Origin of the sequence: Caenimonas terrae, assembly GCF_042655405.1 — a bacterium.
Taxonomy (GTDB): Bacteria; Pseudomonadota; Gammaproteobacteria; order Burkholderiales; family Burkholderiaceae_C; genus Ramlibacter; species Ramlibacter terrae_A.
The window spans coordinates 947,334-1,055,741 of the sequence record NZ_JBHSMF010000006.1 but is presented as its reverse complement, the minus strand read 5'-3'; the positions used below and the strand labels follow the sequence as shown (position 1 = coordinate 1,055,741).

General features: G+C 68.0%; 116 protein-coding genes and 4 tRNA genes (2 of these 120 running past the window's edge). 61 read left to right on the top strand and 59 right to left on the bottom strand.

What is annotated here, in order from left to right; all coding sequences use genetic code 11:
- From ccmD to ACFPOE_RS11925, 5 genes are all read right to left on the bottom strand, one after another.
- Positions 1–147, bottom strand: the 5' portion of a protein-coding gene (gene ccmD / locus ACFPOE_RS11945; protein WP_376850305.1) for a heme exporter protein CcmD. The gene continues 42 nt to the left of window position 1, outside the view; only the first 147 of its 189 coding nucleotides appear in the window; its start codon is at positions 145–147; its stop codon lies beyond the left edge, outside the window.
- A complete protein-coding gene (gene ccmC / locus ACFPOE_RS11940; protein ID WP_376850304.1) occupies positions 144–890 on the bottom strand; it encodes a heme ABC transporter permease CcmC in 747 nt (248 codons plus the stop codon). Before ccmC ends, ccmD begins: the two co-directional genes overlap by 4 nt.
- On the bottom strand, positions 887–1,543 hold the full coding sequence (gene ccmB / locus ACFPOE_RS11935) for a heme exporter protein CcmB (protein ID WP_376850647.1): 657 nt from the start codon (positions 1,541–1,543) through the stop codon (positions 887–889). Before ccmB ends, ccmC begins: the two co-directional genes overlap by 4 nt.
- A 5-nt stretch (positions 1,544–1,548) precedes the next feature.
- A complete protein-coding gene (gene ccmA / locus ACFPOE_RS11930) occupies positions 1,549–2,154 on the bottom strand; it encodes a cytochrome c biogenesis heme-transporting ATPase CcmA (RefSeq protein ID WP_376850303.1) in 606 nt (201 codons plus the stop codon).
- A 176-nt stretch (positions 2,155–2,330) separates the two neighbouring features.
- Positions 2,331–6,650, bottom strand: coding sequence for an Lhr family helicase (locus tag ACFPOE_RS11925; RefSeq protein ID WP_376850302.1), 4,320 nt, complete (start codon positions 6,648–6,650; stop codon positions 2,331–2,333).
- A 218-nt stretch (positions 6,651–6,868) separates the two neighbouring features.
- On the opposite strand from ACFPOE_RS11925, the gene ACFPOE_RS11920 reads away from it, so the two are divergent.
- Together ACFPOE_RS11920 and ACFPOE_RS11915 are read left to right on the top strand one after the other, a co-directional pair.
- Positions 6,869–7,381, top strand: coding sequence for a cytochrome b (locus tag ACFPOE_RS11920; RefSeq protein WP_376850301.1), 513 nt, complete (start codon positions 6,869–6,871; stop codon positions 7,379–7,381).
- A 1-nt stretch (position 7,382) separates the two neighbouring features.
- Complete coding sequence (locus ACFPOE_RS11915) at positions 7,383–8,330, top strand: beta-propeller fold lactonase family protein (RefSeq protein WP_376850300.1); 948 nt, start codon at positions 7,383–7,385, stop codon at positions 8,328–8,330.
- Here the strand turns inward: ACFPOE_RS11915 and xth are convergent.
- Complete coding sequence (gene xth, locus ACFPOE_RS11910; RefSeq protein ID WP_376850299.1) at positions 8,323–9,111, bottom strand: exodeoxyribonuclease III; 789 nt, start codon at positions 9,109–9,111, stop codon at positions 8,323–8,325. The genes ACFPOE_RS11915 and xth overlap by 8 nt on opposite strands.
- A gap of 251 nt (positions 9,112–9,362) precedes the next feature.
- On the opposite strand from xth, the gene ACFPOE_RS11905 reads away from it, so the two are divergent.
- The gene (locus tag ACFPOE_RS11905) at positions 9,363–9,779 is read left to right on the top strand and encodes a hypothetical protein (protein ID WP_376850298.1); all 417 of its coding nucleotides are present in this window, start codon (positions 9,363–9,365) and stop codon (positions 9,777–9,779) included.
- Positions 9,780–9,782: 3 nt separating this feature from the next.
- Here ACFPOE_RS11905 and ACFPOE_RS11900 read toward each other — a convergent pair whose 3' ends face one another.
- Positions 9,783–10,034 (bottom strand): hypothetical protein, encoded by a 252-nt coding sequence (locus ACFPOE_RS11900; protein WP_376850297.1) that lies wholly within the window; start codon positions 10,032–10,034, stop codon positions 9,783–9,785.
- Positions 10,035–10,170: 136 nt separating this feature from the next.
- Between ACFPOE_RS11900 and ACFPOE_RS11895 the strand changes: the two genes are divergently transcribed.
- Positions 10,171–10,497 carry a hypothetical protein gene (locus tag ACFPOE_RS11895; protein ID WP_376850296.1) on the top strand — a complete coding sequence of 109 codons (327 nt, stop codon included), beginning with the start codon at positions 10,171–10,173 and terminating at the stop codon, positions 10,495–10,497.
- Between the two features lie 12 nt (positions 10,498–10,509).
- Here the strand turns inward: ACFPOE_RS11895 and ACFPOE_RS11890 are convergent, their stop codons facing one another.
- The 5 genes from ACFPOE_RS11890 to ACFPOE_RS11870 form a co-directional block, all read right to left on the bottom strand.
- Positions 10,510–11,001, bottom strand: coding sequence for a hypothetical protein (locus tag ACFPOE_RS11890; RefSeq protein ID WP_376850295.1), 492 nt, complete (start codon positions 10,999–11,001; stop codon positions 10,510–10,512).
- Between the two features lie 13 nt (positions 11,002–11,014).
- The gene (gene ku, locus ACFPOE_RS11885) at positions 11,015–11,965 is read right to left on the bottom strand and encodes a non-homologous end joining protein Ku (RefSeq protein ID WP_376850294.1); all 951 of its coding nucleotides are present in this window, start codon (positions 11,963–11,965) and stop codon (positions 11,015–11,017) included.
- Positions 11,966–12,062: 97 nt separating this feature from the next.
- Complete coding sequence (locus ACFPOE_RS11880) at positions 12,063–12,368, bottom strand: hypothetical protein (RefSeq protein WP_376850293.1); 306 nt, start codon at positions 12,366–12,368, stop codon at positions 12,063–12,065.
- Positions 12,369–12,466: 98 nt separating this feature from the next.
- Positions 12,467–13,816: a sigma-54-dependent transcriptional regulator gene (locus ACFPOE_RS11875; protein WP_376850292.1), complete on the bottom strand. Its 1,350-nt coding sequence runs from the start codon at positions 13,814–13,816 to the stop codon at positions 12,467–12,469.
- A gap of 107 nt (positions 13,817–13,923) precedes the next feature.
- Positions 13,924–15,012 carry an ATP-binding response regulator gene (locus ACFPOE_RS11870; RefSeq protein ID WP_376850291.1) on the bottom strand — a complete coding sequence of 363 codons (1,089 nt, stop codon included), beginning with the start codon at positions 15,010–15,012 and terminating at the stop codon, positions 13,924–13,926.
- Positions 15,013–15,111: 99 nt separating this feature from the next.
- Here ACFPOE_RS11870 and ACFPOE_RS11865 point away from each other — a divergent pair, with 99 nt between their 5' ends.
- The gene (locus tag ACFPOE_RS11865; RefSeq protein ID WP_376850290.1) at positions 15,112–16,515 is read left to right on the top strand and encodes a sensor histidine kinase; all 1,404 of its coding nucleotides are present in this window, start codon (positions 15,112–15,114) and stop codon (positions 16,513–16,515) included.
- Here the strand turns inward: ACFPOE_RS11865 and ACFPOE_RS11860 are convergent.
- The 6 genes from ACFPOE_RS11860 to ACFPOE_RS11835 form a co-directional block, all read right to left on the bottom strand.
- Positions 16,494–17,087, bottom strand: coding sequence for a response regulator transcription factor (locus tag ACFPOE_RS11860; protein WP_376850289.1), 594 nt, complete (start codon positions 17,085–17,087; stop codon positions 16,494–16,496). The genes ACFPOE_RS11865 and ACFPOE_RS11860 overlap by 22 nt on opposite strands.
- Positions 17,088–17,162: 75 nt before the next feature.
- Positions 17,163–18,464 carry a tryptophan--tRNA ligase gene (locus ACFPOE_RS11855; protein WP_376850288.1) on the bottom strand — a complete coding sequence of 434 codons (1,302 nt, stop codon included), beginning with the start codon at positions 18,462–18,464 and terminating at the stop codon, positions 17,163–17,165.
- A 7-nt stretch (positions 18,465–18,471) separates the two neighbouring features.
- Positions 18,472–19,140: a site-2 protease family protein gene (locus tag ACFPOE_RS11850; RefSeq protein WP_376850287.1), complete on the bottom strand. Its 669-nt coding sequence runs from the start codon at positions 19,138–19,140 to the stop codon at positions 18,472–18,474.
- A gap of 25 nt (positions 19,141–19,165) precedes the next feature.
- On the bottom strand, positions 19,166–19,801 hold the full coding sequence (locus tag ACFPOE_RS11845; protein WP_376850286.1) for an L-threonylcarbamoyladenylate synthase: 636 nt from the start codon (positions 19,799–19,801) through the stop codon (positions 19,166–19,168).
- Positions 19,802–19,813: 12 nt separating this feature from the next.
- Positions 19,814–20,710, bottom strand: a complete 897-nt coding sequence (locus ACFPOE_RS11840; protein ID WP_376850285.1) for a DMT family transporter — start codon at positions 20,708–20,710, stop codon at positions 19,814–19,816.
- Positions 20,707–21,558 (bottom strand): 3',5'-nucleoside bisphosphate phosphatase, encoded by an 852-nt coding sequence (locus tag ACFPOE_RS11835; RefSeq protein WP_376850284.1) that lies wholly within the window; start codon positions 21,556–21,558, stop codon positions 20,707–20,709. The genes ACFPOE_RS11840 and ACFPOE_RS11835 overlap by 4 nt, the downstream gene beginning before the upstream one ends.
- Before the next feature lie 73 nt (positions 21,559–21,631).
- Here ACFPOE_RS11835 and ACFPOE_RS11830 point away from each other — a divergent pair, with 73 nt between their 5' ends.
- The 3 genes from ACFPOE_RS11830 to ACFPOE_RS11820 all read left to right on the top strand — a co-directional run bounded on the left by ACFPOE_RS11830 (position 21,632) and on the right by ACFPOE_RS11820 (position 24,819).
- Complete coding sequence (locus tag ACFPOE_RS11830) at positions 21,632–22,303, top strand: glutathione S-transferase (protein WP_376850283.1); 672 nt, start codon at positions 21,632–21,634, stop codon at positions 22,301–22,303.
- A gap of 111 nt (positions 22,304–22,414) precedes the next feature.
- Entirely contained in the window at positions 22,415–23,293 is an 879-nt protein-coding gene (gene ypfJ, locus ACFPOE_RS11825; RefSeq protein ID WP_376850282.1) for a KPN_02809 family neutral zinc metallopeptidase, read from the top strand.
- A gap of 80 nt (positions 23,294–23,373) precedes the next feature.
- Positions 23,374–24,819: a DEAD/DEAH box helicase gene (locus ACFPOE_RS11820; protein ID WP_376850281.1), complete on the top strand. Its 1,446-nt coding sequence runs from the start codon at positions 23,374–23,376 to the stop codon at positions 24,817–24,819.
- A gap of 22 nt (positions 24,820–24,841) precedes the next feature.
- Here the strand turns inward: ACFPOE_RS11820 and ACFPOE_RS11815 are convergent, their stop codons facing one another.
- Positions 24,842–25,675, bottom strand: a complete 834-nt coding sequence (locus tag ACFPOE_RS11815) for a symmetrical bis(5'-nucleosyl)-tetraphosphatase (RefSeq protein WP_376850280.1) — start codon at positions 25,673–25,675, stop codon at positions 24,842–24,844.
- A gap of 69 nt (positions 25,676–25,744) precedes the next feature.
- Between ACFPOE_RS11815 and ACFPOE_RS11810 the strand changes: the two genes are divergently transcribed.
- Together ACFPOE_RS11810 and ACFPOE_RS11805 are read left to right on the top strand one after the other, a co-directional pair.
- Positions 25,745–27,064 carry a hemolysin family protein gene (locus tag ACFPOE_RS11810; RefSeq protein ID WP_376850279.1) on the top strand — a complete coding sequence of 440 codons (1,320 nt, stop codon included), beginning with the start codon at positions 25,745–25,747 and terminating at the stop codon, positions 27,062–27,064.
- Positions 27,065–27,083: 19 nt separating this feature from the next.
- On the top strand, positions 27,084–27,836 hold the full coding sequence (locus ACFPOE_RS11805) for a SapC family protein (RefSeq protein ID WP_376850278.1): 753 nt from the start codon (positions 27,084–27,086) through the stop codon (positions 27,834–27,836).
- A gap of 6 nt (positions 27,837–27,842) precedes the next feature.
- Here the strand turns inward: ACFPOE_RS11805 and ACFPOE_RS11800 are convergent, their stop codons facing one another.
- The 3 genes from ACFPOE_RS11800 to ACFPOE_RS11790 form a co-directional block, all read right to left on the bottom strand.
- Complete coding sequence (locus ACFPOE_RS11800; RefSeq protein ID WP_376850277.1) at positions 27,843–28,184, bottom strand: hypothetical protein; 342 nt, start codon at positions 28,182–28,184, stop codon at positions 27,843–27,845.
- A gap of 97 nt (positions 28,185–28,281) precedes the next feature.
- Positions 28,282–28,662: a fluoride efflux transporter CrcB gene (crcB, locus tag ACFPOE_RS11795; protein WP_376850276.1), complete on the bottom strand. Its 381-nt coding sequence runs from the start codon at positions 28,660–28,662 to the stop codon at positions 28,282–28,284.
- On the bottom strand, positions 28,659–30,608 hold the full coding sequence (locus ACFPOE_RS11790; protein WP_376850275.1) for a tetratricopeptide repeat protein: 1,950 nt from the start codon (positions 30,606–30,608) through the stop codon (positions 28,659–28,661). The genes crcB and ACFPOE_RS11790 overlap by 4 nt, the downstream gene beginning before the upstream one ends.
- A 132-nt stretch (positions 30,609–30,740) precedes the next feature.
- Here ACFPOE_RS11790 and ACFPOE_RS11785 point away from each other — a divergent pair, with 132 nt between their 5' ends.
- Positions 30,741–31,562, top strand: a complete 822-nt coding sequence (locus ACFPOE_RS11785) for a glycosyltransferase (protein WP_376850274.1) — start codon at positions 30,741–30,743, stop codon at positions 31,560–31,562.
- Between the two features lie 7 nt (positions 31,563–31,569).
- Here the strand turns inward: ACFPOE_RS11785 and ACFPOE_RS11780 are convergent, their stop codons facing one another.
- Both ACFPOE_RS11780 and ACFPOE_RS11775 read right to left on the bottom strand, forming a co-directional pair.
- Positions 31,570–31,800 carry a hypothetical protein gene (locus tag ACFPOE_RS11780; protein ID WP_376850273.1) on the bottom strand — a complete coding sequence of 77 codons (231 nt, stop codon included), beginning with the start codon at positions 31,798–31,800 and terminating at the stop codon, positions 31,570–31,572.
- A gap of 207 nt (positions 31,801–32,007) precedes the next feature.
- A tRNA-Thr gene (locus ACFPOE_RS11775) sits at positions 32,008–32,083 on the bottom strand.
- 260 nt (positions 32,084–32,343) lie between these two features.
- Here ACFPOE_RS11775 and ACFPOE_RS11770 point away from each other — a divergent pair.
- From ACFPOE_RS11770 to ACFPOE_RS11750, 5 genes are all read left to right on the top strand, one after another.
- Positions 32,344–33,210 carry a MotA/TolQ/ExbB proton channel family protein gene (locus ACFPOE_RS11770; RefSeq protein ID WP_417281641.1) on the top strand — a complete coding sequence of 289 codons (867 nt, stop codon included), beginning with the start codon at positions 32,344–32,346 and terminating at the stop codon, positions 33,208–33,210.
- A gap of 27 nt (positions 33,211–33,237) precedes the next feature.
- On the top strand, positions 33,238–33,669 hold the full coding sequence (locus tag ACFPOE_RS11765) for an ExbD/TolR family protein (RefSeq protein WP_376850271.1): 432 nt from the start codon (positions 33,238–33,240) through the stop codon (positions 33,667–33,669).
- Between the two features lie 30 nt (positions 33,670–33,699).
- A complete protein-coding gene (locus ACFPOE_RS11760; RefSeq protein WP_376850270.1) occupies positions 33,700–34,131 on the top strand; it encodes an ExbD/TolR family protein in 432 nt (143 codons plus the stop codon).
- 11 nt (positions 34,132–34,142) lie between these two features.
- Positions 34,143–34,799: an energy transducer TonB gene (locus ACFPOE_RS11755; protein WP_376850269.1), complete on the top strand. Its 657-nt coding sequence runs from the start codon at positions 34,143–34,145 to the stop codon at positions 34,797–34,799.
- A gap of 213 nt (positions 34,800–35,012) precedes the next feature.
- Positions 35,013–37,706 carry a TonB-dependent receptor gene (locus ACFPOE_RS11750; RefSeq protein ID WP_376850268.1) on the top strand — a complete coding sequence of 898 codons (2,694 nt, stop codon included), beginning with the start codon at positions 35,013–35,015 and terminating at the stop codon, positions 37,704–37,706.
- Positions 37,707–37,834: 128 nt separating this feature from the next.
- Here ACFPOE_RS11750 and ACFPOE_RS11745 read toward each other — a convergent pair whose 3' ends face one another.
- The 6 genes from ACFPOE_RS11745 to ACFPOE_RS11720 form a co-directional block, all read right to left on the bottom strand.
- Entirely contained in the window at positions 37,835–38,863 is a 1,029-nt protein-coding gene (locus ACFPOE_RS11745; protein WP_376850267.1) for an oligopeptide/dipeptide ABC transporter ATP-binding protein, read from the bottom strand.
- Positions 38,860–39,879, bottom strand: coding sequence for an oligopeptide/dipeptide ABC transporter ATP-binding protein (locus tag ACFPOE_RS11740; protein ID WP_376850266.1), 1,020 nt, complete (start codon positions 39,877–39,879; stop codon positions 38,860–38,862). The genes ACFPOE_RS11745 and ACFPOE_RS11740 overlap by 4 nt, the downstream gene beginning before the upstream one ends.
- Positions 39,880–39,881: 2 nt before the next feature.
- Positions 39,882–40,796 carry an ABC transporter permease subunit gene (locus ACFPOE_RS11735; RefSeq protein WP_376850265.1) on the bottom strand — a complete coding sequence of 305 codons (915 nt, stop codon included), beginning with the start codon at positions 40,794–40,796 and terminating at the stop codon, positions 39,882–39,884.
- Between the two features lie 10 nt (positions 40,797–40,806).
- The gene (gene oppB / locus ACFPOE_RS11730) at positions 40,807–41,727 is read right to left on the bottom strand and encodes an oligopeptide ABC transporter permease OppB (RefSeq protein ID WP_376850264.1); all 921 of its coding nucleotides are present in this window, start codon (positions 41,725–41,727) and stop codon (positions 40,807–40,809) included.
- Positions 41,728–41,793: 66 nt separating this feature from the next.
- Positions 41,794–43,416 carry a peptide ABC transporter substrate-binding protein gene (locus ACFPOE_RS11725; protein ID WP_376850263.1) on the bottom strand — a complete coding sequence of 541 codons (1,623 nt, stop codon included), beginning with the start codon at positions 43,414–43,416 and terminating at the stop codon, positions 41,794–41,796.
- Between the two features lie 34 nt (positions 43,417–43,450).
- Positions 43,451–45,127, bottom strand: a complete 1,677-nt coding sequence (locus ACFPOE_RS11720; protein ID WP_376850262.1) for an ABC transporter substrate-binding protein — start codon at positions 45,125–45,127, stop codon at positions 43,451–43,453.
- 252 nt (positions 45,128–45,379) lie between these two features.
- On the opposite strand from ACFPOE_RS11720, the gene ACFPOE_RS11715 reads away from it, so the two are divergent.
- The 5 genes from ACFPOE_RS11715 to ACFPOE_RS11695 are packed head-to-tail and all read left to right on the top strand — an operon-like array spanning position 45,380 to position 53,670.
- The gene (locus ACFPOE_RS11715) at positions 45,380–46,318 is read left to right on the top strand and encodes an ABC transporter permease (RefSeq protein ID WP_376850261.1); all 939 of its coding nucleotides are present in this window, start codon (positions 45,380–45,382) and stop codon (positions 46,316–46,318) included.
- Positions 46,315–47,418, top strand: coding sequence for an ABC transporter permease (locus ACFPOE_RS11710; RefSeq protein ID WP_376850260.1), 1,104 nt, complete (start codon positions 46,315–46,317; stop codon positions 47,416–47,418). The genes ACFPOE_RS11715 and ACFPOE_RS11710 overlap by 4 nt, the downstream gene beginning before the upstream one ends.
- A gap of 14 nt (positions 47,419–47,432) precedes the next feature.
- Positions 47,433–49,142, top strand: a complete 1,710-nt coding sequence (locus ACFPOE_RS11705) for an ABC transporter ATP-binding protein (protein WP_376850259.1) — start codon at positions 47,433–47,435, stop codon at positions 49,140–49,142.
- The gene (locus ACFPOE_RS11700) at positions 49,139–50,923 is read left to right on the top strand and encodes a DUF885 domain-containing protein (RefSeq protein WP_376850258.1); all 1,785 of its coding nucleotides are present in this window, start codon (positions 49,139–49,141) and stop codon (positions 50,921–50,923) included. The genes ACFPOE_RS11705 and ACFPOE_RS11700 overlap by 4 nt, the downstream gene beginning before the upstream one ends.
- The gene (locus tag ACFPOE_RS11695) at positions 50,920–53,670 is read left to right on the top strand and encodes a M16 family metallopeptidase (RefSeq protein WP_376850257.1); all 2,751 of its coding nucleotides are present in this window, start codon (positions 50,920–50,922) and stop codon (positions 53,668–53,670) included. Before ACFPOE_RS11700 ends, ACFPOE_RS11695 begins: the two co-directional genes overlap by 4 nt.
- A gap of 15 nt (positions 53,671–53,685) precedes the next feature.
- Here ACFPOE_RS11695 and ACFPOE_RS11690 read toward each other — a convergent pair whose 3' ends face one another.
- The 6 genes from ACFPOE_RS11690 to ACFPOE_RS11665 all read right to left on the bottom strand — a co-directional run bounded on the left by ACFPOE_RS11690 (position 53,686) and on the right by ACFPOE_RS11665 (position 61,269).
- A complete protein-coding gene (locus tag ACFPOE_RS11690; protein ID WP_376850256.1) occupies positions 53,686–54,690 on the bottom strand; it encodes a class 1 fructose-bisphosphatase in 1,005 nt (334 codons plus the stop codon).
- Positions 54,691–54,702: 12 nt separating this feature from the next.
- Positions 54,703–57,378: an aminopeptidase N gene (pepN, locus tag ACFPOE_RS11685; protein ID WP_376850255.1), complete on the bottom strand. Its 2,676-nt coding sequence runs from the start codon at positions 57,376–57,378 to the stop codon at positions 54,703–54,705.
- On the bottom strand, positions 57,371–58,039 hold the full coding sequence (locus ACFPOE_RS11680; protein WP_376850254.1) for an HAD family hydrolase: 669 nt from the start codon (positions 58,037–58,039) through the stop codon (positions 57,371–57,373). Before ACFPOE_RS11680 ends, pepN begins: the two co-directional genes overlap by 8 nt.
- A 79-nt stretch (positions 58,040–58,118) precedes the next feature.
- Positions 58,119–59,223, bottom strand: a protein-coding gene (gene prfB / locus ACFPOE_RS11675; RefSeq protein ID WP_376850253.1) for a peptide chain release factor 2 whose coding sequence is annotated in 2 segments (ribosomal slippage) — positions 58,119–59,141 and positions 59,143–59,223 — 1,104 coding nt in all. Because the reading frame shifts where the segments join, the coding sequence is not laid out codon by codon here.
- A 132-nt stretch (positions 59,224–59,355) separates the two neighbouring features.
- Entirely contained in the window at positions 59,356–60,279 is a 924-nt protein-coding gene (locus ACFPOE_RS11670; RefSeq protein ID WP_376850252.1) for a hypothetical protein, read from the bottom strand.
- 75 nt (positions 60,280–60,354) lie between these two features.
- Positions 60,355–61,269, bottom strand: a complete 915-nt coding sequence (locus tag ACFPOE_RS11665) for an alpha/beta fold hydrolase (protein ID WP_376850251.1) — start codon at positions 61,267–61,269, stop codon at positions 60,355–60,357.
- Positions 61,270–61,331: 62 nt separating this feature from the next.
- On the opposite strand from ACFPOE_RS11665, the gene ACFPOE_RS11660 reads away from it, so the two are divergent.
- Complete coding sequence (locus ACFPOE_RS11660; protein ID WP_376850646.1) at positions 61,332–63,050, top strand: acyl-CoA synthetase; 1,719 nt, start codon at positions 61,332–61,334, stop codon at positions 63,048–63,050.
- A 7-nt stretch (positions 63,051–63,057) separates the two neighbouring features.
- On the opposite strand, the gene ACFPOE_RS11655 is transcribed toward ACFPOE_RS11660, so the two are convergent.
- On the bottom strand, positions 63,058–63,789 hold the full coding sequence (locus tag ACFPOE_RS11655; RefSeq protein ID WP_376850250.1) for a DNA-formamidopyrimidine glycosylase family protein: 732 nt from the start codon (positions 63,787–63,789) through the stop codon (positions 63,058–63,060).
- 51 nt (positions 63,790–63,840) lie between these two features.
- On the opposite strand from ACFPOE_RS11655, the gene ACFPOE_RS11650 reads away from it, so the two are divergent.
- Genes ACFPOE_RS11650 through plsY form a run of 3 tightly spaced genes read left to right on the top strand, consistent with a single transcriptional unit; the run spans position 63,841 to position 66,092 of the window.
- Positions 63,841–64,905 carry an aldo/keto reductase gene (locus ACFPOE_RS11650; RefSeq protein WP_376850249.1) on the top strand — a complete coding sequence of 355 codons (1,065 nt, stop codon included), beginning with the start codon at positions 63,841–63,843 and terminating at the stop codon, positions 64,903–64,905.
- Positions 64,906–64,930: 25 nt separating this feature from the next.
- Complete coding sequence (locus tag ACFPOE_RS11645) at positions 64,931–65,422, top strand: aminoacyl-tRNA deacylase (protein ID WP_376850248.1); 492 nt, start codon at positions 64,931–64,933, stop codon at positions 65,420–65,422.
- Positions 65,423–65,447: 25 nt separating this feature from the next.
- On the top strand, positions 65,448–66,092 hold the full coding sequence (gene plsY, locus ACFPOE_RS11640) for a glycerol-3-phosphate 1-O-acyltransferase PlsY (protein ID WP_376850247.1): 645 nt from the start codon (positions 65,448–65,450) through the stop codon (positions 66,090–66,092).
- A 3-nt stretch (positions 66,093–66,095) separates the two neighbouring features.
- Here plsY and ACFPOE_RS11635 read toward each other — a convergent pair whose 3' ends face one another.
- The 3 genes from ACFPOE_RS11635 to ACFPOE_RS11625 are packed head-to-tail and all read right to left on the bottom strand — an operon-like array spanning position 66,096 to position 68,852.
- Positions 66,096–67,709, bottom strand: coding sequence for an MFS transporter (locus ACFPOE_RS11635; protein ID WP_376850246.1), 1,614 nt, complete (start codon positions 67,707–67,709; stop codon positions 66,096–66,098).
- A gap of 4 nt (positions 67,710–67,713) precedes the next feature.
- On the bottom strand, positions 67,714–68,367 hold the full coding sequence (locus tag ACFPOE_RS11630) for a retropepsin-like aspartic protease family protein (RefSeq protein ID WP_376850245.1): 654 nt from the start codon (positions 68,365–68,367) through the stop codon (positions 67,714–67,716).
- Positions 68,367–68,852, bottom strand: a complete 486-nt coding sequence (locus ACFPOE_RS11625) for a YajQ family cyclic di-GMP-binding protein (protein WP_376850244.1) — start codon at positions 68,850–68,852, stop codon at positions 68,367–68,369. Before ACFPOE_RS11625 ends, ACFPOE_RS11630 begins: the two co-directional genes overlap by 1 nt.
- Positions 68,853–68,895: 43 nt before the next feature.
- Here ACFPOE_RS11625 and murB point away from each other — a divergent pair, with 43 nt between their 5' ends.
- A complete protein-coding gene (gene murB / locus ACFPOE_RS11620; protein ID WP_376850243.1) occupies positions 68,896–69,936 on the top strand; it encodes a UDP-N-acetylmuramate dehydrogenase in 1,041 nt (346 codons plus the stop codon).
- Positions 69,937–69,945: 9 nt separating this feature from the next.
- Here the strand turns inward: murB and ACFPOE_RS11615 are convergent, their stop codons facing one another.
- The 3 genes from ACFPOE_RS11615 to ppnP all read right to left on the bottom strand — a co-directional run bounded on the left by ACFPOE_RS11615 (position 69,946) and on the right by ppnP (position 72,084).
- Entirely contained in the window at positions 69,946–70,311 is a 366-nt protein-coding gene (locus ACFPOE_RS11615; RefSeq protein WP_376850242.1) for an SPW repeat protein, read from the bottom strand.
- Between the two features lie 68 nt (positions 70,312–70,379).
- Entirely contained in the window at positions 70,380–71,717 is a 1,338-nt protein-coding gene (gene argG, locus ACFPOE_RS11610; protein ID WP_376850241.1) for an argininosuccinate synthase, read from the bottom strand.
- 49 nt (positions 71,718–71,766) lie between these two features.
- Positions 71,767–72,084 (bottom strand): pyrimidine/purine nucleoside phosphorylase, encoded by a 318-nt coding sequence (gene ppnP / locus ACFPOE_RS11605; protein WP_376850240.1) that lies wholly within the window; start codon positions 72,082–72,084, stop codon positions 71,767–71,769.
- 89 nt (positions 72,085–72,173) lie between these two features.
- Between ppnP and ACFPOE_RS11600 the strand changes: the two genes are divergently transcribed.
- Positions 72,174–72,776, top strand: a complete 603-nt coding sequence (locus ACFPOE_RS11600) for a sigma-70 family RNA polymerase sigma factor (protein ID WP_376850239.1) — start codon at positions 72,174–72,176, stop codon at positions 72,774–72,776.
- A gap of 12 nt (positions 72,777–72,788) precedes the next feature.
- Positions 72,789–73,601 (top strand): anti-sigma factor, encoded by an 813-nt coding sequence (locus tag ACFPOE_RS11595; protein ID WP_376850238.1) that lies wholly within the window; start codon positions 72,789–72,791, stop codon positions 73,599–73,601.
- A 56-nt stretch (positions 73,602–73,657) separates the two neighbouring features.
- Here ACFPOE_RS11595 and ACFPOE_RS11590 read toward each other — a convergent pair whose 3' ends face one another.
- Together ACFPOE_RS11590 and ACFPOE_RS11585 are read right to left on the bottom strand one after the other, a co-directional pair.
- Positions 73,658–74,389 (bottom strand): glycine zipper 2TM domain-containing protein, encoded by a 732-nt coding sequence (locus ACFPOE_RS11590; RefSeq protein ID WP_376850237.1) that lies wholly within the window; start codon positions 74,387–74,389, stop codon positions 73,658–73,660.
- A 95-nt stretch (positions 74,390–74,484) separates the two neighbouring features.
- Complete coding sequence (locus tag ACFPOE_RS11585) at positions 74,485–74,847, bottom strand: ArsC family reductase (RefSeq protein WP_376850236.1); 363 nt, start codon at positions 74,845–74,847, stop codon at positions 74,485–74,487.
- A 44-nt stretch (positions 74,848–74,891) separates the two neighbouring features.
- Here ACFPOE_RS11585 and folC point away from each other — a divergent pair, with 44 nt between their 5' ends.
- From folC to ACFPOE_RS11540, 9 genes are all read left to right on the top strand, one after another.
- Complete coding sequence (gene folC / locus ACFPOE_RS11580; protein ID WP_376850235.1) at positions 74,892–76,181, top strand: bifunctional tetrahydrofolate synthase/dihydrofolate synthase; 1,290 nt, start codon at positions 74,892–74,894, stop codon at positions 76,179–76,181.
- Positions 76,182–76,203: 22 nt separating this feature from the next.
- Positions 76,204–77,007 carry an SPOR domain-containing protein gene (locus tag ACFPOE_RS11575; RefSeq protein WP_376850234.1) on the top strand — a complete coding sequence of 268 codons (804 nt, stop codon included), beginning with the start codon at positions 76,204–76,206 and terminating at the stop codon, positions 77,005–77,007.
- A gap of 13 nt (positions 77,008–77,020) precedes the next feature.
- Positions 77,021–77,509 carry a CvpA family protein gene (locus tag ACFPOE_RS11570; protein WP_376850233.1) on the top strand — a complete coding sequence of 163 codons (489 nt, stop codon included), beginning with the start codon at positions 77,021–77,023 and terminating at the stop codon, positions 77,507–77,509.
- Between the two features lie 11 nt (positions 77,510–77,520).
- Positions 77,521–79,026: an amidophosphoribosyltransferase gene (purF, locus tag ACFPOE_RS11565; protein ID WP_376850232.1), complete on the top strand. Its 1,506-nt coding sequence runs from the start codon at positions 77,521–77,523 to the stop codon at positions 79,024–79,026.
- A gap of 2 nt (positions 79,027–79,028) precedes the next feature.
- The gene (locus ACFPOE_RS11560) at positions 79,029–80,243 is read left to right on the top strand and encodes an O-succinylhomoserine sulfhydrylase (RefSeq protein ID WP_376850231.1); all 1,215 of its coding nucleotides are present in this window, start codon (positions 79,029–79,031) and stop codon (positions 80,241–80,243) included.
- Positions 80,240–81,628: a glutamate--tRNA ligase gene (gene gltX / locus ACFPOE_RS11555; protein ID WP_376850230.1), complete on the top strand. Its 1,389-nt coding sequence runs from the start codon at positions 80,240–80,242 to the stop codon at positions 81,626–81,628. Before ACFPOE_RS11560 ends, gltX begins: the two co-directional genes overlap by 4 nt.
- A gap of 67 nt (positions 81,629–81,695) precedes the next feature.
- Positions 81,696–81,771: transfer RNA gene (locus ACFPOE_RS11550), tRNA-Ala, on the top strand.
- Positions 81,772–81,788: 17 nt separating this feature from the next.
- A tRNA-Glu gene (locus ACFPOE_RS11545) sits at positions 81,789–81,864 on the top strand.
- 90 nt (positions 81,865–81,954) lie between these two features.
- Positions 81,955–82,031: transfer RNA gene (locus ACFPOE_RS11540), tRNA-Asp, on the top strand.
- An 86-nt stretch (positions 82,032–82,117) separates the two neighbouring features.
- On the opposite strand, the gene ACFPOE_RS11535 is transcribed toward ACFPOE_RS11540, so the two are convergent.
- The 3 genes from ACFPOE_RS11535 to ACFPOE_RS11525 are packed head-to-tail and all read right to left on the bottom strand — an operon-like array spanning position 82,118 to position 83,993.
- Complete coding sequence (locus ACFPOE_RS11535) at positions 82,118–83,236, bottom strand: hypothetical protein (RefSeq protein ID WP_376850229.1); 1,119 nt, start codon at positions 83,234–83,236, stop codon at positions 82,118–82,120.
- A complete protein-coding gene (locus ACFPOE_RS11530; RefSeq protein ID WP_376850228.1) occupies positions 83,233–83,466 on the bottom strand; it encodes a DUF4224 domain-containing protein in 234 nt (77 codons plus the stop codon). The genes ACFPOE_RS11535 and ACFPOE_RS11530 overlap by 4 nt, the downstream gene beginning before the upstream one ends.
- A complete protein-coding gene (locus ACFPOE_RS11525; protein WP_376850227.1) occupies positions 83,463–83,993 on the bottom strand; it encodes a DUF1643 domain-containing protein in 531 nt (176 codons plus the stop codon). Before ACFPOE_RS11525 ends, ACFPOE_RS11530 begins: the two co-directional genes overlap by 4 nt.
- Before the next feature lie 31 nt (positions 83,994–84,024).
- On the opposite strand from ACFPOE_RS11525, the gene ACFPOE_RS11520 reads away from it, so the two are divergent.
- Complete coding sequence (locus ACFPOE_RS11520) at positions 84,025–84,213, top strand: hypothetical protein (RefSeq protein WP_376850226.1); 189 nt, start codon at positions 84,025–84,027, stop codon at positions 84,211–84,213.
- A gap of 59 nt (positions 84,214–84,272) precedes the next feature.
- On the opposite strand, the gene ACFPOE_RS11515 is transcribed toward ACFPOE_RS11520, so the two are convergent.
- Positions 84,273–84,650: a hypothetical protein gene (locus tag ACFPOE_RS11515; protein ID WP_376850225.1), complete on the bottom strand. Its 378-nt coding sequence runs from the start codon at positions 84,648–84,650 to the stop codon at positions 84,273–84,275.
- A gap of 145 nt (positions 84,651–84,795) precedes the next feature.
- Between ACFPOE_RS11515 and ACFPOE_RS11510 the strand changes: the two genes are divergently transcribed.
- Both ACFPOE_RS11510 and ACFPOE_RS11505 read left to right on the top strand, forming a co-directional pair.
- A complete protein-coding gene (locus ACFPOE_RS11510; protein WP_376850224.1) occupies positions 84,796–85,446 on the top strand; it encodes a hypothetical protein in 651 nt (216 codons plus the stop codon).
- Position 85,447: 1 nt separating this feature from the next.
- Positions 85,448–85,750, top strand: a complete 303-nt coding sequence (locus ACFPOE_RS11505) for a hypothetical protein (protein WP_376850223.1) — start codon at positions 85,448–85,450, stop codon at positions 85,748–85,750.
- Positions 85,751–85,862: 112 nt separating this feature from the next.
- On the opposite strand, the gene ACFPOE_RS11500 is transcribed toward ACFPOE_RS11505, so the two are convergent.
- From ACFPOE_RS11500 to ACFPOE_RS11470, 7 genes are read right to left on the bottom strand one after another with little or no spacing between them, the layout of a single operon-like run.
- Positions 85,863–86,105 carry a hypothetical protein gene (locus ACFPOE_RS11500; protein ID WP_376850222.1) on the bottom strand — a complete coding sequence of 81 codons (243 nt, stop codon included), beginning with the start codon at positions 86,103–86,105 and terminating at the stop codon, positions 85,863–85,865.
- Complete coding sequence (locus ACFPOE_RS11495) at positions 86,102–88,348, bottom strand: ParB/RepB/Spo0J family partition protein (RefSeq protein ID WP_376850221.1); 2,247 nt, start codon at positions 88,346–88,348, stop codon at positions 86,102–86,104. The genes ACFPOE_RS11500 and ACFPOE_RS11495 overlap by 4 nt, the downstream gene beginning before the upstream one ends.
- Before the next feature lie 24 nt (positions 88,349–88,372).
- Positions 88,373–89,185 (bottom strand): hypothetical protein, encoded by an 813-nt coding sequence (locus tag ACFPOE_RS11490; protein WP_376850220.1) that lies wholly within the window; start codon positions 89,183–89,185, stop codon positions 88,373–88,375.
- Positions 89,182–89,493 carry a hypothetical protein gene (locus ACFPOE_RS11485; RefSeq protein ID WP_376850219.1) on the bottom strand — a complete coding sequence of 104 codons (312 nt, stop codon included), beginning with the start codon at positions 89,491–89,493 and terminating at the stop codon, positions 89,182–89,184. Before ACFPOE_RS11485 ends, ACFPOE_RS11490 begins: the two co-directional genes overlap by 4 nt.
- Positions 89,490–89,795 carry a hypothetical protein gene (locus ACFPOE_RS11480; protein ID WP_376850218.1) on the bottom strand — a complete coding sequence of 102 codons (306 nt, stop codon included), beginning with the start codon at positions 89,793–89,795 and terminating at the stop codon, positions 89,490–89,492. The genes ACFPOE_RS11485 and ACFPOE_RS11480 overlap by 4 nt, the downstream gene beginning before the upstream one ends.
- A 40-nt stretch (positions 89,796–89,835) precedes the next feature.
- Complete coding sequence (locus ACFPOE_RS11475; RefSeq protein ID WP_376850217.1) at positions 89,836–90,144, bottom strand: hypothetical protein; 309 nt, start codon at positions 90,142–90,144, stop codon at positions 89,836–89,838.
- On the bottom strand, positions 90,141–90,482 hold the full coding sequence (locus ACFPOE_RS11470; RefSeq protein ID WP_376850216.1) for a hypothetical protein: 342 nt from the start codon (positions 90,480–90,482) through the stop codon (positions 90,141–90,143). The genes ACFPOE_RS11475 and ACFPOE_RS11470 overlap by 4 nt, the downstream gene beginning before the upstream one ends.
- A gap of 35 nt (positions 90,483–90,517) precedes the next feature.
- On the opposite strand from ACFPOE_RS11470, the gene ACFPOE_RS11465 reads away from it, so the two are divergent.
- Together ACFPOE_RS11465 and ACFPOE_RS11460 are read left to right on the top strand one after the other, a co-directional pair.
- Positions 90,518–90,976, top strand: coding sequence for a hypothetical protein (locus ACFPOE_RS11465; RefSeq protein WP_376850215.1), 459 nt, complete (start codon positions 90,518–90,520; stop codon positions 90,974–90,976).
- A 140-nt stretch (positions 90,977–91,116) separates the two neighbouring features.
- Positions 91,117–91,356, top strand: a complete 240-nt coding sequence (locus tag ACFPOE_RS11460; RefSeq protein WP_376850214.1) for a hypothetical protein — start codon at positions 91,117–91,119, stop codon at positions 91,354–91,356.
- Between the two features lie 226 nt (positions 91,357–91,582).
- Here the strand turns inward: ACFPOE_RS11460 and ACFPOE_RS11455 are convergent, their stop codons facing one another.
- From ACFPOE_RS11455 to ACFPOE_RS11445, 3 genes are all read right to left on the bottom strand, one after another.
- Positions 91,583–91,774, bottom strand: coding sequence for a hypothetical protein (locus tag ACFPOE_RS11455; protein ID WP_376850213.1), 192 nt, complete (start codon positions 91,772–91,774; stop codon positions 91,583–91,585).
- A 152-nt stretch (positions 91,775–91,926) separates the two neighbouring features.
- A complete protein-coding gene (locus tag ACFPOE_RS11450) occupies positions 91,927–92,556 on the bottom strand; it encodes a hypothetical protein (RefSeq protein ID WP_376850212.1) in 630 nt (209 codons plus the stop codon).
- Between the two features lie 136 nt (positions 92,557–92,692).
- The gene (locus ACFPOE_RS11445; RefSeq protein ID WP_376850211.1) at positions 92,693–93,358 is read right to left on the bottom strand and encodes a S24 family peptidase; all 666 of its coding nucleotides are present in this window, start codon (positions 93,356–93,358) and stop codon (positions 92,693–92,695) included.
- A gap of 81 nt (positions 93,359–93,439) precedes the next feature.
- Here ACFPOE_RS11445 and ACFPOE_RS11440 point away from each other — a divergent pair, with 81 nt between their 5' ends.
- The 19 genes from ACFPOE_RS11440 to ACFPOE_RS11350 form a co-directional block, all read left to right on the top strand.
- Positions 93,440–93,793 (top strand): transcriptional regulator, encoded by a 354-nt coding sequence (locus tag ACFPOE_RS11440; protein WP_376850210.1) that lies wholly within the window; start codon positions 93,440–93,442, stop codon positions 93,791–93,793.
- A 96-nt stretch (positions 93,794–93,889) separates the two neighbouring features.
- Positions 93,890–94,243: a hypothetical protein gene (locus ACFPOE_RS11435; protein ID WP_376850209.1), complete on the top strand. Its 354-nt coding sequence runs from the start codon at positions 93,890–93,892 to the stop codon at positions 94,241–94,243.
- Positions 94,243–95,250: a toprim domain-containing protein gene (locus ACFPOE_RS11430; RefSeq protein WP_376850208.1), complete on the top strand. Its 1,008-nt coding sequence runs from the start codon at positions 94,243–94,245 to the stop codon at positions 95,248–95,250. Before ACFPOE_RS11435 ends, ACFPOE_RS11430 begins: the two co-directional genes overlap by 1 nt.
- A 283-nt stretch (positions 95,251–95,533) precedes the next feature.
- The gene (locus tag ACFPOE_RS11425) at positions 95,534–96,865 is read left to right on the top strand and encodes a primase-helicase family protein (protein WP_376850207.1); all 1,332 of its coding nucleotides are present in this window, start codon (positions 95,534–95,536) and stop codon (positions 96,863–96,865) included.
- Positions 96,866–97,144: 279 nt separating this feature from the next.
- A complete protein-coding gene (locus ACFPOE_RS11420; RefSeq protein ID WP_376850206.1) occupies positions 97,145–97,720 on the top strand; it encodes a phage tail protein in 576 nt (191 codons plus the stop codon).
- A gap of 114 nt (positions 97,721–97,834) precedes the next feature.
- Positions 97,835–98,476, top strand: coding sequence for a hypothetical protein (locus tag ACFPOE_RS11415; protein ID WP_376850205.1), 642 nt, complete (start codon positions 97,835–97,837; stop codon positions 98,474–98,476).
- Positions 98,473–100,485: a phage terminase large subunit family protein gene (locus ACFPOE_RS11410; RefSeq protein ID WP_376850204.1), complete on the top strand. Its 2,013-nt coding sequence runs from the start codon at positions 98,473–98,475 to the stop codon at positions 100,483–100,485. Before ACFPOE_RS11415 ends, ACFPOE_RS11410 begins: the two co-directional genes overlap by 4 nt.
- Positions 100,451–100,789, top strand: a complete 339-nt coding sequence (locus ACFPOE_RS11405) for a putative transcriptional regulator (protein WP_376850203.1) — start codon at positions 100,451–100,453, stop codon at positions 100,787–100,789. The genes ACFPOE_RS11410 and ACFPOE_RS11405 overlap by 35 nt, the downstream gene beginning before the upstream one ends.
- A gap of 57 nt (positions 100,790–100,846) precedes the next feature.
- A complete protein-coding gene (locus ACFPOE_RS11400; RefSeq protein WP_376850202.1) occupies positions 100,847–101,053 on the top strand; it encodes a phage head-tail joining protein in 207 nt (68 codons plus the stop codon).
- A complete protein-coding gene (locus tag ACFPOE_RS11395; RefSeq protein ID WP_376850201.1) occupies positions 101,053–102,621 on the top strand; it encodes a phage portal protein in 1,569 nt (522 codons plus the stop codon). The genes ACFPOE_RS11400 and ACFPOE_RS11395 overlap by 1 nt, the downstream gene beginning before the upstream one ends.
- 64 nt (positions 102,622–102,685) lie before the next feature.
- Positions 102,686–104,695, top strand: coding sequence for a prohead protease/major capsid protein fusion protein (locus tag ACFPOE_RS11390; protein WP_376850200.1), 2,010 nt, complete (start codon positions 102,686–102,688; stop codon positions 104,693–104,695).
- 101 nt (positions 104,696–104,796) lie between these two features.
- Entirely contained in the window at positions 104,797–105,141 is a 345-nt protein-coding gene (locus tag ACFPOE_RS11385; RefSeq protein WP_376850199.1) for a capsid cement protein, read from the top strand.
- A 19-nt stretch (positions 105,142–105,160) separates the two neighbouring features.
- Entirely contained in the window at positions 105,161–105,463 is a 303-nt protein-coding gene (locus tag ACFPOE_RS11380; RefSeq protein WP_376850198.1) for a head-tail joining protein, read from the top strand.
- Positions 105,464–105,904 carry a hypothetical protein gene (locus ACFPOE_RS11375; protein ID WP_376850197.1) on the top strand — a complete coding sequence of 147 codons (441 nt, stop codon included), beginning with the start codon at positions 105,464–105,466 and terminating at the stop codon, positions 105,902–105,904.
- Positions 105,905–105,912: 8 nt separating this feature from the next.
- Positions 105,913–106,119, top strand: a complete 207-nt coding sequence (locus tag ACFPOE_RS11370; RefSeq protein ID WP_376850196.1) for a hypothetical protein — start codon at positions 105,913–105,915, stop codon at positions 106,117–106,119.
- A gap of 3 nt (positions 106,120–106,122) precedes the next feature.
- A complete protein-coding gene (locus ACFPOE_RS11365; RefSeq protein WP_376850195.1) occupies positions 106,123–107,091 on the top strand; it encodes a phage tail tube protein in 969 nt (322 codons plus the stop codon).
- Positions 107,092–107,149: 58 nt separating this feature from the next.
- Positions 107,150–107,488, top strand: coding sequence for a hypothetical protein (locus tag ACFPOE_RS11360; RefSeq protein ID WP_376850194.1), 339 nt, complete (start codon positions 107,150–107,152; stop codon positions 107,486–107,488).
- Positions 107,452–107,844, top strand: a complete 393-nt coding sequence (locus ACFPOE_RS11355) for a DUF1799 domain-containing protein (protein WP_376850645.1) — start codon at positions 107,452–107,454, stop codon at positions 107,842–107,844. The genes ACFPOE_RS11360 and ACFPOE_RS11355 overlap by 37 nt, the downstream gene beginning before the upstream one ends.
- A 3-nt stretch (positions 107,845–107,847) precedes the next feature.
- Positions 107,848–108,408 carry the 5' end (the start) of a coiled-coil domain-containing protein gene (locus ACFPOE_RS11350; protein WP_376850193.1) on the top strand. It continues 3,552 nt past the right edge of the window, so the window shows 561 of its 4,113 coding nt (coding positions 1–561); it begins with the start codon at positions 107,848–107,850; the stop codon falls past the right edge of the window.

Sequence of the window (108,408 nt, the reverse complement as noted above, 5' to 3'; positions counted from 1 at the left end):
GCGCAGGCTGCGCAGCACGGCGCCGTGGCGCTTGCCCACCAGCAGCGTTTCCAGTGCCAGCGCCAGCGCGCAGGCGCCGAAGCTGCCCCACACGTACAGCGCGTAGCCGCCCATGGCGAAGAAGTCGGCAGCCGAGCGCCAGTTCATGCGGCCGCCTGGGCGAATTCGCGCGCCCACCCGGTGTGGGCCTCGCGCTCCAGGATGATGGCGCGCAGGCGCTTGAGCGCCATCGCGATCGCGTACATCCAGAAGCACAGCGCCATCAGCAGCATGCCCCACAGCATGGTCTGCGCCATCGAGGGTGCGCGCGTCAGCGACACCGACGCGCCCTGGTGCAGCGTGTTCCACCACTTGACCGAGAAATAGATCACCGGCACGTTGACCGCCCCGACCAGCGCCAGGATGGCGCCGGCCTTGTCGGCGCGGCGCGGATCGTCGATCGCCGCCTGCAGCGCGATGAAGCCCAGGTACAGGAACAGCAGCACCAGCTCGGACGTCAGGCGCGCATCCCACACCCACCAGGTGCCCCACATCGGCTTGCCCCAGAAGGCGCCGGTCCACAGCGACAGGAAGGCCATCAGCGCGCCGGTGGGCGCCAGCGCCTGCGCCATCATGGCCGACAGCCGGGTGTTCAGCGCCAGCCCGATGCCGGCCCAGGCGGCCATCGCCAGGTAGATCACCATCGACATCCACGAGGCGGGCACGTGCACGAAGATGATGCGGTAGCCCTCGCCCTGGGTCGCATCGGTCGGCGCGACGAAGAAGCTGACCCACAGGCCGGCGACGCCAAACAGCACCGCCAGCGCCGCGAACCAGGGAATCAGCTTGCCCGCCACCGGATAGAAGCCGGCCGGGCTGGCGAAGCGGAACCAGTGGACGACGCGGTTCATTCCAGTGCGATCCTCAGGGCCGCCGTGGTCGCCAGCGGCGCGAAAAACAGCGACAGCACCAGCAGCGCGCCCAGCAGCGACAGGTGGCCCGACGCGCCCTGGCCCGAGGCCTGCGCCTGCACCGCGCCGGCGCCGAAGATCAGCGCGGGGATGTACAGGGGCAGCACCAGCAGGCTCAGGAGCACGCCGCCGCCGCGCACGCCGAGCGTGAGCGCCGCGCCGATCGAGCCGATCAGCGACAGCACCGGGGTGCCCAGCAGCAGGCCCAGCGCCAGCACCCCCAGGCCGCCGGCGTCGAGGTCGAACTGCATGCCCAGCAAGGGCGCCAGCAACACCAGCGGCAGGCCGCAGACCAGCCAGTGGGCCAGGTTCTTGCCGCCCACCAGCAGCGCCAGCGGCGTCGGCGACAGCAGCATCTGCTCCAGCGTGCCGTCGGCGTGGTCGGCCGCGAACATCCGCTGCAGGCCCAGCATGGTCGCCAGCAGGGCGGCCACCCACAGCACTCCCGGCGCGATCTTGCGCAGCAGCGCCGGCTCCGGCCCGACGCCCAGCGGGAACAGGCTGGTGACGATGACGAAGAACAGCAGTGCCGTCAGCACCTCGGTCTTGCGCCGCATGGCCAGCAACAGGTCGCGATGGATCACGGCGAGCATCGCCTTCACAGGTCGAGCGCCTTGCCGTCGGCGATCGGGATCGGCTGGTGGCTGGTGACCACCGCCATCCCGCCGTCGGCAAGATGGTCGTGCAGCAGCTCGGACAGCATGGAGACCCCCTTCGCATCCAGCGCGGTGAAGGGTTCGTCCAGCACCCAGAGCCTGGCCTTGCGCGTGAGCATGCGTGCCAGCAGCACGCGCCGCTTCTGGCCGGCCGACAGGAAGCGCACCGGCAGCTCGTCGCGGCCCTGCAGGCCGACACGGCGCAGCGCCGACACCACATCGGCGCGCGGCGGCGAAGCGCCGTCCAGCGCGCCGGCCAGCTCGATGTTCTCCAGCGCGGTGAGATCGTCCTTGAGCGCGCCCTGGTGGCCCAGGAACAGCAGATCGCTGCGGTAGGCGGCAGAACAGTCGGCGATGGGCTTGCCTTGCCAGCGGACCTCCCCCTGCGCGGGCGGCGACAGGCCGGCCAGCAGCCGCAGCAGGCTGGTCTTGCCGGCGCCGTTGGCGCCGCGCACGTGCAGCCACTGGCCCCGCTCGACCGCCAGGTCAACGCCGCTGAACAAGGGCCGTTCGCCGCGAACGCAGGCCAGTCTGATGCCACACAACATGCGCTTGATTGTGGGCAACGGCCCGGGTCCCGTCAACAAACGGCCGAGCGCTTCGGTGCGCGTCGACGCCGGGATCGCTGTGGCGCAGGAAAGTGTTGTTCCTCGCACACGGCCCAGTCGCGCAGGCCGGTTCACCAGGCCGTCGTGCTCGAAGCCGCGCCTGGCTGCGCCAGTGCTCACGACATTCCCGGCGGCGGCACCAGGTAGCTGGCGGGCTGCTGGCGCCGGATCAGCAGGTTCTTCACCTCCCACTGCACCGGCGCTTCCAGCTCCTTGAGGAAGCGGATGTCGCCGCCGCTTTGCACCGCGATCGGCACGCCGCCTTCCCACAGCAGCCGGTTGCCGGGCAGGCGCGGCACCTTGTCGTCCGGCGTCAGGATGCCGGCCAGGTTCAGCGGGTCCACCGCGGAGATGGCGACCCGCTCGCGCCCCGGCTCCCGGGCGGTCTTGCGCAGGGCGGCCGCGGCTTCGGGCAGCGCGAACTGCTCGCCCGAGAAGCCGCTGACGAAGCGGCCGCCGCGCACCTCGCCGCGCGCTTCCAGCCGGCGCAGCACGTAATACAGCTCGCGCCACGGCGGCAGGCCGTCCTCGCGCTCCAGCAGCTTGCGAAACAGCACGCCATAGCGGCGCAGCAGCACGCGGGCGATGTGCTCCACGTGCGGCTCGGCCAGCGCGCCGGGCACGTCGGCCGGCGGCCGCGAGCGCCGGGTGAGCGACCAGCGGCCCGCATCGTCCATCGGGTCGTGCGCGCTGCGCCGGCGCCGCAGCTTGTTGCGCTTGTCTTCCGGCATCACCAGCGCGCGCAGCCCGGCGAAGGAATCGCAGCTGGCCAGGCCGTGCGCGACCAGTTCGGCCAGGCCCTGTTCCACCTGCGTGCCCAGCAGCCTGGCGTCATGCTGCAGGTCGGCAAAGAAGCTCGCGCCGTGGAAGCGCAGCGCGGCAAGCACCTGGCGCGCGCTGCCGGAGAGCGCCGATTCGTCCACCGGCGCCGCGCCGGCGGCCTGCTGCCAATGGGGCAGGGCGTCGCGCTCGCACAGCAGCACCGGGGTGCCGCGGATCGGGCCGGTCTTGCGCGGCACGCGTTCCTCCTCGCCGGACCGGACGACTTGCTCGCCCGCGGCCTGGCCGACGGTGGGCCGCCACCAGGCGACGCGCCCGACGGCGCACAGCTTGTCCAGCATCGCCGGCGTGTAGTCGTCGACGCGCGCCGTCAGCAGGTCTTCTTCCCAGGCGGAGGCCGGCGCCGCATGGCCTTCCAGCTGCCGCAGCACCTCGGCCAGGCCGGCCTCGCCTTCGCGGCGCTCGTCGCCCTCGCTGGTGGCGAGCTGGTGCCAGCGGAACAGGAAGCGCATGAACTGCGCCGGCGGCACCGGCTGGAATTCGGCCCGCAGCTTGTCGCGCGTGTTGCGGTGGATGCGCGCCAGCAGCCGCCGGTCGCACCACTCGTCGGCGCCGGCGGCGCTGAAGGCGCCGCGCATCGCGGCGCCTTCGGCTTCCAGCCGCAGCAGCGCGGGCAGCACGTCGGCCGCGCCCATCCCCAGCGGCGCGGCCAGCACCTGCGCCGTCACCGGGCCCAGCAGCTCCAGCCGGCCGCGCAGGATCTCGCACAGCGCCTGCTCCGGTGACGGGCGATCGGCGCAGCTCGGCTCGATGGCCGGCACCAGCGGCGCATTCGGATACAGCGCGCGCCATTCGTGCAGCCGCTCGGCCGCGACGTACAGATCGCCCAGGCGCGTGATGCGGCGCTGCGCTTGCAGCGCCTGTACGAACTGCGGAAAGGGCGCTTCGTCGGCCGCGAGAAAGCCGTGCACCACCAATGCGTCATGCAGTTCCTCGGCGTCGCGGATGTCGGGCCAGGCGTCCTCGCGCACCTGCGCGATCACCAGCGGGTCGAGCTTGCCGATGTCCTGCGCGGTCTGCAGGTCCATCAGCGGCCGCGTGCTCACGGCCTTGGTGCGGCGTTCCTCGGCGGCGCCGTCGTCCAGGAAGGCATAGGGGCGGGCGTTGAGGATCGCGTATGCCAGCGGCGAGGGCGCGGCCAGGTCGCGGCAGCTGATGGCCACTTCGCCGCTTTCGATGCGCGCCAGCAGGCGCACCAGCCCGTCGGCGTCCATGGTCTCGTGCAGGCAGTCGTGCAGTGTCTGGTTCACCAGCGGATGGTCCGGGATCTCGCGCTCGCCCACCAGGTTTTCGCCGCACGCGAGCTGGTCCGGAAAGACGACGGTCAGCAGGTCTTCCGCATCCGAGCGCTGGAACTGCGGCGGCACCTTGCGCCCGCCGTTCATGCGCCGGATCGCCAGCGAGGCGGTGGCGTTCCAGCGCCAGCGGGTGCCGAACATCGGCGCGTCCAGCAGGGCCTGGACCAGCACCTCGCGCGCGCTGGCCGACTTCAGGTAATGCTGCACCTCGTCGAGTGCGAAGCTGTGGCTCGGGCCCAGCGACAGCACGATGCTGTCCTCCAGCGCGCTGGCCTGCAGTTCGAAGTTGAACTTGCGGCACATGCGCTTGCGCAGCGCCAGGCCCCAGGCCTTGTTGATGCGCGAGCCGTACGGCGAGTGGATCACCAGGTGGGTGTCGCCGACCTGGTCGAAGAAGCGCTCGAACACGATGTGGCTGCGGGTGGGCAGGACGCCGAGCGCGGCTTTCGCGGACGCCAGGTACAGCGCGAGCTGCTGCGCCGCCGCCGCCGGCAGCCGCAGGTCGTCGCGCAGCCATTGCTCGCAGGCGGCCACGCCGCCGGCCAGGCGGGCGTCCGCCTGCTCGCACACGCGCGACACCGCCTCGCACAGTTCGTCGGTGCGGCCCAGCGTTTCGCCCAGCCAGAACGGCATGGTCGGCGCCTGGCCCCTGGCGTCTTCCACCATCACCTTGCCGGTCTCCACCTTGGCGATGCGGTAGGACGCGTTGCCCAGCTGGAAGATGTCGCCGGGCAGGCTTTCGAAGGCGAAGTCCTCGTTGAGCGTGCCGACCTTGTGCCCTTCGGGCTGCAGCACCACCTCGTAGTCGAACTGGTCCGGGATCACGCCGGCGTTGGTCACCGCCGCCAGCCGGGCCCCGCGCCGTGCCCGCAGCATGCGGTTGACGGCGTCGTAGTGCAGGTAGGCGCCGCGCCGCCCGCGCCGGGTGCTGTAGCCGTCGGCCAGCATCTGCACCACCTGCTCGAACTCGCGCAGCGTCAGGTCACGGTATGGCTGCGCGCGCCGCAGGCATTCATACAGCGCGTCCAGCGGCCATTCGCGGCAGGCGGTCTCGGCGATGATGTGCTGCGCCAGCGCGTCCAGCGGCTTGGCCGGGACCCGGATGCGATCGAGCTCGCCGCGTTCCACGGCGTCGAGCAGCGCGGTGCATTCCAGCAGGTCGTCCAGCGCCAGCGGGAACAGGCGCCCCTTGGGGATCGCGCCGATCGCGTGGCCGGCGCGGCCGACCCGCTGCAGCAAGGCGTTGACGGCGCGCGGCGAGCCGACCTGGCACACCAGGTCGATGTCGCCGATGTCGATGCCCAGTTCCAGCGAGCTGGTGGCCACCAGCACCTTGAGCTCGCCCTGCTTGAGCCGCTGTTCGGCCTGCAGCCGGTGCTCGCGCGCCAGGCTGCCGTGGTGGGCGGTGACGTGCTCCTCGCCGAGCCGCTCGGCCAGGTGGCGTGCGACCCGCTCCGCGGTGCGGCGCTGGTTGACGAAGATCAGCGTGGTGCGGTGCTGCGCGACCAGTTCGGCCAGCCGGTCATACATCTCGGCCCAGACTTCGGTGGGCATCACCGCCGTCAAAGGCGAACGCGGCACCTCGATGGCCAGGTCGCGCTTGCGGATGTGGCCCGCGTCGACGATGGTTGCCGTTTCCTCGCGCTGGCCGACCAGGAACTGCGCCATCTCCTGCAGCGGCTTGACCGTTGCGGACAGGCCGATGCGCACCGGCGGCTGCCGGCACAGGGCGTCGAGCCGCTCCAGCGACAGCATCAGGTGCGAGCCGCGCTTGCTGCCGGCCACCGCATGCAGCTCGTCGACGATCACGCTGCGGACCGAACCCAGCATGGCGCGGCCCGACTCCGAACTGAGCAGGATGTACAGCGATTCCGGCGTCGTCACCAGGATGTGGGGTGGCTTGCGCCGCGTGCGCTCGCGTTCCGCGGTCGGCGTGTCGCCGGTGCGCACTGCGGCGCGGATGCCGGCGTCGGGCAGGCCCAGCGCCGCCAGCTGCGCGCCGATGCCGGCCAGCGGCTCCTGCAGGTTCTTGCGGATGTCGTTGGACAGGGCCTTGAGCGGCGACACGTACAGCACGTAGACCTGGTCGGCCAGCGGCGCCTGCAGTCCTGCGCGCACCAGCTCGTCGATCGCCGACAGGAATGCCGCCAGCGTCTTGCCCGAGCCGGTGGGCGCCGCGATCAGCGCATGGCGGCGCTGCGAGGTGACGGCCCAGGCCTGCACCTGGACCTCGGTGGGCGCGCCGAAGCGGCCTTTCAGCCAGGTGGAAACTGCGGGGTGGAACGGGAGCGGCGACACCCCCGTATTTTCGTTGGTTGGCACGCGCCGCGCGGGGGACGGGCCCAGTGTCCCTGCCGGGTGCCGGAAGTTCGCCCGATGGCCGCAAGGTCGCACGTGTGCTGCGATGCCGATATAGTTTGAACAGAACGACATTTTTCGTGGGGCGGTTATTGCTGCCGAGCAGGAAATCCGACACCGTGTCCGCATCAATGCCCTCCCTGACTCATTCCCGCAGCGTGACCATCGCATTCCATTGGCTGGTGGCGGCCTCGGTGGCCGGCCAGCTGGTGCTGGGCTGGTGGATGCGCACCGTGCCCAAGAGTCCGCCCGGCTTGCGGGCCGGCTGGTTCAACCTGCACAAGTCGATCGGGCTGACGATCGCGCTGGTCGTGCTGGCGTGGCTGCTGGCGCGCCGCCGCGGCGACGCAGCGGACCCGCTGCCGCGCTGGCAGCGCATCGCCGCCCGCGTCAACCACGCGCTGCTGCTGGCGACGCTGCTCGCGCTTGCCGTCTCCGGCTACCTCGGTTCGTCCTTCACTGCCTATCCGGTGCTGTACTTCGGCCGGGCGCTGCCGCAATGGGGGCATGACTGGCCGGCCGGCAAGGAAGCGATGTCGACACTGCATCTGCTGGCCGTGTGGCTGCTGATGTCCCTGCTGGTGCTGCACATCGCCGCCGCGCTGTGGCACTGGTTCAACGGCCATGCGTCGGCGCGGCGCATCGGCCTGCCGCGATTGCGAGGATCCTGACATGCGAACTGCCCTGACCGTCCTGGCCGCCTGGATGGCGCTGGCCTGCGCGAGCCCCGCCCGGGCCGCGCCCTTCGCCTACGTGAGCAACGAGAAGTCGGGGTCGATCAGCGTGATCGACGTCGCGACCGACACCACGCTGGAGCCCATCGTGCTGGGCGGCAAGCCGCGCGGCATCGTGGTGCACCCGGCGCGCGGCGTGCTGTACGTGAGCGACCAGCCCTCGGGCAGCCTGGTGGAAGTGGACCTGGCCACCCGCGCCGTGCTGCGCCGCATCGCCCTGGGCGAATCGCCCGAGGGCCTGGGCATCTCGGCCGACGGCAGCATGGTCGCGGCCGCCATCGAACTGACCAACAGCGTGCTGCTGGTGGACACGGCGCGCGGCGCCGTGATCGCGAAGATTCCCACCGAAGGCAAGAACCCGGAGCATGCGGAGTTCTCTCCCGACGGCCGCTGGATCTACGTCAGCGCCGAAGAGGCCAGCCAGGTCGACGTCATCGACGTGCAGGCGCGCCGGCAGGTGGCGTCGATCCAGGTGGGCAAGCGGCCGCGCGGTCTGGCGTTCACGCCGGACGGCAGCAAGGTGTACGTCGCATGCGAACTGGAGAGCATGGTCTATGCGATCGACGTGGCGACGCGCAAGGTGCTGGCGACGGTGCGGGCCGGCGAATTTTCCAACGGCGTCACCGTGCGGCCCGACGGCCAGCGGGTCTACGTGTCCGCCGGCCGCGGCGCCAGCGTCAGCGCGATCGACCCGGCCAGCCAGCGGGTGGTGGCCAGCATCCCGGTCGGCCAGCGGCCCTGGAACATGGCGATCTCGCCGGACGGCGGCAAGCTTTATGTCGCCAACGGCCGCTCGAATTCGGTGTCGGTGATCGACACCGCCAGCAACCGGAAGCTGGCCGACGTCGCGGTGGGCGAACTGCCCTGGGGCGTGGCGATCAGGTAACGGCGCCGGCGCCGGGCGCCAGCCGGACCCACACCGGCGCGTGGTCGCTGGGCTTGTCGCGGCCGCGGTGCGCGCTGTCCACTTCGGCCGCCTCCAGCCGGCCTGCCAGCGCCGGGCTCAGCAGCAGGAAGTCCATCCGAAAGCCCGCGTTGCGCGCAAACGCGGCGGCGTTGACCCAGAAGGTGTAGATGCGTTCGTCGGGATGCAGCTTGCGGCTGGCATCGATCCAGCCCTGGGCCAGCAGCCGCTGGTAGGCGGCGCGGGTCTGCGGTTGCAGCACGGCGTCCAGGCGCCACGGCCAGGGGTTGTAGATGTCGAAGTCGGTGGGCACCACGTTGAAGTCGCCGGCCAGCACCACCGGCAGGCCGGAGTCGACCAGCCCGCGCGCATGCTCGATCAGGCGTTCGAACCAGGCCAGCTTGTAGTCGAAGCGGGGGCCGGGCTGGGGATTGCCGTTGGGCAGGTACACCGAGGCGACCCGCAGGCCCATCACGTCCGCTTCCAGATAGCGGGCCTCGCGGTCGGCGTCGTCGCCGGGCAGGCCGCGCTGTACCTCCCTGGGCACCTGGCCGCGCGCCAGGATCGCCACGCCGTGGTGCGACGGCTGGCCATGCCAGATGGCGCCGTAGCCGGCGGCTTCGATCGCCTTGGCGGGGAAGCGGGCGTCGGCTGTCTTGATCTCCTGCAGGCAGGCAATGTCAGGCGCGCTTTCGTCCAGCCATTCGAGCAGCTGCGGCAGGCGGCCGTTGACGCCGTTGACGTTGAAGCTCGCGAGCTTCAAGGGGCTGCTGGCTTCATGCCCGGGAGCTCGTCCTCGCAGGCGCTGAAGTCCTCGACCTGCAACCGGGCGATGTGGCTGTCGTCCACCATGTTTTTGCCTTCTCAAAACATCTCGAGAATAGGCACGCGTCGCATCCGCGGGTGTAGGCCAGCGCCGGTTCCGGTGGCCGACGCGTGCAGCCTCGTTCACCTGGATGACGAATCGATACATGTCCTGCGCGTACGGCGGCGCACGAAAATTAAGATAAAAGGATGAACCAGCTGCCATCGACCCAGGAGCGGGAGATCGACATCGTGCTTGCGCGCGATGCGGGCGCGGATCCAGGCACGCCTTTCGACGCCAGCTCCACTACCGTGTTCCAGGCCAGGATGAAGCGCGCGCCGGTGTGGTTCTGTTCCTTCCTGGCCGGCAACAGCCGCGAGAAGCGCCGGCTGCAGGACGAACTGGCGCGGATGAAGGGTGCCTGGCCGCTGCTGATGAAGCAGCGCCGCGGCGGCAAGTGGACGCCCGAGGAGAAGGCCCGGCTCAAGGACATGGTGCGCTCGGCATCGGCGGTCAGTCCCTACCTGTTCATCTGGGCGCTGCCGGGCTCGGTGCTGCTGCTGCCGCTGCTGGCATGGTTCCTCGACCGGCAGCGCAAGCACCGGCTGCGCCAGCGCAAGTCCTGAGGCTCAGCGGCGGTGCCGGGCGGCGCGCTCGGCCTCGACGTCCGCGAAGTCGGTGGTTTCGGTCGGCACCCAGAATTCGTTTTTCCCGGCGTCGCGGCCGGCCTCGCGCGGCTGCTCGGTCGGGCCGCCGAACATCGTGGTGTCGCTGCCGTATTGCTGCGAGCCGGGGGCGTCTGGCGCCGGCGTGAACGCCTTGACGACGGCCCGCCAGGCGCGGGCCATGGCCGCTGCGAAGGTGCTGGGCTCGGGGTTCATGCCACGTCATTTCAGCACGAAGCCGCGCGCTTCGCCAGCAGAGGCGCCCGGATAGAATCGCCGTTTTCACGAGCAGGACCTCAGGGAGCGACATGGCGGGACGAGAAGCATCGGCATTGCGGCCCGACGGAACACCATGAGCCGCGTGATCCGCCTCGATCAGTTCCTGCCGGTTGAGAAGAGCAAGTTCCTGGCGGCGCTGGAATCGGCCGGCGTCGAGGCGGCCCGCTTCGAGGTGTCCAAGATGGAGATCTCGCCGCCCCTGATGCCGGGCAACGTCACGGCGCTGGTGACGGTCAAGCTGGCCGCCAGCGCGCTCGCCTTCAGCTACGAGGACGCCGCCGGCAGCAGCTGGGTGACGGCGTTCGAGGAAGACCTGGCCGCCGGGCGCTTCGCCGGCCACGCCGGCGGCGCCAGTGGCGCCGCGTCCGATCCCGACCTGCTGGCCAGCGACCGGGCCTGAGGCGCACCGCCCTCAGGCCAGCTGGTGCTCGTCGCGCTCCGAATGCGGCACGTGCGCCAGCGCGCGCAGCTTGAGCTGCACCCCACCGAGCGCGTAGCGGTGCTGCCGCCACAGCTCCAGGAAGCGGCTGTCGTGGTCCGATTCCATCCACTTCTCGGGGTCTCTGAAGCGCAGCAGCTGCTGGTTCCACAGGAAGTCCACCAGGCGGTTGTGGACGATCAGGATTTCCACCATGTCGCCGGCCAGCTCCGGGAACCAGCCCTGCTTGATGTGGCGCGCCTCCTCCAGCGGCGTTTCCGCATCTTCTCCTTCGCCCTGGAAGAAGGTGGCGCGCCGCTGGCCGGCGACCCACTCGGAATAGCGGTCCAGCGCGTCCAGCAATTCCACCGCCTTGAGCCGCCGCACTTCGCGCAACCGCAGGCTGCGGGCGATGGTGGCGCTGACCAGGGCGATCGCCACCAGCGCGGCCACCAGCCAGAGCGAGAAATAGACGACGGTGGACATGGTCGCGGGCCGGTCAGGCGGCGCGGCGCGCGGTGGAGCGGGCCGGCGCGGCCTTCTTGGCCGCCGGGCGGGCGGCGGCGGCCTTCTTCGCCGGCGCCTTCTTCGCCGGCGCCTTCTTCGCCGGCGCCGCGGCCGCCTTGCCGACCTGCAGGCTGCGCTTGAGCAGCTCGGTCAGGTCGATGACGTCGGCGCCGCGCTGTGGTCCGGGGTCGTCCTCCACCTTCGACACCGTCTCGGTGTCGCCGGCCTTGGCCTTGGTTTCCACCAGCTTCATGATTTCCTCGCGGAACGAATCGCGGAACTCGCCGGCGCTCCACTGGCCTGCCATGTCGTCGATCAGCTGCTTGGCCATGTTCAGTTCGCTGTCCTTCAGGCCGGCCGCCTTGGCGCCCACCGGCGGCAGGCGCAGGTCTTCCCACGAGCGGATCTCGCCGCCCCAGCGCAGCAGGTTGAGCACCAGCGCCGGGCCGCAGGGAATCAGCACGGCCAGGTGCTGCTTGGTCTGGATGACGACCTTGGCGATGCCCACCTTGTCGGTCTGCTTGAGCGCCTCGCGCAGTAGCGCGTAGACCTTCTCGCCCTTGTTGATCGGCGCGACGTAGTAGGGCCGCTCCAGGTAGACGAAGGGCACGTCGTCGGCGTCGACGAAGCTTTCGATCTCGATGGTCTGGGTGGTGCGCGGGTATGCCGCCGCGATCTCCTCGGGGCTGAGCACGACGTACTGGCCGTCGCCGTATTCGATGCCCTTGACGATGTCGTCCTTGCCGATCTCCTTGCCGGTCTTCTTGTTGACGCGCTTGTAGCCCACCGGGTCCATCGAGCGCTTGTCGAGCCAGTCGAAGTTCAGGTCCGATTCGGCCGTGGCCGAATAGAGCGCAATCGGGATGTGCACCAATCCGAAGGTGATCGCGCCCTTCCAGAGCGTGCGGGTCGACGTCTTCGCCATGCCCTGCTGGCTAGCCATGAATGCTCCCTGAAATTACAAAATTGTTTCAGGGAGTTTGCGAATGTTCACGGCGGCGCACTGTCGGACGTCGGCCGGGCGCCATGTAGGCAAGACCTCACAAGCGTTGCTGGGCGCCCGCGAGCAGTCGTTCCAGCAGGCCGGGTCCGCCGGGCAGGGTGGCCGGCCGCGCCAGTCCCTCGGCGATGCCATGCCAGCGCGAATGCAACCGGGCGAAAGCGTCGCGGCTGGCCGGCGCGAAGCTGGCCTGCTGCGACAGGGTGTCGAAGTTGGCGGCGATGCGCCGCGCCAGCAGCAGGCGGTGCGCGGGCGCCCGCTGTTGCATGTAAGCAGTCATCAGCGACAGGGTGGCGGCCCACAGGGCCAGGCAGGCGCTTTCGAGCGGGCAGGGGCTGGACGTCATCGGGCGATCCTAGGGGTGCGCCGCGGCAGCGCCTGTCGGACGCGGCTGCCGGCAACAGCCCGCACTCTCCTACAGGCGCGCCGCCGACCGCTTCACGGCTAGATGCCGTATTCCTTGAGCCGGTTGTAGAGCGTCTTCAGGCTGACGCCCAGCGCCGCGGCGGTGCGCTCCTTGTGGTTGCCGAAATGTTCCAGCGTGGCCAGGATCAGTTGCCGTTCGGCCGCGGCCAGCGGCGTGCCGACGTCGATCTGCAGCTGTGAGCCGCGCTCGCGGCGCGGCAGCGGTTCGGCCAGCTGGTTGCGCGGCAGCCAGCTGTCGCCGATCTCGCTGCCCGTGGTCATCACGTAGGCCCGCTGCAGGGCGTTGCGCAGCTCGCGCACGTTGCCCGGCCAGCTGTACTCGGCCAGCCGCGCGAGCGCCTTTGGCGATGCGTGCTTGGCGCTGCCCTCGCGGGTGCCGATCTCGCGCAGGAAATGGGACACCAGCAGCGGCAGATCCTCGCGCCGCTGGCGCAGCGGCGGCAGCTCGATCGGGAACACGTTCAGCCGGTACATCAGGTCTTCGCGCAGCGCGCCGGCCGCCACTGCCTGCGCCGGGTCCCGGTTGGTGGCGGCGATCACCCGGACGTCGGTCTCGATCGGCGTGGTGGACCCCACGCGCATGCAGGTGCCCGACTCCAGCACCCGCAGCAGCTTGACCTGCACCGCCGGCGGCATCTCCGTGATCTCGTCCAGGAACAGGGTGCCGCCGCTGGCCCGCTCGAAAAAGCCCTGGTGCTGGCGTTCGGCGCCGGCAAAGCTGCCTTGCTCGTGGCCGAAGATCTCGCTTTCGATCAGGTTGGCCGAGATCGCGCCGCAATTGACCGCCAGGAACGGCCGGCCGCGCCGGCGGCTCAGGTCGTGCACCGTGCGCGCCACCAGTTCCTTGCCGGTGCCGCTTTCGCCGGTGATGAAGACGGTGACGGAGGTGCCGGCGACGCGGGCAATCTGCTCGTAGACCAGTTTCATCTGCCCGGAGCGGCCCGCCATGTGGCCGAAGCGGCCGATGCGCTGCACCTCGTCGAGCAGCCCTTCGACTTCGGCCTGCAGCACCGACGGCTTCATCACCCGCGACAGGATGGCCTGCAGCTGCCGGGCGCTGACGGGCTTGATGAGGTAGTCGGCGGCGCCGTAGCGCAGCGCCTGGATCGAGGTTTCCAGCGAGGCGTGGCCGGTCATCAGCACCACCTCGGAGTTGCCGATCAGTGCCTGGTCGTCCAGCAGCGCCATCCCGCTGCCGTCGGGCAGCCGCAGGTCGAGCAGCACGAGGTCCGGCGGCTGCAGCGCGAGCTGGCGGCGCGCGTCGCGCAGCGACTGTGCCGTGGCGGCGGTATAGCCTTCGGTGGTGACCAGCGCCGCCATCATGCGGGCCGAGTCGAGGTCGTCCTCAACGATCAGTGCGTGACCCATGTTGCTCCGGTTCCTCATGCTGCCGCCCGCTGTCGGGCTGGCTGGGATTATTGTGCTCCGGAAATCCTTCACGGTCGGGCGGTAACAAATGGTGACCTGGCTGTCGCCTAACTGACCCTGATGCTCGCCCCCAGCTGGGCCCGGTCGGCCGGATCGACCAGGCACGCATCGAAGCCGGCCGCCATCGCCGGCGCCACGCTGCCGGCCTCGCTGCACAGGGCGATCATCCGCCCGGCATAGCCGGCGGCCCGGGCATTGCGCGCCAGCTCGAGGCCCGCCTGCCCCGGCAGGCCGGGGCCGACGACCGTCACCTCGGGGCGCTGCGCCAGCAGCCTGCTCAGGCCGTGCTGGCCATCGGCGGCGGTGGTGAGCGCGTGGCCGTCCCCTTCCAGCTGCGCGCGCAGGGCCGCCAGCACGGCATCGTTGCCCGCCACGACCAGCACCTTGCGGCCCCGCCCGGGCGCCAGCGAAAGCTCCGGCGCCGCCGCGGGCGGGTCGATCGCAGGCAGGCGCAAGCTGACCGGGCCGCCCTGCGCCAGGGCCGGTTCCTCCACGCTGCCGCCATGCAGCGCGATCAGCCGCCGCAGCAGCGCCAGGCGCAGCTCGCCGGTGCGGCAGTCCCGCACTTCCACCAGCCCCATGCCGTTCTCGCGCCGCACCGACAGCAGCACCTCGGCGCCGGGCGGCGCGTGGTTCAGGGCGTTGACGGCCAGTGTGGAGACGGCCTGCTCCAGCCGCGCGGCGTCGCCGTCGGTCCACACGCTTTCCAGCCGGCAGGCCAGGCGATGGCCGCGGGCGGCGGCGGCCAGCTGCAGCGCCTGGCACACCCGCTGCACCAGGGGCGCCAGGTCCAGCGGCCGGCGTGCCAGCATCGTCTTGCCGGCCATCAGGCGGCCCGTGTCCTGCAACTCGTTGACCAGTTGCGCCAGGTTGCGGGCCTGGCGCGCGATGACCGAGCGGGCCTCGGCCGCCGTCTCGGCGTCGGCGCCGCAGCTTTCCAGCACGTCGGCGGCGGCGATGAGCGCGCCAAGGGGATTGCGCAGCTCGTGGCCCACCAGCGCGAGGAAGTCCCCCGCCTGCGCTTCGTCGGGGGCGGCCGGCGCCTGGGCCGGGGCCCGCGGTGCCGGCTTGCGGCCGGCGGTCCCGCCTAGCCACGCGCGCGCCGAGGCAAAGGACCTGGCGCCCGCGCGTTGCATGTCGGAAAGAAAGCTGGAGGGCATGTTGGGCTGGCCGGCGGCCGCCAGCCAATGTAATCCGGTTCGGCCGGCGCCGGCGGTCCCTTAGACTCGCAGCCAATGAAGCCAGACACCTCGCCCGCGATCGGGACGCAAGAAGAGGCGCGGTGGGTCGAAGACGAACTGGTCCGCAGCCTGGTGCGCACGGCCCGCAGCTGGCAATACCTGGGCCTGCTGATGGCCGTGGTGGTGGTCGGCCTGTTGTGGGACGACGCACCGCACTGGCTGCTCGCGACCTGGACCATCAGCACCGTGCTGGTCTCGGCCGCCCGCATCAGGCTGCTGCAGTGCTACGCCCGCCTGCCGGCGGCGCAGCAGGCGCAGTTCTTCGCGCAGTGGCGCTTCCTGTGGCCGCTGAGCGCCTTCGTCGGCGGGCTGGCCACCGGCCTGTTCTTCGACCGGGCGCCGCTGGCCGACCAGTTCATCTGCTGGCTGTTCATGGCCGGGATGGCGATGTTCTCGATCAACAGCCTGGCCAGCCACCTGGCAACGATGCGCGGCTATCTCAACGCGCTGGCGCTGACGGCGCTGGCCAGCATGCTGTGGCGGATCGGGGTCGAACTGCGCTTCGGCGGGCCGTTCTACCACTACTGGGTGATGGGGCTGCTGGTGGTGTTCTGGGTGGCGCTGCTGCAGGCCGGGCGGCGCCTGCACATGACGCACCGCACGAACTTCGAGCTGCAGTACCGCAACATCCAGCTGATCGACACGCTGACGGCCCAGACCCAGGCGGCCCTCGATGCAGTGGCGATCAAGAACCGGTTCCTGGCCAGCGCCGCCCACGACATCCGCCAGCCGGTGCACGCGCTGGGGCTGTATGCCGACTGGCTGCGCAGCGAGCCCGACCTGGTGGGCGAGATCGCCCCCAAGATCGTGGAATCGACCAAGGCAGTCAACGCGCTGTTCGATTCGCTGTTCGACCTGGCGCGGCTGGACTCCGGCAAGATCCGGCTGCGGCTGGAGCCGGTGGACCTGCCCAAGCTGCTGCACGACCTGGAGCTTCAATACCGGCCGCTGGCGCAGGCCAGGGGGCTGTCGCTGCGGATGCACCTGGCGCCCGGGACGGCGCTGTCGGATCCGATCCTGCTGCAGCGGATCGTCGGCAACCTGATCGCCAATGCGCTGAAGTACACCGAGCAGGGGGGCGTGCTGGTGGCCAGCCGCAGCTCGCAGGCGGCCTGCCGCATCGAGATATGGGATACCGGCGTGGGCATCGCGCCGGCCTACCAGCGCGACATCTTCCGCGAGTTCTACAAGGTGCCCAGCCACAGGGGCACCGAGGAAGGCTTCGGCCTGGGGCTGTCGATCGTGCAGCGGCTGACCCATATCCTGGGCCATCCGCTGACGCTGGCGTCGCGGCCCGGGCGCGGCTCGGTGTTCCGCCTGCTGCTGCTGCCCACCGACGCCGGCGAGGCGGCGCGGCGGGCCGCCGCCACCGTCGCTCAGCTGGTCAACATGCCGTGAGTGCGGGCGTAGTGGATGGTCTGCGTGCGGCTCTTGACGCCCAGGCGGCGGAACAGGCGCCACAGGTGGACCTTGACCGTGTGTTCGCTGATGCCCAGTTCGTCGGCGATCTCGCGATTGGACAGGCCGCGGTCCAGCATCACGATCAGCTGCTTCTGCCGTTTCGACAGCTTGCTGTCGGCCGGCGTCAGTTCCTCGAAGCCGCCGTCGGCGTTGATCAGCGCGCGGATGGCGCTGCCGATCTCCTGCGCGCCGGAGGACTTCTCGATGTAGATGTCGGCGCCCGCTTCGATGCACTGTTCCTCCGCATCGGCGGCGGGCGACGCGGACAGCACGGCCAATGGCGTGTCGGGATAAAGGCGCTTGAGCTCCTGCACCCCGGAGCTGCCGGTGGTGTCGGGCAGCTTCAGGTCCAGGCAGATCAGCTCGGGGACGCCGTGCTCTGCCACGGCGGCCTCGACGCCGGAGATGCGGTCGAGTTCGACCACCTTGGCGCCGGGGCGCAGCCGCCGCAACAGCATGACGACCGCTTCCCGCATCAGCGGGTGGTCGTCGATCACATACAAACTCATGGCGCTCGGGTTCTTTCTGCGGCGGGTGGGGCCCGAGGATAGCTTGAATGCGGCCCCTGCCCGGCGGTCAGTTTCCTACGCCGGGGCGGCCAGCAGGGTGAGCGCGGCGACGACTTCGTCCGGCTCCACCCCCTGCGCGGTCTCCCCGATTCCGGCCAGGTCCGCGCTGGACGTGGGTTGCTCGCGCAACCGTGCGATCGTCAGGCCGGCTTCCCGGGCCGAATCGAAGGCCTTGCTCTGCAGCAGCAGCCGGCCCCTGGCATCGACCAGTTTGAAATGGAACTTGCCATCCGTTTCGCGGTATTGCTTGAAAGAAGGCAGCGCCGCGCGCGCTGATTTGTCCTTGGCCTTCGAGGACTGCTGCCCGAGATTGCGCAGGCCGACCGCGTGCCGCAGTTCGGCCAGGAAGGGCGTCGCGCGCTCGCGCGCCTTCTGCGCGCCGGCCTGGAGGATGCGTTCCAGTTCGGCCGGATTGTCGATCAGCCCCTGGTAGCGCTCGCGCATCGGCGCGATCTCGCGGTCGATGCGTTCGAACAGCAGCTGCTTGGCGTCGCCCCAGCCGATGCCGTCGGCATAGGCCTGGCGCATGGCGGCCGTTTCCTCGCCGGAGGCGAAGGCCTGGTAGATCTGGAACAGCGCCGAGCCTTCGACGTCCTTGGGCTCGCCCGGCGCGCGCGAGTCGGTGACGATGCCGGCGATCTGCTTGCGGATCTGCGCCGGCGGCGCGAACAGCGCAATGATGTTGTCGTAGCTCTTGCTCATCTTGCGGCCGTCCAGCCCCGGCAGCATGGCCACCGACTCGTCGATCGCCGCTTCCGGCAGCACGAAATGCTCGCCGTACAGGTGATTGAAGCTCTGCGCCATGTCGCGCGCCATCTCGATGTGCTGGACCTGGTCGCGCCCCACCGGAATGCGGTGCGCCTTGAACATCAGGATGTCGGCGGCCATCAGCACCGGGTACATGAACAGGCCGGCCGTCACGTCCGCATCGGGATCGGCGCCGGCTGCCAGGTTCTTGTCCACCGACGCCTTGTAGGCATGGGCGCGATTGAGCACGCCCTTGCCGGTGACGCAGGTGAGCAGCCAGGTCAGCTCCGGGATCTCGGGGATGTCGGACTGGCGGTAGAAGAACACCTGCTCGGGATCGAGGCCGGCCGCGATCCAGCAGGCCGCGATCTCCATCGTCGAGCGCTGGATGCGGGACGGCTCGTCGCACTTGATCAGCGCGTGGTAGTCGGCCAGGAAGTAGAAGTTCTCGCTGCCGGCGCGGCGGCTGGCCTGCACCGCCGGCCGGATCGCGCCGACGTAGTTGCCCAGGTGCGGCGTGCCGGTGGTGGTGATGCCGGTGAGGTAGCGGATGACGGCGGGTTGGCTCATGGGCGTTCTAGCGAAACAGGGATTGCAGGGGGCTGAGCGCCAGCAGGATCGCGGCGTAGCCGACGGCCATCAGCGGCTGCAGCCAGTAGGTGCCGACGACGCCGGCGACCACCAGGGCCAGCACGATGAAGAAGCCGTACGGTTCGATCCGGCTGACCGCCAGCGCGGCGCGCAGCGGCAGCAGGCCCACCAGCACCCGGCCGCCATCGAGCGGCGGCAGCGGGAACAGGTTGAAGGCCCACATCACCAGGTTGACCTGCACCCCGGCCTTGCACATTTCCAGGAAGAAGCGCTCCTGCACGCCCGAGGCCAGGAGCAGCGTCCAGCCGATGCCCCACAGCAGCGCCTGGGCGAAATTGGACGCCGGGCCGGCCAGCGCCACCCACACCATGTCGCGCCGGGGATGGCGCAGCGCGCCGAAGTCCACCGGCACCGGCTTGGCATAACCGAACAGGAAGGCGCCCGAGGTCGCGAAGTACAGCAGCAGCGGCATCACGATCGTCCCCATGGGGTCGATGTGGTTGAACGGGTTGAGCGTCACCCGTCCCGCCGCATGGGCGGTGTTGTCGCCGAGGGCGCGGGCGACGTAGCCGTGCGCCGCCTCGTGCACCGTGATGGCGAACAGCACCGGCAGCGCGTAGATCAGGACCGTTTGAACGAGGTGGGGGATATCCATCGGGGCCGATTGTCTCAGAGCGACTTCACAGGCCCAGCGGCGCGAGGTCGCCGCGGCCCCGGCGCACCACCACCGGGTCGCCGCCGGTTCCCATCGGCGTGAGGTCGATCACCGTGGTGGGCTCGGACGGGCAGGCGCCGGCATCGATCACGCCGGCGATCAGCTTCTCGAAGCGGTTGCGGATCTCCTGGGCGTCGTTCAGCGCCTCGCTTTCGTCCGGCGGGATCAGCGTGGTCGCCAGCAGCGGCGTCGGATGGAGCGCCAGCAGTTCCTGCAGCACCCGATGCTGCGGCACCCGCAGCCCGATGGTCTTGCGCTGCGGGTGGCTGACGCGGCGCGGCACCTCGCGGGTCGCCTCCAGGATGAAGGTGTAGGGGCCGGGCGTGGCGGATTTCAGCAGCCGGTACTGCTTGTTGTCGACCCGCGCGTAATTGGCCACTTCGCTCAGGTCGCGGCACAACAGCGTCAGATGGTGCTTGTCGTCGACGCCGCGGATCTGGCGCAGCCGGTCGGCGGCTTCCTTGTCGTCCAGATGGCAGGCCAGCGCGTAGCTGGAATCGGTGGGCACCGCCAGGATGCCGCCGCGCTCGAGCAGCGCCGTCGCCTGCTTCAGGAGCCGGGGCTGCGGATTGTCCGGGTGGACTTCGAAATATTGGGCCATGTTGTGGGAGGTTCAGGCCGGGGCGGGTTCCAGCGCCGGCGGGCGTTCCCGCACCGTCAGCCAGGCGCCGGCGGCGCCGCAGACGGCGATCGCCACCATGCCGGCCATCGACAGGCCATCGGGGACATGGCGGAACACCAGCCAGCCGCACAGCATCGCGAACGCGATCTGGGTGTAGAGATAGGGCGTGAGCGTGGCGGCCGGCGCCCGCTGGTAGGCCAGGATCAGCAGGAAGTGGCCGATGGTCGCCATCACGCCCATCAGCCCCAGCGCCAGCCACAGCCAGGGCTGCTCCACCCGGGTCCAGACGAAGGGCAGCGCCAGGCTGGCCACCAGCGTCCCGACCCAGCCGGTGTAAAGGTGCATCGTCACCGGGTCCTCGGTGCGGGCCAGCTTGCTGGTGAGCACCTGGAACCAGGCGTTGGTGCCGACCAGGCCCAGCGGCAGCAGGCTGGCCCAGTTGAAGGTCTGGCCGCCGGGCCGGATGATCACCATGGTGCCGGCGAAGCCGCCCGCCACCAGCAGCCAGCGTGGGGTTGACACCTTCTCCTTGAGCACCGTGGCGGCCAGCACTGTGATGGCCAGCGGCGAGATCATCACGATCGCGGTGAACTCGCCGACCGGCATGTACTTGAGGCTGGCGAAGGCGAACAGGCTGCTGGCCAGCAGCAGCAGCCCACGCAGGCACTGGAATGGCAGGTGCCGGGTGCGCAGGGCGTGCCGGCCGCGCAGCGGCAGCACCACCAGCGTGGTGGCGACGGCCTGGAAGGCATAGCGGAACCACAGCGCCATCAGCAGCGGCACGGCGGCGCTGATGTACTTGGTGGTGGTGTCCAGCACCGAGAAGCAGGCGCAGGCCACGACGACCAGGGCGATGCCGGCCAGCGCGTGCGGCGCGGGCCGGTTCACTGGATGCGGTCGGCCAGCAACTCCCACACCGGCGTCAGCGCGCCCGGCAGGTAGGGCAGCCGGCCCAGGTCGGTGTGGCTTTCGCCGGGGCTGTGGAAGTCGCTGCCGCGCGAGGCCGCCAGGCCGAATTCGCGGGCCGTCTCGCCGTACTTGACGTACTCGGCGGCGGTATGGCTGCCGGTGATCACTTCCACGCCGCGGCCCCCGTGGGCCTTGAACTCGCTGAACAGCGCGTATTCCTCGTTGGCGGAGAACTTGTAGCGGGCCGGGTGCGCGATTACCGCGACCCCGCCGGCGGCGCTGATCCACTGCACCGCGTCGCGCAGCGAGGCCCAGCGGTGCGGCACGAAGCCGGGCTTGCCTTCGGTGAGGAAGCGGCGGAACACCTCGTTGGTGTCCTTGCAGGCGCCGCATTCGACCAGGTAGCGGGCGAAGTGGGTGCGCGAGATCAGTTCCGGATTGCCGACGTAGCGCAGCGCGCCCTCATAGGCGTTCACGATGCCGACCTTGGCCAGTTCGTCCGACATCTCCATGGCGCGGGCGCCGCGGCCGCCGCGGGTGGCCACCAGCCCCTGCAGCATCCTGGGGTCCTCGGCATCGAAGCCCAGGCCGACGATATGCACCGTCTGGCTGGCGAAGGTGACCGAGATCTCGGTGCCGGTGAGGTACTTCATGCCGTTGGCGTGGGCGGCGGCGCGGGCGCGCTGCTGGCCGCCGGTCTCGTCGTGGTCCGTCAGGGCCCACAGCTCGACGCCGTTGGCGGCTGCCCTGGCGGCCAGTTCTTCCGGGGTCAGAGTCCCATCGGAGACAACGGAATGGCAGTGCAGGTCGGCGTTGAGAATGGACACGTGCCGATTTTAGGCCGGATGCCCGTGCCGCGCCGGCATGGACTTGCATTCCCGCAGGCCGTAGCATTCCTGCATGCTCGTCGTGCACCACCTGAACAACTCGCGCTCCCAGCGCGTGTTGTGGCTGCTGGAGGAACTGGGGCTCGAGTACGAGGTGCGCCGCTACGAGCGCGATCCCGCCACGATGCTGGCGCCGCCGCAGCTGCGGGCGGTCCATCCGCTGGGCAAGTCGCCGGTCGTGGTGGACGGCGACAACACGCTGGCGGAATCGGGCGCCATCCTTGAATACCTGGTGGAGGCGCACGGCCAGGGCCGGATGATCCCGCCGCCGGGCACCCCCGAGCGCCTGCGCTACCGCTACTGGATGCACTACGCCGAAGGCTCCGCCATGCCGCCGCTGCTGCTCAAGCTGGTGTTCGACCGTGTCGGCAAGGCCAGCATGCCGTTCTTCGCCAAGCCGATCGCGCGCGCCATCGCGGCCAAGGCGCGCTCGGGCTTCATCCAGCCGCAGATCGACCTGCACCTGGACTTCATGGAGGACGAACTGGGCCGCACGCTCTGGTTCGCGGGCGATCATTTCACCGCTGCCGACGTCCAGATGAGTTTTCCGCTGGAGGCGGCGCAGGCGCGCGGCGGCCTCGATGTGCTGCGGCCCAGGCTGATGGAATACCTCGCGCGCATCCACGCGCGCCCGGCCTACCAGCGCGCGCTGGCCCGCGGCGGCCCCTACGACATCGCCAGCTAGCCGCCGCCCGAGGGCGCGAACCCGGCGCGCAGCACGGCGGGGTCGCGGTCCACTCCTACAGGGGATGCGGATACCATCGTCCAACTGTACCGTGGGTACCAAGGAGCATTCATGCGCATGGACGGCGAACGAGAATCGGACAACGTCGAGGACCGCCGGGGCGAAGGCGGTGGCGGCGGGGGCTTCAGCATCGGCGGCGGCAGCCTGGGCATCGGTGCGGTCGTCATCGCGCTGGTCGGCGGCGCCATCTTCGGCATCAATCCGCTGACCATCCTGGGCATGCTCAGCGGCGGCGGTGGCTCCGCGCCCCAGACCCAGCAGGCGCCGGCGCCGTTGCCGCCGGCCGGTGACAAGGAGGCGACCTTCGTGCGAAAGGTGCTGGGCGACACCGAGGACACCTGGGCGCAGTTGTTCAAGCAGGGTGGCGCCACCTACGTCAACCCCAAGCTGGTGCTGTTCCGCGGCGCGATCCGCACCGGCTGCGGCCAGGGCCAGGCGGCGATGGGGCCGTTCTACTGCCCGGCCGACCAGAAGGTCTATATCGACCTTGATTTCTACGACACGCTGAAGAACCAGCTCGGCGCGCCGGGCGACTTCGCCCAGGCCTACGTGATCGCCCATGAGGTCGGCCACCACGTGCAGAACCTGCTGGGCATCGCCGACAAGGTGGACCAGATGCGCAGCCGCGCCAGTCCGGCGCAGGCCAACGCCCTGAGCGTGAAGGTGGAACTGCAGGCCGACTGCTTCGCCGGCGTCTGGGCCAACCATGCCAACGAAGCGCGCCAGATCCTGGAGCAGGGCGACGCCGAGCAAGCCATGAACGCGGCCGCCAAGATCGGCGACGACGCGCTGCAGAAGTCGCGCGGCGGCGCCGTGGTGCCGGAAAGCTTCACCCACGGCACCAGCGCCCAGCGCCAGCACTGGTTCAGCACCGGCCTGAAGACCGGCAGCGTCAAGGCCTGCGACACCTTCGGCGCCGGCAATCTGTAACAGCCCGCAAGGGGCCGGCCCGCGCCATTTGCGGGCTGTCCGGCAAGGGGAGGCAGTCAATGAGACAATAGAAGGCTCAGATGACTGCATCCTTTTCCAACCTCTCGCTGGCCGAGCCCCTTTCGCGCGCCGTCGCCGAAATGGGCTACGAGTCCATGACCCCCATCCAGGCCCAGGCCATTCCGGTCGTCCTGACCGGCAAGGACGTGATGGGGGCGGCCCAGACCGGCACCGGCAAGACCGCGGCGTTCTCGCTGCCCCTGCTGCAGCGCCTCCTCAAACACGAGAACGCCTCGACCTCGCCGGCGCGCCATCCCGTGCGGGCGCTGGTCCTGCTGCCCACGCGCGAACTCGCCGACCAGGTGGCACAGCAGGTCAAGCTGTACGCCAAGTACACCAACCTGCGCAGCGCGGTGGTGTTCGGCGGCATGGACATGAAGCCGCAGACGCTGGAGCTCAAGCGCGGCGTCGAGGTGCTGGTCGCCACGCCGGGTCGCCTGCTCGATCACATCGAGGCCAAGAACGCGGTCCTGAACCAGGTGGAATACGTGGTGCTGGACGAGGCCGACCGGATGCTGGACATCGGTTTCCTGCCGGACCTGCAGCGCATCCTGTCGTACCTGCCCAAGCAGCGGACCACGCTCCTGTTCTCTGCCACCTTCTCGCCTGAAATCAAGCGGCTGGCCAGCAGCTACCTGAACGACCCGGTGACGATCGAGGTGGCGCGCCCGAACGAGACGGCGTCCACCGTCGAACAGCATTTCTACAGCGTCAACGACGACGACAAGCGCCGCGCGCTGCGCCAGATCGTGCGCCAGCGCGGCCTGAACCAGGCCTTCGTGTTCGTCAACAGCAAGCTGGGCGCCGCCCGGCTGGCGCGCTCGCTGGAGCGCGAGGGCATGAAGACCACGGCGCTGCACGGCGACAAGAGCCAGGACGAGCGGCTCAAGGCGCTGGAAGCGTTCAAGAAGGGCGAAGTCGACCTGCTGGTGGCGACCGACGTCGCGGCGCGCGGCCTGGACATCAAGGACGTGCCGGCGGTGTTCAACTTCGACGTGCCCTTCAACGCCGAAGACTACGTGCACCGGGTCGGCCGCACCGGCCGCGCCGGCGCCTCGGGCCTGGCCGTCACCTTCGTCTCCAACAGCGACGGCCGGCTGGTCGCCGACCTGGAAAAGCTGCTGAAGAAGAAGATCGAGCTCGAGGCCATCGAGTACGAGGAAGACAAGCCGCGCGGCCGCATCAACGACGGCCGCCGCGCCTGGCGCGAAGCCGGCGAGCTGGGCGACCCGCGCGACGTGCTCGATGCGCCGCCGCCGGAGCGCGAACGGCCTGCGCGTCCGCAGCGCGAGTTCCGCTCGCCCGCGGTGTCGCGCGATCCCTTCTTCGACCAGCCCTACCAGCCGCCGGCGGCCGATGCTGCGCCGGCGTGGGAAAGCAGCACCCGCGCCGCCACGTCGAAGATCTCCGCCAACATCAAGCCCAAGCGCAAGGTGGCGGCGCTGTTCAAGCCGGAACAGGCCTGACCGTTTCGCAGCGGCGCCGGCTCTACTCGCCGGGCCGCTGGGCCTGCTCGCACTTCACCTGGATCAGCTCCTGGTCCACGCCCGCTTCGGCCAGCCGCAGCGCCGACAGGCAGCCGCCCCACACGCAGCCGGTGTCCAGCGAGAGCAGGTCGGGCCGCTGCAGGTAACCCAGCGTCGACCAGTGGCCGAAGGCGATCGGCACGCCCGCGGTCCTGCGCCCCGGCACCTCGAACCAGGGCAGGTAGCCCGGCGGCGCGTCCCCGGGGCCGCCCGAGGCTTTCAGGTCCATCCGGCCGTCCGGCGTGCAGAAGCGCAGCCGGGTCAGGGCATTGACGATCACCCGCATGCGGTCCGCGCCCTGCAGCGAATCGTCCCAGCGCGCCGGCTCGTTGCCGTACATCGCCGACAGGAAGTCCACCAATCCCGGGCCGCGCAACACCGCCTCCAGCTCGCCGGCCAGCCGCAGCACCTGCCCCTCGTCCCACTGCGGCAGCACGCCGCCATGCACCATCAGCCAGCCGCCGGCGCGGATCGCCATCCGCTGGTGGCGCAGCCAGTCGAGCATCGCCTCGCGATCGGGTGCGCGCAGCACGCCGTCCATCGTGTCGTTGCGGTGCGGCGCCCGCAGCCCGTGGGCGACCGCCAGCAGGCTCAGGTCGTGGTTGCCCAGCAGGCAGTGGGCCGAGCCCTGCAGCGCCATGACGCGGCGCAGCACGCCGGCGGAATCCGGGCCCCGGTTGACCAGGTCGCCCAGCAGGTAGAGCGTGTCGCGGCTGGGTGAGAAGCCGATCTCCTGCAGCAGGCGCGCGAGCGCCGGATCGCAGCCCTGCACGTCGCCGATGAGGAAGGTGGCCATGGCGCGATTGTGCTTGCGCCGGCGTCCGATCAAGTAAAGTCAAAGCGTGTTTGTCTCTCCCGGCCCTCCATGGACTATCTGCTGATCGCGCTGCTCACCCTGCTCAATGGCGTCTTCGCGATGTCGGAGCTGGCGCTGGCGTCCAGCCGCAAGGCCCGCCTGCTGGCGCTGGCGGAGTCCGGCAATGGCGGCGCCAGCGCGGCGCTCCGGCTGCTCGATCACCCGACCCGCTTCCTGTCCACCGTGCAGGTGGGCATCACCTCGATCGGCGTCCTCAACGGCATCGTCGGCGAGGCGGCCTTCAGCGACAAGCTGGCCCATTGGCTGCGCACCTTCGGCATCGCCGAGCGGCCTTCAGCGATCGCGGCCACGGCCCTCGTGGTGACGGCGATCACCTTCGTCACCATCATCTTCGGCGAGCTGGTGCCCAAGCGCATCGGCCAGCTCTATCCGGAGCCGGTGGCGGTGTGGGTGTCGCGGCCGATGGCCTGGCTGGCGCGGGCGGCCGGCCCGTTCGTCAAGCTGCTGTCGGCGACCACCCAGGGCACGCTGCTGCTGTTGCGGATCGACACCACCCAGACCCGCGGCATGACCGAGGAAGAGATCGAGCACAGCCTGGAGGAGGGCGTGGACGCCGGCGTCATCGAGCAGCACGAGCGCCAGATGGTGCGCAACCTGTTCGACCTGGACGAGCGGCCGCTGACCTCGATGATGGTGCCGCGCTCGGACATCGACTGGCTGGAGGCCGGCACGCCGGTGGCCGACTGCCTGCGCCAGGCCGGCCGCGACGGCTCCCATTCCTGGTATCCGGTCTGCCGCGGCTCGCTCGACGACGTGGTGGGCGTGACCAGCGTGGCGCAGCTGCTGCACCTGGGCCCGGAGCATGACGGTCCGGTCAGCGCGCACGCGCAGCCGGCGCTGTTCGTGCCGGAAACGCTCAGCGGCATGGAACTGCTGGAGCAACTGCGCCAGCGCTCGGCCCGGATGGTGTTCGTGGTCGACGAATACGGGGTGGTGCAGGGCCTGATGACCCCGCACGACCTGCTCGAGGCCATCACCGGCGAATTGCAGCCCGGCGCGCAGGCCGACGCCTGGGCGACGCGGCGCGAGGACGGCTCCTGGCTGCTCGATGGCCTGATGCCGGTGTCCGAACTGAAGGCGCGGCTGGAGATCAGGGACCTGCCCGAGGAGGCGCGCGGCCGCTACAACACGGTGGCCGGGCTGCTACTGGCCCTGTCGGGCCACCTGCCGCAGGTGGGCGAGCGCATCGAATGCGGCGACTGGCTGTTCGAGGTGGTGGACCTGGACGGCCGGCGCATCGACAAGGTGCTGGCGTCGCACCGGCCGCGCGAAAGCGCCGAACAGGCGGCGGCCATGAGCCAGGCCTGAGATCCAGGGAGCGAGATCCATGTCCGATGCGGTGTACTACGAAAAGCCGGTGACGCTCGATCGCGACAAGCACCGCAACCTCAAGGTCCGGGCCACCGCCAGCTTCGGCTTCGCCGGCAAGGCCAACTCGCTGTACCTGGCCGGGGTCGAGTTCAACGAGGCCTGCAAGGAATTCGCCATCGTGTTCACGCGCGTCGCCGGCGGCCGGACGGTGCCGGTGGCGATGCTGGGGCTGCGCAGCCACGAGAACCTGTTCGTGGATGCGGATGGCAAGTGGGACGCGGCCTATGTTCCCGCGTTCGTGCGGCGCTATCCGTTCGTGCTGGCGGAGCTGCCGGGCCGCCAGGAGATGGCGGTGTGCGTCGACGAGGCCTTCGACGGCCTCAATCAGGCCGAAGGCGAAGCGCTGTTCGACGCCGCGGGCAACGACACGCCCTTCCTGCACAACGCGCTCGATTTCCTGCGCCGCTACCAGGCCGAGTACCTGCGCACCGAGGCGTTCTGCCAGCGGCTGGAGCAGGCCGGGCTGCTGGTGGAAATGAACGCCAAGGCCGACCTGGTCGACGGCCGCAGCTTCACCATCAACGGGCTGCTGATCGTCGACGAGAAGAAGCTGCTGGCGTTGCCGGACGCGACGGTGCTGTCGCTGTTCCGCTCCGGCGACATGCACATGGTCTCGATGCACCTGGTGTCGCTGTCCAACATGCAGAAGCTGGTAGACCGGATGGCGGCCCGCAAGAGCCCGCTGCCGCCGGCGCCGCGGCCAGGCTGAGCGCGCTTACGCCGTGCTGGTATGGGACCGGTACTTGGCGGCGTCGGTCACTTCGACCGCTTCCTGCTCCACCAGGTGGCGCAGCATGCTGTCGACTTCATGCACCTGCAGGCTGGAGTTGTTCAGCAGCCAGCGCCGGTTGACCGGCCGCGTGCTCATGATCGACAGCGCCCGCGAGACATGGGTCGTCATGCTGGCCGAAGGCAGCTTGGGCCAGCGCCGCAGGCGGTAGATCAGCTGGTCGTCCTCGCCGGCCGGGTCGATGACTTCGGTGGCGCGGAACGGGTCGCACCTGCGCTTGACGATCCGGCGGGCCCAGCCCACGAGTCGTTGGAGGGGACGGGTCATCGGGAGGCGATCGAGAACAGCGGAAGCATTGCCGCAGTGTGCGGCGGGCCGCGGGTCTCGGCCTAAGCCATTGATGAGGACGAGCTAGGCCGATTTCCTAGGGCCGCAACCAGCCGACGGTGGCGATGCCCAGCGCGGTCAGCGCGAACGAGCCTGCCAGGTGCAGTGCAGCAACGGCCAGCGCCCAGCCGGGGCGGCCCTGCTGCAGCTGCGTGACCACTTCCGCCGAGAAGGTGGAGAAGGTGGTCAGGCCGCCGAGGAAGCCGGTCACCACGAACAGCCGCCATTGCGGCGACAGGTCCGGCAGCGCCGCGAACAGCGCGATCGCCACCCCGATCAGGTAGCCGCCCAGCAGGTTGGCCGCCAGCGTGCCGGGCGGCAGGAAGGGATGGGCGGGGTTGAAGCGCCCGGCCAGGAACCATCGCAGCAGCGCGCCCAAAGAAGCGCCGGCGCAGATCGATGCAACGGAATAGATCATGGGGTTCCGGACGAGGTGGAGAAGCGGCCCGCAGGAGCCGCCGCAAACGCTGCGCTTTCCGCGCCGACGCGCACCAGCACCTCGTTCCAGTTGCGCTCTTCGCCCTGCCGGAACAGCCGCGCCGTGGGATACCAGGGGCTGTCCTCGCGGCGCCACATCCAGCGCCAGTCGGGCAGCCAGGGAAGCAGCAGCCAGAGCGGCTTGCCCATGGCGCCGGCGAGGTGGGCGACGCTGGTGTCGACGCTGACGACCAGGTCCATCAGGTCCACCAGGGCCGCGGTGTCCGCGAACGTGTCGATCCGGTCTTCGACATGGAGCACGCCGAATTGCGCCAGCAGCTGCGCGTCGCCGGCGCGCAGCTCCTTTTGCAGGCTCACCAGCTGCAGGCCGGCCGGCAGGCACTCGAGCATGGCGCGCAAGGGAATGGAGCGGTTGGCGTCGTTCTTGTGGGCGGCGTTGCCGGACCAGACCAGGCCCACGCGCGTGGAGTGTTTCGGGCCCAGCCGCTGCTGCCACAGCTCCCGGCGGTTTGGTTCGCTGCGCAGATAGGGCACGTTGGCGGGCACCGTCTCGAGCTGCGTCGCAAACGCGTGCGGCAGGCTCAGGAGCGGACACTGGAAGTCGTGCTCCGGCCAGGCCGTTGCGTCCGGCGAGATGGCGCAGCCCGGGCCCATGTCATGGAACAAGGGTTCCAGCACCTGGGGCAGGCGCAGCAGGACCTTCGCCCCGCGCTGTGCGAGCAGGGGCGCATAGCGGACGAACTGGATCGTGTCGCCCAGCCCCTGTTCCGCCGTCAGCAGGACCGTCTTGCCGGCAATCTCCTCGCGCCCCGTCCACTTCGGCTTGCCCCCGGGCGCCGTCGTGGAGCGCAATCCGAGCACCGGTGCGCTCGATCGCCATTCGTGTTCCGGCCAGGCCTGGCCCAGCTCGCCGAGCAGGAAATGCGCGACTGCCTTGTTCCAGTGCAGGTTGGCGTCGTCGGGCCGCAAGGCCAGGCCGCGCTCGGCGCATGCGAGGGCGGCCCGGCACTCGCCCAGCTCCAGCAGGCAGGTCCCGAGGTTGTAATGAGCGTTGCCGTAATCGGGGCGCAGCTGCACGGCCCTTTCCAGCAGGGCGCGCGCCCGCGTCCGCTCTCCCATCTTCTGCAGCGCCACGCCGCAGTTGGACAGGACTTCCGGCACATCCGGCTGCTGCGCAAGAACGGCTTCGAAGTCTGCCACCGCCTCGCCATAGCGCTGCAGCGCGAAGCGGACGTTGCCCCGGGTATGGAGCGCAGACAGGTCCTGCGGATTGCTGCGCAGCGCCTCGTCCAGCGCCTGCAGGGCCTGCGCGCTGTCGCCGCGCCCATGCAGCGCTGCGGCGCGCAGTGCGCTCCAGCGCGGCCGCTCGGGGCTGACCCGCTCCAGCCGCGACAGCGCCGCGTCCCACGACTGCAGATCGACCAGCAGCCGCGCGAGGTCCATGCCGACTTCCTCGGCCAGGTCGCCGTCGCTGGCGATCGCGTGCTCGTAGCTCTGGGCCGCTTCGCGCGGCCGGCCCAGCTGTTCCTGCGCCTTGGCCAGGCCGACATGGGCGAAGGCGAAGCCGGGGTTCAGGCGCACGGCCGACTGGAAGCTGTCGGCCGCGCCGGCGAAGTCCGCCACGGCGGCCAGCGACACGCCGAGCAGATAGCGGGCGTCCGGGTTCTGCGGGTCCAGCGCCGCGGCCTGCCGCAGGCTGTCCGTGGCTTCGCCATGTCGCTCCAGCGCCTGCAAGGCAAAGCCGGCGTTGACGTGGGCGGATGCATTGGCGGGGTCGGCCGCGATCGCGTTGCGGTAGCAATCCAGCGCCTCCTGCACCTTGCCTTCTCCCAGCAAGGTGTTGCCCCGGCCGATCCACTGCTGGCCGGCATCGGCAGCCTGGGGCGCGGACGCCTTGCGCGTCCTCTTGAACAGTCCGGAAAACATGGGCAGCCCTTTACGCCGAATGCCAGCAGCGCGAATTTAGCAAGAAACGCAAGGCCATCGGCCAGAATGTGGGGCGCCGCCGCGACGGCGGCCGCCGCGCGTTCCTTCCCCACGACAGAACACAGATCCCCCATGCCACCAGTCCCCGTCATCATTCCCTACTTCAGGGCCCCGGAAAAACTCAGCAAGTGCGTTGCCGCACTCGAGGCCCAGGTCGGCGCGACGTGCGACGTCTTCGTCAGGGACAACTCGGACGACAACATCCTGTTCACGGCGGCGGTCAACGAGGGCATGCGCAAGTACTGCTTTCGCCCCGACGTGGACTTCGTTCTCGTCCTCAACCAGGACGCCTACCTCGACCCGGACTGCCTGCGCCGGCTGCTGGACTTCATGCAGGGGAATCCGGAATGCGGCATCGCCTGTCCGCTGCAGGTCGGGGCCGGGGAGGGCGGCGCCAGGACGGTGACATGGGGCGGCTCGCGCCAGGCATTCCCGCTCGGGGTGCACGAATGCGACGAGTTGCGCAACTACACCAGCCCGCGCGAGACCTTCTGGGCCAACGGCGCCTGCATGCTGATCCGCACCGAACTGGTCAAGGAGATCGGCGTGTTCGACCGCAACATGCGCTTCATCTGCTCGGACGCGGATTATTCCTTCACTGCGCGCAGCCGGGGCTGGAAGGTGTTCATCGTCCCGGGTGCGCTGGTGGAGCACGGTCTGGCCGCGTCGGCCACCGCCACCAACCGCGACCTGTCGATCGTGAAGGCCAGGGACATCCTGTATTTCGGCCGCAAGTGGCTGACCGGCGACCTGTACAAGGGCCTGTCCTTCGAAGGCAAGGAGCTGACCCGGATCGGCGTGCGGATGCAGGTGGAAAAGTTCCAGAAGTACCTGGACGTGCTGGAGGGGCGCGCCGGCTCGGTGCGGGACTACTTCAAACTGCGCCAGTCCTGAGCGGCGGTCACAGCCGCAGGGTGAGCCACTCGGTCAGTTCGTCGGCGTAGGCCGTCGGGCACTTCGCGTCGCGCAGCCCCCATAGGAATGCGTTGGCCAGCTTGGCGCGCTTGTACGGGTTGAGCTTGTGGGTGGCCTTGAAGTCCTGCAGCTTCCTGGCCGCCTTCTGCATGGTCTTGGCGGCCTTGGCAGCGAACTTCGCCTCCTTGGTCCGCGCATCGGCAGGCATTTCATCCATGAAGAATTTCGCCAGCGATGCGCCGAATTGCCTGACTTCCCGTGTGTCGAACCAGCTGAAGATCACCGCTTCCCCTTGTGCCTGTGCCTGAATCACTTTAGCAAGAATTCGGCGCCGCCCCGGAAATACTGCCAACGGGCGCCGTCCGGGATGGCGCTGCGCCAAGAGAAAAGCCCCTGACCATGACAGTCAGGGGCTTTTTGTAAGTGGTGCCGGAGAGATGAATCGAACACCCGACCTTCTCATTACGAATGAGCTGCTCTACCGACTGAGCTACACCGGCATATAGTTTTTCTGCAGCCCTCGATTATAGCGGGATGCGACGGGCCCTTGGCCGGCGCAGATCTTGCGAGCTCGACCTGCGGAAGCCGCCCGGGGCCCCGCCTTGGTGTAAGCCCTGATATCGAAAACGATAGACGAGCGGCGCCCGCCTGAGCCAGAACCGGTGCTTACAGAATCTATACTCGCCGGCTTGGATTTGCGGCTGGGCTGTCACAAGCAGCTTGTCGCCGCACGTCCCCACCATTGATTGAAGGATCCATCTTGCGTACCGCTTTCCCCGCTTCCCTGTCGCGAGCGTTCGCCGCCGCACTCCTTTGCTTCTCCTTCCTGGGTGCCTCCGTGGCGCACGCCCAGCCCGCCGCACCGGCGGCGTCGGCAGCGCCCGCGGCGCCGGCAGAACCCGCCGCTGCTGCGGCGCCCGCAGCACAACCGGCATCGGCAGCCGCCAAGAAGAACGGCGACAGCGTGGACAACCCGTATGGCATCGAGGCACTGTGGAAGGGCTCGGACCTGATCGCCCGCTCGGTGCTGGTGCTGCTGGCCATCATGAGCGCCGGCAGCTGGTACATCATGGTGACCAAGCTGCTGGAGCAGACCAAGATGGGGCGCCATGCCCGCACTGTGGACCAGAAGTTCTGGGGCTCCAGCACCGTCCGCGACGGCGCGTCCGGCCTGGAGAAGAACAGCGCCTACCGCTTCATCGCCGAAGCCGGCGCGCAGGCGACCACCGACCATGGCGGGCTCAAGAGCCACATCCCCATGAACGAGTGGATTCCCATGAGCATCACCAGCGCGGTGGACCGCGTGCATGCCAACACCCAGGGCGGCCTGGCCTTCCTCGCCACGGTGGGTTCGACCTCGCCGTTCGTCGGATTGTTCGGCACCGTCTGGGGCATCTACCACGCGCTCACCGCCATCGGCATCTCCGGCCAGGCCTCCATCGACAAGGTCGCGGGCCCGGTGGGCGAGGCGCTGATCATGACGGCCATCGGCCTGGCGGTCGCGATTCCGGCGGTGCTGGGCTACAACTGGCTGGCGCGCCGCAACAAGGCGGTGATGGACGAAGTGCGCGAGTTCAGCGACGAACTCAACGCCGTGATCCTGGGCTCGGCCGGCAAGGCCGCGTAAGCGGCCGCCGGTCCCAAGGAGCAATCCATGGCGATGGCTGTAGGCCCGTCCAGCGGCGACGACGACGAAGTCATGTCCGCCATCAACACCACGCCCCTCGTGGACGTGATGCTGGTGCTGCTGATCATTTTCCTGATCACGATTCCGGTGGTCACCACCTCGATCCCGGTCTCGCTCCCCAAGGAGCGCGTCGAGATTCGCGAGACCAAGCCCGAGAACATCATCATCTCGGTCGACAAGAGCGGCCGGATCTACTGGTACGACGCCCGCGTCTCCGACGTGGAAGGCCTCGTGACCAAGCTCAAGACCGTCTCCAGGGTCAAGCCGCAGCCCGAAGTGCAGATCCGGGGTGACCTGGCCGCCAGCTACGAAGGCGTCGGCAAGATCCTGTACGCCTGCCAGCGCGCCGGGATCACCAAGGTGGCCTTCATCACCGAACCCCCGCCCCTGGGCGGCTAACGCGCCCCGCGCGAACAGAGATCCCAACACATGCGCAAGTCAACCCAGCGCCTGGTGCGCCGCGGCGGCGATCCGGAGGTGATGATGGACATCAACACCACACCCCTGATCGACGTCATGCTGGTCCTGCTGGTGATGCTGATCATCACCATCCCGATCCAGCTGCACGCGGTCAACCTGGAGATGCCGGTGGGCGTTCCGCCCAGCGACATGATCAAGCCTGAAAAGGTGCAGATCGACATCGACGAGAAGAGCATCGTCTACTGGCAGGGACTGCCGGTCTCGGCGGCCGAACTCGAAGAGAAGATGGCGTTGCTGGCCCAGCAGCCGGTGCAGCCCGAAATCCACCTGCGGCCCAACAAGGACTGCAGCTATGCGGTCTTTGCCAACGTGCTGTCCACGTCCAAGCGCAAGGGCCTGTCCAAGATCGCCGTCATCGGCAGTGAGCAGTTCGTCAAATGAGCGCCACCACCATGAACCGACGCCGGTATCCCGGCACCGAGCCGTCCCGCCGCCTGACCGGCTGGATCGTCGTGGTCCTGCTGCACATCGTGATCCTGTGGGCGCTGATTACCGGGACCGCCCGCAAGGGCCTGGAAATCATCAAGAAGCCGCTGGAAGCCGCGGTGATCCAGGAAGTGATCATTCCGCCGCCGCCACCGCCGCCACCGCCGCCGCCCAAGCAGATCGTCAAGCAGGAGCCGCAGGCGCCGAAGGTGGAGGCGCCGCCGCCGCCCTTCGTGCCGCCGCCGGAGGTCGCGCCTCCGGTGTCCAACGCGCCGGCGATCGTCTCGATGCCGACGCCGCCGCCGGCGCCCCCGGTGATCGCCCCGCCGGCGCCGCCGGCGCCGCCGGCGCCCAAGCCGTCGACCGGGCGGGCCGAGATCGGCATCGCCTGCCCGACCCAGGTCAAGCCCGAGATGCCCCGCAAGGCGATCCAGGAAGGGACCGAAGGCGTGGTCCGGGCGCAGGCGCTGATCCGCGACGGCGTGGTCAAGGAAGTGACCATTTTGTCGGGACCGCGGATCTTCCACGCCGCCGTGCGCAACGCGATGCTCCAGTACAAATGCGTCAGCGAACCGGGCGATGTGCTCGCCCCGCAGGAGTTCGTCTTCAAGGTGGACAACTGAAGCCCGCCGCCTGTCCGTTGTCCGATGTTTTTCGGACACAAAACGGCAAACCGCGGGTTAAAGCTTGGTGACGAAAATGTGACGTTTGTGTAAAACCTATACCTTGGCGATGACATCCATTAATTCAACTGATTTCTGGATGACATCCCTTCCATGCGGGCCGCGAGTTGATCCTCCGGCCTTTTTCGTGACAGGTACTGGTTTGGAGAACAGATGAAAACCGAAACCACCAGGTTCAAGAAGACAGTCGTCGTCCGCGCATTGCTGACGGCCTTTTGCGGTACCGCGACGATGATGGTAGCCACCGGGGCCGCGGCGCAAACCGCCGCGCCGGCCCTGCAGCGCGTCGAGATCACCGGCTCGGCAATCAAGCGGGTCGATGCGGAGACCGCCTTGCCGGTCACCGTGATGAAGGTGGATGAGCTCAGGCAACAGGGCTACACCACTGTCGAAGACATCATGAACACGATCTCCGGCAACCAGACCCTGCTTGGCACCAGCCAGGCCGTGGGCGCGGTCACCGGCGGTGCCGCGTTCGCCAACCTGCGCGGCCTGGGCGCCAACAAGACGCTGATCCTGCTGAACGGCCGCCGGATCGCCAACCAGGCGATCGGCGGTGCCGGCGACAGCTCGGCGCCGGACCTGAACACGATCCCGCTGGCGGCCATCGACCGCATCGAAATCCTGCGCGACGGCGCCTCCTCCCTGTACGGGACGGACGCCATCGGCGGCGTGATCAACTTCATCACGAAGAAGGATTACAAGGGCATCGAGATCACCGCGGAATACACCAACCCGCAGCACGAAGGCGGCAAGTCCTACGAGGTCAGCGCCGGCTTCGGCAAGGGCGACCTGACCGAGGACAAGTGGAACATCTTCGGCTTCATCGACTACCAGCACCAGGACATCCTGACCACGCCGCAGCGGCCGCAGTTCGCCACCAGCAACAAGACCTCGCCGACCGGCTTCCCCGGCAGCTGGTCGCAAGGCGGCACGACGGCCAGCCCGTTTGCTCCGGGCTGCACCCAGCAATTCCAGGCCCCGTCGGGCGGCGTCACCTGCGCCTACAAGTACTGGAACTGGGTGGACCTGATCCCGAAGACCGACCGCATCACCGGCATGCTCAAGGGCACCCTGGCGCTGCCGGGCGACCACATGCTGAACCTGGAGTACATGGCGGCCAAGACCCAGGTGGCGACCAACATCGCGCCGGTTCCGGAAGGTGCATTGACGATCGACCCGGGCACGAAGTACTACCCCGGCAACGGCATCACCCCCGGCCCGACGGCCGCCCAGGGACCGATCGATCCGACCAAGCCGGTGAAAGTGCGCTACCGCACCATTCCCGCCGGCCCGCGCGCCGACGAGAGCAACACCTTCCAGCAGCGCTTCGTTGCGTCGCTGGAAGGCACGCTGGCCGGCTGGGACTACAACTCCGGCTTCAGCTACAACACCATCAAGACTACAGACGACCTGACCGGCGGCTATGTCAACGACGCGATCATCCGCAATGCGGTCAAGACCGGCCTGCTCAATCCCTTCGCGCCGACGCTCACGCCGGCGGAACAGGCCATCTTCGGCTCGTCCCTGGCCACCGGCCGGCTGTTCGACGCCAAGGGCGAGGTTGCCGCGCTGGACACCCGCCTGAGCCGCGAGCTGGGCGACTGGTTCGGCGCCGGCCGCAAATCGGCGGTCGCCGTCGGTGCCGAAATCCGGCACGAGAAGTACACGCAGCTGGCCAATTCGGACTTCGCTTCGCAGGTGGTCTCGAGCACCGGTTTCGACCCGGCGACCAACAACCAGGGCGCACGCACCGTCTGGGCGATCTATGGCGAACTGAACGTCCCGGTCACCAAGCAGCTGGAAGTCACCGGCTCGCTGCGGTACGACAAGTACCCCGATTTCGGCAGCACGCTGAACCCGAAGTTGTCCGCCAAGTTCGCCCCGAGCGACAAGTGGGCGATGCGGGGCGCGCTGGCCACCGGTTTCCGGGCCCCGTCGCTGTTCGAGCTGAACTCGGCCCAGACGTTCACCAACACGGCGAACAACTGGAACGACCCGGTCCGCTGCCCGGGCGGCAACCCCGTTGCCGGCGTTGCGCGTTCGGACAATTGCCAAGCGCAGTTCATGGCCCTCACCGGCGGCAACCCCAAGCTGCAGCCCGAGAAGTCGACCAGTGCCACCTTCGGCTTCGTGCTGCAACCGGTGCAGGAATTCGACGCGACCGTGGACTTCTGGTGGATCCGCCTGAAGAACTCGATCGGCGCGATCTCGGACAACACGGTGTTCGGCGACCCGAGCAAGTACGCCTCGCATTTCGTGCGCGCGCCTGACGGCTCGCTGGCCACGGACGGCAGCCAGTGCAACACGGTGGCCAATCCCGGCCCGCAGTGCGGCTACGTCCTGCTGCTCAACGACAACCTCGGTGGCGTGCGCACCAATGGCGTCGACCTGGCTGCCAACTACCGCCTGAAGACCGGCATGGGCAACTTCGCGTTCCACGTGCAGGAAACGTACGTCGCCAAGTACGAATACCAGAACGAGCCGAACGGCGAGTGGATCCAGAACGTGGGCGTCTATTCCGGCGCGGGTCCCGTGTTCCGCAACCAGCTGACGCTTGCCGCCAACTGGTCGATGGGCCAGTGGGCAGCCGGCGTGGCCAACCACTACAAGTCGGGCTACCTGGACCAGGACGGCACGAGCAACGTCAGCGCGTACTCCACCTGGGACCTGTACGGCTCGTGGTCGCCGCGCAAGGAGTTCACGCTGACGGCTGGCGTGCGCAACTTGTTCGACAAGGCCCCGCCTTCGACCGTGCAGTCCGCCACCTTCCAGGTCGGCTTCGACCCGCGCTACGCTTCCCCGTTGATGCGCGCGTACTACCTGCGCGGCACCTACAAGTTCTGATGCCCGCGCAGTTCGCTGCGCTCACGTGAAAGCGGCCCCGCGTCAAGCGGGGCCGCTTTTTTCATGGGGCGGCGGTTGCAGCGACAGGCTGCCGCAGGAGGCTGGTGCGGCGATGCCGCCGCCAATCCTCAGTACAGCCAGCAGGCGGCCTGCGTCAGGGCGTCGACGGGCTTGAGGGGAGGGACTTCCAGCGCGCACTTGTCGAAGGCGTTCGGGCAGCGCGAACGGAACACGCAGCCCTGGGGCAGGTCGATCGGCGACGGCAGGTCGCCGGCCAGCAGCTGGATCACCTTGCCGCGTTCCAGCCGCGGGTCCGGCACCGGCACTGCCGACAGCAGCGCCCGGGTGTAGGGATGGCGCGGGTGGGCGTACAGCTGGCGCTTGTCCGCCAGCTCCATGGTCTTGCCCAGGTACATCACCATGATGCGCTGGCTGACATGCTTGACCACTGCCAGGTCGTGCGCGATGAAGATCAGCGCCAGCCCCATTTCCTGCTGCAGGTCCTTGAGCAGGTTGATGATCTGGGCCTGGATCGAGACGTCGAGCGCGGACACCGGCTCGTCGCAGATGATCAGCTTCGGCTTGAGGATCAGCGCCCGGGCGATGCCGATGCGCTGGCACTGGCCGCCGGAGAATTCGTGGGGATAGCGGTACAGGTGGGCTTCGGACATGCCCACCCGCACCAGCATGGCCTTGACCCGCGCCAGTACCTCGGCGTCCGCCAGCTGCGGCTCGTGGGTGCGCAGCGGCTCGCCGACGATCTGGGCGATGTTCATGCGCGGGTCCAGCGAGGCCAGCGGGTCCTGGAACACCATCTGGACGTGGCGCCGCACCTGCTGCCAGGCCGCGGGCGAGGCGCCCGTCATGTCCTGGCCCATCCAGCTGATGCGCCCGGCCGCCGAGGGCACCAGGTTCATCAGCGCGCGCGCCAGCGTCGACTTGCCGCAGCCGGACTCGCCGACCACGCCCAGCGTCTCGCCGGGATAGACGTCGAAATTCATGCCGTTGACCGCCTTGAGCGTCTTGCCCGGCGTCCACGGCCAGCCGCCGGCGCGGACCTTGAAGTCCACATGCAGGTCCCGCACCGACAGCAGCGGCACGCGGGTTGCCGCAGTCGCGGCGGCAGCGCTGTCGTCAACGATGTCGGCGGCGATCATGCGGGACTCCGCAGCAGTTCCGGCACGCATTCGCGCGGGTCCCGATGGCAGGCGCGCAGCACCGCCGGATCGGTGATGCTGGGCACCAGCGGCGGGCGCTGGCTCACGCAGCGGTCCATCACGAAGGCGCAGCGCTCGCTGAACGGGCAGCCGGCGGGCAGCCGCGCCATGTTGGGCGGCGCGCCGGGAATGGCGACCAGCGTTTCCTCGTCCCGCTCCAGCCGCGGCGCCGCGCCCAGCAGGCCGAGGGTGTAGGGGTGGGTCGGCCGGTAGAAGATGCTCTCGGCGCTGGCCTGCTCCATGATCCGGCCGCCGTACAGCACCATCACCTGGTCGCACAGGCCCGCCACCACGCCCAGGTCGTGGGTGATCAGGATGATGGCGGTGCCGAATTCGTTCTGCAGGTCGCGCAGCAGCGCCATGGTCTGCGCCTGCACCGTCACGTCCAGCGCGGTGGTCGGTTCGTCGGCGATCAGCAGGTCGGGCTGGCACAGCAGCGCCATCGCGATCATGATCCGCTGGCGCATGCCGCCGGAGAACTCGTGCGGGTACATGCGGATGCGGCGCGCCGCGTCCGGGATGCGCACCGACTCCAGCGTCTGGATCGCCAGCTGCAGCGCGCTGCGCCGGGTCAGGCCCTTGTGCAGCTCCAGCACCTCGGTCATCTGCCGCTCCACCGTGAGGTACGGGTTGAGCGAGGTCATCGGGTCCTGGAAGATCATCGCGACCCGGTTGCCGCGGACCTTGTTCAGGCGCTGCGCCGGCATCGCCAGCAGGTCTTCGCCGTTGAACAGGGCGCGGCCGGCGGCGCGGCCGTTGCTGGCCAGCAACCCCATCAGCGCCAGCATGCTCTGGCTCTTGCCGGAGCCGCTCTCGCCGACGATGCCGAAGGTCTGGCCGCGCTCCAGGGCGAAGCTCAGGCCGTTGACGGCGGTGATCTCGCCCTCGGGCGTCTTGAACCGGACGCTCAGGTCGTCGACCTCGAGCAGCGGTTTGGAAGCTGGCACTGCAGACATGGCTAGCGCTCCTTGGGGTCCAGCGCGTCGCGCAGGCCATCGCCGATGAAGTTGAAGCAGTACAGCGTGATCGACAGCAGCGCCGCCGGGAACAGCAGCATCCAGGGCGCCACGTCCATCACCTTGGTGCCGTCCTCGATCAGCACGCCCCAGCTGGTCATCGGCTCCTGGATGCCCAGCCCGAGGAAGGACAGCACCGACTCGGTCAGGATCACGCCCGGCACCGTCACCGTGGTGTAGATCACGACGATGCCCAGCAGGTTGGGCACGATGTGGGAGAAGATGATGCGCCGGGTCGGCACGCCGATGGCGCGCGCGGCTTCGACGAATTCCATGGTCCGCAGCGACAGCGTCTGGCCGCGCACCACCCGCGCCATGTCCATCCAGGAGAAGGCCGTGATCGCCAGCACCACCAGGTAGAACTCCCGGCCCAGGATGGTCACCAGCAGGATGGCGATCAGCAGGTAGGGGATGGCGTACATCATGTCGACGATCCGCATCATCACGCTGTCGACGCGGCCGCCGATGAAGCCGGCCGTCGCGCCCCAGGCGATGCCCACCGCCACCGAGGCCATGGTGGCCAGCAGGCCCACCATCAGGGAGATCCGTCCGCCGATCAGGCAGCGCACCAGCAGGTCGCGGCCCGATTCGTCGGTGCCCCACCAGTGCGGGCCGCTCCACGACGGAGGCACCTTCATCGCGTCCCAGTCGGCGCTGTCGAAGTCGTAAGGCAGCAGCGCCGGCCCGGCCAGGCAGACCAGGATGATCAGCAGCAGCACTACCAGGCTGGCCAGGGCTGCCTTGTTGCGGATGAAGCGGGTCCTGGCATCGGCCCACAGGCTGCGCCCGGCCTGGATCTGCAGGGGCGCCTGCGCGAGCGATTCGGCGACGGCCTGGCGGCGGCTGGTAAATAGCATGTGGTGGGCCCTAGTACCGGATCTTCGGGTCGAGCGCGGCGTAGGCCAGGTCCACCAGCAGGTTCAGCGTGACCGCCAGCACCGTGATCAGCACCACCAGCCCCAGCACCAGCGTGTAGTCGCGGTTGCCGGCGCCGTTGACGATCAGCTTGCCGATGCCCGGCAGCGAAAACACCGTCTCGGTCACCAGCGCCGCCGTGATCGAGCCGATCGCCAGCGGGCCGAGCACCGAGATCACCGGCAGCAGCGCCGGCTTGAGCGCGTGCCGCAGCACCACGATCCGGGTCGGCAGGCCCTTGGCGCGCGCGGTGCGGATGAAGTTGCTGTGCATCACCTCGATCAGGCTGCCGCGCATCACCCGGGCGATGGTGGCCACGTTGATGAAGGTCAGCAGCGCGATCGGCAGGATCATGAAGCGCGGGGCGAAGGCGTCCCAGCCGCCGGCCGGCAGCCACTTGAAGGTGATGGCGAACACCAGCACCAGCACCGGCCCGATCACGAAGGACGGGAACACGCTGCCCAGGTTGCCCACCAGCATCACGCCGTAGTCGGCCGCGCTGTTCTGCTTCAGGGCAGCGGCGATGCCCAGGCCGACGCCCAGCACGAAGGACAGCAACAGCGAGATGCCGCCGATCGACAGCGAGACCGGCAGCGCCGCCGCCACCAGGTCGTTCACCGACCAGTCGGCATAGCGGAACGAGGCCCCGAGGTCGCCGTGCAGCAGGCTGTTGAGGTAGTAGAGATATTGCTGCCAGGGCGGCAGGTCCAGGTGGTACTTGGCCTGCAGGTTGGCCAGCACCGCCGCCGACACGACCCGTTCGCTGTCGAACGGGCCCCCCGGCGCGGCGTGAACCAGGATGTAGCTGATGGTGATGACCGCCAGCAGGGTAGGGATCGTCGCCAGCAGGCGCCGGAAGGTGTAGGACCACATGTGAGTAGAACCAGGCTGGGCACCGGCGCTTGTGGCACCGGCACCGGGGGGCGGGAGCGGGGCGGGTCAGTGCTTGATGATGTACAGGTCCTTGCTGCGGAACCGGTCCTGTGCATTCAACAGCGAATAGCCGCCGACCCACGATTTTACCAGCCGGGGCAGCGAATACTGCAGCAGCGGGATGATGGGGTAATCCTCCATGATCATCCGGGACGCCTGGGTTAGGAGCGCCTTGCGCTTGGCCTGGTCGGTCTGGGCCGTGCCCTGGATGATCAGGTCTTCGGCCTTGCGGTTGCAGTTGAAGTTGTTGTTCTGGTCCGAGTCGCAGCGCACCAGGGCCAGGAAGGAGGTCGCGTCGTTGTAGTCGGCCAGCCAGCCGTTGCGCGCCATCTCGAAGGTGCCGTCGTGCCGCTTCTTGAGCAGCACCTTAAACTCCATCGCCTCCAGTTCCACGTTCAGCCCCAGCTTGGTCTTCCACTCCGAGGCGGCGAAGATCGCCATCTTCTTGTGGTATTCGCTGGTGTTGTACGAGAAGGTGAACTTGGTGCCGGGCTTGACGCCGGCCTGCTGCAGCAGCGCCTTGGCCTCGCTCACGCGCCTGGCCATCGGCCAGGTGGCCCAGTCGTACTGGGTGACGTCGGCACCTTCCACGCCCTTGACGATCAGGCCGTAGGCCGGCGCCTGGCCGTCGACCGTGATGCGCTGGGCCAGGATGTCGCGGTCCAGCACCATCGACAGCGCCTTGCGCACCCGCACGTCCTTGAACGCCGGGCTCTGGGTCTGGAAGGAGTAGTAGCGCAGGCCGATCATCGGCGCGTTGCGGATCTCGGTGGGGAACTGCTTCTTGTACTGCTCGTAGGTGCCGGGCGGCAGCTGGTAGACCCACTCGTTCTCGCCGGACTCGTACAGCTTGACGTCGGCATTGCCGTCTTCCACCGGCAGGTAGGTGACCTGCGTCAGCTGTACGTTCTTGGCGTCCCAGTACATCGGGTTCTTCTCGAGCACGATCTTGCTGTTCACCTGCCAGGCCTTGAGCACGTAGGCGCCGTTGCTCACCAGGTTGCCCGGCTTGGTCCAGTCCTTGCCGAATTTTTCCAGCGCGCCCTGGTGCACGGGGCCCAGGTTGTTGTTGGACATCAGGCTGGGCAGGAAGCTGACCGGGAACGCCGTCTTTACCTCCAGCGTGTATTTGTCGATGGCCTTGATGCCGATCTCCACCGGCGGCTTCTTGCCCAGGGCGACATCCTTGCCGTTGGCCAGGAACACGCCGAAGGTCGACGCATAGGTGGAGGCCGTCTTGGGATCGACGAAGCGGCGGATGCCGTAGACGAAATCGTGGGCGGTCACCGAGTCGCCGTTGGACCACTTGGCGTTCTGGCGCAGCTTGAACACCCAGGTGACCGGGTCGGTCTGCTTCCAGCTTTCGGCGACACCCGGCACCGTCTTGCCGTTCGAATCGTTGGCCGTCAGGGCCTCGAACAGGTCGCGGGTCAGGTTGTTGGCGCCCACCGATTCGGCCAGCGCCGGGTCCAGCGTCTCGGGCTCGGAGCCGTTGTTGCGGATCAGCGTCTGGGTCGGGTGCAGCTGGGTGCCGGGGGGTATGACCGCCGCTTGCGCCGGCAGGACCAGGGCCAGCCAGAGCGGCAGCGATGAAAGGAGCAATCCGAGGGTCGGTCGCTTGTCGTGCATGCGTTTCCTTGTTGCGGGCTTGTGGCCCTGGGTGTCATTTCGGGATCTTGCTGGTGTCGATGTCGACGTAGCGCCAGAATTCGCGCGCATACGGATGGCGTTTGTACCCGATCAGCCAGGGCTGCATCAGGTCGGTGCCGATCCGGTGGGTCACCACCTTGTACGGCATGTAGGCAACCATGATCTTCACCGCCTGCTTCATGACGGCGTTGCGCTCCGGTCCGTCCTCCATCAGCGATTGCTGGTCGTACAACTTGTCGAACTGCGCGTTGCGGAAACGGGCCAGGTTCTGCTGGCCGACCTGGTTGCTGGTGCCCAGCTGCAGGATGTTGCCGCCGTCCGGGTTGCTGGCGGAAAACCCCAGTTGCCACATCATCAGCTTGCCCGGACGCGCCGCCTTGAGCTGTTCGGGCCACTTGCCGATCTTGAATTCGACCTTGATGCCCAGGGCATCCATGTTCTTCTTGAGAATCTCGTCCAGCTCGCGGGAATCGGAACTGCCCTGCGTGTTCATTTCCAGCACCAGCGGCTTGCCATCGGGCTGGTCGCGCCAGCCGTCGCCGTCCTTGTCCGTGTAGCCGTACATGTCCAGCAAGGCGATCGCGCGGCCCCGGTCGAAGGTGCCCATCTCCGAGCGGAAAGCAGGGTCGTAGCCCGATGTGTCGGGCACGATCAAGCCCTGCGCCACGATCGCCTGGCCATGGCGCGGCAGCCGCACCGCTTCTTCGCTGTTGTAGCCCAGGCCGATGGCGCGGCGCAACGCCACCTTCTCGGGGGTGTAGCCGCCGACCAGCGGATCTTCCATGTTGAAGTACATCAGCGAGATATCGGAGTTCACCTGCCGATCCATCTGCATGCCGCGCTTGGCCAGATTGGGGGCCAGCTTGTTGTTCGGAATGGCGTAGGTCGCGAAGCTTGCAGGCAGCCCCTGCATCAGGTCATGCTCGTTGTTCAGGAAGGACAGCCAGCGCGGTTGCGGCTCGTCGATGATGGAAACGACCACCTTGTCCACGATCGGCAGGCGCTTGCCCTTGAGCCTGGCGGAGATCGCCTGCGCGGACGCGTCGTCGGGGCTCGCCTCCTCGTTGTAGTGCTCCTCGCGGTAATTCGGGTTGCGAACGAAGGTGAGCTTGGACGAACGCTGCCACTCCTGCAGCACGAACGGGCCGGTGCCGACCGGGTGTTCCATGATCTGGTCGCCGTACTTTTCCACGACTTCGCGCGCGACGATGCCGTAGATGCCCGGGTCGGCCAGCGTGAGAATGAATCGCGGCCTCGACTCGGCCAGCTTGAACTGCACCGTGTAGCGGTCCAGCGCACGCAGGCCCTCGACCTCGCGGTCATAGTCGAACTTGCCGCTGGCCTGGGCCTGCTTGCGCAGTTCCGGCAAGCCCAGCAAGGTCTGCTCCTCCAGGTCGCTCAGGCTCGGGCTCTTGACCTTCGGATCGAAGACGCGCTTGTAGGTGTAGACCACGTCCTGCGCTGTCAATTCGCGTTTCTTGCCGCCGAACGCCGGATCGTCGGCGAACAGGATGCCGTGTCGCAGGCGGACGGTGAAGGTGCGGAAGTCCGCGGAGTTCTGCGGCATGCCGTCGGCCAGCATCGGCCGAACGCGCACCGGCCGCATCAGGTAGTCGTATCCGTACAGCGAATCGAACATGTTCGCCGTCAGGATCCGCGAATACAGGTCCGACAGCTGGGCCGGGTCCATTCCGGTTTCGGCGACGGGAAAAGCGTAGCGCAACACCTTTTCGGGCGGCGGATTGGGGGGTGGCGTGGCTGCAAGCGCGGTGGCGCCCAACGCCAGGCACAGGCTTGTGGCCCACGCCCAGGATCGTTTCGTCATACTTGAAAACACCAGTATCTGGAATCGCGAAGGCGCAAGCATAATCTGCGCCTTGCGTGCCGCCACGAGCGGTTTCCCTAAATTGCGGGCTGCCAGACGCGGCCCGTGAGGACTTTGATGCTTTCCTACATCTTGCGACGGGTCGTGCAGATGATCCCGACCCTTGCGGGTGTGATCCTGCTGGTGTTCCTGCTTTTCCGGTATTTCGGCGGCGATCCGGCCGAAATCCTCGGCGGCCTGCACGCCACGGCCGAACAGGTGGAATCGATCCGCAACCAGCTGGGCCTGAACCGGCCGGTGTGGGACCAGCTCGGGCTGTTCGCCTGGAAGGTGGTCACCTTCAATTGGGGCAGCAGCTGGGCCACCAACGAAGCGATCTCCAACATCTTCCGCACCCGGCTGCCCGCGACCCTGACCATCATGATCCCCATCTTGGTGCTGGGGGTCGGGCTGTCGATCATCGCCGGGATGGCAGTCGCCTACGTGCGCGGCAGCCTGACCGACCGGCTGGTGATGATCATTTCGACCGTGGCGCTGTCGATCAGTTTCCTGGTCTACGTGATCATCGGGCAGTATCTGTTCGCCTTCCGGCTGGGCTGGTTCCCGGTGCAGGGCTGGAGCCACAGCCTGTGGACCAACCTGACGGTCTACGCGCCGCTGCCGGTGCTGCTGGCGGTGCTCGTCAGCCTGGCCCCTGACACCCGCCTGTACCGCAGCTTTTTCCTCGACGAGATCGGCCAGGATTACGTGCGCACCGCGCGTGCCAAAGGCGTCCCCGAACGGACGATCCTGTTCAAGCACGTGCTGCGCAATGCGATGATCCCGGTCCTGACCAACGTCGCCACCCAGCTGCCGGGCGTGTTCATCGGCTCCTTCCTGATCGAAGTGTTCTTCTCGGTGCCGGGCCTGGGCCGCGAGGTCTACCAGGCCGTCGGCCGCAGCGACTATCCGGTGATCCAGGCGGTCACCATCTACCTGGCGGCGCTCACGATGCTCATCAATCTGATCACCGACGTCCTGTATAAATTCGTCGATCCACGGGTGGTGCTCAAGTGAGCGCCGTTCCGCCCGTCGCCGGCGACCTGCTCGCCGTGCCGCTCCCTGCCACCGCCGCCACGCTGGCGGTGCTGCCGCGCTCGCCCGGTGTCTGGGCCCAGGCCTGGGCCCGCCTGCGGACCGACCGGGTCGGCATGATCTCGTTGTGGGTCGTGCTGGCATTCATGGTGGTGGTGCTGCTGGCACAGGCCGGCGTCATCGGCGCCGACTGGCAGCGCGAAGTGGCCGAGCCGTTCGCGCCGCCGACGATCGTCGGCGCCGACCCGCGCGTCATCGCCGAAAAGCAAGCGCCCCGCGCGCCGAACGTCGACCTGTCCGACGTCGACCCGCTGGCGCCGCGCTACGCCGAATGGAACGAACGCGCGGCCAAGGTCCAGACCGTGGTGGTGCACCTGGCGGCCACCCGCCCGTTCGGCGCCGACCGGATCGGCCGCGACGTGCTGGCCAAGACGATCAAGGGCGCGCAGGTGTCCATCCTGGTGGGCATCGCGGCGGCCTTGCTGGCGACGCTGATCGGCACCGTGCTGGGCGCGGTGGCCGGATATTTCGGCGGCAAGCTCGGCGACTTGCTCGAGTGGGTCTACAACGTGTTCACGTCGGTGCCGTACATCCTGCTGATCTTCGCGCTGGCGGCGGTGTTCAAGTCCGGGCCGCTGGCCAAGACCTTCTCCAACGGCATCACGCCGGTGGTGATCATCCTCGGCGCGGTGGGCTGGACCGGCATCTACCGGCTGGTGCGCGCCGAATACATGAAGCACCGCACGCGCGAATACGTCCGCGCGGCGGAGGCAATCGGCGCCGGCCACATGGCGCGCATGTTCGGCCATATCCTGCCCAACATCAGCCACGTCGTGCTGGTGCAGCTGAGCTTGCTGGTGGTCGGGTTCATCAAGGCGGAGGTGATCCTGTCGTTCCTGGGGCTCGGCGTGCCGATCGACATGGTCAGCTGGGGCACCATGCTGTCCGAGGCGCAGACCGAACTGGTGCTGGGCAAGTGGTGGCAGCTCGCCGCCGCGACGGTCTTCATGGCGACGTTCGTCACCGCCTTCGCGCTGCTCACCGATGCGCTGCGCGACGCGATGGACCCGAAACTGCGATAGGAACGCCATCCCCCATGACCCCCTTGATTGAAGTGCGCGACCTGCGCGTGGCGTTCCGCATCGGCGCCGAACGATTCGAGGCCGTGCACGGCATCAGTTTCGACATCCCCGCCAACACCACGGTTGCACTGGTTGGCGAATCCGGCAGCGGCAAGAGCGTGACCGCGATGAGCATCGTGCGGCTGCTGCCGGAGAACGCCGAAGTCGGCGTCGACAGCCGGGTCCTCTACAACGGCACCGACCTGCTGAAGGTCTCGCCGGAGCAGATGCGCCAGCTGCGCGGCAAGGACATCTCGGTGGTGTTCCAGGAGCCGATGAGTTCGCTCAATCCGGTGTTCACCGTCGGCGAGCAGATTGCCGAAGTGCTTCGCATCCACGCCGGCATGACGGCGCGGCAAGCTCGCCAGCGCGCGCTGGAATTGCTGGAAGAAGTGGGCATCCCGGAGCCGCGCGCGCGGCTGGATGCCTACCCGCACGAACTCTCCGGCGGCCAGCAGCAGCGCGTCATGATCGCCATCGCGATTGCCTGCGAACCGAAGCTGCTGATCGCCGACGAGCCGACCACGGCGCTGGACGTCACCGTGCAGCGCCAGGTGGTGGACCTGCTGGCGCGGCTGCAGGAGCGCCACAAGATGAGCGTCCTCTTCATCAGCCACGACCTCGGGCTGGTGGGCGAGATCGCCCGCAACGTGATCGTGATGCGCAACGGCGACGTGCGCGAGGCCGGCACGGTGGCCGACATCTTCAGCGCGCCCAAGGATGCCTACACCAAGGCGCTGCTGGCCTGCCGCCCGCCGCTGGACGCCAGGCCGCGCCGGCTGCCGGTGATCGAGGACATCATGGGCAACAAGCCGGTCAGCGGCGAGCAGCGCCGCTCGGTACCGGCCGGCGGGCCGGCGCTGATCGAGGTGGCGGGCCTGCGCAAGGAATACCGGCTCAAGGACGGCCTGTTCCGCCACAAGACCATCGACGCCGTCAAGCTGGCGGACTTCACGCTGCGCAAGGGCCGCACGCTGGGCGTGGTGGGCGAATCCGGTTCCGGCAAGACCACGCTCGGCATGATGCTGACGCGGCTGACCGATGCCACCGGCGGCACCATCATGTTCGAGGGAACCGACCTCGCCACGCTGGGCGCGGCGTCGATGCGGCCCTACCGGCGCCGCATCCAGATCATCTTCCAGAACCCCTACGCCAGCCTGAACCCGCGCTTCACCGTCGGCCAGATCCTGATGGAGCCGATGCGCATCCACGGCATCGGCGCCGACGATGACGCGCGCGCCCGGCTGGCGCTCGGCTGGCTGGAGAAGGTCGGCCTGCCGGCAGCCGCCTTCGGCAAGTATCCGCACGAATTTTCCGGCGGCCAGCGCCAGCGTATCGCCATCGCGCGTTGCCTGACCATGCAGCCGGAGATCATCGTCTGCGACGAGAGCGTGAGCGCGCTGGACGTCAGCGTGCAGGCCACGGTGCTGAACCTGCTGCTGGACCTGCAGGAGGAATTCGGCCTGACCTATGTCTTCATCAGCCACGACCTGGCGGTGGTGAAGTACATGGCCGACGACATCCTGGTGATGAACAAGGGCGAGATCGTCGAGCGCGGCAGCGCCGAGGAGGTCTACGCCAATCCGCGCCATCCCTACACCCAGCAGCTGCTGGCCGCGATCCCGCGCGGCTGGCAGGGGGCGCCGCCGGCGGCGCTGATGGAGGCCGGCGAGGTGGCGCCGTGAGCCTGCGCATGCTGCTGGCCGGGCTGGCACTGGCCCTGTCGCTCGGCGCCGGCGCCGGCGCCGGCGCCGCGGAGGTCCAGCCGGGTCCGGCGCGCGCCCTGCACGCACTGTTCGACCGCCAGTGGGAAGACGTGTCGCGCCGCTTCCCCGAGGACAGCACCACCCGCGGCGACCTGCGCTACAACGACCTGCTGGCGGACCGGTCGGCCGCGGCGATCGCCGATTACGACCGCCACGTGCTGGGCTGGCTGGCCGAGGCCAGGGCGATTCCGCGCGACGCGCTGGACGCCACCGACCGGGTCTCGCTGGACCTGTTCATCGGCGACATGGAGCGACAGGCGCAGGCACAGGCCTTCCCGGGCTACCGCAGCCTCACCCTGGGCGCGCTGGGCGGCGTGCAGTCGGGCTTTGCCGAACTGCTCAAGGCCAGTCCGGTGCAGGACCGGCGCCAGGTGGAGCAGATGCTGCGGCGGATCGCGGCCTACCCGCGGCAGATCGACCAGGAGATCGACAACCTGCGGCGCGGGATGGCGCTGGGCTGGGTGGCCTCCAGGCCGGTGCTCGAGCGGGTGGTGGCGCAGATCGACGTCGAGTTGCCCGCCGACGTGGCGGCCGGCCCGTTCTACGCGCCGTTCCTGAAGCTGGGCAGCGAGATCGCGCCGGCCGAGCGCTCCGCCTTGCAGGCCGAGGGCCGGGCCGCGATCGAGCGCGACGTGCTGCCGGCGCTGCGCAAGCTGCGCGCGTTCGTGGTCGACGAGTACCTGCCGCGCGCCCCGGCCGATGGCGCGATGCGCGGCTATCCGGACGGCGACCGCGTCTACGCGATGGTGGTGCGCCACCAGACCACCACCGCGCTGCCGGCCGACCAGATCCACCAGATCGGCCTGCGCGAGCTGGCGCGGCTGCGCGGCGAGATGGAGGCGGCGATGCGCCGCACCGGCTACGCCGGCGACTTCGCGCAGTTCGTCCACTACATCAACACCGACCCGAAGTTCTTCCACAGCGGCCCGCAGGCCCTGCTGGCCGGCTACCGCGACATCGCCAAGCGCATCGACGCGGAGCTGCCGCGCCTGTTCGCCGAACTGCCGCGCGCGCCCTACGGCGTGCGGGCGATGCCGGAGTTTGCCGGCCCTGACGCCGCGGAGTATTACGACAGCCCGGCGCTGGACGGCAGCCGCGCCGGCTACTTCAACGCCAACGCGCTGGGCTGGCGCACCCGCCCGGTGTGGCGCATGGCGACCTTGGCGGCGCACGAGGCGGTGCCCGGCCACCACCTGCAGATCGCGCGGGCCCTGGAACTGGGCTCGCTGCCGCAGTTCCGGCGCAACGGCGGCTACACCGCCTTCGTCGAAGGCTGGGCGGTGTACGCCGAGACGCTGGGGCGCGAGATCGGCATCTACGACGACCCGTACGCGCTGTTCGGCCACCTGCAGTTCCAGGCCTTCCGCGCGGCGCGGCTGGTGGTGGACACCGGCATCCACCACCTGGGCTGGACGCGGCAGCAGGCCATCGATTTCATGGTCGAACGCACCGGCTTCGAGCGCGCCTTCGTGACGTCGGAAGTGGACCGCTACACCTCCTACCCCGGCCAGGCGCTGGGCTACATGATCGGCAAGCTCAAGATCGACGAGCTGCGCGACCGCGCCAAGGCGCGGCTGGGCGAGCGCTTCGACCTGCGCCGTTTCCACAACGCGGTGATCGACCACGGCGCGCTGCCGCTGGACACCCTGGACAAGCTGATCGACGAATGGATCGCCGCCCGCAACGAAAGCAAGCCATGACCATCCTGCATCGACTCATCGCCCCGCTCGCTGCCGTGCTGGCGCTGGCGGCGCCGCCGGCCTGGAGCCAGCCGGACATTGCCATCCCCGACATCCCGTACACCAAGTTCGTGCTGCCCAACGGCCTGACGGTGCTGGTGCACGAGGACCACAAGCTGCCGGTGGTGGCCGTCAACACCTGGTACCACGTCGGCTCCAAGAACGAGACGCCCGGCAAGACCGGCTTCGCCCACCTGTTCGAACACCTGATGTTCAGCGGCAGCGAGAACTTCAACCAGGTCCCGTATCTGTCGGCCATGAGCGGCGTCGGCGCCACCAGCCTGAACGGCACCACCAGCAACGACCGCACCAACTACTTCCAGAACGTGCCGACCTCGATGCTCGATTACGCGCTGTTCGCCGAGAGCGACCGCATGGGGCACCTGCTGGGCGTGCTGGACCAGAAGAAGCTGGACCTGCAGCGCGGCGTGGTGCAGAACGAGAAGCGCCAGGGCGAGAACCAGCCCTACGGCCTGCTGCGCGAGTTGCTGCCGCCCAACCTCTATCCGCCGGGCCACCCCTATTCCTGGCCGGTGATCGGATCGATGAAGGACCTGGACGCGGCCTCGATGGCCGACGTGCAGCAGTGGTTCCGCACCTACTACGGCCCCAACAACGTGGTGCTGGTGCTGGCCGGCGACATCACGCCGGAGGTGGCCCGCGCCAAGGTGGAGAAATATTACGGCGACATCCCGCCCGGCCCGCCGCTGGCCCGGCCCCAGGCCTGGATCGCCAAGCGCAGCGGAACCCAGCGCGGGGTGGCGCAGGACCGTGTGACGCAGGCCCGGGTGTACCGGATCTGGAACGTGCCCGGCGCCAACACGCCGCAGCAGCCGCTGCTCGACCTGGCGGCCCAGGTGCTCGGCGGCGGCAAGACCTCCAGGCTGTACCAGCGCCTGGTCTACAAGGACCAGATCGCCACCAGCGCCACCGCCTCCAACGACGTGGACGAGATCGCCGGCGTGTTCGACCTCACGCTCACGGTGCGCCCGGGCGGCGACCCGGCCCAGGTGGAAGCGGCTGCCGGCGAGGAATTGAACCGGCTGCTGCGCACCGGCCCGGACGCGGCCGAACTGCAGCTGGCCCGTACCGTGATCCTGGCGCGCTTCGCGCGCATCACGGAACGGGTCGGCGGCTTCGGCGGCAAGAGCGACCTGCTGGCGGCCTGCATGACCTACACCGGCAATCCGGACTGCTACAAGACCTACCTGCAGCGGATCAAGGCGGCCACGCCGGCGGCGGTGCACCAGGCGGTCAAGGACTGGCTCAGCGACGGCGACTACGTGCTGACGATCAAGCCCTTCGGCGCGCCGGCGGCGACGCCCGAAGCGCTGGACCGCAGCAAGGGCCCGGTCATGGGCAAGGCGGAGACGCTCAAGCTGCCGCCGATGCACCGGGCCACGCTGGCCAACGGACTGAAGGTGGTGCTGGCGGAGAGCCACAGCGCGCCGGTGGTCAACCTGTCGCTGCTGGTGGACAGCGGCCACGCGGCCGACCCGCCGCAGCAGCCGGGCCTGACCAGCCTGACCCTGCGCATGATGGAGGAGGGCACGACCAGCCGCGACGCGATGGCCATTGCCCGCGAGCTGGAGTCGCTGGGCGCCACCCTGTCCACCGCCGCCAACCTCGATGGCGCCTTCGTCAACCTGAACACGCTCAAGGCGACGCTGCCGCAGGCCCTGGCCGTCTATGCGGACGTGGTGCTGCATCCGGCCTTCGCCGGCAACGAGCTGGATCGGGTGCGCAAGGAGCAGGTGGCGGCGATCCAGCGCGAGAAGGCCAATCCGCTGACCATGGCGATGCGGGTGCTGCCGACCTTGCTTTACGGCCCGGGCCACCCATACGCCAGCCCGGCCAGCGGCACCGGCACCGAAGCGGCGGTGTCCCGCATGACGCGCGAGGACCTGGCCGGCTACCACCGGACCTGGTTCCGCCCGAACAACGCCACCTTGCTGGTGGTGGGGGACACCACGCTGGCCGAACTGACGCCGCTGCTGGAGCGCGCCTTCGGCGGCTGGCAGGCCGGCCCCACGCCGGCCAAGCAGCTGGCGGCGGTGCCGCCGCCGCCGCAGTCCGTGGTCTACCTGATGGACCGCCCCGGCGCCCAGCAGAGCGTGATCTACGGCGCCCAGCTGGCGCAGCCGGTCGCGCCCCAGGACCTGGTGCGCCAGCAGATCGTCAACGACATCTTCGGCGGCAGCTTCAGCTCGCGCATGAACATGAACCTGCGCGAGGACAAGCACTGGTCCTACGGCGTGAACAGCACCATCATGCCCGCGCTCGGCCAGCGGCCGTACATCAGCCGGTCACCGGTGCAGACCGACAAGACCGGCGAGGCGCTGCAGGAGCTGGCGCGCGAATACGCCGGCATCGCCGGCGGCCGGCCGATCGACGCGCAGGAACTGAAGGCGGCGCAGGACCGGCAGACGCTGGGCCTGCCCGGGACCTTCGAGACCGCAGGCCAGCTGAGCAACGCCTACGCCAACATCCTGCAGTACAAGCTGCCGGAGGACTACTACGACACTTTCACCCAGACCGTCACTTCGCTGACGCCCGGCGAGGCCAATGCAGTGGCGGCGCGCGTCATCACGCCGGCCCACATGGTGTGGGTGGTGGTCGGCGACATGAGCAAGGTGGAGGGCGCGATCCGCGCGCTCAAGCTCGGCGAGGTGCGCCGCATCGACGCCGACGGCAAGCTGCTGCAGTGAGGCGGTCCCGGCGCCTCAGGCGCCGTGGTAGCCCGTCACCCGTTCGACCTCGTTTTTCGAACCCAGGATCACCGACACCCGTTCGTGCAGCTTCCTGGGCTGGATGTCCAGGATGCGTTGCCTGCCGTTGGTGGCGGCACCGCCGGCCTGTTCCACCAGCCAGCTCATGGGATTGGCCTCGTACATCAGGCGCAGCTTGCCGGGCTTGTCCGGCTCACGCTTGTCCCACGGGTACATGAAGATGCCGCCGCGGGTCAGGATGCGGTGCACGTCCGCCACCATCGAGGCGATCCAGCGCATGTTGAAGTCCTTGCCGCGCGGGCCGTCCTTGCCCTGCAGGCATTCGTCGATGTAGCGGCGCACCGGCGCGTCCCAGTGCCGCATGTTGCTCATGTTGATCGCGAATTCCTTGGTGTCCTCGGGAATCCGCACGTTCTCCTGGGTCAGCACGAACGAGCCCTGTTCGCGGTCCAGCGTGAACATGGCGACGCCGTCGCCGACGGTCAGGACCAGCGTGGTCTGCGGGCCGTAGACGCAGTAGCCGGCCGCCACCTGCTGGCGCCCGGGCTGCAGGAAGTCGCCTTCGTCGACACCGCGGTCGCCCTCGGGCATCTTCAACACGCTGAAGATGGTGCCGATGCTGACGTTGACGTCGATGTTGCTGGAGCCGTCCAGCGGGTCGAACAGCAGCAGGTATTCGCCCTTGGGGTAGCGGTTGGGCACCACGTAGATGCCCTCCATTTCCTCCGAGGCCATCGCCGCCAGGTGGCCGCCCCACTCGTTGGCCTCGATCAGCACCTCGTTGGCGATGATGTCCAGCTTCTTCTGCATTTCGCCCTGGACGTTCTCGGTCTCGGCCGAGCCCAGCACGCCGCCGAGCGCGCCCTTGTTGACCGCCTGGCTCACGCTCTTGCAGGCGCGTGCCACCACTTCGATCAGCAGCCGCAGCTGCGACGGAATGTGGCCGTGGACGCGCTGCTGCTCGACCAGGTAGCGGGTGAGGGAGATCTTGTTGGACATAGGGGGTTCCTGTCAGTCGGCCAGCGCGCGCGTCACGACCTCGCGCACATCGTTGCTCAGGTCGGGCTTGGCGGCGACGCGGGCGATCGCCTCGCGCGCCGCGCTGCGCAGCGGCTCCACCAGCTTCTTCCAGCGGTCCAGCGCGCGGGCCAGCCGCGCCGCCACCTGCGGATTGATCGGATCGAGTTCCAGCACGCGCTCGCTCCAGAACACGTAGCCGGCCGCATCGGGACGGTGGAACGCGCCGGGGTTGGCGCTGCAGTAGCTGAAGATCACGCTGCGCGCGCGGTTCGGGTTGCGGATGTTGAAGTCCGGATGGTTCATCAGCTGCTTGACGGCCGGCAGCACGTTGCCGCCGCGGTCCGGCTGGCCGGCCTGCAGCGCGAACCACTTGTCCAGCACCAGCGGCTCGTCCTTGAACAGGGCGTGGAACTTCTGCAGCGCCGGCGCCGCCAGCTCGTTGCCGCTGATCACCAGGGCCGACAGCGCGTTGAAGCGGTCGGTCATGTTGGCGGCGTCCTTGAAGCGCTGGTAGGCCTTGCCCGGCCAGACATCCGGCTGCCCTGGGCCTGCCGAATGGGCACCGCTGCGGGCGGCCAGGCAAAGGTGGGTGAGCGCCATGCCGGCCAGCGCGCGCCGGCCGCAGGACACCGGGTCCGGGACATAGCCGCCGGTGTCGCTGTTGGTCTCGAAGGCGCACTGCCAGTCGGCCTGCAGCTGCTGCGCCAGCTGCTGGCGCATCGCCTCGCGCACCGCGTGCACGCGCTGCGGATCCACTTCCTGCAGCTGTTCGCCCAGGTAGGTTTCCGCCGGCAGCGTCAGCACCAGTTCCTTGAACGCCGAGTCCAGCGTCGGGTGGCGCAGGATGCTGCGCATCGCCTCGATGTAAGGCTGGTCCAGCCGGATGTCCGATGCCGGCATCGCCTGCTGGCCCATGAAGGCCAGGGCGCGGTTGACGGCCAGGCGCTGGCCCGCCTCCCAGCGGTTGAACGGGTCGGTGTCGTGGGCCAGCAGGGTCAGCAGCTGGGCGTCGGTGTAGGCATGCTCCAGGATCACCGGCGCCGAGAAGCCGCGCAGGATCGACGGCACCGGCTCGCCATCGATGCCGGGGAACGTGAGGGTCTCGCTGGCCTGCGTGAGCACGTGCATGCGGCTGGTGAGCTCGCTGCCGTCGGCGGCCAGCAGGCCCAGGCCGATCGGGATCACGAACGGTTCCTTGTGCTCCTGCCCCGGCGTCGGCGGGCAGCTTTGCGACAGCGTCAGCCGGTATTCGCCGGTCGGCTCGTCATACTGCGTCACGGCAGTCACCCGCGGCGTGCCGGCCTGGCTGTACCAGCGCTTGAACTGCGGCAGCAGCTGCTCGAACTGCGAGCCGGGATTGGCGTCGGCGATGGCCTGCGCGAAATCGTCGCAGGTGACGGCGTGGCCGTCGTGGCGCTCGAAGTACAGCGTCATGCCCCTGGCGAAGCCCTCGCGGCCCACCAGGGTCTGCATCATGCGCACCACCTCGGCGCCTTTTTCGTACACCGTGACGGTGTAGAAGTTGTTGATCTCCAGGTACTGGTCGGGCCGCACCGGGTGCGCCATCGGTCCGGCATCTTCCGGGAACTGCGCCGTGCGCAGCACCCGCACGTCCTCGATCCGCTTGACGGCGCGCGCCGACGCTTCCCCGGCCAGGTCCTGCGAGAACTCCTGGTCGCGAAACACGGTGAGCCCTTCCTTGAGCGACAGCTGGAACCAGTCGCGGCAGGTGACGCGGTTGCCGGTCCAGTTGTGGAAGTACTCGTGGCCCACCACCGACTCGATGTTGGAGAAGTCGGTGTCGGTGGCGGTGGCCTGGCTGGCCAGCACGTACTTGGTGTTGAAGATGTTCAGGCCCTTGTTCTCCATCGCGCCCATGTTGAAGTCGCTGGTGGCGACGATCATGAAGCGCTCCAGGTCCAGCGACAGGCCGAAGCGCGCCTCGTCCCAGGCCACCGAATCCATTAGGGCGTTCATCGCGTGCTCGGTCTTGTCCAGGTCGCCCGGGCGGACGTAGACCTGCAGCAGGTGTTCCTTGCCGGCGCGCGAGGTAATGCGCTGCTCGCGGCAGACCAGCTGGCCCGCCACCAATGCGAACAGGTAGCTGGGCTTGCGGAACGGGTCCACCCATCTGGCGAAATGGCGGCCGTCGTCCAGCTTGCCCTGGTCCACCAGGTTGCCGTTGGACAGCAGCACCGGATAGCGCGCCTTGTCCGCCCGCAGCGTCACGGTGTAGCTGGCCATCACGTCCGGCCGGTCCAGGAAATAGGTGATGCGGCGAAAGCCCTCGGCCTCGCACTGCGTGAAGAAGGAATCGTTGCTGACGTACAGGCCCATCAGCTTGGTGTTCTTCACCGGCGCGCAGGTGGTGAAGATCTCCAGCTCGAAGGGCTGGTCGCCCTCCGGCAGGTTCTCCAGCACCAGCTGGCCGCCGTCGATCTTGAACGAGGTGCCCTGGCCGTTGACCAGCACCCGCGACAGGTTCAGCTCCTCGCCGTCCAGGCGCAGCGGCTGCGGCGCCACGTCGGCGTTGCGGCGCAGCTTCATCTTGTTGAGCACCCGGGTCTTGGCCGGGTCCAGGTCGAAGCACAGGTCCACGGTGTCGATCCAGTAGGCCGGCGCCTGGTAGTCGGCGCGGTAGATCACGCTGTTTTGTCCGTCACGCATCGAGAGTCTCCAGGAAATTCATTGTTGTCAGTTGGTCGAAGTCGCGCACCTGTGCGATCACGTGGGCGCCGGCCAGCTCACGCGGGCCGTGCGTGGTGCAAAGCGCCACCGCGCGCATGCCGGCCCGGCGCGCCGCCTCGATCCCCAGCGGCGCATCCTCGAACACGAGGCACTGCGCCGGCGGCACGCCGAGCTGGCGCGCGGCTTCCAGGAAGATTGCCGGCTCCGGCTTGCCCGGCAGGCCCTGGTCGCCGCCGACCACCGCCAGCGGCGCCGGATCCATGCGCAGCCGGCGCATCACGAAGTCGATGTTGTGGCGGTCGCCGGCGGTGCCGACGGCAAGCTTCAACCCGAGCTGCGCCGCCTGCCGCGCGAAGGCGCGAAAACCCCGGACCTCGGCGAACACCGGCGCGAACAGCTCGCGGTAGATGGCTTCCTTCTCGGCGACGAGCGCGAGCGCTTCGTCGTGCGCGAGCGTGCGGCCGAACAGTTCGTGCATGCACTCCACGCCGTTGCGGCCGGTGGTGCGGCGCAGCACTTCTTCCACGTCCATGGCGATGCCGTGCCGGCGCGTGAACTCGCTCCAGCTCTTCGCGTGGAACGGCATCGAATCCACCATGGTGCCGTCCATGTCGAAGATCAGGGCCCCCACGGTCGTCACTTCGCGTCCTCCCTGTCCCCCGAGGGGGCGCTCGCGCCTGCGGGCGGCCCTGCGGTGCTCGGTTGCGCGCCGGCCTTCATCAGACGCCCTGTTTCAGGCTTGCTTCGATGAACTGGTCCAGGTCGCCGTCCAGCACCTTCTGGGTCGCCGACACTTCCACGCCGGTGCGCAGGTCCTTGATCCGGCTGTTGTCCAGGACATAGCTGCGGATCTGGTGGCCCCAGCCGACGTCGGTCTTGGTGTCCTCGAGCTTCTGCTGTTCTTCCATGCGCTTGCGCATCTCGTGGTCGTACAGCCGCGAGCGCAGCCGCTTCCAGGCGACGTCGCGGTTGCTGTGCTGGCTGCGGCTGTCCTGGCACTGCACCACGATGTTGGTGGGCAAGTGGGTCAGGCGGACCGCGGAATCGGTCTTGTTGATGTGCTGGCCGCCGGCGCCGCTGGCGCGGTAGGTGTCCACCCGCACATCGGCCGGGTTGATGTCGATCTCGATCGAGTCGTCGACCTCCGGATAGACGAACACGCTGGCGAAACTGGTGTGGCGCCCGCCCGAGGAGTCGAACGGCGACTTGCGCACCAGCCGGTGCACGCCGGTCTCGGTGCGCAGCAGGCCGAAGGCGTAGTCGCCTTCCACCTTGATGGTCGCGCCCTTGATGCCGGCGGTGTCGCCCGGCGTCTCGTCCTCGATGGTGGTCTTGAAGCCCTTGCGCTCGGCGTACTTCAGGTACTGCCGCAGCAGCATGCTGGCCCAGTCGCACGCTTCCGTGCCGCCGGCGCCGGCCTGGATGTCCAGGAAGGCGTTGAGCGGATCGGCCGGCTTGTTGAACATCCGCCGGAATTCCAGCGCCTCCACGTCCTTGGCCAGGCGGGCGGTGTCTTCCTCGATGGTCTTGAGGCCCGCTTCGTCGCCTTCCTCCTTGCTCATTTCATAGAGCTCGAGGTTGTCCGACAGCTCGGTGGTGAGCTTGCCCAGCATGACGACCACGTCTTCCAGCTGCTTGCGTTCCCGCCCCAGCTCCTGGGCCTTCTTGGGCTCGTTCCAGACCTGGGGGTCTTCCAGCGAGGCGACGACCGTCCTCAGGCGTTCCGCTTTGGCATCGTAGTCAAAGATACCCCCGAAGCGCTTGCGTGCGCGCTGCGAGGTCGGCCAGCTGGGTGCCGATGAGATTGATGCGTTCTGCTTCCATTTGATGCTTTCCTGGTGAACCGGGGATTTTCTCACGCCGGCCCCGGCCCGCCGCCGGACCGTGGATTCGGCCAGCGCCCCGCCCTTCGCAAAGTGGCTGCCGGGGCAGCGCGCCCCGGGCGACCTGCCCGCCTCAGCGGAACGAGCCGAGCAGGGCCTGGGCGCCGCGGTTGCCGGCGCTGGCGGCGCGTTCCAGCCAGTGGACGGCCTTGGCCGAGTCCTGCGGCGCGGTGGCGCCGATCTGGTAGGCCACCCCCAGGAAATAGCACATCTCGGTGCGGCCCTGGCGCACGCCCTCGTCGGTCGACTTGCCCGAGCGCTTGACCACCACCGGGACGTCGCCGCCGCCGCTGGCGTAGGCCTGCATCTGGCCGAGCGTGGCAGCGAAGAAGCGGTTGCGGGCCTGCTCGGCGGCCGCCTTGTCGGGGCTGATCGCCACCAGTTCGTCGGCCAGCACCGGCAGCGCCTCGAACGGCGTCATGCCGCCGGTCATCTTCTTGGAATACCAGGCGCGCAGCATCACCTTGTCCAGCGGCAGCAGGCCGTCGACCCGCCAGGGGAAGTAGCTCAGCACCGTCTTGCCGGCCGGATGGCCGCGCAGCCCCATCGCGTGCATGGCCTCGTGGTAGGCGCAGCGCCAGGCATCGCGGCCGCGCATCTGGATGGTGGCCGAGTCGATCCGGTTCTCGCTCTTGAAGTCCAGGTAGGTGGCGCAGGGCTGGTTGTCGTCCAGCTTGTTGTCGGGGACGATCTCGACGTCCAGGTTGGAGAGTTCTTCAGCTTGCGGCGAATCGCTGACGTCGATCAGCTTCAGCCCTGCCTCGGCGGTCACGGCGCGCAGCGCGGCCATGGTGGTCTGCTTGTGGGCCTCGACGTTGACGCCGAACACGCGGACCCGGATGTCGTCTTCCCAGCGCACGACGCGGGTCGGGGTGCCGCTCTGGTGCCACATCACTTCCCAAAGCGTGGCCAGCCCCTGGTCGACCTCGCTGGCATGCACCGCGCCCGACAAGCACGTTCCGACCAGCCACAAGAGCCCGCAGAAAAGCTTACTCATGAGTCACCCCGTATACAACTGCTGACAGTGTGGGGTAGGACAGTTCCTACGGCAAGCGTTGTTACCTTTTTTGGCTCAACCGGCCCGGTCTTGCAGGAAATTTTCCATGTGTTGAGCCACCTGCGCAGGCTGGTCGTGGTGCAGCATGTGGCCGGCGTCGCTGACCTTCGCCTGGGCCAGCGACCGCACCGCTTGCAGGCGCTGGTGGAACTCTGCCAGCGTGTACTTGCCCTTCCACCACTGGTCCAGGCTGTTGTCGCTCGCCTCCACCGACAGCGTGGGTGCGCTGATGGCCTTGTAGAGCTCCAGCACTTCGTCGACCCGGTAGAGGCTGGAATTGATGATCTTGTGGGCCGGATCGCCCAGGATCCGCCACATGCCGTCGGCGTCCTGCCGGGCCCAGTGCCGGGCCAGCCAGTCGGCCTTGTCCTGGCCCAGCCGGCGGTTGGTCTTCATCAGCCGCTGCGCCACGCCCTCGGCCGAGCCGTAGGCCTTCAGGTCCATTTCCCCGCGGTGCAGGGCCTTGAGCTGGTCCATCCAGGCGGCGTAGCGCTTCGGCGCTTCGGCGGGCTGGGTGGCCGCCATGCCGAAGCCTTCCAGGTTGACCAGGCGCCGGATGCGCGCCGGCCGGGTGCCGGCGTACAGCATGGCGACGTTGCCGCCCATGCTGTGGCCCACCAGGTTCACCGGCGCGTCCGGACTGTAGTGATCGAGCAGGAAGTCCAGGTCCGCCAGGTAATCCGGAAACCAGTAGTTGTCTGCCGGTGGCGACTCGGTCAGCCCGTAGCCGCGCCAGTCCGGCGCGATGACGTAATGGTCGTCCTTGAACGCGTCGACGACGAACTGCCACGAGGCGCTGACGTCCATCCAGCCGTGCACCAGCACCAGCGGCACCTTGCCGGCGCCGGGCTCGCCCCAGAGTCGAACGTGGTAGCGCAGGTTGCGCAAGGGGACGAACTCGCTGCGTGAAACTTTGCGGGCTTGGTACATTGGCCCGGATCATAAGGAGACATGCCGTGGCGACACGTCAAGCCGGCGACAACTACGCCGCAATGCACCGGGGATTCCGCTGGCGGGTGCCGGAGCATTTCAACATCGCGCAGGCCTGCTGCAGCCGCTGGGCGCAGCAGCCCGATGCCGGCAAGCGGGTGGCCATCCGCGTCCATGGCGCCGCCGGCGGACCCGGCACGCTGACCTTTTCGCAGCTGCAGCAGCAGGCCGATCGCGCCAGCAACCTGCTGCGCTCGCTGGGGGTTCAGCGCGGCGACCGGGTGGCCATCGTGATGCCGCAGCGCTTCGAGACCGCGATTGCGTACATGGCGGTGTTCCAGCTCGGCGCGGTGGCGATGCCGCTGTCCATGCTGTTCGGGCCCGAGGCGCTCGACTACCGGCTGCGCGACAGCGAGGCGGTGGTGGCGATCTGCGACGAGAGCTCGATCGGCAACCTGCTGCAGGTGTGCGCGGCCTGTCCGGCGCTGCGCACCGTGCTGGGCGTCGGCGGCGCGGCCGCGCAGGCCGACCTCGGCTGGGAGGAGGAACTGGCGCGGCAGCCCGCGGGGTTCGTGCCGGAGCAGACGCGGGCCGACAAGGGCGCGATCCTGATCTACACCAGCGGCACCACCGGGCCGCCCAAGGGCGCCTACCTGCCGCACCGCGCGCTGATCGGCAACCTGCCCGGCTTCGTCTGCAGCCAGAACTGGTTCGGCTTCGACGGCAAGGGCAACCGCAGCTCGGACGCCGTGTTCTGGAGCCCGGCCGACTGGGCCTGGACCGGCGGCCTGATGGACGCGCTGCTGCCGGCGCTGTACTTCGGCCGGCCGATCGTCGCCTGCAGCGCCCGCTTCAGCCCGGAGCTGGCCTTCACGCTGATGCAGCAGCAGGGCGTGACCCACACCTTCCTGTTCCCCACCGCGCTCAAGGCGATGATGAAGGCCTATCCGCAGCCGCGCTCGCAATTCAGGCTCAAGCTGCAGGCCATGATGAGCGCCGGCGAGGCGGTGGGCGACGCGGTGTTCGGCTATTGCCGCGACCAGCTCGGCGTGGTGGTCAACGAGATGTTCGGCCAGACCGAGATCAACTACGTGGTCGGCAACTGCTCGATGAACGGCAAGCCGGCCAACGGCATCGGCTGGCCGGCGCGCCCGGGCAGCATGGGCAAGGGCTATCCCGGCCACCGGGTGGCTGTGATCGACGACGAGGGCAGGGAGTGCGGGGTGGGCGTGCCGGGCGACGTCGCGGTCAACCGCTACGACGTCCACGGCGACCCGGACCCGATCTTCTTCCTCGGCTACTGGAAGCGCGACGAAGCCACGCGCGCCAAGTACACCGGCGACTGGTGCCGCACCGGCGACCTGGCCACCCGCGACGGCGACGGCTATCTCTGGTACCAGGGTCGCGCCGACGACGTGTTCAAGGCCGCGGGCTACCGAATCGGCCCGGGCGAGATCGAGAACTGCTTGGTCAAGCACCCGGCCGTGATCAATGCCGCCGTCGTGCCCAAGCCGGATGCCGACCGCGGCGCGCTGGTCAAGGCCTTCGTGGTGCTGGCGCCGGATTTCGTCGCCGCCCGCGCGCAGCCCGGGTGCGACCCGCTGCAATTCGACGCCGACCTGGTGGCGCAGCTGCAGCTGCACGTGAAGGACAAGCTGGCGCCCTACGAGTACCCCAAGGAGATCGAGTTCATCGACGCCTTGCCGATGACGACGACCGGCAAGGTGCAGCGCCGCGTGCTGCGGCTGCAGGAGGAGGCGAAGGCGAAAGCACTGACATGAGGGTCTCCTACTCGTACTTCAGCTGGCAGCGCTCGCAGAAGAAGCTGCGCCGATGGGTCTTTCCCAGGTGCGCCTTCACGAACGGGATGTTGCAGCGCGGGCAGGTGCGCTTGGTGTGCGCCAGCCAGTGCTTCTTCAGCACGAAAGCCTTCTTCCATTCGAAGAAGTCGAAGCTGTATTGCCGCGCCTCGGCCACCAGCGCCCGCAGCTTGGGCGCGGGCAGCGCGCCGACGGTGGACAGCGGATGGACCCGGATCCGGAACAGCACCTCGTTCTTGATGATGTTGCCGACCCCGGCAAAGATGTCCTGGTCCAGCAGTGCGTCGCAGGCCAGCATGCCGGGACGGGCACGCAGGCGCCGGCGCGCCAGCGCCGGGTCCCAGTGCTCCGACATCACGTCGGCATGCCAGTCGTACACCAGGTCCAGCGGCTCCTCGATGAAGCGCACCGAGCAGGCGTACAGATTGAGCTCGCCGGTGTCGAAGCCCAGGCTCAGGCGCGGCGGCGCGTCCTTGCGCTGGTTGATGCGGTAGCTGCCGAACAGCAGGAAATGCACCTTCAGCGAAAAATCGTCCAGCTCCAGCAGGAAGTGCTTGCCCCAGCTGCGCAGCGCCTCGATCCGCTGGCCGACCAGCCGCTCCTTCTCGATGGTGGTGTTGCCCTCGGCGCGCACGATGGTCTTGCCCAGGAACCGGTTGGCTTCTTCCTTGAGGATGACGATCGATGGGCCTTCGGGCATGAAATCCATTATTCTGCGCAGTCCCCATCCATCCTGTAGTCATTCTTCCCAATGCAAAAAGTCCAACTCGGCCGCAGCGACCTGCAGGTCACACCCATCTGCCTGGGCACCATGACCTTCGGCGAGCAGGTCGACGAAGCCACCAGCCACGCGGTGCTGGACCGCTCGCTGGAGCGCGGCATCAATTTCATCGACACCGCGGAGATGTATTCGGTGCCGGCGCGCCAGGAAACCTACGGCCGCACCGAAACCTTCATCGGTAACTGGTTCGCCAAGAACCCCGGCGCGCGCGACAAGCTGGTGCTGGCCACCAAGGTCGCGGGCCCGTCGCGCGGCATGCCCTGGGTGCGCGCGGGCGACGGCATGACGGCCAAGGACATCGTCGCGTCCTGCGAGGCCAGCCTCAAGCGCCTGCAGACCGACGTCATCGACCTGTACCAGATCCACTGGCCGGAGCGCAACGTGCCCATGTTCGGCGCCGTCTACTACGACCCGTCCAAGGAGCGCGCCCACACCACCTCGATCCACGAGCAGCTGGAGGCATTCGCCGGCCTGGTGAAGGCAGGCAAGATCCGCCACATCGGCCTGTCCAACGAGACACCCTGGGGCGTGCACGAGTTCGTGCGGCTGGCGCAGCAGCACGATCTGCCGCGCATCGCCACCGTGCAGAACGTCTATTGCCTGGTCAGCCGCGGTCTGGAAAACGGACTGGACGAAACCATGCACCGGCTGGACGTCTCGCTGCTGGCGTATTCGCCGCTGGGCTTCGGCCTGCTCACCGGCAAGTACGACAAGAGCGGCGCGGAAGGCCCCGGCGCGCCGCAGGGCGCGCGGATCGCGAAGTTCGAATCGGTGCGCAAGCAGCGCTGGGGCCGGCCCGAGGCACTGGCCGCGGCGCGTCGCTACAACCAGCTGGCGCGCGACCACGGCATGACGCCGACGCAGATGGCGCTGGCCTTCTGCTACACCAAGTGGCAGGTGCGCAGCACCATCATCGGCGTGACCTCGGTGGCGCAGTTCGACGAGGACCTGGCGGCGTGGGGCACGACACTGCCGCCCGAGGTGCTGGCGCAGATCGACCGGATCCGCTGGGAAAACCGGGATCCGGCGGCCTGACGCCACGAGCCGCAATGACAGCGAAATGGCAAAGAAGACGCATGTCAGCGAGACGCCGGCCACCGCGATGCTGCGCCAGCACGGCATCGTCTTCAGCGAGCACCCGTATGAGTACCTCGAGCACGGCGGCGCGCAGCACAGCGCGCAGGTGCTCGGGTTCGACCCGTTCGCCGTCGTCAAGACGCTGGTGATGGAGGACGAGAAGGCGCGGCCGCTGCTGGTGCTGATGCACGGCAACCGCAAGGTGTCGACCAAGTCCCTGGCACGGCAGATCGGCGCCAAGTCCGTGGAACCGTGCCAGCCCGAGGTGGCCAACCGCCACAGCGGCTACCTGGTGGGCGGCACCTCGCCCTTTGCCACCCGCAAGGAGATGCCGGTGTACATCGAGGAGGGCATTCTGGCGTTGCCCAAGATCCTGATCAACGGCGGCCGGCGCGGCTACCTGGTGGGCATCGATCCGCAGGTCTGCGTGCGGCTGCTCGGTGCCAGGCCGGTGCAATGCGCGCTGGCAGAATAGCGGCCAGCCCGCAGGAGACAACGCCTTGCAAGTCCTCTATCCCTTCGCCGCGGCCCTGGCCGCCTACCTGCTGGGATCGCTCTCGTTCGCGGTGATCGTCAGCCGCGTGATGGGCCTGCAGGACCCGCGCACCTTCGGCAGCAAGAATCCGGGCGCGACCAACGTGCTGCGCTCGGGCAGCAAGCCGGCAGCCGTGGTCACGCTGCTGCTGGACGGCCTGAAGGGCTGGCTGCCCGTGTTCCTGGTGCGGGTGTACGGCAAGCCCTACGGGCTGGAGGAAGGCACCATCGCGATGGTGGGACTGGCGGCCTTTCTCGGCCACCTGTATCCGGTGTTCTTCCGCTTCCAGGGCGGCAAGGGGGTGGCCACCTTCCTGGGCGTGGTGTTCGGGGTCCATCCGCTGCTGGGGATCGCCACCGCCGCCACCTGGCTGATCATCGCCTTCTTCTTCCGCTATTCGTCGCTGGCCTCGCTGGTGGCCGCGGTGTTCGCGCCCAGCTTCTACCTGCTGGGCGACCACATCCAGTGGTATGCGGAGTCGCCGATCGCGGCGGCGCTGTTCGTGATGGCGCTGCTGCTCGGATGGCGGCACCGCGAGAACATCGGCCGGCTGGTGGCCGGCAAGGAATCCAGGCTCGGGGCTAGCAAGGCCGGCGCCAGGCAGCACTGAAAGCTAGTCGCGCAGCAGGAAGCGCGAGACCACCGGCGGCGTTTCGCCGAGGTGGAATGCCAGCTTGCGGTCGCGCAGCGCGACGTCGCCGGCGGTCACGCGGTCGAAGCGCCGCAGGTGCTCCGTCCACGATTCGTCGGTGATCTGCTCGATGTAGTGACCGGGTTCGTACAGGTCGTGCAGCAGCTCCCAGGCCAGCGCGCCCTGGCGCATCCGGCTGCGCCGGCTCTCCTGCATCACGGCCTCGAATTCGGCCGCGCGGGCCGGGTCGATCCGGTATTGCACCTGCACCTGCACCCGGCCGGCCGCGGGCGGCTTTTCCGCCACCGGCGCCTTGAACGCGCTGGACGGCGTGTGGTCTTCCTCCATCCCGCGGTCCGGCACCAGCCGCTGCGCCACCAGCAGGGTGGCCACGCTGCTCACGGCGGCCAGGCCGACGCTGGTGTGGATGTCGCTCCAGGTCGCGATCTGGCCCCAGGTCGCGGCGCCGAGCGCGGTGGACCCCATCAGCGCCATCTGGTAGATCGACATGCCGCGGGCCCGCACCCAGTCCGGCAGCGCCATCTGCGTGGCCACCGTCAGCGAGTTGGCCACCGCGATCCAGGCGGCGCCGGCCAGCATCATTGCCGGCACCGCCACGTAGATCGACGGCGCCCACGCCACGGCCAGCGCCGCAATCGATTGCAGCGCGGTGCCGGCCATCAGCAGCCGCTCCAGCGGCAGCATGCGGCGGATGCGCGGCATCGACAGCGCCGACACGATGGCGCCGGCGCCCATGGAGGCCAGCAGCAGCGTGAAGGTGCCGGCCGCGCCGCCGGGCAGGGCGCGCGCCAGCAGCGGCAGCAGCGCCAGCAGCGCGGTGGAGTGCAGGAAGAACAGGAACACCCGCAGCAGGTTGGCCCGCATCCGCTGCGACTGCCGCACGAACTGCAGCCCGACCCGCATGGCGCTGGGCAGCCGCTCGCGCCCCAGCGGGCTTTCGCGGTGCTCGCGGCGCCAGCGCATGATGATGAAGGCCGCCAGCAGCGACAGCGCCGCGTTGAGCACGAACACCCACTGGATGCCGGCGCTGGCGATGATCGCGCCGGCCACCAGCGGGCCGATGATGCGCGAGCTGTTCATCGAGACGCCGTTGAGCGCCAGCGCCGCCGGCAGCTGCGGGCGCGGCACCACCTCCGGGATGATGGCCGCAAACACCGGCCAGCGCATCGCCAGGCCGATGCCGTTGAAGAAGATCAGCACCAGCAGCAGGGGCGCGCTCATCACCTTGGTGACGACGGCCACGCACAGCACAGCGGCGATGGCGGCGACCCAGAACTGGGTGATCATGAAATAGCGGCGGCGGTCCAGGATGTCGGCCATCGCGCCGCTGGGCAGCCCCAGCAGGAACACCGGCATCGTCGAGGCGGTCTGCACCAGCGCCACCCACAGCGGCGTCGGCGCCAGCGACGTCATCAGCCAGGCGGCGGCGACGTCGTTCATCCACATCGTGGTGTTGGCGGCCAGCCAGGTGAACCACAGCATCCGGAACACCGGCCAACGCAGCGGCGCGAAGGTCGACGGGTCCTGCTCGTCGCGCAGCACGGCTGCGGTGGATGCGGTGCTCGATTCGGGCACGCGGCTAGAACCGGCGCTCGAGCACCATTTGCTCGTTGTCGCGCCGCATCTGGAAGCGCGACAGGAAGCTGTTGCCCAGCAGCACGTACGGGCCCATCGACTGGGTGCCGACCACGGCGTCCACGTCGTAGATCTCCACGTCGCCGACGCGCACCGAGGCCAGCTTCACCCGCCATCCCGGCACCAGACCGTTGGCGGTCTGCATCCGCACCGGTTGGCCGTTCTTGTAGTCGACGCCGAAGCGTTCCGCCTCCGACACCCCCATGCCGATCAGGCTGGCGCCGGTGTCCACCATGAACTGCACCGCCCGCCCGTTGATCGTGCCGGCCGTCAGGAAGTGGCCGCCGCTGCCGGCCGACAGCACGATCTTGCTGCCGCGCGGGGCCGACCCGGTGCCGCCGATGCTCACCTGCGAATCGCCGATCCGCAGCGTGTGCTGCTTGCCCTTGATGTCCACCAGCGCGCTGTCGCCGGACGTGGACAGCACCTTGACGCCCTGCCAGCTGTCGCCCGGCGCGACGCCGTGCGGCTGGCCGCCGTCCACCACCAGCAGCGCGCGGTTGCCCAGCATGCCCTGCAGCGACACCGACTGCGCCGACGCGCCCGCGGCCAGCGCCAGCACGGCCAGGCCCAGGAGGAGCGCCCGGATCAGACGCATCAGTCGCGGAAGTTGTTGAAGGACAGCGGCACGTCGGCCACGTCCTTCTTGATCAATGCCATCGCGGCCTGCAGGTCGTCGCGCTTGGCGCCGGTGATGCGGACCGCGTCGCCCTGGATCGCGGCCTGGACCTTGAGCTTGCTGTCCTTGACCAGCCGCGTGATCTTCTTGGCCTGTTCGGCCTCGATGCCGTTGCGCACCTTGAACACCTGCTTGACCTTGTCGCCGCCGATCTTCTGCACCTCGCCCTTGTCCAGGTAGCGCACGTCCACGCCGCGCTTGGTCAGCTTGCCGGTCAGCACGTCATCCACCTGCGTGAGCTGGAACTGCGCGTCGCCGAACAGGGTGATTTCCTTGTCCTTGAGTTCCACCGCGGCCGACGTCCCCTTGAAGTCGAAACGCGTGCCGATCTCCTTGGCGGCGTTGTCGACGGCGTTCTTCACCTCCACCATGTTCGGCTCGCAAACGGTGTCAAAAGACGGCATGGACGCTCCCTGGAAATGCTGTGGCTGATGCGACAATTCTCCCATGATCGTGGAGCAAAACGTACCCCTGCAGGCCCATAACAGCTTCGGCATCGTCGCCAAGGCCCGCCAGCTCGTGCGGGTCAGGAGCCAGGAGGACGTGCGCCAGCTGCTGGCGGATCCGCAACTGGCCGACCGGCCCAAGTTCGTGCTGGGCGGCGGCAGCAACATCGTGCTGACCGGCGACGTCAAGCCGCTGGTGCTGAAGGTGGAAGTGATGGGGCGCGCGGTGGTGGAGGACGGCCCCAAGGCCTCCATCGTCGAAGTCGGCGCCGGCGAGAACTGGCATGGCACGGTCGGCTGGACGCTGGAGCAGGGCCTGCCGGGGCTGGAGAACCTGGCGTTGATCCCGGGCACGGTGGGCGGCTCGCCGGTGCAGAACATCGGCGCCTACGGCGTGGAATTGCAGGACCGCTTCGAGTCGCTGGACGCGATCGACCTGGTGACCGGCAAGACCTTCACGCTCGACGCGGCGCAATGCGCCTTCGGCTACCGCGATTCGGTGTTCAAGCATGTGGCGGCGCAGGAGGGCGATTTCGGCCTGGCCGGCCGCGGCCTGATCCTGCGCGTGCGGCTGCGCCTGCCCAAGCCCTGGAAGCCGGTGCTGGGGTACGCGGACCTGGAGCGCAAGATGAACGAGACCGGTGTGCGCGCGCCGTCGGCGCAGCAGATCTACGACTGGATCTGCGCCGTGCGCGGCGCCAAGCTGCCAGACCCGCGGGTGATCGGCAACGCCGGCAGCTTCTTCAAGAACCCCACGGTGACGCAGGACCAGTGCAGCGACATCATCGCGCGCGAGCCCGGCATCGTGCACTACCCGATGCCGGACGGCACGGTCAAGCTGGCCGCGGGCTGGCTGATCGACGCCTGCGGCTGGAAGGGCAAGTCGGTGGGCAACGCCGGCGTCTACGAGAAGCAGGCGCTGGTGCTGGTCAACCGCGGCGGCGCCACCGGCGGGGAAGTGGTGACGCTGGCCCGTGCCATCCAGACCAGCGTGTACGAACGCTTCGGCATCCGGCTGGAACCGGAGCCGGTCGTCGTCTGAGCCGGCGCCTCAGTGGGCCGGCCGGTCTTCGCGCAGGAAGCCCCAGTCCTTGTCGGTACCGAGCACCCACAGCGCCAGGGCCAGCACCGCCAGCCCCGACAGGATGGCGCTGGTGCGCGCCGCTTCCAGGCCGGTAAAGCCCATCAGCCAGGGCGAGGCCATCATCAGCACGCCCAGTGCCGCCTCGGTCCATTCTTCCCAGGCCTGCGGCAGCCACATCGCGCCGGCGGCGGCGGCGATCAGCGCTACGCCGATCACAAGGCTGCTGGACAGTGCCGACGAGTTGCCCTGGAACCCGAGGACCCACGGGGATGCCACCAGCCAGGCGCCGATCAGCGCGTTGGCCGGATCCTGCCAATGCTTCATCTGCTTCATGATCGAACCTCCTGCCGTGCCAATGCACGGCAAGGATTCGACCCGCGCGACCGGGCGTTGGTTCCGGTTCAGTCCTTCTTGTCGGTGCCCAGCTTCGGCATCGATGCGCCGGTGCCCATCGACAGCAGGCCGCTGCGGGCGTAGATCCCCAGCTTGTCGCGGGTGTCCACGATGTCCAGGTTGCGCATGGTGAGCTGGCCGATGCGGTCGCGCGGCGAGAACATCGACTCGCCCTTTTCCATCGTCAGCCGCTCGGGGTGGTAGGTGAGGTTGGGCGACTCGGTGTTGAGCAGCGAATAGTCGTTGCCGCGCCGCAACTCCAGCGTCACCTCGCCGGTGACGGCGCGTGCCACCCAGCGCTGGGCGCTCTCGCGCAGCATGATGGCCTGCGGGTCGAACCAGCGGCCCTGGTACAGCAGCCGTCCCAGCTTGCGGCCGTTCTCGCGGTACTGCTCGATGGTGTCCTCGTTGTGGATGCCGGTCAGCAGCCGCTCGTAGGCGATGAACAGCAGCGCGAGGCCCGGCGCTTCGTAGATGCCGCGGCTCTTGGCCTCGATGATGCGGTTCTCGATCTGGTCGCTCATGCCCAGGCCGTGCCGGCCGCCGATCCGGTTGGCTTCCAGGATCAGGGCCACCGGGTCGTCGAAGCGCTGGCCGTTGAGCGCCACCGGCACGCCCTCTTCGAAGCGCACCGTGACCTGCTCGGCCTTCACCGCCACGTCGTCCTTCCAGAAGGCCACGCCCATGATCGGGTTGACGATCTTGATCCCGCTATTGAGCTGCTCCAGGTCCTTGGCCTCGTGGGTGGCGCCCAGCATGTTGGAATCGGTGGAGTAGGCCTTCTCGGCCGACATCTTGTAGCCGAAGCCGGCGGCGGTCATGAAGGCCGACATCTCGGCCCGGCCGCCCAGTTCGTCGATGAACAACTGGTCCAGCCACGGCTTGTAGATCTTCAGCCCCGGATTGGCCAGCAACCCATAGCGGTAGAAGCGCTCGATGTCGTTGCCCTTGAAGGTGCTGCCGTCGCCCCAGATGTTGACGTCGTCCTCCTTCATCGCCGCCACCAGCATGGTGCCGGTCACGGCCCGGCCCAGCGGCGTAGTGTTGAAGTAGGTGATGCCGGCGGTGGAGATGTGGAAGGCGCCGGCCTGCAGCGCCGCGATGCCTTCCTGGGCCAGCTGGGTGCGGCAATCGATCAGCCGGGCCTTCTCGGCGCCGTACTGCATCGCCTTGCGCGGGATCTCGTCGTAATCGGGCTCGTCGGGCTGGCCGAGGTTGGCGGTGTACGCATAGGGGATGGCCCCCTTCAGGCGCATCCAGTGCAGGGCGGCGCTGGTGTCCAGGCCGCCGGAAAAGGCGATGCCGACCTTCTGGCCGGCCGGCAGGTGTTCGAGGATGGTGGCCATGGTGTCTTTCAAGTCTCCGCCCGCCTGCGGGCGGCCGTGCGGCGGTCGGTCAGCCGAAGTGGCAGATGTAGTGGTAGGCGTCGGCGACGCGGATCTCGAACTTCGAATTGCCCGGCACGCTGAACTTCTGGCCGGCCTCGGACCGGACCCAGGCGTCGCTGCCGGCCAGCTTGTAGTCGCAGGCGCCGGCCACGCATTCCATGATTTCCGGCGCGCCGGTGCTGAAGGTGAGGCTGGCCGGCAGGATCACGCCCACCGATTTCTTGGTGCCGTCTGGGAAGGTGATGCCGTGGCTCACGCACTTGCCGTCGAAGTAGACGTTCGCTCTCGTGGTGACGGCCACGCCGTCGATGGTTTCGGTGGTCATGGGCCCAATTTTACGGGGTCGGCCCGCGGGGTCCCTGAATCCGGCGTCGCGCCTGCTGCGTAAAGCTGAAGTACCCCGACAATGTGACCATGGCCCACGACCTCCAAGACCACCAGCTGATTGCCCTCATCGAGCGCGTCGCCGCCCGCCAGCTGCCCGGCGGCCGCGCCGGGGAAGCGGAAGCCGCGCTGCGCGAGCTGTACGACCTCACGTCGTCCAAGCTTTACGGCGTCGCGCTCAAGGTGCTGAGCAACCGCGAGTGGGCCGAGGACGTGCTGCAGGAGGCCTACCTGAACATCTGGCGCATCGCCGGCGACTACCGGGTGGCGCTGAGCCCGCCGATGGCCTGGATGGGCGTGATCGTGCGCAGCCGGGCGCTGGACTTCCGCCGGCGCCGCGCCAGCGACCGGGCCGACGCCGTGCTGGAACTGGACGACGCGATCAGCGAGACGGTGGCCGGCGACTCGGCCGACCCGATGGACACCACCCAGGCCAGCGAGCAGGCCTGGGCCCTGCACGAGTGCCTGCGCAAGCTGGAGGCCAAGCAGCGCGAGGTGGTCAGCCTGGCCTACCTGCGCGACCTGAGCCACGGCGAACTGGCCGCGCAGCTGAAGCTGCCGCTGGGCACCGTGAAGACCTGGATCCGGCGCGGGCTGGAGCAGTTGCGCGGCTGCATGGCCCGGTTCGCATAGGGGGGCATTGCGATGAACCTGCTGAACCATCCCGACCTGCTGGACCGCCTGGCCGCCTCCTATGCGCTGGGCACGCTGCGCGGCGGTGCCCGCCGCCGCTTCGAGGCGCTGGCGCGCCAGAGCGCCACCGTGCGCGCCGCGGCGCTGATCTGGCAGGAGCGCTTCGCCTCGATGACCGAGCTGCAGGCCACCGACCGGCCCAGCCCCAATGTCTGGAAGCGGATCGAAAACCTGCTGGAAGCCCAGCCCGGGGCGGCGTCGCCCAAGGAGAACGCCATGCTCGAAAGATTGCGGCGCGGACTGGGCTGGTGGCGCGGCGCCGCCGTCGCCGCGGCGCTGGCCGGCGTGGCGGCCGTGGTGGTCGGCGTGAACCTGAGCCGCGAGGTCGCCAGCCGCGAGGACCAGCTGGCGCAGGTCCGGCAGCAGGGCACGCAGCTGGCCGCGCAGAACGCGCAGCTGGCGGCGCGCATGCAGTCCATGCCCGAGATCCAGTACGTGGCGGTGCTGGCCAACGACCAGTCCTCGCCCTCGGTGCTGGTGACCTTCGACCCGAAGAAGAACATGATGACCTTCAAGCGCGTCGGCGGCTTCCAGGAAGGGCCCGACAAGTCGCTGCAGCTCTGGGCGCTGATGCCGTCGGGCGGACCCAAGTCGCTGGGCGTGCTCGGCACCCAGCCGGTGATGCAGATGCCGGCGGCCGAGGGCGAGGTCAGGCAGATGCCGATGCTGGCCGTGAGCCTGGAGCCCAAGGGCGGCGTGCCGGGCGACAAGGGGCCGACCGGCCCGGTGCTGTTCAAGGGCGCGATGGTGCAGACCACGATCTGAGCGGGCACAAAAAAAGCCGTCGTCCGACGGCTTTTTTCATCGGCGCGGGCAGCGCCTCAGCGCCAGTGGCCGCGGTGGTGGTGGCCGCCGCCCCAGCCGCCGCCGAAGCCGAAGCCCAGCGAGATGCCGATCGGCGGGTAGTAGGCCGGGTAATACGCGGGGTAGTAGGCCGGATAGTAGGCCGGATAAACCGGCGCGGCGTAGGCCGGATAGACGGTGGTGGCGCCGGCGACGACGGCCGGAACGCTGACCGTGCCCGCAGGCGCGCTCATCACCTCGCCGCTGGCCACCGGGTAGCCGCCCGAGGGCACCGAGGCGCTGGCCGGCGACACCTGCAGCCGCAGCGTCGGGCCCGGGTCATTGGGCATCTGCACCGTGTACTGCTGGCCGCCGTATTCGTAGGTGACGTTGTAGCCGACGGTGCGGTTCTCGGTGAAGGTCTGGGTGTTGCAGGCCTGGCCGCTGGCCAGGGTGGTGGTGCCGCCTTCGAGGTGGTCGCCCACCGCAGCGCCGCCCACCACGCCGATGCCGGTGGCGACGGCCCGGCCGGCGCCGGCACCGATGGTATTGCCCAGCAAGCCGCCGGCGATGGCGCCGACCAGCGCGCCGGCGCCGCTCTTGGGCTGCTGCACCGCAACCGGCTGGTTGCTGCAGACGGTGCGGGGCACCTGCACCTGCTGGATGATCGGGGTGGCCGAAATGACACGGCCGGTGATGTCCTGGGCCTGGGCGCTGACGCCCAGTGTGGCAAGCGCCGCAACGGCGCAGGTCGAAAGAGTCTTGTTCATGAGGAGCCTCAAATTCATTGCTCGGATGCCCGAAGTCTAGGCAGCCGGCGTATGTTTGTCATGGCCGCCGGGTAAAGCGGGCGTAAAAGTGGGACTCAGCCCCGGGCGATTTGTTCCCAGCGCACCGGGTCGAAGCCGACGGTCGTGGTGCCATCGCCCCATTCCACCACCGGCCGCTTGACCACGCTGGTGTGCTCCTGCATCAGGGCCAGCGCGCTGGCGGCATCGACCACCGACGACTGCACGGCGCTGTCGAGTTTGCGCCACGCCGTGCCCTTGCGGTTGACCAGCGGCTCCCAGCCGACGGCGGCGATCCAGCGGTCGGCCATGGCCGCCGGCAGCCCCTGCTTCTTGAAGTCGTGGAACTGGTAGGCGATGCCGCGCTCCTGCAGCCAGGCCCGGGCTTTCTTCACGGTGTCGCAGTTGACGATGCCGTGGACGGTGATGGTCTTGCTCATCGCGCGATCATGGCATCGGGACCGGTCGGCGACAATTTCCCCCTATGCGCAATCTTCAGGAATGGCTCGCCCACTGCGAGCAGCTTCATCCCCGCACCATCGAGCTGGGGCTGGAGCGCTCGCGGGCCGTGGCCGACCGCCTCGGGCTGCGCTTCGAATGCCCGGTGATCACGGTGGCCGGCACCAACGGCAAGGGCTCGACCTGCGCGATGCTGGAAGCGATCGCGCTGCAGGCCGGCTGGCGCACCGGGGTCTACACCTCGCCGCACCTGGTCGATTTCGAGGAGCGCTGCCGCATCGTCGGCGAGATCGCCAGGGCCGACCAGCTGGTGCCGCACTTCGAGCGCGTGGAGGCGGCCCGCGGCGAGATCTCGCTGACCTACTTCGAGTTCACGACGCTGGCGATCATGAGCCTGATGGCGGACTCCAAGCTGGACCTGGCGATCCTGGAGGTGGGGCTGGGCGGCCGCCTGGACACCACCAACATCATCGACGCCGACTGCGCCGTCATCACCAGCATCGACCTGGACCACATGGAGCTGCTGGGGCCGGACCGCGAGAGCATCGGCCGCGAGAAGGCGGGAATATTGCGCGCCGGCCGCCCGGCGATCGTCAGCGATCCCGTTCGGCCCTACAGCGTGATCCAGTACGCGGAGGCGATCGGCGCCGACCTCTGGCTGCTCGGGCGCGACTTCAACTTCTCCGGCGACAAGCAGCAATGGGGCTGGGCCGGTCGCGGCCGGCGCTATGCGGGGCTGGCCTATCCGGCGCTGCGCGGCGCCAACCAGTTGATCAATGCATCGGGCGCGCTGGCGGCGCTCGAATCGCTGCGCGACCGGGTGCCGGTGACCGCGCAGGCGGTGCGCAACGGCCTGGCGATGGTGGAACTGCCGGGCCGCTTCCAGGTGGTGGCCGGCCAGCCGGCCCTGGTGCTCGATGTGGCGCACAACCCGCACTCGGTGGCGGCGCTGGCGGCCAACCTGGACGCGATGGGCTTTTATCCGACCACCCATGCGGTGTTCGGCGCAATGGCCGACAAGGACCTGGCTGCCATGTTCAGGAAGATCGGGCCGCTGGTGGATCGCTGGTACTTCACCGACCTGGACACGGCGCGCGCGGCCAAGGCGGCCGATTTGCAGGCCGCGTGGCGGGCCCAGGAAACGCGCAAGGACGTCGCGTCCGCCACCTACGCCAGCCCGATGGAGGCACTGCATGCAGCGGCTGCCGCTGCCGACCCCGCTGATAGAATCATCGTCTTTGGATCGTTCTTCACCGTGGGGGGCGTTCTGAAGTCGGGGGTCCCCCGCCTTCAGCCCAGATCACCGGGCTCCTGAAGGCCCGAGCCAGGCACCATTCATGGCCTTTTTCAAGTTCCGAAAAGCTGGCGACGACATTGGCGCCGTCGCCCGCCAGCCCGAAAGCGTGGAGGCGATGCGCAAGCGCGCCAGGCACCGGCTGATCGGCGCCGCGGTGCTGGTGCTGGCCGGCGTGATCGGCTTCCCGCTGCTGTTCGACACCCAGCCCCGGCCGGTGGCGGTGGACATCCCGATCGAGATCCCGGACCGCGGCAAGGTCAAGCCGCTGGCGCTGCCGCGGGCCGAATCGCAAGGCGTGGTCACGCCTGCGCCTGCTGCGTCCACCGTCGCCATGGCACCACCGCCCGCACCGGCCCCCGCCGTGGTCGCCGCTGCCCCGACGGCGGCGCCTGCTCCGGCTGCGCCGCCGCCGCCCGCGCCGGCCGCCGCGCCGAAGGCCCAGCAGCCGGCGCCCAAGGCCGCGGAAGCAAGGCCGGAGCCGCGAGCGGAACACAAGTCGGTGGCAAAAACCGAGCCGGTGAAGGCCGCGCCGTCCGACGACGGCGCCAAGGCCCGTGCGCTGCTCGAAGGAAAGGCGCCGGCCGCGTCTGCGGCGGGGACCGCCGCCGCGGCCGAAGGACGCTTCGTGGTGCAGGTGGGCGCCTTCGCCGATGCCACCAAGGCCCGGGAAACGCGGCTGCGGGTCGAGAAGGCGGGCCTGAAGACCTACACCAACGTTGCGGAGACCAAGGACGGCAAGCGGATCCGCGTGCGCGTGGGACCGTTCGCCAGCCGCGGCGAGGCCGACAGGGCGGCCGAACGCATCAAGGGGCTGGATTTGCCGGCCGCGATCCTCACCTTGTGAGGGTCACTGCCTGATGGCCACGCTGGACTGGGTGTTCCTGGCTGTGTTGGTGGTCTCGTTCGCGCTGGGCGCGTGGCGCGGCCTGGTGTACGAAGTGTTGTCGGTGCTGGGCTGGATCGCGGCCTATGTGCTGGCCCAGTGGCTGGCGGCGGATGCGGCGGCGCTGCTGCCGATGGGGCACGTTGGAAGTGCGGTGCGCTACGCGGCCGGCTTCGTGCTGGTGTTCGTCGCCGCGGCGTTCGCGGCCGGCTTGCTGGCCTGGCTGGTCAAGAAGCTGGTGGAGGCGGTGGGCCTGCGGCCGGTGGACCGGACGCTGGGCGCGGCCTTCGGCCTGGTGCGCGGGGTGGTGCTGCTGCTGGCGGTGGCCACCGTGGTGCTGATGACGCCGCTGCGCAGCGGCCAGTGGTGGACGGAATCGACAGGGGCCGGCGTCTCGACGACGGTGCTCAGGGGTTTGAAACCGGTGTTGCCCGAGCGGTTCGGGCAGTACCTGCCGGATTAAGAGAGCCAACCATGTGTGGAATCGTCGGCGTTGTCAGCAACGCCCCAGTCAACCAGCTGATCTACGACGCCTTGCTGCTGCTGCAGCATCGCGGCCAGGACGCGGCCGGGATCGTCACCCAGCAGGAACGCAAGTTCTTCATGCACAAGGCCAAGGGCATGGTGCGCGACGTCTTCCGCACCCGCAACATGCGCGGCCTGCCGGGCGACGCCGGGCTGGGCCAGGTGCGCTATCCCACCGCCGGCAATGCCTACAGCGAGGAGGAGGCGCAGCCCTTCTACGTGAACGCGCCCTACGGCATCGTGCTGGTGCACAACGGCAACCTCACCAACGCGCAGGCCCTGAAGGCCGAACTGTTTTCCAGCGACCACCGCCACATCAACACCGAGAGCGACTCGGAAACGCTGCTGAACGTGTTCGCCCACGAGCTGGAGAAGACCACGCGCGGCGCGCAATTGCAGCCGGACGACGTGTTCAAGGCGGTGAGCGCAGTGCACCGCCGCATCCGCGGTTCCTATGCGGTGATCGCGATGATCGCCGGCCACGGCGTGCTGGCCTTCCGCGACCCGTTCGGCATCCGGCCGCTGTCGATGGGCCGCAAGGACGGCACCGTGATGGTGGCCAGCGAGTCGGTCACGCTGGAAGGCACCGGCCATGTCTTCGACCGCCATGTGGCGCCGGGGGAGGCGGTGTTCATCGACCTGCAGGGCAACGTCCACGCGCAGCAGTGCGCCGAGAACCCCAAGCTGTATCCCTGCATCTTCGAATACGTGTACCTGGCGCGCCCGGATTCCGTGCTCGATGGCATCTCGGTCTACCAGGCCCGCCTGAACCTGGGCGAGACGCTGGCCAAGCGGGTGGTCTCCACCGTGCCGCCCAGCGAGATCGACGTGATCATCCCGATTCCCGAATCGAGCCGCCCCAGCGCCACGCAGCTGGCGCACCTGCTGGGCGTGCCGTACCGCGAGGGCTTCGTCAAGAACCGCTATGTCGGCCGCACCTTCATCATGCCGGGGCAGGGCGTGCGGAAAAAATCCGTGCGGCAGAAGCTCAACGTGATCGCCAGCGAGTTCAAGGGCCGCAACGTGCTGCTGGTGGACGACTCGATCGTGCGCGGCACCACCAGCCGCGAGATCGTGCAGATGGCGCGCGACGCCGGCGCCAAGAAGGTGTACCTGGCCAGCGCCGCGCCGCCGGTGCGCTTTCCCAACGTGTACGGCATCGACATGCCCACCTCCAGCGAACTGGTGGCCTACGGCCGCACCGTCGAGGAAGTGCGCGAGGTGATCGGCTGCGACGCGCTGATCTACCAGGACGTGGAAGGCATGAAGCGGGCGATCGGCTCGCTCAATCCCAACCTCGACGGCTTCGACGCCTCCTGCTTCGACGGCGTCTACGTCACCGGCGACATCAACGCCGAGGACATCGCCCGCATCAACGAGGCGCGGATCGGCCAGGAAGACCCGCTGGAGGAAGACACCTCGCGGCTGGCCCTGCCCAACGCGCAGGAGGCCTGAGCATGGAAGGCAGGAAACTCCCGCCCGGCCTGCACCGCGACACGCTGGCCGTGCGGGCGGCGATCGAGCCCAGCCAGTACGGCGAGAACTCGGAGGCGCTGTACCTCACCAGCGGCTTCCTGCAGCCCGATTCGGAAACCATGGCGCGCCGCTTCGCCCATCCGGAAGAGGGCTACACCTACGGGCGCACCTCCAATCCAACCGTCACCAGCTTCGAGCAGCGGCTCGCCGCGATGGAAGGCACCGAGGCGGCCATCGGCGCCTCCACCGGCATGGGCGCGATCCTGATGCTGTGCATGGGCCTGCTCAAGGCCGGCGACCACGTGGTCTGCTCGCGCTCGGTGTTCGGCTCGACGATGAACCTGTTCGGCAAGGAGTTCGGCAAGTTCGGCGTGCAGACCACCTTCGTCTCGCAGACCGACCTGGCCGAATGGCGCGCCGCCGTCCGGCCCGAGACCAAGCTGCTGTTCGCCGAAACGCCGACCAACCCGCTGACGGACGTCTGCGACATCCGCGCCCTGGCCGAGATCGCCCACAAGGCGGGCGCGCTGCTTGCGGTCGACAACTGCTTCTGCTCGCCCGCGTTGCAGCGGCCCACCGAGTTGGGCGCCGACCTGGTGATCCACTCGGGCACCAAGTACCTGGACGGCCAGGGCCGCGTGATGGCCGGCGCGCTGTGCGGTCCCACCAAGCTGGTCGCCGACGTGTTCGGGCCGATCGTGCGCACCGCCGGCATGACGCTCTCGCCGTTCAACGCCTGGGTGGTGCTCAAGGGCCTGGAGACGCTGGGCATCCGGATGCAGGCGCAGTGCGCCAATGCGCTGGCCGTCGCGCGCTGGCTGGAAGGCCATCCGGCGGTGGCGCGGGTCTATTACCCGGGCCTGGAATCGCATCCGCAGCACGAGCTGGCGATGCGCCAGCAGTCGGGGCTGGGCGGCGCAGTGGTCTCGTTCGACGTGAAGGGCGCAACCCCGGAGTCCGCGCGCAGCAGCGCGTTCCACGTCATCGACAGCACGCAGGTGCTGAGCATCGCCACCAACCTGGGCGACACCAAGTCCATCATCACCCATCCCGCCACCACCTCGCACGGCCGCCTGACCGAGCAGCAGCGCCAGGCCGCCGGCATCGGCCAGGGCCTGGTGCGGCTGGCCGTGGGGCTGGAATACATCGACGACATCAAGGCCGACCTGCAGCGCGGCCTGGACACATTGGCATGACCACCAGAATCAGGACGCGCTTCGCGCCGTCGCCGACCGGCTTCATCCACCTGGGCAACATCCGCTCGGCGCTCTATCCGTGGGCGTTCGCCCGTTCGCAGGGCGGCGACTTCATCCTGCGCATCGAGGACACGGACGTCGGGCGCTCGACCCAGGCCGCGGTGGACGTGATCCTGGAAGGCATGCAGTGGCTGGGCCTGGACCCGGACGAGGGGCCGTTCTACCAGATGCAGCGGATGGACCGCTACAAGGAAGTGCTGGCCAGCATGGTGGCCGACGGCCTGGTCTATCCCTGCTACATGAGCGTCGCCGAGCTCGATGCGCTGCGCGAGCGGCAGATGGCCGCCAAGGAAAAGCCGCGCTACGACGGCACCTGGCGCCCGGCCCCCGGCAAGACCCTGCCGGCGGTGCCCGCGGGCGTGCAGCCGGTGCTGCGCTTCATGAACCCGGTCGGCGGCGCCGTCGCCTGGGAAGACAAGGTCAAGGGCCGGATCGAGATCAGCAACGACGAACTGGACGACCTGGTGATCGCGCGGCCCGACGGCACGCCCACCTACAACTTCTGCGTGGTGGTCGACGACATCGACATGGCGATCACCCACGTGATCCGCGGCGACGACCACGTCAACAACACGCCGCGCCAGATCAACATCTTCCGGGCCCTGGGCAAGGAGCCGCCGGTCTATGCGCACCTGCCCACCGTGCTGAACGAGCAGGGCGAGAAGATGAGCAAGCGCAGCGGCGCCAAGCCGGTGACGCAATACCGCGACGAGGGCTACCTGCCCGACGCGATGGTCAATTACCTGGCCCGCCTGGGCTGGTCGCACGGCGACGACGAGATCTTCAGCCGCGAGCAGTTCCTGCAGTGGTTCAGCCTGGACCACCTGGGGCGCAGCGCCGCGCAGTTCGACGAGGCCAAGCTGCGCTGGGTCAACGCCCAGCACATGAAGGCGATGGCGGACGCCGAACTGGCGCTGCTGGTGACGCCGTTCCTCAAGCGCCTCGGCGTCGCTGCCGACGCCCGCCTGGCGCCGCTGTGCGGCCTGCTCAAGGACCGCTGCGACACGCTGGTGGCGCTGGCCGAGTGGATTGCCCGGTTCCACCAGCCGGTGCAGCCCGATCCGGCGGAACTGGAAAAGCACGTGACGACCGCAGTGCGGCCGGCGATCAGCATGCTGGCCAAGATGCTGGAGCAGGCGCCCTGGGACAAGGCTGCGATCTCGGAAGCGATCAAGGAGGTGCTGCGCGCCACCGGGCTGAAGATGCCGCAGCTGGCGATGCCGGTGCGGGTGCTGGTGCTGGGCACGGCGCAGACGCCCTCGCTCGATGCGGTGCTGGCACTGAGCGATCGGGCGACCGTGATCGAACGGCTCAGGAGCGCGTGAATTTTCAGGCTATAATTCGAGGCTCGGAAATTGATTGGATCGCTCGCAAGAACGGTCCGGCAATTTGGGGGGTATAGCTCAGCTGGGAGAGCGCTTGCATGGCATGCAAGAGGTCATCGGTTCGATCCCGTTTACCTCCACCACCGAAGTTTCAGGTTTTGACCCTATCGTCTAGAGGCCTAGGACATTACCCTTTCACGGTAAGTACCGGGGTTCGAATCCCCGTAGGGTCGCCAAATAACGCAAGTTAAGAGGCACAAGTCGGCAGCAGCCGGCCCGCAAGGGGCGGCGACTTGGCTCGAGAGAGCGAACGCTTGCCGCTACCAGGAGTGGTAGTTCAGTTGGTTAGAATACCGGCCTGTCACGCCGGGGGTCGCGGGTTCGAGTCCCGTCCACTCCGCCAATAAAATCAATGGGTTACGAGCGAAAGCACGTAACCCATTCGTCTTTTTGGAATAGGACATATTCCAAAGTCTGCGAAGTTTGGAATCAGGCGGCCGGCTTGGCTCGCTTCTGCTTTCGACGATCGTAGACCTGCGAGATCATCTTGCCGTCGCGGTGGCCGGTCGCGTCCTGGGTGTCCTGGTCGCCCCGATCGAGCTTGTCGGACACACCCAGCGGCCGGCAGTCCTGCAGGCTGAACTTGCGGAACTCGATGCGGCGCTTCGCGGCCGCGGCCTCGCATTCGGTCATCAGGTCGTGCAGGATCGACTTCCAGCCGCCCTTCGTGTAGCGCAGGCCGCTCATGTTGCCGAAGATCAGGATGGTGCCGGCGTCCTTGTTTCGCTTGACGCCCAGCGCCTCGGTGATGGTGGCGCGCAGCTCCGGGCTCCACTCGATCAGCACCTTGGCCTTGGTCTTGTCCTTGCCGTCGGTCCACAGGATCCCGTCGTCAGTGATGGCGTGCCGGGTGAGGGCGCGCACTTCCACCGAACGGCGGATGCACAGCCAGGCAGTGCGCAGTGCCAGCGCCACGATCAGCTGCGGCCCGCCGTGCTGGCGGCCCATCTCGACGGCCAGGGCCATCTCCTGCGCCGTGACCAGGCGTTGCTGCTTCACCGCGCGGTTCTTGCGCAGCTTGGCCAGCGGGTTCACCGTCAGCTTGCCCTTGCGGATGCCCCATTCTAGGATCAGGTGCGCGAGCGCAATTTCCTTGTTGCCCTTCTCGGGCCGCGGCCGCAGCTTGCCGTCATCGTCCGTCGCGGTCAGGCACGCCTCCAGGTAGTCGTAGCCCATGGTGCGCGTGATCTCGTCGGGCTCGAAGTTGCCCCACACGTCCTTGAGGTTCGCGGCCTCGCGCCGGTTTTCGGCGATCGTCGACGCCGCGCGCTTGTCGGCCGAGGTGGCCGGCAGCGCATCCTGCCAGGTGAACCACGCGTCGACCAGGCCGGCGAAGCCGCCGATCGGCCGGTCCTCGTCGACCTTGGCCGACTCCTGGATGGCCTTGCGCCGCAGCGCCGCGATCGCCGGCGCGTCGCTGGCGGGGCATTCGTAGCGGAAGGCCCACTTGCCGCTGCGCATCTTGTAGCCGATGCTGTACACGCGCACGCCCTGGCGTTCGTAAACGCGGAAGGGAAGGCCGTCAGGGGTTGCGCGCCGGCGGGTCATGCTGCTCGTGGGCCTCGTTGAAAGATGGCGAGGTTAGCGCGCTTGCCGGTGTCCCGCAACTCGCCGCGGCTGACGGCCTCGAAGTGCGGCCGCTCGAGCACCACCTCGCCCTTGCGGTTGATGAACGCCCGGAGGAAGCCGCGGTCGTGCAGCACCTGCAGCTGCTTGGTGGCCTGCTGGTAGCCCGTGATGTCCTCGATCTCGGCGGGACTGAGGATGGAGGAGCTCATCGTGATGTGTATGGCACCAGTCCGCAGGAGTAGGGCAACATTAGCGGGTGTGCTGGCGTGCCGTCGGCGTTGATGTTCAGGGCGTGCGGCCGCAGGCCTGCCGCTTTGATCATTTCCAGCAACTCGCTTGGCCGCCCCATGCGTCTTGCATTGGCGCCCCAGGCGCAGATGGCCAAGCCTGCGTCATGGCCGGCCACGATCGCCAGGGTGCGCTCGATCACTCGGTCAGCCATGGCCCCACCGGTTGGCCAGTGCGCGGCCTTCAGGTCCTTCGGCTTCGTGGCGATGTAGGCGTACAAGTTGACGACGAAGAACCCTCCGCAGCCGAAACGCTCCGCGAAGCCAATGCACTTGCGCACAGTGGGATCGTCTTCCGTATCGTCGGCAACGCTGGGGTTCAGCATGATGAAGCAGAGCAGCGGTTTGCTGTCCGCCCAGAGTCGATCGAGTCGGTACCGATAGCGACCGCACCCGGAGAAATGGGCGTCGCGCTTAATCGCTATTTCCGTGTTAAGTTGGGTCGCCATACCAGTCTCCCCGACTCAAAAGGAAAATCAAATGGCCACAGCTCTCGCCACCTCTCAGCTCAACATAGCCGCATCGGCGTTGACCGCGTACCAGCTCAGTGAAGCGATGCGATTGGCCGGCGCTGGCGTCAACGACTCCACGATGGTTGGAGCGATTCTTGTCGCAATGGCCATCAACCTGAACACACTGAGCATTGCCCAGAAGAAACCTGTCGGCTAACGATAGCGCCCGAGTGACCTCGGGCGCATGCGTGCCATGTCGTTGAGTTCCCGTGAAGCTCACGTCGACGCCCCCAGCATTGGCTGCAGCAGCCAGTTCCAGATCCCCAGCAGGCTGGTGACGGTAAAGCCCACCTGCTGCGCGAACATATACCAGTGGCCGCGTTTCCAGCTGAACGCCAGCCAGCCGATGTTGCTGGCCAGGAAGGCCACGAACCCCCAGCCAGCGCCGTCGACCTTGGTGGCCAGTAGCACGGTGCCCAGCAGGCCGAAGAACGCGCCCAGGGCCTCGACGATCCTGTCGCGGGGCAGCAAGCGCCGAGGCGGCGCTCGTTCTCCGTCGTAGGCCTTGCCCTCGCAGCTCTCGCACGAATGGCCGTAGTGGGTGAGCTCGTCGACCGTGAGCTGGCAGCCGCAGCTGGCGCAGCGGGCCTTCATGATGTCACCCGCTTGGCTACGACGACGACTACAACGCTCAGGCTCGGCTCGACGGCTTGGTTGAAGACTCGCCGCATTTGCGTCTTTGGGCCGGCCAGCAGGGCGCGTACCATCGCGGCTTGAAAACAAGATGGGGCGCTCATTCATGGAAGGAATCAGGAAAAAAGCCGGCATTTGGATGCTGGGCGTGCTGCTGGCGTTTTTCGTCCTTTTGTTTGTCGTCTTTTTGCTGGTGTGGCCGCCTACCACCAGCGGGGACGTGGCCACTTGGGCGCAGGCTGTGAGTACGACGGCTGCTGTGGTGGTGGCGCTGTTCGTCGCGCTCTGGCAGCAGGATGCTGCACGCAATCGCGAAGAGACTCTCCGTCTGAAAGCCAAAGCTGATCGGTGTGAGGCTGCCTTTCAGCTCGGCCATTACATCCGCACGGTTGCCGATAAGGTGATCGCCCACACTTCGAGACAAGTGGCCACGAGGGTCTACCTGACCAATGCTGCGGGTGAGCTGGATGCCATCGGGGTTGCGCTCGACAAGTACAACCCAGCCGACTTCGCAAGTTACCGGGAGCTGAAGCCGCTTATTGCGCTCATGTCCGCCCGCGCGGCGATGCTGCAGCAACTGAACCACGCACTCGTCGGGGTTGATGCCAACAACGTGAGCGCAGCGCTGGAAGGCGCGTTCCGCGGCTTTATCGAGAATATCAAGTCCAATGTGGAGGAGATGAAGGTGCTCGCGGACGAAGCGAAAGCAGCTATCCCTGACAGGGCCTGTCACCTTTTTGATATGGACGAAGAATGAAATGGCAAAACCGATAGACGTCGGAACGTTGTGCGAAGCGAAGGCAGGAAGGTTCGGCGGCCTGGACAACATTCGCACGGCGATCGATCGAGGCGACTTCACCACGGCGGCTCGAGCGCGGGAGGCGGAGAGGTGGCTGAAACGGAAGCGGCGTGAAAAGTACCAGGCTTGGCTTCGGACCCCCGACGGTTCCATCGTGCGCCAAGCAGATTCGGCGCGGCACGCGGTCTGGGTCTCCGTGGCTGCGTTCCTGGTGTCGGTGGCTGCGCTCGCATTGGCAGCGCTGCCGTACCTAAAGGGATAGGAAGCGACATCCAGGCCGAGGCGGACGAGTTCACGCGCGCGCATACTCTCCTCATGGATCATGCGACGTCCGAGAGCGCACCTTCGAAGTGGATTTTTTTTACTGGTCATAGTCAACGCCCGCCTAGTCCGAGCCGGCCGCGGTTCTCGAATCGGTACTGCTCAGTCCGTGTCGGGCCGATGCGCCACTCCACGCAGCGGCCCTCAACGGTGTGGATCAGGCCGGCTTCGACGTAAGCCTTGCCATCGGTCGTCTTGACGCACTGGACGCCCGTCTGGAGTTCTGGCCGCTCGTATGCGCAGCTGGAGAGGCCAATGGCGCTGGCGGCAGCTAGCAGGGTGGTGATGGTCCTCATGTGGCGGCTCCTTTCTTGGCCTTGGGGGTCTTCCTTGCAGCCGCGGTGGTTAGAGGCGCTGTGGGGAACGGCCAGGCCGCCAGGGTGGTGTTCACCGCTGCGTTGGTGACGTCGAACTCCTCGGCACGCACCTGCGCGGTGTCCTTCACGCCGCTGAAACGCACAGTGAAGGCGGTGCCGTTGAATTTCTCCAGCGTGCCGGTGCGGCCGCAGATCTTGCGCAGATGGCCGGTCGGGCCTTTGACGCCATCCTTGATGCGCACCGTGTCGCCGATCTTTGGCTCGGCGGATGCGGTGGGCTTGGCGGATTCGAACCACCCCGACCGCGCCTTCGTGATCAGCGCCTTGCCCTCATCCTCGGACTTGTTGGTGATCATCACCAGCTCGTCAACGGTGAGGCCGGCCAGATCGTCGATGGTGTGGATTCCGCCCTGAGTCAGCAGCTCCATGTCGAGCGAGCTCAGGCCCTTGCCTTCGAGGTCGGCCAGCGACTGGGGCCTGGCACCGGCGTCGACGGCGCTCATGGCTTCGCTGATGCCTGCCTTCGCTTCGGCTGCCGTGGTCTTCGGCGGCTTGGCCTTTCTAGACACGTTTCCAGCGGGCTTGGCGGCCTTGGTCTCGCTCTTCGGCGCGTGCGCCTCAGCTTCCGCCCGCATGTCTTCCTTGGCCTGGTCCTGCAGCGCCTGGACGTCGACGCCGGTGTCAGTGGCCAGCAGCTCCAGCACCGGGAACTGCTCGTTGAACCGCTCGGAAAACTCGTCCTCGAGCATCAGCATCAGCAGCGCCGGGCCGACCATCTTGTCGGGGCAGGTCTTGATGTAGTCGGCAATGCCGGCGTCCATGCCCACCTTGGCATCCGGGATCTCGAACAGCCTGGCGAAGCGCTTGGCAGTGTCGCCCCACAGGCTTTGCGAGTAGTAGCCCGCGATTTCGCGCGCGATGGCCACCGTGATGCCCTGGCACTTGCCGGACATGATGGCGGCGTGGATCTGCTCCACCGCCTTGCCTTGCCACGCGTCCTCGAACTGGGCCTTGAGCTGGTGCTCGTTCGGCTCCTTGTTCTTGCCGGACTTCTTCGCCTCGGCCGCCGCCTTCTTGATCACCTTGCTGGCGACGTCCACCGGGACCATCTCCTCGGCCTTCTTGGTGTGCGGGTTGATGATCAGCACCGGCGTCGGGCCGTCCTTGCCCAGCAGCTTGCGCAGCGTGGTGCTCTTGCCGTTGATGTATTCGCTGTGATCGAGCAGCTTGTACCCTTCGGGCGTGGACCACTCGGTGGGCATCAGCTCCTTTGCTTCCTTGCCCTGGATCACCGTCTGGCCCATGGCCGCGGCCGCCTTGGCCACCGCGGCGTAGTGCGCTTCCTTCTTCGCGTCGAAGCACTTCGGGTCGGTGCAGCTGGCGGCGCCGGTGACGTCCTCGAACATGTCGCCGTTGGCGCCGGTGTTCTTGGCGCAGGTGCCGCAGGCGCCGGCCTTCCTCACCAGGTTGGCGTCCTTGATGTCGAACACGGCGTTGCCCAGCTGCAGCATGTAGTGCTGCTGGATGTGCGTCACCGCCTTGCGAAAGCTCATGGGCTCGCCGGAGTAATCCGGCTTCATGATGTCCTGGGCGATCTGCACCTGCAGGTACGCCGGCGCCCGGGCCACCAGCAGCGCGGTCGACCTGGTGAGGTTGCCCTTGTACAGCTCCTCGCGGCATTCCTTGGTGAGCTCCAGCAGCTTGCGGGTCTTGAAGATGTAGCTGACGCTCTTGTCGATCCGGGCAGCGATGTCCTCTACCGTCAGGCCGTGTTCGGTCATCAGGCGGTCGAAGCCCTCGGCCTCCTCGATCGGATGCAGGTCGCGGCGCTTGAGGTTCTCCACCAGCTGCACCTGCAGCACCTGCAGGTCGGTGAGGTGGCGGATCAGCACCGGCAGCTCGTCGACCACGCCCTCGGTGCCGCGCCATCGGCACTCGCCGCAGACGATCTCGTGCGTGGGCATCGGCGCACCAGGTGCGCGGTCCTCGAACGTGTCCTGCAGGCGCGAGCCAGGCAGCGGCCGCACCAGCAACGGCTGCAGCACGCCGTGTTCCTTGAAGCTGGCGCGCAGCTCGTTGATGTAGGCCGGGTCGAAGTGGGTGCGCGGGTTGGTCTTGCTGCGCACGATCAGGTCGCGCGCCAGGGTGGCCAGCTGCGCCGGCGGCTCTTTCTCGGTGGTGGTGCCGGCGTCGGCCGGCAGCGTTTCCAGTTCTTTGCTCATGAAGTTCTCCAGGGTGGTGATGGGTCAGGCGCCTGGCATCTCGGCCATGCGTTCCTGGTAGCGCAGCATCTCGGCGTGCTCGGCGGCCGTGAGGTCGATCGACACGCCGTTCTTGGTCAGGTGAAAGCCGCCGTCGCTGAACACCGCGCAGCGGAACGAGCGCTCGACGACGGGCTCGAAGGTGCGGATGGCCAGGTCGGTGCGGGCGGCGGGCGCCAGCTGCGCGGTGGACGCGGCCGAGGGCTTGCGTACAGTTCGGCCAGGCTTGGCACGTGGCGTGTCCTTGGGCGCCGCGTCGGCCTGCTGGTTGTCCAGGTTGCCGCCGCCGGTGGTCCATTCCTTGCCCGCCTTGGTGATGCGGTAGGTGCCGTCCTTCTCGTGGAAGGTGATGTGCTCGGCCTTCTTCGCGTTGAACACCGCGTTGTAGAAGGCGGTACGCTCTGCGCTGACGTCCTCCAGCAACTGCTCGCGCGTGAGCGGCCCCTTGGCCATCAGCAGCGCGCAGATCTGGAAGCGCGGCGATGCCGCCTTGGTGGGCCGCGCCTTGCGCTCGGCGCGCGGTTGTTTCGGCATCGTGTTCTCCTCGGGTGGTTGTGCGGCAGCGCTGTCGTCATGGACCTCCGGCGCGGCGCTGCCCGCACGCAGGAAGGGAAGGTGGAAGGCGTTCTTCGGCACCACGGACGGCGCGCTGGCGGCCGCGACGGTGCGCTGCACCGGCGGCCGCTCGAACTCGTCCAGGTCCTGGTCGTCGGCGCCCTGGTCGCCGGTCAGCAGCGGGGGCGGCTCGGCACCGGGGCGCTGCCCCAGGCCTGCCCAGTGGTCTTCGCCGGCGTTCATAGGGCGATGTGCCTCTTGGCGACGAACTCGGCCAGGCAGGTGATGACGTCGGGGCCCATCGCCTCGAAGGTGGCAGCCGGCAGGACGCGGTCGATCCGGCCGAGCAGCTCGCGGGCGGGCGCCAGCGGGCCGCAGTGCCACACCTCGCCGCCGGCATCGTGGATTGCATGCGCCTGCACGCGCAGGATCACGGCGTACTGGGTCACCTGCACGTCGCCAGTCATGCCGCGATCGCGCACGATGGCCTGCAGCTGCAGGTAGGCGGCCTCTCTGGCCTGCGGGTGGCCGGTGAGGGCGATGGTCTTCACCTGGCGTGCTCCCGCGCGGCGCGCACGAAGTCCTGGGCGCTGTCGAACCGGTGCCGCAGGGTGAAGAACAGCACGCCGGCGCGATCGGCCGGGGCGGCGGCCGGCACCTCGTCGTCGAGCGAGGGGGCAAGATCGCGCAGGTCGACCTCGATGCGCTCGCCGTCGACGTCAACGCTGCGCAGGCACAGGTCCGCGCGCATCTGGTGCAGCCAGACGCTGGAGCCGTCGCGGAACAGCAGCTCCAGCTTGGGCAACTGCAGCCGCGGGTAGTGGTAGCGCTCAGAAACAACTTGAGAAAGCATGGGGTCCGTCCTTTCGCTGTGAAACCGGTGGGGGTGGAGATCAGTCGTCGCGATCGCCGGCGGCAGCGCGCTTGCGGTCCAGGCCGGCCGGCACGGCTGCGTGCATCGGCAGCGCGCGCGTGGTGCTGCGTGGCAGTGGCATCGAGGGGGCGCTGGTGGTGCGGCCGGAGCGCACCGCCTTGGGCGGGTGCTTGGCGTTGAGCACCAGGAGGCGGGACTGGATCGGGTCCCGCATGGCTTCCTCGAAGGTGGCGGGCCAGCCTGGCCGGCCGCGCACGGTCATCCAGACGGCGCGGAGCTCGATCTCGGTGGGATCGATCGGCCGGGCCACCGGCACGCGCGCGTTCATGGCTGCTGGACCGCCAGGGGCCGGCTCAGGGCGATGCGGCAGTTGTTCTCCTGCGCTGCCTGGTAGCCGGCATGGAACGCCTGCAGGCGGATCCTGGCCACGATGGCGGGGTCGACGCCCGTCAGGCCGGGCGGTGGCGGCTCGAGGGCCACCTGGTGCGCTGTGTCCAGGGCCGCCTGGCGCTCGGTGCCTTCGGCCCTTTCGATCCAGGCGCTGGTGGCCAGCGTGACGAACACGAAGAGGGCCAGTAGCAGCCACAAGCCGAACGGCGTGCGCCGGCGGCGGTAGACCGGCGGCTGCACCGGCGCCGGGGTGAAGTTCTGGCGATGGGCGCTCATGCTGCACCGCCTACACTGCGGCCACGGAGGCTGCGATGGACATCAACTGGCTGCAACTGGCGACCTTGGCGATTGCCCTGATCGGGGCTGTGCTCGGCCTGATCAATACCTGGCGTGCGCTCAGCAACGACAGGGTGCGGGTCCGTGTAACACCCAGCTGGAACCTGTTCAACACCGGTCAGGAAAGCATCGGCATCGAGGTTGTGAACCTGAGCAGCTTTGCCGTGACCGTGACTAGCATCGGCTTCACCAAGCGCGGAACCGGCGAGCACGCGATGATCGTGCGCCCGATGCTTTCCAGTGGGGATGGTCTGCCGAAACGCCTGGAACCGCGGACAAGTTTCACAGCGTTCGCGATGCCGGACGCACTCGAAAGCATCAGTGGCAAGCTGGACCGCGCCTACGTCAATACCGGATGCGGCCTGCGCATCACCAGCAAGCGCAAGCCGCTGGAAGTGGCATTGCACAACCTTGCCCTCGCACGGCGAAACTAGCTCGCGCAGGGCGCGCAACAGGGCCGCGCTCATGCGGCACCGCCTTTGGCGCGGGCATCCTGCAGATCGCGCAGGCGCAGCACGATGCTTGCGCTTCCTGAGCGTGGGCAGGAATGCACAGACCTCGGCAAACTGTCGCCATGAAGCTGCTGCTTGCCCACCCCACGCGCCGCTTGCCGGTGTTCATCGGCCAGAGCGCCGACGGCCGATACCACGTGATCTACGACAACTGCTCGCTGGGGAGTTACGCCCAAGCCCACCAGGCGATCGACGACGCGGCCGGCGGTCATACGTTTTCTCCACCCGACGGTACGGATCCCGGCTCGCTGGGACTGAGCGACGACATTGGGGACTGTGTGCCGGCCGGTTCGCTGCTGTGAATCTGCAGCTGCTGGGCCAGCGTTTGCGCGTCGCCCGGCGTGATGGCAAGGCGGACCACGCTGTCAGGCAGGGTGAACGCGACGCCAAGACGGCCACGCTGCGTGTCCAGTGGCAGCACGCAGCGTTCGGCGGCGTCAAGATATGCGGGCGGCAGGGCCGCCGGCCGGACCCGGGCGGCCGGAGTAGTGACCGCGCCCCCCGGGCCGTCGTGCCCCAGGTGCGCGCTCACGTGACCGCCTCGACGCGCTCCACTTTGAGCACGGGACGTCCCGTGACCCTGTAGGCACTTGCCGCTGCCTCAGCGGCGCCGCCGGCTTTCAGCTGGAGTGTGGGGAGTAGGCCGTGATCGGCCTGGTATTCAACTTCGTCGAAGTTGGTGCCCTCGGGGATGAGGGTCGCCCTGTAGCTGTGCTTCATCAATCGCTCCTGACGCCGGAAATGGCGCAGGGCGACTGTAGCAAATGCTATTTATAAAGTAAATAGCAAAAGCTACAACTTGAGCAATGGAGGAGGGTTTCCCCTAGTTAGATCCTCCTTCAACCTAGGGGCAGTTACCCCCAAGGCTAACCTCACTTCAGCGCCGATAGCTTGGTGCCATCAGTGAACACGATGACCTCTGGCTCCCATTGAACCTTGTATTTGTCTTCAGGAAGCTCCGCGAATTTTTCATCTTTGTTTTGGCCCATGTTGAATTGGAGCGATCGACCGCCGGACCAGATTGTTGAGCCGCCGACCCGGATCGTCGAATCGTTTGATATGCGAAACGTCGACAACTCATCGCCGAACAGGTCCGAGACGACCAGCGCGCCTTTCACACCTGCGATGTCCTTCGTACCGTTGTTTCGGTAGGCGACAGTGATCTCTAGTCGGCGATCCATGAGCATGCCGCTCATCCCATGCTCTTCGGCCACCTTCTTGGAGACCAGCGCAACTGTGACCACGTCTCGCAGAGCCTTCATAGCCGCTTCGTGTTCGGCTTTGGCTTTTGCCTTCAGCGCTGCTTCTTCGGACTCACGCTTGGCCGTGTCGGCGGCGTAAGCCCGTTGATTCTCAATCGCCTGACCAATGGTTGCGGCGTCGGTGTTGCCCGCCATCGCCCCAAACATCGTGCCCTTCATGGTCTTTCGTATGAAGTACTTGGCAAGTAGCTCGCGCTCCTCCGGAGTTAGCTTTTGAAGCTGGGGATTGATGGTCTCCATCTTTGAAATGTCGGATGGCAGCGGGGTGTTCTTCGGATCCGAGCAGCCCGCGAGAGCGGTCAGAACGACGAGCAGTGAACAGAATTTACGCACTGATTGCCCCCAGAGGTTCCCGCGTGCCGCGCGGGCGCGGCGGTTAGATGTGTTCGCTCTGTCTGTGGATCACGCGGCCAACGAGGATGCTGTTGCGATCAACCCACTTCTTCGTAGGGAAGCTGGTTTTGTCCGGGTTGTCTGACGCCATCCACCAGGCACCTTCATCGCGCACCAAGCGCTTGATCATGGGTTCGCCCTCGTAGTTGATCGCGTAGACCTCTCCGTCCTTCGGTTCTGTGAGATCGGTGTTGATGACCACTACGTCACCGTCAAACAGGCGCGGTTCCATGCTTTTCCCGGTGACTCGCAAGGCGAGCAGCGAATAAGGCTTGTAGCCTCGCTCTTGAAGCCAGTCAGCACGAAAGAAAATTGGTGAGCCCGGCGTGTTGTCGACTTCGACAGCAAAGCCCGCTATCCCGGCCTGAAGCTTTAGCTTTCCGCGTCGAACCGAAATCAGGTCTGGGTGCTCGTTTAAATCGACGGGGATGACGCGGCGTCCCTGGTCGGGTGCGTCGAACCAGCCAGCGCAATCGGGAAGTGCTTCAGCCGTGGCCACGGTCTTTTCGGTTATTGGCCGGGAGCCCTTGATCATCTGGCCGACGAAGGCCCCATCCCGGTAGCCAAGCAGCCTTCCTAGCGCCGCGTGGCCGCCAAATTTTGCCGCCAGCGCTTGCAGCCGCTGCTTGCGCCATTCCTTCGTCTCCAAGTCCATAGCCGCGACAGTAGCAGACGCTATATGAGCAAATGCTATTGATGCGCCATAGCAATCGCTATATGATCGCGATCCATGAAGCTCCACGAATACCTTTCGAGTGAAGGTGCGCTAACGGTCAGCCAGCTGCGGGCGCTCATCCACGTCAAGAGTGACGCCCAGATCCGGCAGTGGCAACACGCGTATTCGGCTCGCAAACCCAGCCCGGAATACTGCGTATCGATCGAAAAGGCGACCGAAGGCAAGGTCATGCGCTGGGAACTCCGTCCGGACGACTGGCACGCTATTTGGCCTGAGCTGATAGGGGCCAAAGGTGCGCCCGACGTTCCAAGCGAACCGCGCATTGGCAAAGACAGTCGGGCCGCCGACGCGGTCGTGCCCATTCCCGACCGGGAGCGTCGTGCACAGGCAGCTATCGGTGAGGGGTGAGTCCTCTTTGTGTGGGCGCATCGAAAAAATTTTGCGCCCATGGCAACTGGTACGCCAACTGGTAATTGTTGATTTTCCCAATGATGGAGATGGCCCATGAGTAGCGAACAGCAGATCCCTTTGCCGATGCTCACCTACTACACGGGCCCGTGCCTGGTGTCTAGCGAGATCGTGGCCGCGGCCAAGAGTTATCGCGATGCCGTGCGCGCCTGCTGGCACCTTCGCACGCGCAGGTCACTGACCAAGCGCGCCCTGGCCGAGGAGGCGGTGCTTTACGCGTCACACGTGTCGGACTACGTCAGCGACAACAACAACAAGCGCGAGCTGCCGGCGCGTTACATCAACGCCTTCGAAATCGCCTGCGGCAACCGTTTCATCAGCCAGTGGCTGGCCCGCCAAGCCCGCCTCACGATCTTCGAAGAGCTTCTCGAGCAACGTCGCGCCGCCTGATGGATAACTACGCGAGCGTCATTTACCAGATGGAGGCCTTCGGCGTGCAGTTCCTGCCCCGCGATCTCCCGCTGACCATTCCCACGCCCAAGCGCAAGACCTGCGGCAAGCAGGGCAAGTGGTGGTACTGGCTGCAGCTGTGGCGGCCGGACAGCGCGCCCCACACGGAGTACATCACCGGCAAGTTCGGCACCTACAAGCACGGCGGCAGCGAACAGAAGGTGGAGATGGACTTCAAGCCTCTCACCGACGCCGAAAAGGCCCGTTTCCGCGCCGAGCGTGAAGCGCAGGAGCAGGCGGCCCGCGCCGCGAAGGCCGAGGCGGCCGCGATCGCCGCCCTGGGCGCCGCGGAGCTGTGGGGCAGGGCGTCGCGCACCGGCCACTCGCCCTACCTGGAGCGCAAGGGCGTCCAGGGCGAGTCCTGCCGCTACCTGGCCGACGGCACGGTGGTGGTTCCGCTGCTGCGGTACGACGCGCCCCAGTGCGACCGCCTGCGGGCGCTGCAGCGTATCCAGCCGGACGGCTTCAAGCTGTTCACCAAGGGCTTCGCGAAAACGGGTTGCGCGGTGCGCCTGGGCGTGGTCGACGCCGACACGTCGGTGATCCTGGTGTGCGAAGGCTACGCCACCGGCCTGTCGATCCGCATGGCCACCGATCGCCAGGTGCCGGTGTACGTGGCGCTCGATGCCTACAACCTGGTGTTCGTGGTGGAGATCCTGCGCAAGGTGCACCCGGACGCGCACCTGTTGATCTGCGCCGACGACGACTGGAAGTCGGAAGACCACGACGGCAAGAATCCCGGCGTCACCAAGGCCAAACTGGCCGCGCGCACAACGGCGCACTGCGACCTGGTGTGGCCGGTGTTCAAGCCGTCGACCAGGCAGGAGAAGGACACCGACTTCAACGACCTGCACCTGCGCGAAGGCCTCGATGTCGTCGCCCGGCAGCTGCAGGCGGTGCTGGCCATGCTCAAGCGCGTGGGGTGGAAGGTGAGGCGTGGGAGATAACCCGATCGACGCTGGCCAGCCACCGGATCCGCGCGCGGAGCAGGGCCCGGGCGTGCCCGAGGCCCCTTCGCCACTTTCTGGCGCGTCAGCGCCAGCTGATGTTGTCTCGTTTTCTGATGCGAAGAAGCGCAAGACGCGGCGCGCGGTCGACGCTGGCACTTCCTCGCCTCCCGCCCCCCCTCCCCAGGAAAGCGCGAGTTCGCGCAATGAGGGGAAAGGGGGTGGTGGCGCGAAGCCGAAAAAACCCGAGCGCACGATCGACTGGGGCAAGTTCAACTACCTGGTGGCGAACTTCGCGCTGATCTACGGCACCGACACGGTGTGGGACGGCGCCAACCGGCTGATCATGAAGATCGCCAACATGGCGCACGCGCACGGCAGCGACGTGGTGAAGCTGTGGAAGGCCTCGGCCGATCGGCGCACCATCATGCCGGCCGACGTGGTGTTCGACCCGACAGGATCGTGCGACGAGGAGACGTGCGTCAACCTGTTCGGCGGCATCCTACTGGAGCCGGAAAAAGGTGACGTGCAGCCCGTTCTGGACCTGGTGCGTTTCCTCACCAGCCGAGCCAGCACCGATGCCGACGAGTGCGACAACATCATGCACTGGCTGCTCTGCTGGCTGGCGTATCCACTCCAGCACATGGGCACCAAGCTGCGCACGGCGGTGATCATGCACGGCGACGAGGGCGCCGGCAAAAACTTCCTGTTCGACCTCTGGGTCGAAATCTACGGCAAGTACGGCGCGCTGGTCGGCCAGGACGAGCTCGAGGACAAGTTCAACGACTGGCGCTCGGCCAAGCTGGCGGTTGTCGGCGACGAGGTCTCCAGCCGGCAGGAGCTGGTTCATAACAAGAACCGGCTCAAGGCGCTGATCACGTCCACCACGGTGCAGATCAACCCGAAGAACCTGCCGCGGCGCGAGGAGCGCAACCACATCAACATCGTGTTCCTGTCCAACGAGCTGCAGCCGCTGGCCCTGGACAACAGCGACCGCCGCTACCTGGTGGTCTACACGCCCCGGGCCCGGGAGTTCGAGTTCTATCGCAGGCTCAAGGCGTGGAAGGAGGCGGGCGGCCTCAAGGCCTTCTACCGCTACCTGCTGGACTACAACCTCGACGACTTCGATCCGTTCGCCCCCGCACCCCTGACACAAGCGAAGCTGGACCTGATCGACATGAACAGGAAAAGCCCTGAACGCTTCTGGCTGGAGTGGGCCAGCGGCGAGCTCGATCTGCCCTACCGCACGTGCTCCATGGCGCAGGCCTACCGGGCCTACATCAAGTACGCCCAGCGCACCGGCGACCGCTTCCCCATGCAGCGCAACGTCTTCACCCGGATGCTGCTGCGGATCTCGGAGTCGATGGCGCCCACGCTGGACCCACCCAAGCCGCCGGCCAAGGAATGGATCGCGGCCGTGGTGTCCGAGGACCTCGGCGGCGGCCGCAAGACCACCCGGATGCTGCTGGTCACCGAGCGGCCAGAGGACGTCAATGCCGGCGCCTGGGCCAGCGAGTGCGTGTCCAGCTTCGAGCAGTCGCTGTCCGACTACCTTGGATACGAACCCCGCTCCCCGGATGGGAGTGCAAAGGGCTCGAAGGAGGGCGGTTCATGAGGCCGGCTGTTACGGCGTTACGCGTGCGCGTAACAAGGAATCCAGCATTGGCGCGGGTTGTCACGCTGTTACGCCGTTACAGCCAACGCCAAATGCGTGCGCGTGCGTGCGCGAGAAGGGACAGGGGTGTGTGTGATTTCTCGTATAGGAGAAGCGCGTAACAGCGTAACAGCGTAACAAGCGAGCACTGGTGCGGGTCTTGGTGTTACGCGTGCGCGTAACAGCGTAACGGTTTCTTTGAGAGAGAGAAAAGGAAATGAAGAAGAGGGGTCGACGGACATGCTGATCACGGTGAAGGACAACTTCCCCGAGGTGATGGCGCAGCTCGAGCAGCTCCACAAGGACGTGCGTGAGCAAGCGCTGGTGCGCGCCGTCAACTCCACGCTGGCCCAGGGCCAGACCCGCATGGCACAGGAGATCAGCAGGGAGTTCAACATCACCTCGCGCGAGGTGAAGGACCGCCTACAGGTGATCAAGGCCACGTGGCGCAATGGCTTGCTGTCGGTCAAGGGCGTGCTGCAGGTGACGAACAAGCGCGGCCGGTCGCTGAACCTGATCCACTTCGATGCCAGGCAGACCCCTGCCGGCGTGAGCGTGAAGATCCTGCGCTCGGGTGGACGCAAGGTGCTCAAGGGCGCCTTCATCGCCAACCAGGGCCGCACCGTGTTCCAGCGCGTGGGCAAGACCAGGCTGCCGATCAAGGCGATGCAGACGGTGGACGTGCCGCAGATGTTCAACACCAAGCGGATCAACCGCGTCGTGGTGCAGCTGCTGCAGGACAAGTTCCCCGAGGTCTTCCAGCGCGAGGCGAAGTACTACACCGACCGCTTCAACGCCAAGAGGGCAGGCGCATGAACTCGGCCCGCCATCTCGGCCGGGTCCTTCCGGGCGACCTCCAGCTACGGGCCGAAACGAGCGCGAAAACGGACCAGTCTATGGCCCTGGCAATAGTTGACAGACGGGTTGACGATGGCCAAAAGTGACCCGAAGTTGTTGACGCAGGCGGAGTACGCGCGGCACCGGAAGGCGCGCGGGCTCTCGGGCGGCAGCCGCGAGGCCGTCCGCAAGGCGGTTGACAGGGGTCACATCAGCGTGTTCGGGCCCGACAAGCTGGTCGACCAGGTGCTCGCGGACACGCAGTGGGAGCGAAACACCCGCGTCCGCGCCAGTGCGGAGGCGCCGGCGACTGGAAACACCGCCCAGGACCTGGTCGACGCCGCCGGCGCCGAGCCGGCAGCAGCAGCTGCATCTCCGGCGCCGGCCGACCAGGTCACCGGGCCCGGCGAACAGCTCCACGCGGATCCCGGCTACCAGCTTTCGCGATCGCGCCAGGCCGCGGCCGATGCACGCACCGCCGAGATCAAGCTTGCCGAGCTGGAGGGCTCGCTGATCCGCGTCGACCAGGTCAAGTCGGCGCTGGCCAGCATGTTGGCGCCGGTGCGCGAAGGCCTGCTGCAGATCCCGGCGCGCCTGGCGCCGCTGCTCGCGCCCCAGTCCGACCCGGGCCGGATCCAGACACTCCTCGAGGCCGAGATCCACCAGGTGCTGGCGCCCCTGGCCCGCGCCAGCGCCCTCGGCGGCGGCACGTCGGAGCAGAAAGCGACTGCATGAGCGCGCGCGACCTTCCCGACCACGAAGCACGCGCCATCGAGCTGGTGGGGGAGATGATGGCCGCCTACCTGGCGCCGCCGCCGCGCGTCAGCGTCGCCGAGTGGGCCGGGAAGTTCCGCAAGATCGCGAAGGGTCCGGAGCGTGGCCAGTGGCGCAACGAGCGCACGCCGTACCTTGTCGAGCCCATGGAGTGCGCGTCGTCGTTCAGTCTGTACGAGGAGATCGTGCTGATGTTCGCCACGCAGCTGGGCAAGAGCGAGATCCTCTACAACTCGCTGATGCAGCGGATCCACACCGAGCCGCAGGACATGATGATGGTCCAGCCGACGCTGCAGGATGCTCAGGACCACAGCTCCAAGCGCTTCCTTCCCACCATCCTAGCCACACCCGTGATGCACGGCAAGGTGGCGGTGCGCAAGTCGCGCGACGAGTCCACCAGCTGGCGCAGCCGCTCGATCCAGGGCGACTTCGCGGTGTACTTTGCCGGCGCCAACTCCGCCTCGTCGCTGGCGTCCAAACCGCTCGGCTTCGCGGTGGCCGACGAGATCGACAAATGGCCGGCCGATGTCGACAACGAAGGCCCGCCGCTCGGCCTGCTCGAGGAGCGGATGTCGAACTTCGCGCGGCGCAAGCTGATCGTCGCGTCGACGCCGAACATCAAGGGCGCGTCCGAGATCGAGAGCCGCTACCTGGCGAGCGATCGCCGGAAGTACTTCGTGCCGTGCCCGCACTGTGGCGAGTTCCAGGTGCTGGAGTGGGGCGCCGACAAGGACCACGGCATCAAGTGGCTCAAGACCGCCGGCGGCGCCGCCAGGCCGGAGACCGCGGTCTACATCTGCAGCAGCTGCAGCGCCGCGATCGAGGAGTTCCACAAGACGGCGATGCTGGCCGACGGCGTCTGGCGCGCTGGCGCACCAGGTGCGGCCCGGGGCAAGGTCGCCGGCTTCTGGTTGAGCAAGCTGTATTCGCCGCTCGGCTGGCGTTCGTGGGAGGAGCTGGTCGAGGAGTGGGTTGAAGCCACAGAAAAGCACCGCCTTGGGCAGAGCGCGCCGCTGAAGAAGTTCAAGAACTCCAGCCTGGCCGAGACCTGGGAGGAAAAGGGCCTGGGAGCCGACCACAACGTGCTGGCGCAGCGGGCCGAGGACTACCCGATGGGCATCGTCCCGCGCCGCGGCCTGATGCTGACCATGGGAGTGGACACACAGCCCGATCGGCTCGAGGCCCGGGTGTGGGCCTTCGGCCGCGGCGAGGAGAGCTGGCTGATCTCGCGCGAGATCATCTACGGCGACCCCAACCTGGACGAGGGGACGGAGGGCTCGCCCTGGACCCGGCTCACCGAGATCCGCCGCACGCCGTTCCTGCACGAGAGCGGGTCACAGATGCTGGTGGAAGTGACCTGCGTCGACACCGGCGGCCACAACACGCATGCGGTCTACACGTACTGCCGCAACCACAGCACCTCGCACGTGCTCGCGATCAAGGGCGCCAGCGTGTACGACAAGCCGGTGCTGGGCAAGCCCACGCCGGTGGACGTCAACTGGCGCGGCCGCAGCCTGCCGCGCGGCGTCAAGCTGTGGCCGATCGGCACCGACACGGCCAAGCACCTCCTATATGGCCGGATGCGTCTTACGCAGGCGGGACCGGGGTTCGTGCACGTGCCTCTGGCCATCAAGGACACCGACGAATTCGAGCAGATGACCGCGGCCAAGCTGCTGCCAGCCACTGTCAAGGGCAAGCGCGTCATGCGCTGGATCACGCCGTCGGGAAAGCGCGAGGAGGGCGGCGACTGCATGGTCTACGCCTATGCCGGCGCCTGCTACCTGGGGATCCAGAACTACCGCGAAAACAGCTGGGCGCGGCGCGAGCAGCGCTACGCGCCGGCCAATCCCGACCTTTTCGCACAGCCAGTGGATACGTATCCAAAAAAAGAAGCAGTGGAGCCCACCGCAAGCAAACCCGAGGAAGAGAGGCGACGTGAAAGCAGCAAAAAAGCCACCCGCGACTGGTAACACGTCGCCGACACCCCAGCTCGACGCGCTGATCCAGGCCGAGCCCGACCTGGTCGACCGGATCTTCGACTACGTCGTGGAGCTGGTACCGGATATCGCGGCACGGCGCGAGGAAGTGAAGCAGGCGATCCGGGACGAGTTCGCCGGCGAGCGGCTCTACGTGGCCAAGCGAGAATCCGGCGACCGCCTTGGCGAGCGGATCCTGGCGCTGTTCAATGGGCGCAACGCCAGCGAAGTCGCACGGCAACTGCACGTCGGCCGGGCCACCGTGTACCGCAAACTCAAGCAGGCCGGCAGGGCCTGAGCGAAACAGTCTCACTTTTGTTGGAAATGAGACAGCCCGATCCGTAGCGTGTCGGGCATGTCATTCACCTCTGCCGACCTCGCGGTCCTCGACCGCGCCATCGCCGCGTCCGAGCTCACAGTCGAGATCGCCGGCCGCAAGGTCACCTTCGACAACTTCGACGGCCTGAAGAAGCGCCGCGACTTCGTCGCTGCGCAGCTCGCGGAGGCGTCCCGACCCACCGGCTCCTTCCGCTACCGCTTCACCACCGCGCGGGGCGACTGATGGCCCTCCGCGTCAACGCACTGGACCGCCTGATCGGCGTCTTCTCTCCGGGCCGGGCTCTGCGCCGCGTGGTCGATCGCACCAAGCTGCAGCGCGCCTACGAGGCCGCCAGTCCTCGGGACAGCTGGCGCCCGCGTCGGGGCGGCGCCAGCGCCCAGGCCGACCACTTCGCCGACGCCACCATCCTGCGCACCAAGGCCCGATCGCTGGTGCAGAACGTTCCCTACATCGCCTCAAGCATGGACGCGCTGGTGGCCAACGTCATCGGCACCGGCATCGTGCCGCGCTTCACCGGTCCGCAGGCCGAAAAGTTGAACAAACTCTTCAAGGCGTGGGTGTCGGTGTGCGATGCGGACGGCCGCCTGGACCTGTTCGGCCAGGAGGCGACGTGCTATCGGGCGATGGAGCAGGACGGCGAGATGCTGGTCAGGCTGCGTCCGCGCCGCGCCGAAGACGGCCTGCCGGTGCCGCTGCAGCTGCAGGTGCTGGAGATCGACTGGCTGGACAGCACACGCAACTCGCTGCTGGGCGGCGGCATGGCGGACGTGCCCTTTGGCAACGTAGTCATCGAAGGCATCGAGTACGACCAGCTCGGCCGCGTCGCTGCCTACTGGCTGTGGGACCAGCACCCCGGCGATGCCACGCTGCTGCGCGGCTTCCGCAACTTCAGCAAGCGGGTGCCGGCCAGCAGCATCATCCACCTGTACGACCCGAAGCGGCCGGGCCAGGGGCGCGGCATCACACGCCTGGCGCCCATCATCGCGCGCACGAGGGACACGCAGCTGTACGAGGATGCGGAGCTGGCGCGCAAGAACCTGGAGTCGCGCCTGTCGGTCCTGATCAGCGGCGACGCCTCGCTGATGGCCAACGAGAACCAGCTCGGATCGTCCTCGGCCACCGGCGCGGCTGATGCTTCCCTGGCGCGTCGGACCGGCGATCTGGGCGAGCTCTCGAGCGGCGGAATCACAGAGCTGCCCGCCGGGTCCACCATCGAGACGGTCGAGCCGAAAGCCGCGGGCGGGCACGTGGAATACGTGTCGCACCAGCTGCACATCATCACCGCCGCCCTGGGCGTCACCTACGAGATGGCCACCGGCGACATGAGCCAGGTTAACTTCAGCAGCGCCCGGGTGCGCATGCAGGACGTTCGCCGCGGCTTTGAGCACACGCAGTGGATGATCCTGATTCCGCGGCTGCTGCGTCCGTTGTGCGACGCCTTCGCCGCCGCCGCCATGCTGGCCGGCAAGATCCCCGACGGCGCGGCCTACGACGTCGAGTTCGACACCCCGAAGTGGGACTACGTCAATCCGCAGCAGGAGGCAACTGCCGATGCGCTGCAGGTAGCCACCGGCCTGTCCAGCCTCAGCGCAAAGCTGCGCGCCCGGGGCGAGAACCCGGAATCGGTCTTCAAGGAAATAGGCGAGGACTTCCAGAAGCTCAAGGACATGAAGGTCGGCGACGACAACGTCCTGGACATCCTCTTCTTCCTGCAGAAGGGCACGCTGCGCATCACCGACCAGGGGCAGGACCCGGGCCTGGCCACCGACCCCGTTTCGGCGAAGAAGTGAGGCGCATGCAAATCGTCTCACTTTTGTTGGAAATGAGACAGGCGACTGTTCAAAGTCCATCCCCATGAACAAGCCCGCCGACAAAAAGCAAGCTGCTGATCGCGCTCAGGCCGACATGCCGATCCAGCTGCGCGAGGCGCAGATCGTACCGGCCAGCTTCAACGAAGCCGAGCGCACGGTCGACGTGGTGTGGACCACCGGCTCGCGCCGCCGCGCCTACGACTGGTACAACGACACGCCCTACGAGGAAGAGCTCGCCGTCGAGCCCGACGCGGTCGACATGAGCCGCTTCGAGGCCGGCACCGTGCAGGTGCTCGATGGCCACAACATGTACGGCGGCGTCGGCGCCATCCTCGGCGTCGCCACCCGTGGCTCCATCGAGAACGGCCAGGGCATCGCCACGCTGCGCCTGTCAGGCAATCCCGACAACGCCGGCATCGTCGGCGACATCCGCGACGGCATCATCCGCGCCATCAGCTTCGGCTACTCGGTGCAGAAGTACGAAATCACCCGGGCGATCGACCGCACCGACGGCGTGAACATGCCGCTGTATCGCGCCGTCGCCTGGACGCCGCAGGAAATCAGCTTCGTGCCGGTTCCGGCCGACGCCAACGCATCCACCCGTTCCCAACCCAAGCACGGCGTCCCGTGCGAATTCACGACCCGGGCTGCCGCCCATTCTTCGAAAGAACCCACCATGACCGAAGCTGAACTGCAAGCCCAGCGCGACCAGGAAGCGGCAACCCGCGCCGCAGCCGCCACCGCCGCTGCCACCGCCGCCCAGACGGCAGAGCGCCAGCGCTCTACCGACATCACCGCGCTGTGCGCGCGTCACGCGGTTCCTGCCGACCAGGTGCAGCGGTACATCGCCGACGGCACCACCGTCGACGCAGTGCGCACTGCCATCCTCGATGACATCGCCACCCGCGATGCGGCCGCCGGCGGCCAGCGCAACGTCACCATCCGCACCGTCAGCGACGAAACTCAGACCCGCCTGGCCGGCCTGGAAGAAGCATTCATGCACCGCGTGCACGCCGGCGCCACCCTCACCGAAAACGGCCAGCGCTTCCGCGGCATGACGCTGATGGAGATGGGCCGCGAGCACCTGGAGCGGTGCAACGTCAACACGCGCGGCATGTCGCGCATGCAGCTGGCCACGCAGATCCTGACCTTCCGGGCCGGCGCCTCGATGTCCACCAGCGACTTCTCCAGCCTGCTGGCCAACGTCGCCAACAAGCGCCTGCGCATGGCCTACGAAGAGAACGTGCCCAGCTACCAGCGCTGGTCGCGCCGGGCGCCGGACGCGCCGGACTTCAAGCAGATGACCGTGGTCAACCTGGCCGGCACGCCCGACCTGCTGCAGGTCAACGAGCACGGCGAGTTCAAGTACGGCGCGATGAGCGACGGCAAGGAAGTCTATTCGCTGCTCACCTTCGGCCGCATCGTCAGCCTGACGCGCCAGGCGCTGATCAACGACGACCTGCGCGGCTTCGACCGCCTGGTCGGCGGCTTCGGCAGCAGCGCCGCCCGCCTGGAAAACCGCACGGTGTACAGCATCCTGACGGCCAATACCGCCCTGGGCGATGGTGTGGCGCTGTTCCATGCCACCCACAACAACCTGGCCGGCGCCGGCGCCGCGATCAACGTCACCCCGCTGGGCGCAGGCCGCGCTGCGATGCGCGTCCAGAAGGGCCTGCAGGGCAACGAGCTGAACATCGCGCCGCGGTACCTGATCGTGCCGGCCGCGCAGGAGGCCCTGGCCTACCAGTACACCAGCGCCAACTACGTGCCCACGCAGCCGAGCCAGGTCAACGAGTTCCGCGCCGGCGGCCGCACCGCGCTGGAGCCGATCGTCGAGGCCGTGCTGGACGCCAGCAGCGCGCTGTCCTGGTACCTCGCCGCCGGCACCGACCAGGTCGACACGGTGGAGTACTGCTACCTCGAAGGCGCTGCCGGCCCGGTGGTGGAGTCCGAGCCGGGCTTCGAAGTCGACGGCATCAACTACAAGTGCCGCCTCGACTTCGCCGCCAAGGCGATCGACTACCGCGGCCTCTACAAGAACCCGGGCGCGTAACACCCGAGCGGGACGGAGAAGTCGGCGCCACGGCGCCGGCTTTTTGAAGCGGCTGGTCTCCGGCCCTTTCAAAAAGCCACCCATCAACCACGGAGCAGCTCATGAAAACTTTCATCCAACTCGGCGACACCCTGGATCTCGATCCGGGTGCGAAGGTCGCCACCGGTACCGGCTTCCTGTTCGGCGCGGCGCTGTTCGGCGTGGCCGTGGTCGACGCGGTGGCTGGCACGAAAAGCGCCTTCCAGTGCGAAGGCGTCGTCAGCATCGCCAAGACCGCCGCCCTGGCCATCAGCGTCGGCGACCGCCTGTTCTGGGACCCGGTCAACAAGTGCGTCAACAAGACCGTTGCCGCACAGCAGCAAGTCGGCATCTGCGTTGTCGCCGCGCTGGCCGCTGACGCCACGGTGGCAATGCTGCTCGAATCGGCCCTGCCGGTCGCGACCTGATCAACCGTGAAGCCGCGCAGTGAGCTCCGCCCTGGAAACACGTGTCAACAGCTCCGTCATGGAGCGGCTGACCAACGCCCAGGGCGTGCTCGCCAACGGCAAGAGCATCACGGTCATCTTCGACCGCGCGTTCGTTGAGGGCATGAGCGGCCAGATCCAGATCGACGCATCGTCGCCCATGGTCCACGCCTATGACGCGGACGTGGCCGCCAACAGCATCGGCTTCGGCACCGCCGTCTCCATCAACGGCGTCCCGCTCAAGGTCAAGAGCTTCCACCCGGACGGCACCGGCCTCACCCTGTTGATCCTGGAGGCGGCGTAAATGGCCGCCCATATCGCCATCCGCAACGCGATCGTGAACCTGCTGGTGGGCGGGACGCCGGTCGCCGCGGGACGCGTTTATCCGAATCGCAACTACGCGTTGCCCCAGGGTGTCGACTCGCAGGTCAACGCGCACCGTGTCCAGTCGGTGCCCAACCGCGGACCGGTCTACGCCAACGCGCCGATCGACTGGACCACGGACATGCGCCTGGTTGTCTCTGCACGCTATATCAGCGGCGGCTCCTCTGCGGAGGACCTGGCAGACGCCATCGCCGTCGATTGCGTGGGCCGCGTCCTGGCGGACCAGACGCTCGCCGGCCTATGCGACGCAATCGAGCCGGGGCAGCTCACCTGGGATCAGGACGAGGCCGACGGCAACCTGGCGCAGATCACCTGGGACTTCCAGGTGGTGCACCGCACCTTCAACAACGTCATTTCGTGAAAGCCGCCATGAACGACAACGCCCAGACCCAATTGCAGGAGCCGCAAGCCGGCGGCAGCTATCGCCGCGAGGCCGACGGCACGCTCACCCAGATCAGCGGTTCGCAGACCAGCCAGATCGGCGGCCGTGCGGCGCAGGCACAGGCGCAGATCGAGGCCGGCCAGGCGCCGGTCCCGGTCGCCGCCACCCCCAACACCGACAACTCCCAGGAGTAAGCCATGAGCCGTTTGATCCGCAACACAGTCATCCTCGTCAAGACCGAGGTCACCTACGGCCTGGACCCGGTGCCGGTCGGCGGGACGGACGCCATGCTGGTGTCGAACCTGAACATCAATCCGCTGAACGCCAACAACGTGCCGCGCGACCTCATTCGCGGCTTCATGGGCGGCGCCGAGCAGCTGGTGGGCAACCGCTTCGTCGAATGCGGCTTCGACGTCGAGCTGGCCGGCAGCGGCACCGCCGGAACCGCGCCTGCCTATGCGCCCCTGCTCAAGGCCTGCGGCTTCGCCGAGACGCTCACCGCGTCGATCCGCGCCGATTACACGCCGATCTCCACCGCGTTCAACAGCGCCACGATCTACTGGTACGACGACGGCCTGCTGCACAAGCTGACCGGCGCGCGTGGCGATGTGAGCTTCAAGATGAGCGCCGGCGGCCGGCCGATGATGTCTTACAAGTTCAAGGGCCTGTACAGCACGCCCACTGCCGCCGCCAATGCCGCCCCGACGCTCACGGCCTTCAAGACCCCCCAGGTGATCAACGAGGCCAACACCAACGACCTCACCTTCGGCGGCACGCACGCGACGGCGATCGCGCCGGCCATCACCGGCGGCACGCCGTACCCCAGCCTGGGCATGGACGTGATGGTCAACAACAAGGTCGACTACGACCCGCTGCTGGGCGGCGAGTCGGTCGAGATCACCGACCGCCAGGCGTCCTGCAGCTTCCAGCTCGATCTCACCGCGGCCCAGGAAAACACCTTCATGGCCGCGGTCGAGGCGGCCACGCTGACCACGGTCGGCCTGATCCACGGCACCACCGGCGGCAACAAGGTGCTGATGTGGCTGCCCTTCGTGCAGCGGATCAATCCGCAGAAGCAGGACCAGAACGGCAAGCGGATGGTGCAGTTCGAGGGCCGCGTCACGCCCTCGGCCGGCAACGACGAACTGCGCCTGGTGCTGTTCTAAGCCGAGCGCGCCTCGCCGGCGGCGTGCCGGCTTCCCCCAACCACAAGAGGAGAAAGACATGGCAAGAAAACTGATGGTGAGCGACACGGTGCAGGTGCCGGTGACGCTCGTGCTGGCGGGCAAGGGCGGCAAGTCCGAAACCCACAAGTTCCACCTGGTGCAGGACCGACTCGGCGGTGAGGAGCTACGCAAGCAGATGGCCAGCGATTCACCCGTCAACGAATTCCTAGCTGGCATCACCAAGGGATGGGGCGGTCAGAAGCTGGTCGTGGAAGAGGACGGCACACCCAGCGAGTTCAGCCAGGAAGCGTTCGCCGACATGCTCACGATTGCCGGCGCGCCGGCAGTGTTCCTGAACGCATACGTCAAGGAAGTGGTGGCCAAGGAAAAAAACTGAGGGAGGCCGCGCGTCTCTGGGCGCTCGGCGAACTCGCAACCCCAGACCAACAGGACCGCACCAATGCGCACGTCGACGAGGCACTCGCTGCTTTCGGGCTGTACCTCGAGGCGCCTGTCTCGGAAACGCTGGAGCCGTTCTACCTGTGGCCCGAGCATCTTGCCGCCTTCAACTTCTTCCTTGAGCTCGGCACGCAATGGCGTGTTGGCATGGACGGCGCCACCGGCCTTGACTATGCAGCAGTCATCGCGCATCTGCGCATGGCCGGCAACGAGTCCGCCGAGACCTACCACGAGATCCGAGCGCTCGAGGCCGGCGCTCTCGCAGCCTACCGCGAGATGCGCGACCGGAGGTGACGCGTGAGCGAAGCCAGCATTGTCCTCTCCGCGATCGACAACACCAAGGCGTCGTTCGATTCGGTCAAGGCCTCCCTAGGGACCATGCGGGGAACGGTGGCCGGGCTGCAGAGCAGTCTGGTCGGCCTCGGTGCGGCATTGGGCGTGATCTCTACCGCCATGTCGGTCAAGGGCGTCATCCAAGGCGCCGCCGAACTGGACAAACTGTCCAAGCAGGCCGGCATCGCCGTCGAGTCGCTGTCGGGGCTGGCGGTTGTCGGTAAAGCCACAAGCACCGGTGCCGACCAGATCGCCACGGCCAGCAACAAGCTGAGCAAGTCGCTGGCGACGTCGACGGAGGAAAGCAAGGGCGCCGCGGCAGCGCTCAAGGCGCTCGGGCTGAGCTTCGATGGCTTCCAGAAGATGGCGCCCGACCAGCGCATGAGGGCCGTGGCCGATGCCATGGCCAAGTTCGAGGATGGCGGCCAGAAGTCCGCTGCGGCCATGATGCTGTTCGGCAAGGCCGGCGCCGAGCTGCTGCCCTTCCTGAAGGACCTGGCGGCCACCGGCGAGCTACATGCCAAG

Excerpts from the sequence above, each read along its gene's own strand:
- ccmC (WP_376850304.1), bottom strand. The coding sequence starts at position 890 with ATGAACCGCGTCGTCCACTGGTTCCGCTTCGCCAGCCCGGCCGGCTTC.
- ccmB (WP_376850647.1), bottom strand. The coding sequence starts at position 1,543 with ATGCTCGCCGTGATCCATCGCGACCTGTTGCTGGCCATGCGGCGCAAG.
- ccmA (WP_376850303.1), bottom strand. The coding sequence starts at position 2,154 with ATGTTGTGTGGCATCAGACTGGCCTGCGTTCGCGGCGAACGGCCCTTG.
- ACFPOE_RS11915 (WP_376850300.1), top strand. The coding sequence starts at position 7,383 with ATGCGAACTGCCCTGACCGTCCTGGCCGCCTGGATGGCGCTGGCCTGC.
- ACFPOE_RS11905 (WP_376850298.1), top strand. The coding sequence starts at position 9,363 with ATGAACCAGCTGCCATCGACCCAGGAGCGGGAGATCGACATCGTGCTT.
- ACFPOE_RS11900 (WP_376850297.1), bottom strand. The coding sequence starts at position 10,034 with ATGAACCCCGAGCCCAGCACCTTCGCAGCGGCCATGGCCCGCGCCTGG.
- ACFPOE_RS11895 (WP_376850296.1), top strand. The coding sequence starts at position 10,171 with ATGAGCCGCGTGATCCGCCTCGATCAGTTCCTGCCGGTTGAGAAGAGC.
- ACFPOE_RS11890 (WP_376850295.1), bottom strand. The coding sequence starts at position 11,001 with ATGTCCACCGTCGTCTATTTCTCGCTCTGGCTGGTGGCCGCGCTGGTG.
- ku (WP_376850294.1), bottom strand. The coding sequence starts at position 11,965 with ATGGCTAGCCAGCAGGGCATGGCGAAGACGTCGACCCGCACGCTCTGG.
- ACFPOE_RS11880 (WP_376850293.1), bottom strand. The coding sequence starts at position 12,368 with ATGACGTCCAGCCCCTGCCCGCTCGAAAGCGCCTGCCTGGCCCTGTGG.
- ACFPOE_RS11875 (WP_376850292.1), bottom strand. The coding sequence starts at position 13,816 with ATGGGTCACGCACTGATCGTTGAGGACGACCTCGACTCGGCCCGCATG.
- ACFPOE_RS11870 (WP_376850291.1), bottom strand. The coding sequence starts at position 15,012 with ATGCAACGCGCGGGCGCCAGGTCCTTTGCCTCGGCGCGCGCGTGGCTA.
- ACFPOE_RS11865 (WP_376850290.1), top strand. The coding sequence starts at position 15,112 with ATGAAGCCAGACACCTCGCCCGCGATCGGGACGCAAGAAGAGGCGCGG.
- ACFPOE_RS11860 (WP_376850289.1), bottom strand. The coding sequence starts at position 17,087 with ATGAGTTTGTATGTGATCGACGACCACCCGCTGATGCGGGAAGCGGTC.
- ACFPOE_RS11855 (WP_376850288.1), bottom strand. The coding sequence starts at position 18,464 with ATGAGCCAACCCGCCGTCATCCGCTACCTCACCGGCATCACCACCACC.
- ACFPOE_RS11850 (WP_376850287.1), bottom strand. The coding sequence starts at position 19,140 with ATGGATATCCCCCACCTCGTTCAAACGGTCCTGATCTACGCGCTGCCG.
- ACFPOE_RS11845 (WP_376850286.1), bottom strand. The coding sequence starts at position 19,801 with ATGGCCCAATATTTCGAAGTCCACCCGGACAATCCGCAGCCCCGGCTC.
- ACFPOE_RS11830 (WP_376850283.1), top strand. The coding sequence starts at position 21,632 with ATGCTCGTCGTGCACCACCTGAACAACTCGCGCTCCCAGCGCGTGTTG.
- ypfJ (WP_376850282.1), top strand. The coding sequence starts at position 22,415 with ATGCGCATGGACGGCGAACGAGAATCGGACAACGTCGAGGACCGCCGG.
- ACFPOE_RS11820 (WP_376850281.1), top strand. The coding sequence starts at position 23,374 with ATGACTGCATCCTTTTCCAACCTCTCGCTGGCCGAGCCCCTTTCGCGC.
- ACFPOE_RS11815 (WP_376850280.1), bottom strand. The coding sequence starts at position 25,675 with ATGGCCACCTTCCTCATCGGCGACGTGCAGGGCTGCGATCCGGCGCTC.
- ACFPOE_RS11810 (WP_376850279.1), top strand. The coding sequence starts at position 25,745 with ATGGACTATCTGCTGATCGCGCTGCTCACCCTGCTCAATGGCGTCTTC.
- ACFPOE_RS11805 (WP_376850278.1), top strand. The coding sequence starts at position 27,084 with ATGTCCGATGCGGTGTACTACGAAAAGCCGGTGACGCTCGATCGCGAC.
- ACFPOE_RS11800 (WP_376850277.1), bottom strand. The coding sequence starts at position 28,184 with ATGACCCGTCCCCTCCAACGACTCGTGGGCTGGGCCCGCCGGATCGTC.
- crcB (WP_376850276.1), bottom strand. The coding sequence starts at position 28,662 with ATGATCTATTCCGTTGCATCGATCTGCGCCGGCGCTTCTTTGGGCGCG.
- ACFPOE_RS11790 (WP_376850275.1), bottom strand. The coding sequence starts at position 30,608 with ATGTTTTCCGGACTGTTCAAGAGGACGCGCAAGGCGTCCGCGCCCCAG.
- ACFPOE_RS11785 (WP_376850274.1), top strand. The coding sequence starts at position 30,741 with ATGCCACCAGTCCCCGTCATCATTCCCTACTTCAGGGCCCCGGAAAAA.
- ACFPOE_RS11780 (WP_376850273.1), bottom strand. The coding sequence starts at position 31,800 with ATGGATGAAATGCCTGCCGATGCGCGGACCAAGGAGGCGAAGTTCGCT.
- ACFPOE_RS11765 (WP_376850271.1), top strand. The coding sequence starts at position 33,238 with ATGGCGATGGCTGTAGGCCCGTCCAGCGGCGACGACGACGAAGTCATG.
- ACFPOE_RS11760 (WP_376850270.1), top strand. The coding sequence starts at position 33,700 with ATGCGCAAGTCAACCCAGCGCCTGGTGCGCCGCGGCGGCGATCCGGAG.
- ACFPOE_RS11755 (WP_376850269.1), top strand. The coding sequence starts at position 34,143 with ATGAACCGACGCCGGTATCCCGGCACCGAGCCGTCCCGCCGCCTGACC.
- ACFPOE_RS11750 (WP_376850268.1), top strand. The coding sequence starts at position 35,013 with ATGAAAACCGAAACCACCAGGTTCAAGAAGACAGTCGTCGTCCGCGCA.
- ACFPOE_RS11745 (WP_376850267.1), bottom strand. The coding sequence starts at position 38,863 with ATGATCGCCGCCGACATCGTTGACGACAGCGCTGCCGCCGCGACTGCG.
- ACFPOE_RS11740 (WP_376850266.1), bottom strand. The coding sequence starts at position 39,879 with ATGTCTGCAGTGCCAGCTTCCAAACCGCTGCTCGAGGTCGACGACCTG.
- ACFPOE_RS11735 (WP_376850265.1), bottom strand. The coding sequence starts at position 40,796 with ATGCTATTTACCAGCCGCCGCCAGGCCGTCGCCGAATCGCTCGCGCAG.
- oppB (WP_376850264.1), bottom strand. The coding sequence starts at position 41,727 with ATGTGGTCCTACACCTTCCGGCGCCTGCTGGCGACGATCCCTACCCTG.
- ACFPOE_RS11725 (WP_376850263.1), bottom strand. The coding sequence starts at position 43,416 with ATGCACGACAAGCGACCGACCCTCGGATTGCTCCTTTCATCGCTGCCG.
- ACFPOE_RS11720 (WP_376850262.1), bottom strand. The coding sequence starts at position 45,127 with ATGGACCCGGCCCAGCTGTCGGACCTGTATTCGCGGATCCTGACGGCG.
- ACFPOE_RS11715 (WP_376850261.1), top strand. The coding sequence starts at position 45,380 with ATGCTTTCCTACATCTTGCGACGGGTCGTGCAGATGATCCCGACCCTT.
- ACFPOE_RS11705 (WP_376850259.1), top strand. The coding sequence starts at position 47,433 with ATGACCCCCTTGATTGAAGTGCGCGACCTGCGCGTGGCGTTCCGCATC.
- ACFPOE_RS11695 (WP_376850257.1), top strand. The coding sequence starts at position 50,920 with ATGACCATCCTGCATCGACTCATCGCCCCGCTCGCTGCCGTGCTGGCG.
- ACFPOE_RS11690 (WP_376850256.1), bottom strand. The coding sequence starts at position 54,690 with ATGTCCAACAAGATCTCCCTCACCCGCTACCTGGTCGAGCAGCAGCGC.
- pepN (WP_376850255.1), bottom strand. The coding sequence starts at position 57,378 with ATGCGTGACGGACAAAACAGCGTGATCTACCGCGCCGACTACCAGGCG.
- ACFPOE_RS11670 (WP_376850252.1), bottom strand. The coding sequence starts at position 60,279 with ATGAGTAAGCTTTTCTGCGGGCTCTTGTGGCTGGTCGGAACGTGCTTG.
- ACFPOE_RS11665 (WP_376850251.1), bottom strand. The coding sequence starts at position 61,269 with ATGTACCAAGCCCGCAAAGTTTCACGCAGCGAGTTCGTCCCCTTGCGC.
- ACFPOE_RS11660 (WP_376850646.1), top strand. The coding sequence starts at position 61,332 with ATGCACCGGGGATTCCGCTGGCGGGTGCCGGAGCATTTCAACATCGCG.
- ACFPOE_RS11655 (WP_376850250.1), bottom strand. The coding sequence starts at position 63,789 with ATGCCCGAAGGCCCATCGATCGTCATCCTCAAGGAAGAAGCCAACCGG.
- ACFPOE_RS11650 (WP_376850249.1), top strand. The coding sequence starts at position 63,841 with ATGCAAAAAGTCCAACTCGGCCGCAGCGACCTGCAGGTCACACCCATC.
- ACFPOE_RS11645 (WP_376850248.1), top strand. The coding sequence starts at position 64,931 with ATGGCAAAGAAGACGCATGTCAGCGAGACGCCGGCCACCGCGATGCTG.
- ACFPOE_RS11630 (WP_376850245.1), bottom strand. The coding sequence starts at position 68,367 with ATGCGTCTGATCCGGGCGCTCCTCCTGGGCCTGGCCGTGCTGGCGCTG.
- ACFPOE_RS11625 (WP_376850244.1), bottom strand. The coding sequence starts at position 68,852 with ATGCCGTCTTTTGACACCGTTTGCGAGCCGAACATGGTGGAGGTGAAG.
- murB (WP_376850243.1), top strand. The coding sequence starts at position 68,896 with ATGATCGTGGAGCAAAACGTACCCCTGCAGGCCCATAACAGCTTCGGC.
- ACFPOE_RS11615 (WP_376850242.1), bottom strand. The coding sequence starts at position 70,311 with ATGAAGCAGATGAAGCATTGGCAGGATCCGGCCAACGCGCTGATCGGC.
- argG (WP_376850241.1), bottom strand. The coding sequence starts at position 71,717 with ATGGCCACCATCCTCGAACACCTGCCGGCCGGCCAGAAGGTCGGCATC.
- ppnP (WP_376850240.1), bottom strand. The coding sequence starts at position 72,084 with ATGACCACCGAAACCATCGACGGCGTGGCCGTCACCACGAGAGCGAAC.
- ACFPOE_RS11600 (WP_376850239.1), top strand. The coding sequence starts at position 72,174 with ATGGCCCACGACCTCCAAGACCACCAGCTGATTGCCCTCATCGAGCGC.
- ACFPOE_RS11595 (WP_376850238.1), top strand. The coding sequence starts at position 72,789 with ATGAACCTGCTGAACCATCCCGACCTGCTGGACCGCCTGGCCGCCTCC.
- ACFPOE_RS11590 (WP_376850237.1), bottom strand. The coding sequence starts at position 74,389 with ATGAACAAGACTCTTTCGACCTGCGCCGTTGCGGCGCTTGCCACACTG.
- ACFPOE_RS11585 (WP_376850236.1), bottom strand. The coding sequence starts at position 74,847 with ATGAGCAAGACCATCACCGTCCACGGCATCGTCAACTGCGACACCGTG.
- folC (WP_376850235.1), top strand. The coding sequence starts at position 74,892 with ATGCGCAATCTTCAGGAATGGCTCGCCCACTGCGAGCAGCTTCATCCC.
- ACFPOE_RS11575 (WP_376850234.1), top strand. The coding sequence starts at position 76,204 with ATGGCCTTTTTCAAGTTCCGAAAAGCTGGCGACGACATTGGCGCCGTC.
- ACFPOE_RS11570 (WP_376850233.1), top strand. The coding sequence starts at position 77,021 with ATGGCCACGCTGGACTGGGTGTTCCTGGCTGTGTTGGTGGTCTCGTTC.
- purF (WP_376850232.1), top strand. The coding sequence starts at position 77,521 with ATGTGTGGAATCGTCGGCGTTGTCAGCAACGCCCCAGTCAACCAGCTG.
- ACFPOE_RS11560 (WP_376850231.1), top strand. The coding sequence starts at position 79,029 with ATGGAAGGCAGGAAACTCCCGCCCGGCCTGCACCGCGACACGCTGGCC.
- gltX (WP_376850230.1), top strand. The coding sequence starts at position 80,240 with ATGACCACCAGAATCAGGACGCGCTTCGCGCCGTCGCCGACCGGCTTC.
- ACFPOE_RS11535 (WP_376850229.1), bottom strand. The coding sequence starts at position 83,236 with ATGACCCGCCGGCGCGCAACCCCTGACGGCCTTCCCTTCCGCGTTTAC.
- ACFPOE_RS11530 (WP_376850228.1), bottom strand. The coding sequence starts at position 83,466 with ATGAGCTCCTCCATCCTCAGTCCCGCCGAGATCGAGGACATCACGGGC.
- ACFPOE_RS11525 (WP_376850227.1), bottom strand. The coding sequence starts at position 83,993 with ATGGCGACCCAACTTAACACGGAAATAGCGATTAAGCGCGACGCCCAT.
- ACFPOE_RS11520 (WP_376850226.1), top strand. The coding sequence starts at position 84,025 with ATGGCCACAGCTCTCGCCACCTCTCAGCTCAACATAGCCGCATCGGCG.
- ACFPOE_RS11515 (WP_376850225.1), bottom strand. The coding sequence starts at position 84,650 with ATGAAGGCCCGCTGCGCCAGCTGCGGCTGCCAGCTCACGGTCGACGAG.
- ACFPOE_RS11510 (WP_376850224.1), top strand. The coding sequence starts at position 84,796 with ATGGAAGGAATCAGGAAAAAAGCCGGCATTTGGATGCTGGGCGTGCTG.
- ACFPOE_RS11505 (WP_376850223.1), top strand. The coding sequence starts at position 85,448 with ATGGCAAAACCGATAGACGTCGGAACGTTGTGCGAAGCGAAGGCAGGA.
- ACFPOE_RS11500 (WP_376850222.1), bottom strand. The coding sequence starts at position 86,105 with ATGAGGACCATCACCACCCTGCTAGCTGCCGCCAGCGCCATTGGCCTC.
- ACFPOE_RS11495 (WP_376850221.1), bottom strand. The coding sequence starts at position 88,348 with ATGAGCAAAGAACTGGAAACGCTGCCGGCCGACGCCGGCACCACCACC.
- ACFPOE_RS11490 (WP_376850220.1), bottom strand. The coding sequence starts at position 89,185 with ATGAACGCCGGCGAAGACCACTGGGCAGGCCTGGGGCAGCGCCCCGGT.
- ACFPOE_RS11480 (WP_376850218.1), bottom strand. The coding sequence starts at position 89,795 with ATGCTTTCTCAAGTTGTTTCTGAGCGCTACCACTACCCGCGGCTGCAG.
- ACFPOE_RS11475 (WP_376850217.1), bottom strand. The coding sequence starts at position 90,144 with ATGAACGCGCGCGTGCCGGTGGCCCGGCCGATCGATCCCACCGAGATC.
- ACFPOE_RS11470 (WP_376850216.1), bottom strand. The coding sequence starts at position 90,482 with ATGAGCGCCCATCGCCAGAACTTCACCCCGGCGCCGGTGCAGCCGCCG.
- ACFPOE_RS11465 (WP_376850215.1), top strand. The coding sequence starts at position 90,518 with ATGGACATCAACTGGCTGCAACTGGCGACCTTGGCGATTGCCCTGATC.
- ACFPOE_RS11460 (WP_376850214.1), top strand. The coding sequence starts at position 91,117 with ATGAAGCTGCTGCTTGCCCACCCCACGCGCCGCTTGCCGGTGTTCATC.
- ACFPOE_RS11455 (WP_376850213.1), bottom strand. The coding sequence starts at position 91,774 with ATGAAGCACAGCTACAGGGCGACCCTCATCCCCGAGGGCACCAACTTC.
- ACFPOE_RS11450 (WP_376850212.1), bottom strand. The coding sequence starts at position 92,556 with ATGGAGACCATCAATCCCCAGCTTCAAAAGCTAACTCCGGAGGAGCGC.
- ACFPOE_RS11440 (WP_376850210.1), top strand. The coding sequence starts at position 93,440 with ATGAAGCTCCACGAATACCTTTCGAGTGAAGGTGCGCTAACGGTCAGC.
- ACFPOE_RS11435 (WP_376850209.1), top strand. The coding sequence starts at position 93,890 with ATGAGTAGCGAACAGCAGATCCCTTTGCCGATGCTCACCTACTACACG.
- ACFPOE_RS11430 (WP_376850208.1), top strand. The coding sequence starts at position 94,243 with ATGGATAACTACGCGAGCGTCATTTACCAGATGGAGGCCTTCGGCGTG.
- ACFPOE_RS11420 (WP_376850206.1), top strand. The coding sequence starts at position 97,145 with ATGCTGATCACGGTGAAGGACAACTTCCCCGAGGTGATGGCGCAGCTC.
- ACFPOE_RS11415 (WP_376850205.1), top strand. The coding sequence starts at position 97,835 with ATGGCCAAAAGTGACCCGAAGTTGTTGACGCAGGCGGAGTACGCGCGG.
- ACFPOE_RS11410 (WP_376850204.1), top strand. The coding sequence starts at position 98,473 with ATGAGCGCGCGCGACCTTCCCGACCACGAAGCACGCGCCATCGAGCTG.
- ACFPOE_RS11400 (WP_376850202.1), top strand. The coding sequence starts at position 100,847 with ATGTCATTCACCTCTGCCGACCTCGCGGTCCTCGACCGCGCCATCGCC.
- ACFPOE_RS11395 (WP_376850201.1), top strand. The coding sequence starts at position 101,053 with ATGGCCCTCCGCGTCAACGCACTGGACCGCCTGATCGGCGTCTTCTCT.
- ACFPOE_RS11390 (WP_376850200.1), top strand. The coding sequence starts at position 102,686 with ATGAACAAGCCCGCCGACAAAAAGCAAGCTGCTGATCGCGCTCAGGCC.
- ACFPOE_RS11385 (WP_376850199.1), top strand. The coding sequence starts at position 104,797 with ATGAAAACTTTCATCCAACTCGGCGACACCCTGGATCTCGATCCGGGT.
- ACFPOE_RS11375 (WP_376850197.1), top strand. The coding sequence starts at position 105,464 with ATGGCCGCCCATATCGCCATCCGCAACGCGATCGTGAACCTGCTGGTG.
- ACFPOE_RS11370 (WP_376850196.1), top strand. The coding sequence starts at position 105,913 with ATGAACGACAACGCCCAGACCCAATTGCAGGAGCCGCAAGCCGGCGGC.
- ACFPOE_RS11365 (WP_376850195.1), top strand. The coding sequence starts at position 106,123 with ATGAGCCGTTTGATCCGCAACACAGTCATCCTCGTCAAGACCGAGGTC.
- ACFPOE_RS11360 (WP_376850194.1), top strand. The coding sequence starts at position 107,150 with ATGGCAAGAAAACTGATGGTGAGCGACACGGTGCAGGTGCCGGTGACG.